Here is a 115343-nt window from a genome sequence, read left to right on the forward strand (position 1 = left end):
AGTCTTACGCGCTGTGGCCGCACCGCACCGTCGCGGACAACGTCGGCTACGGCCTGAAGCTGCGCCGCGTCGCGCCTGCCGAGCAGAAACGCCGCGTGCAGACCGCGCTCGACCAGCTCGGCCTCGGCCATCTCGCCGAACGCTTTCCGCATCAGTTGTCGGGTGGCCAGCAGCAGCGCGTCGCGATCGCGCGCGCGCTCGTCTACAACCCGCCGGTGATCCTGCTCGACGAGCCGCTGTCGAACCTCGACGCGAAGCTGCGCGAGGAAGCGCGTGCGTGGCTGCGCGAGCTGATCGTGTCGCTCGGGCTGTCGGCGCTGTGCGTGACGCACGACCAGACCGAAGCGATGGCGATGTCCGACCGCATCCTGCTGCTGCGCAACGGCCGCATCGAGCAGGAAGGCACGCCCGCCGAGCTGTATGGCGCGCCGCGCTCGCTGTACACGGCCGAATTCATGGGCAGCAACAACCGGATCGATGCGCGTGTCGCGGCCGTCGACGGCGAACGCGTGACGCTCGCCGGCGACGGCTGGGAGCTGCAGGCGCTGGCGCGCGACACGTTCGCGCCGGGCCAGGATGCGCAGGCCGTGATCCGCCTGGAACGCGTGCAGGTCGCCGACGGCCCGGGCGCGAACCGGCTGCAGGCCGATCTCGTCACGTCGATGTATCTCGGCGATCGCTGGGAATACCTGTTCCATTGCGGCGAGATGCGCCTGCGCGCGTTCGGCCACGTGCCGCGCGCGGCCGGCAAGCACTGGATCGAATTCCCGACCAACGACTGCTGGGCGTTCGCGAAGGCGGGCTGACCCCGGCGCGGCGTGCTCCGCGCGCCGCGCCCGGCTGGCAACGCAATGACACGCGGGTCCAGCGCACGCATTCCGGCGCTGCCTGCAATCACATCAAAACCGTTTCACCCAACCCACAACAAATCAGGAGACACCGTCAATGAAATTTCGCGCAGCAGTCCTCACCAGCTCGACCGCCGCGGCCTGCATCGCGGCCCCTGCCGTGCACGCGCAGTCGTCGGTCACGATGTACGGGATCATGGATGCCGGCATCGAATACACGAACCATGCGGCACCGGAGGGCGGCAGCTCCGTCAAGCTGAAGTCGGGCAACAAGAACACGTCGCGCTGGGGCCTGCGTGGCGTCGAGGATCTCGGCGGCGGGCTGAAGGCCGTGTTCCGCCTCGAAAGCGGCATCGATCTCGCGAACGGTGCGTTCGACGACGGCCCCGACTCGATCTTCGCGCGCCGCGCGACGGTCGGCCTGAAGGGCAAATGGGGCGAGCTGACGCTCGGCCGCAACTACACCGTCACGTACGACTACATGCTGCCGTTCGATCCGATGGGCTATGCGCAGAACTACTCGTGGGCGACGTCGTCGATGGCGACGGGTGGACGCAAGGACGGCATGTTTACGCGCTCGTCGAACGCGGTGCGCTACGACGGGGAATTCAGCGGCGTGAAGTTCGGTGCGATGTACGGCTTCGGCAACGTGCCGGGCAGCGTGAAGACCAGCTCGAAATACGACTTCGCGCTCGGTTACGAGACCGGGCCGTTCGCGGCGGTGCTCACGTTCGACCGGCAGAACGGCGCGGCCGACAGCGTCACGCCGGCCGATACCGTCAACTACATCCAGGGCGTCCACGCGGGCTTGAGCTACGACTTCGGCAACCTGAAGACGATGGCCGGCTATCGCAACTACAAGCGCACGTTTCGCACCACGGCGGCGAACCAGTTGAGCGACACGTACTGGGTCGGCGGATCGTACCAGTTCACGCCGGCGTTCTCGCTGATCGCCGCTGTCTATCACCAGAACGTCAAGGGCGGCAGCGATGCGGATCCGACGCTGGTGTCGATGCGCGCGAACTACGCGCTGTCGAAGCGCACGGTGCTGTACGCGGCCGGCGCGTTCGCGATCGCGAAGCATGACCAGAAGGTCGGCGTGTCGCGGGATTTCGCCGGGTACGGCACCACGCAGGTCGGCGTGACGGCGGGGATTCAGCAGCGGTTCTGATCCGGTGCCCGGGCAGGCGGGCGGCGGTCGGCCGCCCACCTGCCGCGCAATGCCATGAGCAACGATCACGGGCAGCCGGCCGTTGCCGCGGGTGGCCCCGCGCCGTTCCAGGCATCAAGCCGATCGCCGCTCAGTCGCTGCGCATCGTGAACACCGGCCGCACCGAGCTGTCCGCATCGCCCCAGTGTTCGGCGACCGCTGAAAGCGGCACGATACGCGTCTCGATCGCGAGACCCGCCGCTCGCGTCGCGCCGAACACGCCGCGCACCGACGCCAGCAAACGCGGCAGCGACACGCTGCCGAGCCCGCTACCCATCAGTTCGATCGCGGTGGCGCGCAGTACGGCACCGGGCAACGCCACGTTCGCGCCGCCGATCGAGCCGATCTGCACGAAGCGCAGCCGGCGGCCGTCGGGTGTCGCCTTCGCGGCGGCAATCAGCAGCGCCTGCGCACTGGCGCCCCACACATAATCGAGGACGACGTCCACGCGCGCGCGGAAATGCGGTTCGAGCGTCCGCGCCAGATGCGCATCGTCCTGCTGCAGCGACACGACGGCGTCCGCGCCGGCATTCAGCAACGCGTCCAGCGCGACCGCGTTGCGGCCCGTCGCGATAACCTTCGCCGCACCGAGATGCTTCGCAATCCGTACGGCCAGCCGCCCGGACGTGCCCGTCGCGCCGTTGACGAGCACCGTCTCGCCCGCCACGAGCCGCGCACGTTCGGTCAGCGCCGCCCACGAGGACATGCCCGGAATCGCGATCGCCGCGGCCGTGACGTCGTCGAGGTCGTCCGGCAGTGGCACGCACAACGCGTCGGGCACGATCGTGCACTCCGCCATTGCGCCGAACGGCGCCGGCGCGCCGAAGAAGTACACACGCTGACCGTCATGGCCATACCCGACACCATCCACGCCGGCGACGAACGGATAGCCCGTGCCGGCCGAATAATGCGTGCCCGCCGCGCGTCCCTGAGCGAGTCGGCTCAGCGCGGATGCGCTCACCCGGATCAGCCGATGGCCGGCCATTGCTCGCGGCGCGTCGAACGTCATGTAAGCGGGACGCTCGCCGACGCCCGTCACGACTGCGGCCTTCATGTCGATTTCCTCGCATGGGCGGCTGCCGCCGCAGGCCGTGCGTCGATCCATGCGCGCAGCGCCGGGTCGCGCACCTCGAGCAGTTCGAACAAACCGATCGCGCGTAACGCAGGCAACGCGTCGACGAGATCGGCTTCGGCCGTTGCGCGCTCGGCGGGCGATGCGCCCGGGTCGGTCAGCACGCGCGCATTGACGAGGAACGCGCCCACGGTGCCCTTGCGGATCGTCGTTGCGCCGGCCTCGATCCGGTCGGCATGGTCGGGAAGAATCTGTTCGGCTCGCATGGCCTGTCACTCCGGTTGACGTCGATGCACGCAGTGTAGGCGTGCGATTTCGGCCAATCTCCGGTATAACGGCCAATCGATACCGATATCCGGCCATGTCCGATCCGCTCCTGCCCGCCCGATTCGTCACGTCCGACGACGGCCCGTTCCTCGTCGCCGCCGTCCTGTCCCAACGCGATCCGCGCGTGACGCCATCGCACGCGCATGCGCGCGGCCAGCTCGTGGGCGCGTCGAGCGGCTTGGTGACGATCGGCCTCGACGACCAGGACTGGGTCGTGCCGGCGATCCATGCGATCTGGATTCCGCCGCATTACCGGCATTCGCTGCGCTCGTTCGGGCCGATTTCCGGCTGGTCGGCGTTCGTCGCCGAAGCGCGCTGCGCGGCGCTGCCGCCGACGCCCCGCGCGATTCGCGCATCGCCGCTGCTGCGCGAAGCCGTGCTACGCGCGGCAAGCTGGGGCGATACCGCGTTGACGGCCGCGCAAACGCGAATTGCCGACGTGATTCTCGATGAAATCGCGGCATCGGAAGCCGAAGCGCTAGGGCTGGTGCGGCCGCGGGATCCGCGGCTCGTGAAGATCACGGATGCGCTCGCCGCGGATCTGGCGGACAACCGGCGGCTGGAGGAATGGGCGGAATGGGCCGGTATCGGCGCACGAACGATGAGCCGCCGCTTCGTTGCGGAAACCGGGCTGACGTTCGCGCAGTGGCGTCAGCAGGCCCGGCTGCTGCGGGCGCTCGAGAAAATCGCCGACGGCGTGCCGGTGACGACGATCGCGCTCGATCTCGGATACGACAACGTCAGCGCGTTCATCGACATGTTCCGGCGTGCGCTGGGGACGACGCCGGGAAGATACATGCAGGCGGGACCACATACGGCGGAATAGACGCGGCCATCCTCGCGCACGGCCGCGCACGACGGCAAGCGAGCGCTCGCCGGGCCGACGTCCGCTGCGCGCCGCCGCCTGGCTCAATACGTCCCTCCGCCCTCCTTCCCCGCGTCGTTCTTCCCGTTGAACCGCGCCGCCAGCCACTCCGCACTTCTCGCCAGCAGCGTCGTATCGACGCCCACCGCGACAAACAGCGCACCGGCTTCGAGATACCGCCGCGCCGCGGCCTCGTCCGCGCTGAGAATGCCCGGTGCCTTCCCGGCCGCCTTGATCGCCCGGATCGCGCCGTCGATCGCCGCCTGCACGTCCGGATGCGCGGGATTGCCGAGATGTCCGAGGTCGGCCGCGAGATCGGCCGGCCCGATGAATACGCCGTCGACGCCGTCGATTCGCGCAATCGCGTCGATCGCATCGAGCCCGGCGCGCGTCTCGACCTGCACGAGCACCGCCATCTCGTCGTTCGCGCGATGCAGGTAGTCGCCAACCCGATTCCACCGCGACGCACGCGCCAACGCACTGCCGACCCCGCGAATGCCGTGCGGCGGATAACGCGTCGCGGCCACCGCCGCGCGCGCCTCGTCGGCGCTCTGCACCATCGGCACGAGCAGTGTCTGCGCGCCGAGATCGAGCACCTGCTTGATGATCACGGGATCGTTCCACGGCACGCGCACGACCGGATGCGACGGATACGGCGCGATCGCCTGCAACTGCGCGAGTATGGTCGGCACCGTGTTCGGCGCATGTTCGCCGTCGATCAGCAGCCAGTCGAAACCGGCGCCCGCGACCACTTCGGCGCTGTACGGACTCGCCAGGCCGAGCCACAGCCCGACCTGCGCGTCGCCGCGCGCGAGCGCGGCCTTGAAGACATTCGACGGAATCCGCATCGTTCGCTCACCTCATTCGAAATGACACTGGATCGTGCCGAGCGGGCCGTAGTCGACGCTGAACGTGTCGCCCGGACGCGCCGCGCACGGCCGCGTAAACGATCCGCCGAGCACGATCTGCCCCGGTTCCAGCGCGACGTCGAAGCGCGACAGCCGATTGGCGAGCCATGCGACGCCATTGGCCGGATGGTTCAGCACACCCGCCGCGACGCCCGTTTCCTCGACCACGCCGTTGCGCGACATGATCGCCGCGACCCAGCGCAGGTCGACGTCCCGCGGCCGCACCGGCCGGCCGCCAATCACGACGCCGGCGTTCGCCGCGTTGTCGGCGATCGTGTCGAACACCTTGCGCGGCCGCTTCGTATCGGGATCGATCGACTGGCTGCGCGCGTCGATGATCTCGAGCGCGGGCACAACGTAATCCACGGCGTCGTACACGTCGAAGATCGTGCAATCCGGGCCCGTGAGCCGCTTGCCGAGCACGAACGCGAGTTCGACTTCCACGCGCGGCACGATGAAGCGCGCGGTCGGAATCGTGCCGCCGTCGTCGAAGAACATGTCGTCGAGCAGCGCGCCGTAATCGGGCTCGTCGATCTGCGACGTGTTCTGCATCGCCTTCGACGTGAGGCCGATCTTGTGCCCCTTGAGCGTGCGGCCTTCCGCGAGCTTGAGGGTCACCCACGCGCGCTGGATGGCGTACGCGTCGTCGATCGTGATGTCGGGATGGTCGAGCGAGATCTGGCGGATCTGCTTGCGTTCGCGCTCCGCGTCGTGCAGACGCCGCGCGAGCTGGTCGATGATGGCAGGTTCGAGCATGATCGGGGGGGGAATGAGGTTCAGCCGGCCCGCTTGTAGCGGGCGTGAATGTTGTTGTGCTTGTACGAGCCGCTTTCACTGAACTCGGTCAGCTCCATCGACAACGCGAGGTAACGCTTCGCATACAGCTCCGCGAAATGCGTCTTGATCGCGTCGAACAGCGCGTCGCACGCGGCCTTCTTCGTCTCGTCGCTGCGGCCCGCGCCGATCTTCAGCGTCACGTGGACGAACGCGTCGTCTTCGCTGCCGTCGGCGACGCAGTAATCCTGCAGCTCGATCGCGCGCGAGCGGATGCCGCCCGTCGGAAACACGCCGCCCTGCGCGATGAGCGTCGCGTTGATCGTGTGCAGCAGCGCGGGGATGCGCGCGTCGTCGCGGATATTCGCGGTGTACTCGACGACGATGTGTGGCATGGCAATACTCCGGACAGGTGATGCGGCGCTCAGGCGAGCGGGAAGATCGCGTTGATCTGCCCGGTGCCCGAGCTCGCGAAATAGTCGGTGACGATCTCGACGGGCTTGTCGTATCGATCCCAGCCGAGCAGGCCGAGCAGCATCGCGGTGTCGTGCATGCCGCCTTCGCCGTGGCAATGCGTGTTGTACTCGGGCAGCATCGCGCAGAAGGTCCTGAAATCGCCTTGCTTCCACAGCTCGACTACACGCAGGTCGACCTGGCGAAAGAATTCGCGGCTGATCTCGTGGATCGACTCCTCGGGGCTGCCGTTGTCGTTGAAGCGGTGCGACAGCGAACCGCTCGCGAGGAACGCGACGTTCGAATCGCTCTTGCCGATGGCCTCGAGCAGCGCCTCGCCGAAGCGCCTGCTTTCGTCGAGCGTGTGCCACATGCACCAGCCCGCGATCGACACGACCTTGAAGTGCTGGTCGCCGTTCATGTAGCGCATCGGCACGAGCGTGCCGTATTCGAGTTCGAGGCTGTCGATTTCGTGCGCGCGCGTCGCGATGCCGCGCGCGCTGGCCGTCTCGGCAATCAGGCGCCCGAGCACCGGGTTGCCCGGATACGCGTACTGCATGTCGCGGATGAAATGCGGCAGCTCGTTGCTGGTGTACGTGCCCGCGAACCGCGCGTTGCAGTTCACGTGATAGCCGGCGTTCACGAGCCAGTGCACGTCCGACACGACGATCGTGTCGACGCCGAGCGCGCGGCAGCGTTCGCCGATCAATCGATGGCCGCGGATCGCCGCTTCGCGGCAGCCATGATGCCGGCCGGGCAACTCCGACAGGTACATCGACGGCACGTGCGTGATCTTCGCGGCGAGGGACAGTTTGCCCATCGTTAAGTCTCCGTATCGTTCTGGCGTTCCGGCCGCGTTCCCGCGCCGCAACGACCCGCGCCCATTACACGCCCCAGCGGGGAATATGATGCGAACCCATCGAGATGCACACGTTCTTGATTTCCGCGAACACCTCGAAGCTGTACTCGCCGCCCTCGCGCCCGGTGCCCGATTCCTTCACACCGCCGAACGGCTGGCGCAGGTCGCGCACGTTCTGGCTGTTGACGAACACCATCCCGGCCTCGATGCCGCGCGCGAGGCGATGCACCTTGCCGACGTCCTGCGTCCAGATGTACGACGCGAGCCCGTACGACGTGTCGTTCGCAAGCCGCAGCCCTTCTTCCTCGTTCTCGAACGGAATCAGGCACGCGACCGGCCCGAAGATTTCCTCTTGCGCGATGCGCATCCGGTTGTCGACGTCCGCGAACACGGTCGGGCGCACGAAGTTGCCGTTGCGCAGATGATCGGCGAGACCGGCCGGCTTGTCCGCGCCGCCTGCCACCACATGCGCGCCTTCCTGCTCGCCGATCCGGATATAGCCGGTCACTTTCTCCCAGTGCTGGCGCGTGATCATCGCGCCGAGCTGCGTCGCCGGATCGGACGGGTCGCCGACCACCAGGTTGTTCGCGCGACGCGCGAATTCCTGCACGAAGCGATCGTAGATCGTGCGCTGCACGAAGATTCGCGAGCCCGCCGTGCACCGCTCGCCGTTGATCGAGAAGATCGTGAACAGCGATGCGTCGAGCGCGCGGTCGAAATCCGCATCGTCGAAAACCAGCACCGGCGACTTGCCGCCAAGCTCCATCGAATACTTCTTCAGGCCGGCGCGCTCCATGATGCGCTTGCCCGTGACCGTGCCGCCCGTAAACGACACCGCGCGCACGTCCGGATGGCGCACCAGCGCGTCGCCGGCGGTCGCACCGTAGCCTTGCACGACGTTCAGCACGCCCGGCGGAATGCCGGCCTCGAGCGCGAGCCGGCCGAGCTGGTCGGCCGTCAGCGGCGACAGCTCCGACATCTTCAGCACGGCCGTGTTGCCGAGCGCGAGGCACGGTGCCGTCTTCCACGTCGCGGTCATGAACGGCACGTTCCACGGCGACACCAGCGCGCACACGCCCACCGGCTGGTACAGCGTGTAGTTCAGCATCTGGTCGTCGACCGGATACGTGCGCCCGTTCATCTGCACGCACACTTCCGCGAAGAAGTTGAAGTTCTCGGACGCGCGCGGAATCAGCTGCTTGCTCGTCTGCGCGATCGGCAGGCCTGTGTCCTGCGTTTCGAGCGCGGCGAGCATCGGCACGTTCTTCTCGATCAGCTCGCCGAGCTTGCGCATGAGCTTCGCGCGCTCCCTGGCGGGCGTGTTCGCCCATTTCGGGAACGCTTCCTTCGCCGCTCGCACGGCCGCGTCGACCTCGGCCTCGCCGCCCGACGCGACGTCGGTGATCACGTCGCCCGTCGCGGGATTCAGTGTCGTGAAGGTCTCGCGGCTTGCCACTTCGCGGCCGTCGATCCAGTGCTTGATGGTCATCTGCTCTCCTTGGGCGACGGGCTCAGCCGGCGCGATAGTAGTCTGCTTCGCCGACGATGGTGTTCACGAGCCGGCCGATCCCTTCGATCTCGGTCACGACCTCGTCGCCCGGCTTCGTGTCGGCCAGCCCTTCCGGCGTGCCGGTCAGGATCACGTCGCCGGGCGAGAGGGTCATGAAACCGCTGATGTGCTCGATCAGCGCGGGGACGTCGAAGATCATGTCGCGCGTGCTGCCGCGCTGCGTCTCGCGGCCGTTCACCGTCGTGCGCAGCGTGAGGTCGCCGGCATCGTCGACCTCGTCCCGGCTGACGAACCACGGGCCGAGCGGCGTGCAGGTGTCGCGGTTCTTCACGCGCAGGTTCGGCCGGTAGTAGTTTTCGAGGTAATCGCGGATCGCGTAGTCGTTCGCGACCGTGTAGCCGGCGACGTAGTCGATTGCCTGCGCGCGGCTCACGTTGCGCGCCGGGCGGCCGATCACGACGGCCAGCTCGCACTCGTAATGCATGTGTGTCGCGTCCGCCGGGCGCACGGTGTGCGACCGATGGCCGATGAACGTATTCGGTCCCTTCAGGAAGATCAGCGGCTCACTCGGTGCGTTGAACGCGAGTTCCTTCGCGTGGTCCGCGTAATTGAGGCCGAGCGCGAACGTGGTGCGCGGCGCGACGGGCGGCAGCCACGTCACAGCCTCCTCGGCAAGCATGCGCCCCGTGTCGAGGCGGATCGCACCGTTGCCGGCCGGTTCGGCCGCATGCAGTGCGCCGTTGTAGATCACGCGCGCCGTCTTCATCGTGCGTCCTCCGCGATCAGCGTATGCCGCAACGTGCCGATGCCGGCAGCGGCAATCTCGACCCTGCTTCCCGCGCGGGCGCGCGGGGCGCCACCGGCGACGCCGAGCAGCAGCACGTCGCCCGCGTCGAACGACATGAACGCCGTCACGTCGGCGATCAACTCGCGCACCGGGCGGATCAGCGTGGCTGTCGATGCGGACACCGCGGTGCTGCCGTCGATCCGCACCGTCAGGGCGATCGCGTCGATGTCGCCGAGCGCGGCGGCCGGCACGATTGCCGGGCCCAGCGGGCAGAAACCGTCGCGACATTTGAAGCGCACGGCCGGACGGTAGTAATCGGGATGCGGGACCGACACGTCGCTTGCGAGCGTGAAGCCGTGCACGTAGTCGAGCGCATGCGCGGCCGGCACGCGCGTCGCGCGCCGCGAGAACACGACGGCCACCGATGCGCCGATCTCCAGCGCGTCGATGCCCGCCGGCACCACGACGGCCGCGCCGTCGGCCGCATGCGTGTTGGCCGGTTTGATGTAAAGGACCGGGGCCTGCGGCGGGCGGCCGTAAGGCGGCGCGTGCACGGCGTCGCCGAGCGCGGCAAGTGCAGCGCGCTCGTTGAGCAGCGCACCGTAGACGGTACCGATCGCGACCGGCAGCGGCGGCGCCGCGGCGGTCCTGCAAGACAGCTCCATGCGTCATTCCCCTGCCGCGCGTCGCGGCGCATCACTGATACTTAATATCTTAAGTAAACAATCGACTGCCCGCAACCTCGATTACCCTGATACGCGAAATTCATCACCGTCGGCTGTTAAGATTGATGCGTCCCCGTCCTTTGCACCGCTACCCAACCCGATGAACCGTACGCTCGACCATCGCAACCTGGCCATGCTGCTGCTCGAGGCCCGCGAAACGCTGATGGGCCTGTTCCGCCCCATTCTCAAGGAATTCGCGCTGACCGAACAGCAATGGCGGATCATCCGCGTGCTCGACGGCGAGCCGACGTATGCGCTCGAGGCGGGACAGATCGCACGCCGCTGCTGCATCCTGAGTCCGAGCCTCACGGGCGTGCTGGAGCGGATGGAACGCGACGGGCTGATCACGCGCACGCGCGCGCAGGAAGATCAGCGCCGGCTGCTGGTAAGCCTGACGCCGCAAAGCAGGAAGCTGGTGACCGAAATCGGCCCGCGTATCGACGAGCAGTATCGTCAGCTCGAAGCACGTTTCGGCCCGGACGGCCTGGACGACATCTACCGGGCGCTCGACCGGCTGATCGAACTCGGCAGCACATCGTAGGGTGTGCCGTCCCCGAACCGCCGCGCGCAGCGGCGAACCGCGCGCCGGGCGCCGGCAGGCCCCGAATCGCGCGGGCCGTCAGTGCAGCGCGCCACGCATCAGTTCCGTCACCGCGACACCGCGCGACGTGCGCATGCATTCCTCGACGTAATCGATGAACGGCAGCGGCTCGAAATCGATTTCGTCGCGCACGCGGCGATTGTCGAACACGCGATCGACCATCGCGAACTCCGCGCAACGCTGCAACGCCCGGCCGATCACGCGTTCGAGCGCCGGATCCGAGCGCCCGAGCACGTCGCGCACCACGAGCGGCAGATCGGCCGGCGCGCAGGCCGCGTAGCGCGGCGCACCCGTCATGCCGGCCGCCTCGTCCATCGCGCGCACGATCTGCGCGACCTGCGGCGCGTCCTCGCCGGCCGACACGTGATACACGTCGTGCATCAGCGTCGGCTTCACGGCGAGCAGCATCGTCGCGCGCGCGACGTCGTCGACCGACACGATGTCGATGCGCGTCATCGGCCGCGCGGTGAAGCGCCGCGCGGCATGGGCGACGCGGAACGTCCAGAACGAATTCGGTGCGGGCCGCGTGCCGAGCACCGTGTGACCGACGACATGCGACGGACGCACGACCACGAGCGGCAGCCCGAGCGCGCGCAGACGCTGCTCCGTTTCCGCCTTCGCTTGCAGGTAGCCCGCCGCGAGCACCGCGCCGTGCAACCCGCCGTCGCCCTGCGCCGCATCGCTCCCCGACGCGCCCGCCGTCTCCTCGTACACGACCCCGCCGCGCCCCGCGTGCGCGTAGGCGGTGCCGACGTACACGAAACGCTGCAGCTGCGGCGCGTGCGCGAACCGCTCGGCAAAGCGCAGCGAATCGGCGATGTCCGCCTGCAGGTGCGCGCCGTCGGCCGGCGACGCATGACCCGCGCAATGGATCACGTGCGTCGCGCCGGCGAGACGCGACGCGTCGGTGCGTTGCCACACGTCGCCGAGCGCGCCGACGGCGACGTTCGCGTCGCCGAGACGCGATGCCCAATACGGCGTGAGCCCGGCCCGTAGTGCCGCTTCACGCAATCGCGCGACCGCGTGGCCGCGATTCTCCGCACGCACGACGCACACGATGCGCTCGAGCAGCCCTGCGTTGACGAGCGCCGTCAGTACGGTGCTGCCGATGAAGCCGGTGGCGCCGGTGAGTACCAGCCGTCCGACGTTGGCCGCCGCGACCGGTGCGCTGGCGGGCGACACGAGGCTCGTGCGCCAGTTGAGCGACAACGCGGTTTTCCAGATCAGCACGATAGTCTCCTTCGAAGAATCGGCCGGACGGCGCGGCCGCCCCGGATCGCGGGGCGGCGCGCGGCTGTCGGCCGAACCGGGGCCGACGCGCGCCCCGGCAATCCCGATCGGGCCGCGGCCCGCGATCGCGTCGATCGCATCTCTGGCACGAGAGGGCGGCGGCCTGCCACGGACGGGCGTCCACGGCGCAGGATCGGGAAAATCCAAGTGTGGGGCCCGATCGCGCACAAGTCTGTCCTGAAAGTTTCGTGAAAGTGTGACGATTTGTACGCGAATGTCGGAGTGTGTCGCGGCGACCAGGCGGCCAGATCGTTGAAACGGCGGATCCGCAGCAGCGGGGGCTTCCATTGCAGGACTGCCTGTGCGCGCCGAGCCTTCGCTTCGGCGCGACACTTCGCCGCGGGCCTCTCGGGGTCATCTCATGTCCGGGACACGCCGGAGTCTCGTCGCGGCGCGCGGCTCATGCTGCGCGGGGGCTTGCGCGGTACGTCACGATCGCGGCGGATCGTCAGACGTCGTTTCATCGGGAAACGCCTATAGGCGCAATTCAGATTTATTGCGGATTATCACTTGCGTTTCACCGCAGTCTATCTAGACTGGTCAAACCAAAACGGTCGAACGTGTGATTTTCTTCAGGAGACGATCCAATGCGCCTCACTATTCGGATTAATGGCAGCGAGTCCACAACCCGTCACTCCTTCGCGGTGCTATGGGTCGATACCGACGAGGGGCTGTGGTCACGCGAGGCACACCAGGGGATCGATCTTCCGAGCTGGGGCAAGGTGCGCGACGTGGAAGGCGCGATGGCCCTCTGCGCGGCCGACAGCGGGAATGCCGTGTGCCAGTTGAAGGGCCTGTCGTTCAGTGCGACGCAGCGCGAACAGGGCCCGGCGGTGCTGGCCGGCGAGCACCCGGACGGCGCGTGGCGCCTGCAGGCAATCGATCGCTCCACCGTCGAACCGGAATATCATGAATTTATTTCCGTCGCACGATAACGGCAGGTATTTTTGACGGGCAATCATCTGCAGTTTCCGGATTAATTCCTGTTTCCGCGATATTCATTTCGATATTCATCAATAAGGGCGCCTCTCGTCGAGGCGCTTTTTATTTTCCTGTCGCGGAATTAATCGGGGACGGGTTAATCGACGCGCGGCAGCAGGTAACGGCGCGCTTACTCCTCTCGCCCCGGTCCTCGGCAGCACCGAAGGACCCACCGTCATTTCGCCGCGCCCTCGCCTTTACCCCTGCGGAATACGAAACTTTTACGGGGCCGAAACACACTTTCCCCACATGATGTTTACTCATTTATTACAATCGCATTATTCAGACTGACTCGCCGCCGCCCGGCGGCCCGACCCGGCCCTTGCATGAGCGTGAAAAAGAAGACCCACCCCGCCGATCCGTACGCCGCCGCGACCAAGCATCCGATGCTCGCGTCGCGCCTGCCGATGTGGCGTTCGAAGCTGGTCGTGATCATGGTGTCCCTCGGATTCGCCGCGCTGATCGGACGCGCGTTCTGGGTGCAGGTCGCGAACCAGGATTTCTATGTCGGGCAAGGCCAGAAGCGCTATCAGCGCACGATCGAGCTCGACGCGATGCGTGGGCGCATCGTCGACCGCAATGGCGCGATCCTCGCGGTCAGCCTGTCGACCTATGAAATCTGGGCGAACCCGAAACAGGTCGCCGAAGTCGACTATCCGCAGATCGCGAAGCTGCTCGACATGCCGCTCGCGGAAGTGAAGCGCCGCCTGCGCAACGACCGGACGTTCGTGCTGCTCAAGCGCCAGATCGACGCCGACACCGCGAGCCGGCTCGACAAGCTCGATATCGACGGCATCACGCAGATCGCCGACTCGAAACGCTTCTATCCGGAGGGCGAATCGGCCGCGCACGTGGTCGGCTTCACCAACGTCGAGGACAAGGGCCAGGAAGGCGTCGAGCTCGCGGCGAACGGGCGGCTCTCGGGCACCTCCGGGCAGCGCGAGGTGATCCGCGACCGACTGGGCCGCATCGTGTCCGACACGCGTCCGCTCGTGCCCGCGCAGCACGGCGCGACGATCGAACTGACGATCGACCGGCGGATCCAGCAACTCGCATTCAGCCAGCTCAAGGCCGCGGTGCTCGAGAACAACGCGGTGGCCGGCAGCGTGGTCGTACTCGACGCGCAAAACGGCGAAATCCTCGCGCTCGCGAACTACCCGACCTTCGATCCGAACGATCGCGCGCGGCTGACGGGCCAGCAGTTGCGCAACCGCGCGGTGGTCGACACGTTCGAACCGGGTTCGACCATCAAGCCGCTCGTGGTCGCGCTGTCGATCGACGAACGCAAGGTCACGCCGAACACGATCATCAACACGTCTCCCGGCACCTACAAGATCGGCCCGGCCGTGATCCACGACACATCGAACCACGGATCGCTGACCGTCTCCCAGGCGCTGCAGAAGTCGAGCAACGTCGCGCTCGCGAAACTCGCGCTGAACCTGCCCGCCGAAACGATCTGGAACAAGTACCAGGAATACGGGATCGGCCGCGCGCCGGAGCTGACGTTCCCGGGCGTCGCGTCCGGCCGCCTGCGCGGCTACAAGCGCTGGCGGCCGATCGAGCAGGCGACGATGGCGTACGGCTACGGGCTGTCGATGTCGCTGCTGCAGATCGCGCAGACCTACACCGCGTATGCCGGCGACGGCACGCTGCACCCGGTGTCGCTGCTGAAAAATGGCTCCGATCCGCAAACGGTCGACGCCCATCGCGGCCATCGCGTGACCTCGCCGCAAACGGCCGCCGCGATCCGCGCGATGCTCGAGTCGGCCGTGGGCGAAGGCGGCACGGGGCGCCGCGCGCGCGTCGACGGTTACCGGATCGGCGGCAAGACGGGCACGGCGCGCAAGCAGGTCGGCGCGACCTATGCGAAGGGCAAGTACCGCGCGCTGTTCGCGGGGATGGCGCCGATGAGCAACCCGCGCCTGATCGTCGCGGTGATGATCGACGAGCCGCGCGGCAAGGGATATTACGGCGGCACGGTGGCCGGCCCGGTATTCTCGTCGGTCACGAGCGGCTCGCTGCAGTTGCTCGGCGTGCCGCCCGACGCACCGGTCGAGGCGACGCCGAATGCGCCGGTGAAAGCGGCGCCGCAGAAGACGGTGGCGACGCCGCCAGCCGCGGCGCAACCGAAGACGGCGGCCGCGCAAAAGACATCGCCCCCCGTAAAAACGGCCGCGCAACCCGGCGCGGCCGTACCGGCGAAGGCGGCGGCAGGCTGAAGCCTGCCCGCGTGCACTCGACGCCTCGCGCGGCGAACGAGTCGCTCGTTCGCCGCATCGAATTCCCCCAGGCCCGTTTCCCGCCGCCGTCGCAATCCCGGTTGTCCGCGCGAACGCGGCCGCGCGACCGTGTCAGTGCGCGTGCGCGGCCGCGACCGGCTTCACCATCCTGCCGAGCACGTGCTCGGTCATCCCGCGCGCCAGTTCGCTCTCGCCCATGAACACGGTGCCGACGCCCTCGCTCGACAGCAATGCGGCCTCGTCGCTGCTGTTCGTGCACAGCACGACCTCGAGCATCGGGTTCAGCGTGCGCGAGATCTCGACGATCTGCCGCACATCGAATACGTCCGGCAGCGTGACGACCAGCATGCCGGCGCGCGCGATATGCGCCTGCACGAGCACGATCGGCTCGATCGCGTCGCCCGACACGGCGGCGATGCCGTCCGCGCGCAGCTTCTCGACGAGTTCGCGGTTCTGTTCGACGACGACATACGCGATCCCGCGCTCGTCCAGCGCATGCGCGATCCGCGTGCCGACCTTGCCGTAGCCGACGATCACGACCTGCCCGGTCAGGTGCGTCTGCGGCGTCGACATCGGCAGCGCGGCGAGCGGATCGTCGCGTGCCTCGAGCTTGCGCGCGAACGCCGAATGCTTGCGGATCCATGCGAGCGCCGGATCGATCATCGCGAACAGCAGCGTGTTCATCGCGATCGAGATCAGCGCGACCGCGAGAATCAGGCTCTGCCCTTCGGCCGACAGCAACCCGAGCGCACGGCCGAGCCCCGCGAGAATGAACGAGAACTCGCCGATCTGCGCGAGGCCCGCGCCGACCGTCAGCGCGGTGTTCAGCGGATAACGGAACGCGATCACGAGCGCGACCGCCGCGAGTGTCTTGCCGATCAGCACGATCGCCGCGACTTCGATCACGTGCAGCGGCTCGGCGAGCAGCACTTTCGGGTCGAACAGCATCCCGACCGAAATGAAGAAGAGCACCGAGAACGCGTCGCGCAGCGGCAGCGTCTCGTCGGCCGCGCGCCGGCTGAACTCCGACTCGCGCATCATCATCCCGGCGAAGAACGCGCCGAGCGCGAACGACACGTCGAACAGCTTCGCCGCGCCGAACGCGATGCCGACCGCCGCGGCGATCATGCACAACGTGAACAGCTCGCGCGAGCCGGTGCGCGCGACGAGCCACAGGATGCGCGGGAACACGCGCTTGCCGACCACGAGCATCAGCGCGATGAACGCGGCGACCTTCAGCATCGTGACGCCGAGCGTGCCCCACACGCTGCCGCCTGCCGCATGCGCATCGCCGGGCGGCGTGCCGCCGAGCAGCCCCGCGACGGGCGGCAGCAGCACGAGCACGAGCACCATCACGAGATCCTCGACGACGAGCCAGCCGACCGCGATGCGCCCGTTCACCGTCTCGACGAGACCGCGCCCCTCGAGCGCCCGCAACAGCACGACCGTGCTCGCGACCGACAGCGCGAGGCCGAACACGAGCGCCGCACCGAGGCTCCAGCCCCAGGTGAGCGCAAGCCCGCCGCCGAGCAGCGTCGCGACGGTAATCTGGACGATGGCGCCCGGCAGCGCGATCTTGCGCACCGCGAGCAGATCGCCGAGCGAGAAATGCAGGCCGACGCCGAACATCAGCAGCATCACGCCGACTTCGGCGAGCTGCTGCGCGAGCGACAGGTCGCCGACGAAACCGGGCGTACCAGGGCCGATCACGATCCCGGCGAGCAGATAGCCGACCAGCGGCGGCATTTTCAGCAGCGACGCGAGGTAACCGAAAATCATCGCGAGACCGAAACCGGCCGCGAGCAACGCAATCAGGCTGACGTCATGAGGCATCCTCCCTCCCGAGTTCTTGTAACTATTTAGTAAGGTTCAAGAATGAAAGGATAAGGGATGAGATGGAAAAATGGCGGGCCAGCGCGAAAAATTCACGCGATGCCCGCCATCGCGGGGTAGCACCCCGGCGCAGCGGGAACGCGCCCCGGAAGCCGGGCGACGGCGCGACGCAGGCCGATCGAACGGCCCCGCGCTGCGTCGCGGGTGGCGTGCGTCAGCGCGATGCCTGCGGGAACCGCGCGCCGGGCGGCGGTTCCGGCCGCGTCGACGGCGTGCTCTTGCGCACCTTCGCGACCTGCGCGGCCGTGATCGCCGCGCCCGTATTGCCCCAGCTCGTGCGCACGAAATTCGACACGTCCGCGACTTCCTGGTCCGACAGGCGCCAGCCGAACGGCGGCATCGTGAAGGTCGACGGCGCGGTGTGCGTGCCCTGCAGTGCGCTGCCTTCCAGCACGACGTGGATCAGCGACGTCGGATCCTCTCCCTGCACGACCGGGTTGCCGGCGAGCGCCGGGAACACGCGCGTGTAACCGTGGCCGTCGCTGCGATGGCACGCCATGCAGTTGTCACGATAGACGGCGGCGCCCGGCTTGCTCGCATCGCCCGCCTGCAGCGCCTTCGCCGCGGCCGCATCGTACACGTGCGGCTGCTCGCCCTGCACGCGCGGCGGCAGCGTCTTCAGGTAGCGTGCGATCGCGCTCAGGTCGTCGTCGGTCATGTGCTGCATGCTGTGGCCGACCACGTCCGTCATCCCGCCGAACGCGGCCGTGCGCAGCGTGCGGCCGGTCTTCAGGAACTGCACGATCTCGGATTCGCTCCACGTGCCGAGCCCGGTGCGCGGCTCGCCGCGCAGGCTCGTCGGCACCCAGCCGTCGATCGCCGCGCCGCCGGCCAGGAAATCGAGCCCGCCCGCATCGGTCAGCGCACGCTCCTGCATCGTCGCCGCGCGCGGCGTGTGGCACGCGCCGCAATGGCCGAGACCCTGTACGAGATACGCGCCGCGTGCGACCACCGGATCGGTGTACGACGCCCCGTCGAACGGCTTCGGCGCCGGCGCGAACATCTTGCGCCAGAACGTCAGCGGCCAGCGCATCGACAGCGGCCACACGATGTCGACGTTGCGGTTCTCGCGTTCGACCGGCGCGACACCGTGCATGAAGTACGCGTACAGCGCCTTCACGTCGTCGTCGCTCAGGCGCGCGTACGACGGGTACGGCATTGCCGGATACATCGTGTCGCCGTTCTTGCGGACACCCTCGCGCACCGCGCGGGTGAAGTCGTCGAGCGTCCAGCCGCCGAGGCCCGTCTTCGCGTCCGGCGTGATGTTGGTCGAATAGATCGCGCCGATCGGCGTGTCGAACTTCAGCCCGCCCGCGAACGGCTTGCCGCCGCTCGCGGTGTGGCACGCGATGCAGTCGCCTGCGCGGGCAAGATATTCGCCGCGCTTCACGAGATTGGCGTCGGCCGACTGTGCGGCCGGTGCCGCCGTCGCGCCCGAAGCCGCCGCCGGCTGCGCGAAGGCCGCGCCGCCCGCGAGACCGAACGCCGCCCATGCCGCGCCGGTCGCCAGTGCGCGCCGCAGCGGGGAAATTCGGCGCGCGGCGTGGTGGTGGTTCACTGTCCTCATCATGCGGTCACCAGCGGAGCGGGGTTTTTCAGGTATTGCTCGCGGATCGCACGCGCGGACCAGTAGGCCAGCGCCGCGACGATCCCGGTCGGGTTGTAGCCGATGCCCTGCGGCAGCGCCGACGCGCCCATCACGAACACGTTGTGCACGTCCCAGCATTGCAGGTAGCGATTGAGCACGCTCGTCTTCGGATCGGTGCCCATGATCGCGCCGCCGACCAGGTGCGTCGTCTGGTACGCGCGCGAATCGAAGTGCTTGCCGAACTCGCGCGTCGACACGCCGATCGCCTTCGGGCCCATCGCCTCCGCGATCTTCTTCATCTGGCCGGTCACGTACTGCGCCATCCTGATGTCGTTGTCCTTCCAGTCGAAGGTCATCCGCAACAGCGGCTGGCCGTACGAATCGCGATAGGTCGGATCGAGATCGAGATAGACATCGCGGTACGACATGTTCGTGCCGTGCGCGTCCATCGAGATCGTATGCGCGTAGTTGTCCTTCACGGCCTTCTTCCACGCCGATCCCCACTGCGGCGTGCCCGGCGGCGTCGCGATGCCGCTGATCGGCTTCACGCCGGCCTGGTTCACCCACAGCGGCGAACCGCCGACGAAGCCGAGCGGGCCATGGTCGAAGTTGTCCGCGTTGAAGTCGTCCACCGCGACGCCGTTGCCGCCCGCGCCGATGAACGGGTTCGTGAAGGTGTCCTTGTCGAAGAACGCCTTGATCGTCGACAGGTTCTGGTACGCGAAATTGCGGCCCACGACACCTTCGCCCGAGATCGGGTCGTACGGCTTGCCGATGCCCGAGAGCAGCAGCAGGTGCACGTTGTGATACTGGAACGCCGCGACGATCACGAGATCGGCCGGCTGATGCACTTCGCGGCCGGCCGGGTCGACGTAGGTGACGCCCGTCGCGCGCTTCTTCGTGTCGTCGAGGTCCACGCGCAGCACGTGGCACTTCGAGCGCAACTCGAAGTTCGGCACCTGCTTGAGCGCGGGCAGGATGTTCAGGTTCGGCGACGCCTTCGAGTACATGTAGCACGCGTAGCCGCTGCAGTAGCCGCAGAAGTTGCACGGCCCCATCTGCACGCCGTACGGGTTGGTGTAAGGCCCCGACGTGTTCGCCGACGGCAGCCGGTACGGATGCAGCCCGAGCGACTTTGCCGCATCGAAGAAGCGTTGCGCCGAATACGTGTTGAGCTGCGCGGGCAACGGGAAGTTGTCGCTGCGATTCGCCTCGAACACGTTGCCGTCGCCGACCACCTTGCCGCCGACCTTGTATGCCTGCCCCGACGTGCCGAACACTTTCTCGGCGAAGTCGAAATACGGCTCGAGCTCGTCGTACGTGACGCCCGTATCCTGGATCGTCATCCCTTCGGGGATGAACTTCTTGCCGTAGCGCTCTTCATAGTGGCTGCGCAGGCGCAACTCTTCCGGTGTGATCCGGAAATGCACGCCCGACCAGTGCAGCCCCGCGCCGCCGACGCCCTCGCCCGGCAGGAACGCCGCGAGCTGCCGGTACGGCAGCGCGGTGTCCTGCACGCCGTGACGGATCGACACGGTCGTCTTCGACAGGTCGAGGAACAGCTTCTTGCGCACGTTGTAGGTCAGCTCGTCGATCGTGTTCGGATACGCGCCGTCCGGGTACGTGTCGCGATACTCGCCGCGCTCAAGCGCGACGACGTTCAGGCCCGCTTCGGTGAGTTCCTTCGCGAGAATCGCGCCGGTCCAGCCGAAACCGACGATCACCGCATCGACGTGCGGCTTCTTTTCCGCTGCCATCAGCTGCGCTCCCCGTTGATCGAGACCGGGCCGTACGGATACGGCTTGCCGTTCTGGTTCACGAAATCCATGAAGTCCGCGCGCGCGCCCGGAAAGCCGATCATCTTCCACGCGGCCATGTCGCGATTGCCGCCATGCACTGGATCGCAGAAGTAGCCTTCGCGCGTGTTCTGCAGCAACTGCCCGAAGAACACGGCGGACGGCACGTCGTCGATCTGCGCACCGCCTTTTTCCAGCGCGCCGAGCACGGTGTCGCGAGTGGGCGCGTCGAGATCGGCGAACGCCTTGCCGTGCGCCTTTTCGCAATAGCGGTTGACCGCCGCGATGCCGAGCCGGTAGATGTCGCGCGGCACGAGCTTGAGCTGGTAGCCGAGCTCGGGCACGCCCTGCTGGAACGGGCCCTGCATGTACCACGTCGCGCCGTGTGCGTATGGCGTTTCCATCTGGCGGTCGATGAATTCGGGCACGCCGGATTCGAGCGCGCCCGGGCCTTCGGCGTCGGCCGGGATCAGCCGGTCGACGGCGGCCTGGACGAACGCCCACTCCTTCGCGTCGAAGAAGGTCGGCTTGTACGGCGCGCGTTCGGCGCCGGTCGACGCGGGGGAAGCATTGCCGGCCGTGGTCGAGGACGACGACGAGCGCAGGTCGCAACCGGCGACCGACGCGATCGGCACGAGCGCGACCGACGTGCGCAGGAAGCGGCGACGCGAATTGGGTTTGTCGGGTGGCGTGGACATGGTCGGATGGTGATCGTTGGGGAGCGTGGTCCGGGGACGCGCATGCCGCATGCGACATGCCCGGCCCGGCAGCCATGCCGCGCGCGGCTGGCCGTCCTGTTCTTGCGGTGTTGCGCACAACTCGATGCGGGCGCGCGCCGCGCATTGCGCGGCGGCACCGTCATGCAGCCGCGCGGCGCGCCCGTTCCGGCGCACCGCGGGTCGACCTCTTCACGGGTCTGTCATCGGACAAATACCGGCTTGTCGCCCGCATGTGTCCCTGTCGCCATGGCCCTATTCAACTTAGACGCCGCGCTGGCCAACGGCAAGCGCATCGTGCACGACCCTCATTCCGGCCTTGGCGACAAACGCCGCGAATTATAAATGGAACCGGTTCCATTTCCAAAGGCTTCAATGCAATTCATTACATCGAAAATCGCAATAATGGGGAAACCGTTTTCCGGAATACGCAAGAGCCGGGGTGCGGCCTTCACCGCTCGCCATGGTGGCGGGACATGGATACGGGCGTTGCCCGGTCCGCGCCGGTCGGCGTATTCCATCGCGACACCGCGATGTATGTCAGCGCCGCGCTCGCCGCACACTCGCCGCGGCGCCAGACGCGACGCTCACCGCGACCACAGCATCGACGCGATCGACAGCGAGAGCGCCACGCACAGCGGCGAGTAACACAGGCTGTCCATCCGCGCGAAACGCGACCCGCGAACGCGCTTGAAGAAGCCGACGTAGCGAAAATCGCCCACTGCCCGCACGGCGAAGATCAATGCGAACGCAACGATCGCGAACGCGATCGCGCCGGGATACAGGTTCGGCCACAGCCAACCGGCGCGCGACGCCACCACGCATGCGCCGGCCAGCAACGCCATCGCGACGGCGAGCGTACCCGGCATGGTCGGCTTCAGCAGCGGCACCCCGTCGTGTTCCGGAATGGCCGCGCGCTTGCCGAGGCGCCCACCGAACGCCCAGTACACGTGAACGATTGCGATCGCACAAAGCGTCGGTACGCTGAAATACGCGCCGGTCATCTCGGTAAGGTTCCTTGTCTCATCGTGTCGGCGTATCGTGATCCAGCCGGAAGCGTTCCGGCACGCGGTGCCGTTGCGCGCAACACGAGACGATACCCAAACCGCGTGCCGCATGCAGTGCGACGTCCGGTCGCAATACGCCATGCGCCGTGTTGCGGCGCAGTGCGCGCGGCCGCCCTCGACGGCCGCCGCTTGACTTCCCTCCGGGCACCACTACCCTTTTATTCCAATACGGCGCGCATTGCGCGGCGGTCGCGATGCGCGCGGGCACGACGACAATGACGAATACACATGGAGGCGACTCATGCTGATCGGTGTGCCGAAGGAGATCAAGAACCACGAATACCGCGTCGGCCTCACGCCAGCCGGCGCACGCGAACTCACGCGACATGGCCACGGCGTGCTCGTGCAGCGCGGCGCGGGCACCGCGATCGGCCTGCTCGACGACGACTACACGGCCGCCGGCGCGGCGCTGTGCGATGACGCGCGCGACATCTTCGCGCGCGCCGACATGATCATCAAGGTCAAGGAGCCGCAGCCGGCAGAGTGCGCGATGCTGCGGCGCGGGCAGATTCTTTATACGTATCTGCATCTCGCGCCCGATCCCGAGCAGGCGGCCGCGCTCGTGAAGTCCGGCGCGGTCTGCATCGCATACGAGACCGTGACGGGCCCAGGCGGAGGGCTGCCGCTGCTCGCGCCGATGAGCGAGGTCGCGGGACGCATGTCGATCCAGGTCGCGGCGACACACCTCGAAAGCCCGCGCGGCGGCCGCGGCGTGCTGATGGCAGGCGTGCCCGGCGTGCCGGCCGCGCACGTCGTCGTGCTCGGCGCGGGCGTGGTGGGCACTGGTGCGCTGCAAATGGCCGTCGGCCTCGGCGCACGCGTCACCGTGCTCGACACGAACGTCAGCCGGCTGCGCCAGCTCGACCTGATCTTCGCGAACCGGATCGCGACCGTCTGCTCGAACGCGCACACGATCGATGAAGCCGTGCGCGACGCCGATGTCGTGATCGGTGCGGTGCTCGTGCCGGGCGCGTCCGCGCCGCGCCTCGTCACGCGCGGCATGATCGCGACGATGCGCAAGGGTGCCGTCGTCGTCGACGTCGCGATCGATCAGGGCGGCTGCTTCGAGACGTCGCATGCAACGACGCATGCGCAGCCGACCTTCGTCGTCGACGGCGTCGTGCACTACTGCGTCGCGAACATGCCGGGCGCGGTTGCGCGCACGTCGACGTTCGCGTTGAACAACGCGACGCTTGGGCATGCGCTCGCGCTCGCCGACAAGGGCTGGAAACGCGCGATGACAGATGACCCGCATCTGCGCGCGGGCCTCAACGTGTGCGACGGCCGCATCACGTACGAGGCCGTCGCGCAGTCGCTCGGCCTGCCGTACGTCCCGGCGGAAGACGTGCTGGCCTGATGTCGGCGTGCGCCGTCACGCGCCCTTCGGGCGGGCGCGCGTCGACGCGCGGCGCACGCTCGTCGTCGGAATGTCGCGTCCGTGTTCGGCAATCGTGCGCGCCGCGCTGCGAGAGGCGCGCACCCTGAACGGGTGGCGTGCCGGACCTCCGGCACGTCGGCAATGTCGGCGAAGACGGCCGCACACTCGGCATTGTGGATCGCCATGGCCGGCGTGGCACCCTTCCACGTGGATGGTGCCGTGCGCTGACGCGACGGCGTCAGCTCGTCCGGCGGCGCATATCGACGACGGCGGGCGCCCGTTGGTCATCGTGCGCCAGTTGCCCGTGTCATGCCGCGCAGGGCGCCCAGCCTGCGCGATTCCTGCACCGGTACGTCAGAGAGATGCGCGCGGTGTCGTCGCGTAGCGACGCTCGTACACCGACTGGCAATGCGTGCAACGCTCGGCCGTCGGGCGCGCGAGCAGACGCTGGTAGCCGACCGGCGCATCGCAATCGATGCATTCGCCGTAGCTGCCGTCGCGCATGCGCTGCTGCGCGCGCGCGACAGCACGCAACTCGGCCAGCTTCATGCCGATCAGCGCGTGATCCATGTCGACGAACAGATCGGCGTTCGCCTCGTCGCCCTCGTCCGGCGCCGCGCCGGCGAGCTCTGCATAGGACTCCGATGCGCGCTGGTCCTCGCTCGTCCGGATATCCGCGCGCAACGCCTGCTCGCTCTCGGTCAGCCGCCGCTGCAGCGTCCGCCGTTGTTCTTGATCGAGCGCCATTGCCGTCTCTCCTTTTCGGGGTTCCGCGCGAACAGCATGCGGCGCGCGGTTGTCGCGCCGGTGCGCGCCACGCCGGAAAACCCGGCCTGCCGTGCCCGGATACGCGCCCGGCCGCACGAAGCGCAGGACGCATTCGACGCAGCATAAACCCAATGCTCACGCATGTGTTGATCGGGGTCAGCACCGCACCGCACGCGAAAAGCGGGGACGGACGCGATAACCCCGCCCGCCCGTTTCGTCTGACGCAGGTGCCGTTGAGGTCGATCAATCCCCTGAAAAAAGTTGCGACGTAGATTGAAAGCATGCGCGGCGAATCCGCTGCTTTCACGGAGAAGGTCATGTTGTTCGGCGTCGTCATCTGGGTGGCCCTTGCGGCCCTGTTCCCGACAATGGTCGTGCCGACGATCCAGCACGCCATTCAGCCGTCGAGCACGCAAGCCGCGCCCGACGCCAGCCCCGCCGCCACGCCCGCTGCGCTGCCGGCGGCCGCTCAGCCGCCGACGGACAGTTGACGCGAGTTTCTCACGTGCGTCATTGCGGGGCGCATCGCACCAATGACGACGACGCCACGACGACACTTCGCAATCCTCTCCATCAGAACGCGTTTCGCCCGACGAAGCCCCGCACGATCGTCATCAGGATGATCTTCATGTCGAACCAGAAACTCCAGTTCTGCATGTAGAACAGATCGAACTTCACACGCGCGGCCATCGCCTCGACCTTGCGGGTCTCGCCGCGATAGCCGTTCACTTGCGCCCATCCCGTGATCCCCGGCCGTACGCGATAGCGATACATGTAGCAGTCGACCAGTTGCCGATAGAAGTCGTCGTGCTCGATTGCATGCGGACGCGGGCCGACCACCGACATCTGGCCGAACAACACGTTGAAGAACTGCGGCAGCTCGTCGAGCGACGTGCGCCGCAGGAACGCGCCGACCGGCGTGACGCGGGCATCGTTGCGCGACGCCTGCCGCACGACACCGGGCTGTGCGCGATGCACGCGCATCGTCCTGAACTTCAGGATATGAAACTCGCGGCCGTCGACACCCTTGCGGCGCTGCCTGAACAAGACGGGCCCCGGCGACGACAGCTTCACCGCGATCGCCAGCACCGCAAGCAGCGGCAGCAGCGGGATCAGCACGGCGACCGCGAACAGCCGGTCGAACGCAAACTTCGCCCATAGCTCCGGTGCGGAACGCGGCGTGGTCGCCAGGTTGATCGCCGGCATGCCGAGCACGTCGGTCGCGGACCGCTCGACGACCGCCATCTGCCGCACGTCCGGCAACAGCCGCAATTCAACGAACTCGTCGCGCAATTCGCGCACGATGCGCTGAATGCGCGACTCGTGCGACATCGGCAACGTGAGCCACACTTCGTCGATCTCGCCGCCGCGGATCATGCGCCGCAGCGCGACCCAGTCGTCGATCACCGGCACGCCGCCGATCGCGTCGGCGGCTGCCGCGGCCGACGCGTCGTCGTCGAACACACAGGCCGCCGCGAACGGGCCGGCCGGCTCGAGCTGCATGCGCTGGATCGCCACCCGTCCGTAAGCGGTCGCACCGACGATCGCGACTCGCCGCTGCCGCGCGCGCGCGTCGCCGCGCTTCATCGCGAGCACGCACAGTGCCAGCCTGCCGAGCAGCAGTGCCGCGTCTCCGGACAGCACCGTCCGCGCGATCCAGCGCGTCGTGACGGTGCCGCCGCGATTCATGATCCACATCGTGCCGCCCACCGTCAGCGTGGCCGCGCACACGACGGCGACCACCGTGCGCGTCAACACGGTTCCGCTGTCATGCGACGACAACGCACCGCGCGACGCGCGCATGCCGTGCGGCAAGAGCGCGACCGTCAGTGCGCACAGCAATGCGATCGCGCCGCGCTGCGCGTCGGACAGATCGCGCCATGCGAGCCCCATCGCAGCCTGCGCGGCGAGCGCGCCCGCCAGCACGAGCGCGGCATCGGCCGCGGCGATCGCGACGCGCCACGCCGTATTCGTTCCACCCGCCATCGGATGCATCGTCACGCACCGTGTGCGGGGAATCCACCGTGCACGTCGTGCATGCGCGGTCGCACCGGCATCGATCGCGTGCCTGCGCGCGTACCGAGCAGCCGGCGATAGTCCGCACGAATCAACTCGTAGCACTCGCACGCCTGGTGCTCGAGGCCGTCGCGATCGAGCACGATGATGCGGCCGCGACGCTGGCGGATCAGCCCGGCTGCCTGCAGGTTGCCGGCGGCTTCCGTCACGCCTTCGCGACGCACGCCGAGCATGTTCGCGATCGTCTGCTGCGTGACGGCCAGCTCGTCGCCGTCGATCCGGTCATGCGCGAGCAACAGCCAGCGGCTCAACTGCTCACTGACCGAGTGATGCCGGTTGCACAACGCGCTGCGCGAGATCTGCGCCATCGTCGCCTGGCAGTAGTTCAGCAGCAGCCGATACGTCGCCGGCGAACGTTCGAATTCCGAGCGCATCACGCAGGTCGGCACGCGGTACGCCATCCCGCCGATACGGACTTCGACGCGGCTCGATACCGCGGTGCCGCCGACGAGCGTCGCCAGGCCCACCACACCTTCGCGGCCGACCACGGCCACCTCGACCATCGCGCCGTCCTCCATCAGGTGCTGCACCGACATCATGGCGGTCGTCGGGAAATGCAGGTGGCGCATCGGTTCCCCGACACGGTCCAGCATGCCGGCCTTGACCCTGACCAGTTCGAGGTGTGGTGCGATGGCACGGATGCTGTCCTCCGGCAGGGCGTCGAGGATGGCGTTCGCCGAGTAGCTCGAGTGAAGATGAAGCATGTCTGTATCCCATTTTGTCGTCCGCGCCGCATGCTGCCGCGTGAGCGGAACTCGTTATCGCGAGGCGCGTGCTGACGGCGACGCGGGTTGCGGCCCACAACCCTCCACCCAATCGACCTTCGGCTGCTCGCCGCCGGATCGAATCGGCAGTCCCGTTCAGATGCGCCTCTCGCAATAAGCGATTTACGTGCCAATCCCCGCTACATCCTTAATATATAAATGACTCGCGATTTAGAACCGCCGAATAGCCCGCCGAAAACCGCAAAAAGCGTCTCATTTTCGGACACCCTGCGGTGCACTGGACACAGCCGTCGATTCGACTGATCAATGAGCTGGACGCGCGTGACGGCGCCAGCAGCGGCGCCCGGACCTTACCGTTCAACTACTTACGACCTGTTTTCAATTGTTTCCGTGATGTCTCGCGCGACACCGGGGCGGCACACGGCACCTCGAATGACCGTTTGAAACTGTCTCAAATATGAATCGGCGCATTAATTCGAGCCTCTGTAATCGAACGCACACAACGCAATCAAGCACTTGATTTTATTGATCAATTCGTAACGCCTATCTCGATTGTCAAATAATGTTCAATGCATTCTTAATGCTTTACCTGTACGATACAAATCGCTTTCCGATTGATTCCGAATCGACACCGAATTCCCGACTTCACCCCTCGATACATATCAGCGCAATTAACCCATGAAGACACGATGTTTAAATGCGCATGACGTTTTCATTTACCCGAAATCGTCAAACTTTGTGAAATGACGTAATGCGAAATTTATCGAATTCAATTGCGTGCTAGCCTTTTTCAGTCCACCGGCATTCGAATTTCGACCTTCTCAAATCCGCACGCGCGTGCTAAATCCGCTGGATGACGCCCCGCGACGTGCGATCGCCCCTAACGAGGATGCGCCGTGCCCCATCAGGCCAATGACACCGTCGCCCATGCGAGCGGCATGATCGAGCTCTCCCACAGCTTCGACGCCAACCGGTTCCTCGCGGCCCTCGACCGTGATGAACGCGCCACGCTGATTGCCAACCTTCAGCTCGTTCACCTGAAATCGGGTCAGGTGCTGTGCGAACCCGGCGAAATGCTCACTGCCGTCTACCTGCCCGTGACGACGGCGATTTCTCTGCAATACGTCTCGTCCGGCGGCATGACGCTGGAAGTCGCAGAGATCGGCAGCGAGAGCGTGGTGTGCGACGACGTGATCGGCGGCAGCGGCCGGATGCCGTGCCGCGCCGTCGCGTGTCGCGACGGCTTCGTCTACCGGCTGGACCGGCGTGTCTTCGCGGCCGCGTTCGATGCATCGCCGGTGATTCGCCATCTGGTGTTCGTCTGCGTGCGTCTTTTGATGGCGCAGGTATCGCAGATCACGTTTTGCAGCCGCCACCACGTCCTCAAACATCAGTTATGCAGATGGTTCCTGCTCGCGTATGACCGGTCGCGCAGCATCGAGATCCAGGTCACCCACAGCATGCTCGCGCAGATGCTCGGCGTACGGCGCGAGACGGTCACGGACGCAGCCGGCGAGATTCAGAAACTGGGCCTGATCCGCCAGTACCGGAGCTCCATCGAGCTTGCCGACCTCGCGGGCCTCGAGAAAATGTCGTGTAGCTGCCGCGCGATCGTGCGCGACGAGATGAAGCGCATCCTGTCTGCCGATTCCAGCGTGAGCACCGCGGCGCGCGCGTGATGCACGCGGCGTTTCGGCGCACGCGCACGATTCGAGTCAGTCGATTGTAGGGTGGCGAACAGAACGCCGTGCTTGCGAATGGTCTACTGATGCCGGACTGCCGGGGGGATGTCAGCGCGCTGCGCGCGTCCGCCCATGCGGACGACACCACACACGCCGGAGCAGCACGTGAAAAACGAAATCAGAACCATCCTCAAGCACGTCGCCCATCTCGAAGCCGCGATCGATTCGATCGGTGACGGGGACGACCTCTACGAAGCGGGCCTCTCCTCGCTCGACACGATCCAGCTGATGCTCGCGATCGAGAAGCAGTTCAACATCGAAATTCCCGACGAGATGCTGAACCGCAATCTGTTCCGCAGCATCGACGCACTGGCGGACACGATCGCGACCCTGCAACGCTCCGAGCATTCCGCATGAGCGCGCTGCTTCCCGAACTCGCGGCCGACGCCGAAGTACGTCGGCTCGACGAGGCCGCGCACGCCGTCGCGCAAATCGCTGCCCAGCATGCGGATGCAGTCGATCGCGACTCGCGCTGCCCTGTCGAAGCGATCGAGGCGATGCGCGCGCGCCGCCTGCTGAGCGCAATGGTTCCGGCCCAGCTCGGCGGTCTCGGCGCGTCGCTGGCCGACATCGCATCGGCATGCTCGATCCTCGGCCAGGCCTGCGCATCGTCGGCGATGGTGTTCGCGATGCACCAAATCCAGGTCGCCTGCATCGTCAATCACGCGGCCGACCAGGGCTGGCACAAGCTGTTCCTGCAGCAGCTCGTGCGCCACCAGTGGCTGCTCGCGTCGGCGACGTCGGAAGACGGCGTCGGCGGCAACCTGCGCGCGAGCCAGTGCGCGCTCGAGACCAACGGCGGCGGCGAATTTCGGTTGAACAAATCCGCGCCGACGATCTCGTACGGCGACTATGCGGACGGCATCCTCGCGACCGCGCGGCGCGACGCCGACGCGCCGGCATCCGAGCAGGTGCTCGTCACGCTGCTGCGCGACGGCTATACGCTCACGCGCCGCGGCGAATGGGACACCCTCGGCATGCGCGGGACGTGCAGCAACGGCTTCGTGCTCGACGCACAAGGGACGACCGAGCAATGCCTGCCCGTGCCGTTCGCGCAGATCGCCGAACAGACGATGGTGCCGGTGTCGCACATCCTGTGGGCGGCGGTGTGGATCGGCGTGGCCGGCGATGCGTTCCATCGCGCACATCAGTTCTTTCGTGCGCAGGCACGGCAGACCGACGGCGCGCCGTCGCCCGCGTCGCGGCGCATCGCCGAATCGCTTGCGCTGATGCAGGCGATGCAGGCCCGTGTCGACAACGTGCTGCGCCTGTATGCCGGCGCGTCGCCGCGCTCCTGGTCGGCCGGCATGGCGTGGGCCGCCGAGATCAACACGCTGAAGACCTATGTGTCGTCCACCGCGCTCGAAGTCGCACAGCAGGCGATGATGATCTGCGGGATGGCCGGCTACAAGCACGGCACACCGTTCAGCATCGGCCGCCACCTGCGCGACCTGCACGCGGCGCCGCTGATGATCAGCAACGACCGCATTGCCGCCAATACCTCGAGCCTGCTGCTCGCATTGCGTCCCGCGACGCTGGAGAAACATCCGTGAACGACCGCCTGTCCGTGCCTTCCTCCGCCACCGCCGCCCCGTCCGACGCGCCGCTCGACCGCGCGGGCGTCAATCCGCTGCGCGACGAGCTGATCGATGCTGGACTGCTCGTGTCGACCGGCATCCAGGGCCTGTTCGGCCGCAGCGAGCCGTTCGAGCGCGTCGTCGAAGCGCTCGACGCGTTCGTCACGCGCCTCGGCGCCGATCAGCATGCCGAAGTGTTGCGCTTCCCGCCGGCGATGAGCCGCACCGAGTTCGAGCGCAGCGAATACATGAAGAGCTTCCCGCAACTCGCGGGCAGCGTGCACGCGTTCTGCGGCGACGAACAGCGTCACCAGCGCGTGCTGCAGTGCCTCGACCGCGGCGAGGACTGGACCGAAAGCCAGAAGCCGACTTACGTCGTGATGACGCCGGCCGCCTGCTACCCGGTCTATCCGGTCGTCGCACGCGCGGGGGCGCTGCCCGAAGACGGCCGCATCGTCGACGTGTTCTCGTATTGCTTCCGCCACGAGCCGTCGCTCGATCCGACCCGCATGCAGCTGTTCCGGATGCGCGAATACGTGCGGATCGGCACGCCCGAGCAGATCGTTGCGTTCCGCGCGACGTGGATGGAGCGCGGCACGCGGATGATCGAGGCGCTGCGCCTGCCGAACGCGATCGATCTCGCGAACGACCCCTTCTTCGGCCGCGGCGGCAAGATCGTCGCGAACAGCCAGCGCGAGCAGAACCTGAAGTTCGAGCTGCTGATCCCGATCGAGCACGACGGCCGCCAGACCGCGTGCCTGAGCTTCAACTACCACATGGATCACTTCGGGTTGCTGTGGGACATTCGCACCGCGACGGGCGACGTCGCGCACACGGGATGCGTCGGCTTCGGTCTCGAGCGGCTGACGCTCGCGATGTTCCGTCATCACGGTTTCGACATCGACGCATGGCCGGCCGACGTTCGCGACGTGCTGTGGGGCACGCGATGAAATTCGTGTCCCGCGACGGCGAGGATGCGTCGTTCGAGGACGTGCGCCACCGCGCGCGCCACTACCGGCCGCACCCGCTGCATAGTCAGGAGATGGTCTGGAAGCAGACCAACTGCTACGTCGACATGTGGCTCGAGGTGCTCCGGTGGTGGGGCCTCAATCCGTACGCGGCGCTGCCGTTTACGATCGCGCTCGATTTCGAAGGCGACCAGTTCACGTTCTTCAAGTTTCCGCACGACGAACTGGAGCGGCTCTATGGAATCGTCGTGCAGGAACACTCGATCTACGAACCGCTCGATCAACACATCGAGACGCAGGTCGCGCGCGGTCACCTGATGATCGTCGAGGTCGACGCGTGGTTCCTGCCCGACACACGCGGCAGCAGCTACCGCACGCAGCACACGAAGACGACGATCGGCATCGACTCGATCGATCGCGCGCACCGCCAGATCGGCTACTTCCACAACAGCGGCTATTACGTGGCCGAGGATTTCGACTACAACGGCCTCGTTGGCGGCTGCTCGCCGATGCCGCTGCCGCCGTACGTCGAGTGCGCGAAGCGGCGCTTCGCGCCGCTCGACGAGCGCGCACTGTGCGAAACGTCGCTCGCGTTGCTGCAGCGCCATCTGCGCCGCCTGCCGGTCGTCAATCCGGTCGCCGCGTTCCGGCGCCAGTTGCAGATCGATGCGAGATCGCTCGCCGACTCGCCGCTCGAACGCTTTCATGCGTACTCGTTCAATTCGGTGCGGCAACTCGGCGCGAACTTCGAACTGTTCGGCCACTACGCGCGCTGGCTGCAGGCGAGCGGCTGCGTCGGACCGTTCGTCGAGATTCGGGCCGCCTGCGACCGCATCGCGTCCGAGGCGATGGTGCTCGAATTCCGGCTGGCGCGGGCCTGTGCGCGCGGCAAGGAAGAGCGCGGCGACGCGACGCTCGAAGCGATCGAAGCGGCTTACGCCGACCTGATCGAGTGCGCGCGTCAGATCACCGCGCCGCTTCAGCACGCGGTGCCCGTCCGCATCGACGCGGCCCCCGTGCCGTCGATGCGGTGAGACGGGCGCCCGCCGCGCTCGCGTGGTCGATGCTCGCGACGGCCGCGGGCGCCGCGCGCGAGCCGCTCGATCTTCCCGCCGACGGCTGGATCGCCGCCCCCGTGCCCGGCACGGTCGCGCAAGCGCTCGCGCTGGCCGGGCGGCCCGACGATACGGCGTCGCTCGACGAGCGTGACCACTGGTATCGCGTCGAACTGCGTGGGCACGGGCCACGCGTCCTGCGCTTTCACGGCCTCGCGACACTCGCCGAGGCATGGCTCGACGAGACGCCGATCCTGCGCTCCGGCAGCATGTTCGTCGCGCACGACGTGCCCGTGTCGCTCGACGGCACGCACCGGCTGACGGTCTGCTTCCGCGCCCTCGCGCCGCACCTGCGCGATGTGCGCGCACCGCGCCGCGCACGCTGGCGCACGCGACTGGCCGAACCGGCAACGCTGCGCACCGTTCGCACGTCGCTGCTCGGGCATATGCCCGGCTGGTTTCCGCGCTGCGTGCCGACCGGACCGTGGCGGCCCGTCGACGTGCTCGATCCGGCCAACGGTCCCGTTCTCGTTCATTGCGACCTGCATGCGCGTATCGACGGCGACACCGGCTGGCTCGACGCGGAACTCGCATTCGCCGGCGCGCTGCCCGATGCGTTCGCGGCCCGGCTGTCGTGCGGCGAGCACCACGCGACGCTCGAGCGCAGCGGCGCCGACCGGCTGCATGCGACGGTCGCGGTACCGAACGTGCGCCGCTGGTGGCCGCACACGCACGGCGAACCGGTGCTGTATGACGTCGCACTGCACATCGGCGCCGAGCGCCGGCCGCTCGCCGCAACGGGCTTTCGCACGATCGAGCTGGACGCGGGCGACGACGGAAATGGCTTCGGGATACGCGTGAACGGCGTGCGCGTATTCGCGCGCGGCGCTTGCTGGAGCAGCGCCGCACCGCTCGCGCTGCACGCGGACGACGCAACCTATGGCCGGCTGCTCGGACTCGCGCGCGACGCCGGGTTCAACATGATTCGCGTCGGCGGCACGATGGCGTACGAGGCCGACGCATTCCACGCATGGTGCGACCGGCTCGGACTGCTGGTCTGGCAGGACTTCATGTTCGCGAACTTCGACTACGCGCTAGACGACCACGCGTTCGCGGACGCCGTCGATCTCGAAGTCGAACAATTCCTCACGCGCCACCGCGCATCGCCATCGCTCGCGGTGCTGTGCGGCGGCAGCGAGATCGCGCAGCAGGCCGCGATGTCGGGGCTCGGGCCGAAACAGCGTTTTCTCGAACTGACCGCCGAACGCCTCGCCGGCCATGCAGCGGCGCGACGGCCCGACACGCTTTACGTCCCCGACTCGCCCGATGGCGGCGTGCTGCCGTTCACGCCGCGCGAACGCGTGTCGCACTACTACGGCGTCGGCGCATACCTTCGCCCGCTCGACGACGCGCGACGCGCCGACGTGCGCTTCGCGAGCGAATGCCTCGCGTTCGCGAACGTGCCGTGCGATGCGATGCTCGCGAGCCTCGGCTGGCCGGGCGTTCACGAGCCGCGCTGGAAAGCGGCCGTGCCGCGCGATCCCGGCACGTCGTGGGATTTCGACGATATTCGCGATCACTATCTACAGACGTTGTACGACGTGGCACCCGATCGCCTGCGGCGCGAGGATCCGTCGCGTTACTTCGAGCTGTCGCGTGCGGTGATCGCCGACCTGATGCGCGACACGTTCTCCGAATGGCGCCGTACCGGCTCGCGCTGCGCGGGCGCACTCGTCTGGCAGTTCCAGGACGTGATGGCGGGCGCCGGATGGGGCGTGCTCGATGCGACGCATCGGCCCAAATCGGCGTGGTATGCGCTGCGCCAGGTACTTCAACCGGTGCAGATTCTGCTCGTCGACGAAGGGTTGAACGGGCTCGACGTGCACGTGATCAACGAGCGACCGGCGCCGCTGTCGGCAACCGTCGACCTGGTCGCACTGCGCGACGGCCGCACGCCGGTCGCGCGGGCCGGCGGGCCGGTCCGGATCGCCGCGTACGACGCGGTGCGGCTCGACTCGGCCGAGTTGCTCGGCCGCTTCTTCGACTGGACCTACGCGTACCGTTTCGGCCCGTGCGAGCACGATACGGTCGTGGCGACGCTGCGCGCCGACGACGGTACGCTGTTGTCGCAGGCGTTCTACTTCCCGTCCCGCACGCACCCGGCCGTGTTCGCTCGCCGGGAACCCGGCATCGAGGCATGCGTGTCGCGCACCGGCGACACGTGGCATGTCGACATCGATACGCGCCACGTCGCACGTCACGTGCAGATCGACGCACCGGGCTTCATGCCACGCGACGAATGGTTCGATCTCGCGCCCGGCACGCCCGCGCGCGTCGCGCTCGTGCCGCTGGATAACGCCGGCGATCGTCCGGCCGCCGGCACGCCGCCGACCGTCGAGATCCGCGCGGTCAACGCGGCACGAACCGTGCGCGCCGCGCTGGCCGGCTGACGCGGCCGGGACCGCGCACATGGTCGCACGGCCGCGCCGCACACGCCGTCAGTCCGACGATCCCGTGCCGCGCGGCCGCTCGATTCCGTATGCTTCCATCCAGCGATAAAGCGTTGCGCGCGACACCCCAAGCTCGCGCGCGGAAGCGGCGACACGTCCGCGCGTGCGCAGCAGCGCGGTTTCGATCGCTTCACGTTCGATCGACTTGCGGATATCGGCAACCGACGGCGACGCAGCGTCGAGGCAATATTCGAGCTCGAGATCCTGCGCGGTGATCAGGCGCCCCTCCGTCATCACGACCGCGCGGCGCACGCGGTTGATCAGTTCACGGACATTGCCCGGCCAGTCATGCTTGTAGAGCGCCGTGATCGCATCCGTCGAGAAGCCGCGCACGCGATGACGCGCGTCGCCGCGAAAACGTTCCAGCATGTGATGGGCGAGCAGCTCGATGTCCTTGCCGCGCGCGCGCAGCGGCGGCTGATCGATACGCATCACGCAAAGACGGTGAAACAGGTCCGCGCGGAAGCGCCCTTCTTCCATCGCTTCGCGCAGGTCGACGTGCGTCGCCGAGACGATCCGCACGTCGACCGGCACCGGATCGCTGCCGCCGAGGCGATGGATCGCGCGCTCCTGCAGGAAGCGCAGCAGGCTCGCCTGGCTCTCGTGCGGCAGGTCGCCGATTTCGTCGAGCAGCAGCGTGCCGCCGTTCGCGGCCTCGACATAGCCGATCTTGCGTGCGTTCGCGCCGGTAAACGCGCCGCGCTCGTAGCCGAACAGTTCCGATTGAAGCAGGTGGGGCGGGATCGCACCGCAGTTGACCGCGACGAACGGGCCGTTGCGCCGTTCCGAGTGACGATGGATCGCGACGGCCGTCAGCTCCTTGCCCGTTCCCGTTTCGCCGAACACGAACACGGGCGCATCGGTGCGCGCGAAGCGCCGCACCGTATCGAACAGCCTCAGCATCGCGCTGCAGGTGCCGACGATGCCGTGCTCCCGCGATTCGAGGGCTTCGCGATCGCGCGCGAACAGGCATTCCATTCCGTACGCGTGGCCGACCGTATCGGCAATTCGCTGGTGCGACGCGGGCAACGTGATGTAGTCGAAGCAATAGTCGCGCAACAGCGCGCGCACGTTCGGCGACGCCGTCTGACCGCTTTCGACGAGCGCGACCCATACGACATCGCGCATCGACGCGCAGGTCGACGCGATGCTGCCGATCGCGTCGGCGTGGCCGCCGCTCAGGTCGAGAATGCCGCAGGTTATTTCACCGGAGGTGTCGCGCAATTCGCTTGCATGCGCCACGACCGTCACTTTCCAGTCGCGCCGTGCAAGCTCCTTGCGCAGCATGACGGACGGTGACTGGGTCCAGTAAATCAGTGGACGCTGCCCGGTAGTCCTTCCCCCGCCGGCGCTCTTATCGCGCGTTATTGGCATATTCATAACGAACCGTCACTTTCTCCACTCCGCGAACCGTTCGCGTGCGCTGCGGGCGGCGGCGCATGGCCGCCTGTCCGCGCTGCGTTTCCGCAGCTTTGGCGAAGATCGAAACTGCACACGGCGAGAGCCCCCGGAGGTCGAGCCGGATGTCATCCGGCCTCGTTGTCATCGAACTCGAAGGGAACGCGCGGCCGCGGGAGCCACGGCGTTCCGGCTTTCATGCGACGCGCCGTCAGGCGAAGCACGTCGGCAAACGGGAATTCCGTCCGCATTTGCGTCGCGTCGTACACGACAGTCGCGCCCGATGCTGAACCGGATGGCCGCCAACCCGCTTTCGGAATGGTGACCTCATTTCATCCGCTCCTGAATGTACACCCCGTATCGAGATGGCCTTGTTACCAAACGATAAACATCGATTCAGTCGATTACGCTGCCGCTCCGCCTGCGCGGCGCGCGTTTAGCGAATCGGATTTGATTATCTACGACCATTCGCTTCTATCAGTGGCAAATCCCACTTTTCTGCAAGATCGGCGCCTCCCATTGCCCGCAATTCTCGTCGGAATCGCACAAAAAGTCCGGATAACATGTTTTCCACGTCTGTAATCGCGCGTGTCGAGCGCCATCGGCATCGCACATGCACGCGGGTAAAACCGGCGCGTTCGTTACAACATCGTTACGAAGCAGCCAGCCGGATCGGCCATCCGATGCCGCGATGCAACATGCCGCCCATGTCCGCTGCGTCGCTCCCGGCGTGCCGGCGCCGCCGGCACCGTGCTGGTGCAGGCTCGCATGCAGCTCGAAAAAGCCCGGGCAGCACGTAATGGCAAGTATGCGCGTGTTGGCCGGCGCGGCGAAGGGATGATCTCGGCTGGCGGAAGGAGGCACACGCCGCGCCGCAATCGGCGATGCGGTGCGATGGCGTGCAAGCGACCATCGATCGCGATGCGCGACGTGCCCTTCGTAACCGTTCGGAATCTTCAAGCTCGGCTCCGGTACTTCAATCGCGTTCAATGCCGAATACCTCGCTGCACGTTTCGCCTCGGGCCGTCGTGATGGATCCACCGTCGAGACGAATCCATTATGGAAAGGCCGCCATACGGCCACAGTGTGCTACCGCACATTGCCCCGTTCGCCGGCACGCGGCCCGTTTCGTGCAGCCGGCATCGGTCGCGAGAAACGGCCGAAACGGGCGTAACGAGAGCGTGAGTATGCTTTCGAACAGACCGCCGCGCGCCGCATCCGCATCATGGGCATCGTCGGGCTACATGGCACGAACGCGTTCGTGAGACCCGGCGTGCTGAAGGCTTCACTCGAGGACCGCATCATGGAATGGCATTGTTGTGAATTCGAACATCTGAGCGCGATCGATCTCTATGCAATCCTGCGCGCACGAAACGCGGTGCTGGTGGTCGAGGACGCGCACACGCATCTCGACATCGACGGCAAGGATGCGCACGCATTGCACGTGTACGCATGCATGCACCGGGGCGACACGTCGGAAGTCGTCGCCTACGCGCGCGTGCTCCCCGGCGACGACGCCGATCCGGACGTCGTGATCGACAAGGTACTGACGAGCGAGGCGTGTCGCGACGACCGCACCCTCGAGCAACTGATGCAGCGTGCGCTCACGGCCGCGCAGGCTGCATGGCCTGACGTGGCGGTACGCACGCACGTGCCCGCCCCGCGCCAGGACTTCTACAAGCGTTTCGGATTCCGCAAGGCTTATGGCCCGTATCTCGAACAGGGCGCGCCGTTCGTGGGTCTCGTCCGGCCGGCGGACCGCGCGGCCGGTGCGCTGCGTCAGCTCCTGTCCCGGACCATTTCCGCGCCGCGATCGAGAAACGAGGACGCGCGCGTCGACGGCCGCGCACGCAACCTGCTGTCCGCCGATACCGGAGTCAATCGATGAGCGCCACCCTTCGCCCGGTTCCCGAACCGGAGTTGCCGTGCATCCTGCCCGTGATTCTCGCCGGCGGTTCGGGCACGCGCCTCTGGCCATTGTCGCGAGAGCAGTATCCGAAGCAGCTGATCGAGCTGACCTCGAACGAATCACCGCTGTCGTCGACCGCGCGCCGCCTGAACGGCATCGCGAACGCGGTACTGGGCGACACCCTGCTGCTGGTATGCGGTGAACAGCATCGCATCATGAGCGCCGCGCAGGTGCTCGGGCGCGCGGCGCCGCCCCGCATCCTGCTCGAACCGTCCGCGCGCAACACGGCACCTGCGCTGACGCTCGCGGCGCTCGACGCCAGTGCGCTCGCGGACGATCCCATCCTCGTGGTCATGCCGGCCGACCACGTGATCGGCGACGTTGCCGCATTCCAGGAAGCGATCGGGCGCGCGGCGCGCTACGCGCAGGAAGGCGCGATCGTCACGCTGGGCGTGCTGCCGCGCCGCGCGGAAACCGGCTACGGGTACATCCAGGTCGGCGAACCGCGTGCCGGTCGCCTCGGCGGACAGGGCGGCTATGCAATCGGGCGGTTCGTCGAGAAACCGAACGCTGCGCTCGCGGAACGCTACCTGCATTCGGGCGACTATTGGTGGAACAGCGGGATTTTCATCACGCGCGCATCGATCTGGCTGAAGGCGATCGGCGCACTCGCGCCCGAGATCCATGCAGCCTGCGACGCGGCATGGCGCGCTGGAACCGCCGAGCATCCGTTCTTCCGCGTCGACGCGGCGGCCTTCGACACCTGTCCGTCCGACTCGATCGACTACGCGGTCATGGAGCGCCTCGCCGATAGCCCCGAGCTCGGCATCGAAGGTATCGTGGTGCCGCTTTCTGCGGGCTGGTCGGACGTCGGCACCTGGGACGCGATTTGGGAAATCATGCCGAAGGACGATCAGGGCAACGTTGCGCGCGGCCCGATCGTGTTCGAGGATACCCAGGATAGTCTCGTACGCTCGGAAGGCCGGCTGATCGCGTGCGTCGGGATGAAGGACGTGGTCGTGATCGAGACGCCCGATGCGGTGCTGGTCGCGAACAAGCACGACGTGCAGCGCGTGAAGGACATCGTCGCGCGCCTGAAGACCGAGCGGCGCCCGCAGGCAAGCGAACACCGCAAGGTGCAGCGGCCGTGGGGACACTACGATTCGATCGATCTCGGCGAGCGGTTCCAGGTGAAGCGGATCGTCGTCGAACCCGGCAAGCGGCTGTCGTTGCAGATGCACTATCACCGTGCCGAGCACTGGATCGTCGTGCGCGGCACCGCGAAGGTCACGCGCGGCGACGAAACCTTTCTGCTCAGCGAGAACGAATCGACCTACATCGCCGTCGGCGAGGTTCATCGTCTCGAGAATCCCGGCCGGATTCCGCTCGAGATCATCGAGGTGCAGTCGGGCGATTATCTTGGCGAAGACGATATCGTGCGGTTCGATGATCAGTATGGAAGGCCGGTCGTCGAGACCGCGCTCCGGCGACCGCCGCTCGCTTCGCGCGAACCGGCCGAGGAAGCCGCGGAACGCGACGCCATCCGATAGGCGCGCGCGTCAATGGCAGGCGCCGCCGCGCGAACACGGGGCGGCGATCCGTTCACCTTAGCCGCATGTCGCCGCGAACCGTCGGCGCACGCGACGCACGATCAGTCGATCCCGCCTTGCGACCACCGCGCGCGTCTCACGGACTCGCGCACGCGCGGCAATAGCAACGGATCCGCGCCCACCGCATCACTCGCCGCGGACAACGACTGACGCGCGGCCGCACACGGCGCGGCCTTCACCCGCGTGCTCGATGCCGTCGCCGGACGGCCGGTCGCGCAATCGTGCGCAACGTCGGTCCGCACCGGCATTCCGCCGATCTCCGATAGTTGGTTGTCCGCAAGATGCACGCCCGACACGTTTCCTGCCAGACGAATCCCGTCGAATCGCGCGTGCGATACGCGGTTGCCGATCACGCTCACGCGCGACACGGAACCCGACCATGTGCTGATCTCGATTGCGGCCTGCCGGGTGATCGGACGAAGATCGGACCGTGCGGTCGCGGTCTGAATGTCGGCGATCGAGTTGCCCTCGATGCGGATGTCGGACGAACCGGCGGTGCGGTTGCTGTCTTCCTGCGCGACGAGAATGCCCGAGCTCACCTGTACATTGCGCACGATGTTGTTCGAGATCGTCACGTTCGCACCGCCGACCACCGTGATGCCCCTGCCCCACGGATTGCCCTCCAGCGAATTGCCGGTAACCAGCACGTTGCGCGTCAGCACGCCTTCTGCCTGATAACTCACCACGGCGATCATGTCGTCGCCGGTGCCGCGCACGACGTTGCCCTGTACGAGCACGTTGTGCGAGCCGTGCGTCATGTGAATGCCGTCCGCCAGCGTCGACAGCACCTCGTTTCCCACGATCGCGACGTCCGCGCCGCCGAACACGAAGATGCCGGCGCCGGCGCCGCCGTCGATCACGTTGTCGAGCACTTGCACGCCGCGCCCCGTTACCTCCACCTTGGTCGACTCGGGCGTCGTGAGCCGCGTGGTGCCGGTTCCCGCGAGCCGGAAGCCGACCAACGTCGTATCGTCGCCGCGCAGCTCGATCGTCTGATCATCGGGGGTCGTTGCGATCAGCGTCGCGCCGTAGCCGGACAGCACCACATTCGGCTTGCGCACGACCAGCGAACGGCTGACCACATACCGCCCCGGCGCGAACATCAATCGCTGACCCGGCTGCAACGCATCCAGCGCACGTTGCAGCGTGTCGGCCTGATCCGCCGCGTCAGCGGCCGGACGAACGTACGCATCCGGTACGTTCGCGTGAAGCGCACCAGGTGCGGGCGTATCGGATGCCGCCACGGCATTGCCCGGCCACGCCAGCCCGCCTGCCATGCACACGCCGGCAATTGCCGCGCATGCAAGGAACGGGCCCTGTGATTTGCGCATATCGAATCGACTCCCTCGAATGATTTCATGCGCGCCGCCTGCCTGGCGCACCGAAACACGGCATGCCGGCCGGGCTGCCCGCCCGTAATGCCAGCGAAGCGCGCGACGCGATACGTTCGATTAGATCATTCGAACCAGCCGGCTTTCGGTGCGTCAACAGACCAACGCATCCAGCCTGCGCGGCGCAATTTCACTTGCCGTCGATCGTTCATTGCGCTCTGCACGATGCAAATCGTCGAACGGTAGGCTCGCGAACCGAGTACCGACGGGCGACGCGTATCATGGCCATCATGCGATTCGACCGTGCTCGGGCATCGCCCAAAGGCATCGGCGCGCCGGAGCCGGCATCGTGGTCCCGACCTGCAGTGCGCCGGACCGGGCGCCACGCGTGCGCACCCGGATCGTCCGCTCTTCGCTCGTCCAGAATCCGTTCATGACCGACCTGACCATCGCAATCTGCAACTACAACCACGGCGCGTACCTGCGCGGCGCGATCGATTCGGCGCTCGCACAAACCGGGGACCGCGTGCGCGTGCTGGTCGTAGACGACGGTTCCACCGACGATTCACGCGACATCATTCGCTCGTACGGCGAGCGCGTGACGGCGGTGTTTCAGGAAAATCGCGGTCAGGTCGCGGCATACAACCGCGCGCTCGAACACGTCACGACGCGCTACGTCATCCTGCTCGACGCGGACGACCTGCTCTATCCAGACGCCGCGACCCGCGTACTGGCCGCGTTCGCGTCCGGCGATTTCGTGAAGGTGCATTTCCGGCTCGACGTGATCGCGCGGGACGGCGCGAGGACCGGGGCAAGCGTGCCGCAATCGGCCGTCGACACCGATTGCGGCCGCCTGCTGCGCGCCGGTTGGCTATACCCGTCGCCGCCGGCATCGGGCAACGCGTATCGCGTCGATGCGCTCAAACGCATCTTTCCGGTACCCGTCACCCCGGACAACCTGCATGGCGCCGATTTCTATGCGATCTACGGAATCGCGTTGCTCGGCGCCGTGCACATGATCGACGCCGCGCTTGGCGGCTATCGCGTCCACCAGCAGTCGGATGCGCGCGCCGCCGACGACACGCCGGCCCTCGCCCTCACCAATTCGGAAGACGCCGCAACGGGCGCGCTGAAGGCCGAACGCCGGTGGTCGACCCTGCGCATGATCGCAGGCACGCGGCTGCACGAAGCATTGCCGATCGCGCCGCTCGACTTCGCGATCGAAAAGGCCCGCTTCGCAAGCACGCTGTATCACGCGCCGCTCATGCGGCGCTGGCGCTGGTTCGTGTGCGAATCCGGGCGCTACTGGCACACCGTGCTGCGCAACCCGTTCTGGGGGCCGGCCAAGAAGATGGCCGTCGCCGGGCTGTCACTCGCATGCCTGCTGCCGTCAGCAACGCTCAGCAACCGCGCGATTCGCTACATCTCCAATCCTCTCGCACGCGTGCGCAAACCGTCCGGTCATCGCGCCGACGCCCGATAGCGGCATCGGCGCCGCGCTTGCAGCGCCGAATCGCTCCTTCGGTAAGCCATCGCACCCAGCGCGCCGCGCATGCGCTGCACAATGATCCGGACCAGTGGATTCACGCGCACTGACCGGATTTCGCCGCGCTTTCGCCTCCGGTTTTCGTAGTCGAAGCCGGCATCCGATGTTCTGACGAAACGTGCCGACACGCGAAGCGGCATGAATTCTTCATGTTGCATCGTGTGCGGCGCGCTCCGGAAACGCCTGCCCGATATCGCATCGGCTCAAGTTATCCGGCCGCCTCGCAAGCATCACACGTGCGACCACAACCGCAGGATCCAATGGCCGAGACCGACCTGCATTCATCAATCAGGAATGCATAGTTTAACGAACCCGACACCGAGATCGCACGATTTTCAGGGTGCTCATCGTCACGATGAGCGATGAATGTGCGATCGGATCGCTCGACCCAAGATGACCAAAGAAAAGATCGTTCATATTGCCGAGGCATTTGGCGGCGGCGTGCTTTCGATGCTGACCCATCTCGCGAACCATGCCGCGGCAAACGGTGTCGACGTGACGGTGCTGCATTCGATCCGAGCGGAAACCCCGACCGATTATTCAACGCTGTTCCTGCCCGACGTGAAGCTTGCATACGTCGACATGGCACGCGAGGTGAGCGTCAAACAGGATCTGCGGAGCTTGCGTGCGCTGGTCCGGCACCTGCGCGAATGCAAGCCCACCGTGATTCATCTGCACTCGTCGAAGGCCGGCGTGCTGGGGCGAATCGCCGCGCGAATCGCCGCTCCGGATGCGAGGGTCCTCTACTCGCCGCACGGACTCTCGTTCCTGCGCCGCGACGTATCGCGCATGAAGCAGTACACCTACCTGAGCTTCGAACGCATCGCGGCGCATATCGGCGGCACCATCGTCGCGTGCTCCGGCAGCGAACTCGCCGAAATCAAGGGAAGGGTCCGGGCGAAGTCGGCGGTGCTGGTGGAAAACGGCGTGAATGCGGCGGAGATTCCGCCGCGTCGACCGCGCGACGATCGCAAGGTCGTCATCGGGATGAGCGGCCGTGCGTCGTTCCAGAAGAATCACGAAGCATTCGTGCACCTCGCCGACGCGCTGCGCGGCGCTGACGTCGAATTTCTCTGGATCGGCGGCGACGCCGCCGAGATTCCGGACCCCGGCCAGCGCCGCGCCGTCGTCTGCAGCGGCTGGGTCACACGCGCTCGCGCGCTCGCGCTGACGTCGGAGCTGGACATCTACGTTCAGACTTCCCGCTGGGAAGGCATGCCGGTCGCGTTGATCGAAGCGCAGGTCGCCGGCATACCGGCCGTGGTGACAGACGTCGTGGGCAATCGCGACGTGGTGATCCACGGGGTGACCGGCTACGTCGCGTCGAACGCCGACGAGATGGCCGCCTATCTGAGACTGCTCCGCGACGATCGGCAGCTTCGCGAGGAAATGGGTGCGGCGGCCCGACAACGGGCGATTCAGCGATTCTCGATGAACGCGATCTTTCGTCAGTGGCACGCCCTTTACGGGCTCGACACCGACGCGCCGCGAACCGACGCGCGCGACTTCAAGCCAGTGGTTCCGGATCACGTCAAGGCCTGATTCCGATTTCGACCTCCCCTTATCGACATGATCGCTTTCAACAAATCGAAGCAACTCGTATACAACGGCCGGTTCACCACGCAGAAGACAACCGGCGTGCAACGCGTCGCGCGCGAACTGATCGCCGCGCTGATCAAGTTCCAGCCGCATGATCCGGTGACCGTGCTGGTGCCGCCCCAGCCCGGCGTCGAGGTAAGCGGCGCGAAGACAGTCAAGGTGGGCTTTTACAAAGGCGTGATCTGGGAACAGCTGATTCTCCCGCTATTCGCGCGCGGTGGCCGCATCGTCAATCTCAGCAACTCGGCATCCATTTTCGTCGGCAACCAGATCATCTACATGCACGACGCGGCTGTGTTCGACACGCCCGCGCATTTCTCCCGGGCGTTTCGCGTGTGGTACCGGGTCATGTTCTGGATCCTCGCGCGAACCTCCGTTTGCGTGCTGACCAACTCCCGTTTCTCGCGGGATCGCCTCGCGCATCACTGCGGCGTCTCCGCGGAAAAGATCAGCGTCGTGCCGCTCGGTGCGGATCATCTCGATGCGCTGGAGCCCGACACGAGCGTGCTCGACAAGCATGCGCTGACACCGGAGCGGTTCGTGCTCGCGGTCAGCAGCATGAATCCCACCAAGAACTTCGGCCGGCTGATCGCGGCGTTCCGGCAGATCAACGATCCGTCGGTCGATCTCGTCATCGTCGGCATGCGCAATGCCACCGTGTTCGGCAAGCAGGATGATCTCTCCGCAGCCGAACCGAACATCAAGTACGTGGGCTACATCAGCGACGAGCAACTGAAGGCGCTGTACCAGAACGCGGCGTGCTTCCTCTACCCGTCGATCTACGAAGGCTTCGGCATACCGCCGCTGGAGGCAATGCGCTACGGCTGCCCGGCGGTTGTCGGCAGATCGGCTGCGCTGCCGGAAGTCTGCGCCGATGCGGCGCTGTACTGCGATCCGTATTCGCAGGACGACATCGCGGAGAAGTTGCGCAGCCTGCTCGATTCTGCCGAGCTCAGGGCCGAGCTCAAGCGCAAGGGAAGCCTGCATGCGGAGAAATATCGGTGGAGCCGAAGCGCCGAGATGATGAAGGAGATCTTCGAGTCGCTGTAGGTCGACCGGCGCGTAACGTCATCGGGGAACGAGCGGAGCGACACGCCCTGCCGCCTCATGCGCTGCCGGACGTCGCAGTCGTGCCAGCGGCGGTCGCCATGCTCGGCAACTCGGCGCGGTTACGCGACGTTGACCGTGCTGCCGGCCGCGGCCCGTCGATTGCCGAACAGGCGCTTGCCGAGATACGACCTGACCGGCTCCTCGACGAACTTCGCGAGAGCGGCAGCGGAGACGATCGAAATACACGCAGCCAGCATCGCCGTTCTGACGACGTGGGTGTCGCCATGCGGCGCATAAGCGAACACCAGCCTTCCGATCGGGTAATGCACGCAATAGAGCGGATAAGAGATCCAGCCGAGGAATGTACTGATTCGTGCGATGACCTTGCCGCTCGGCGCCAGCATGGCGCCCCGGCAAACGAGCGCGGGCGCGACGAGCAACAGCACGGCAAGTGCGTACATTCCCTTGATCGACGTTGGGAAAACGACGACCAGCAGGAACGCGACGAATAGCAAGTAGTCTTTCTTGATGAACTCCGCGACAAACCAGCGCGGCCTGGCCGTGAAACCGGCGTCGTGCATCTTTCCGATCGCAACTCCGAGCAGGAAACCGTAGCCGACCCTGAAGAATCCGCCGATGAAGTTGTCGGCCGACCAACCCTGATTCAGGATCACGGTCAGCTTGTCGTTGTCGAGACCCACGAGCCATCCATACACGACGAAAGCCCCGAGGCACGCATACGCCAGTCGCAGCAGATTCTGCGCACTCATCCTGATTGCCGCGATCAGCACGACACTCGCGAACAGCTCGAAGAACAGCGACCATGCGGGCGGATTCAACGGAAACACCCCTGGGTCATCCACCGCCGGCAAGCCGTGACTCGCCGCGCCGACGAATCCCGACACCGAGAAACGGCCGAGATACGGAACGAGAAAATAGTTCTGGCCGGTGGCTGCCGCCAGCTTGCCCAGCGAAAATGCGGCCGACGAGTGGATACGCATGACGACGAGGCTCACGAAACCGATTGTGAGCCCGATGCATATCATCGGGTACAGACGTATCACGCGTCGCTTCAAATACTCGCCCCACCACGACTCCTGACGCAATCTTTCCCCGTAAGATTGCGTGAGGATGAACCCGCTCAGCATGAAAAAGACGTCCACCGAAAGATACGCGCTCTGCAGTATCGGAATCGGCAGATCCTGCAGGAAGTGCATCAACATCACGCTGATTGCCGCAATGCCGCGCAATCCGTCCAGAATCTCAAACTTCTGCTTGTGAATAGCCATGAAAAGTAGTGGCTCCGGGAAATATTGGTTTTGGGACCCGGCAATCTACAAAGTGGTCGAATGCCCCGTACCGCTCGACCTTTGCTGTTATCGCGAGAGCACTGAATCGACGTCCGCGGTGCGATTCCCGTGCACCGTTGCGCGCTGTCTTGCATTCCCGTCCGATCGAGATCCGTGAGCCTCCGGCGCAGCGCGCGCCGGCACCTTGGCGAACCAGTGGAATACGGCGATCAGCAGTACGACCGGCACGAAATTCCGTCCGCTGAACAGGTTCGGGGTCCGCATGATTTCCATGACCGACACGAACAGCACCGCGTGTACGCAGCACCAGAACCCGTTCCCGCTCCGCCAGCCCGCGTAACTGCGACCGACGGCCCAACCGAGCACGAGTGCGTCGAACAAGCCAAACCAGCCCCACTCGTAGAAGTGGACGAAGATCCCGGACGGATTATTGAATTCCGGATCGGCGTAGCCGTTCAGGAACAGGTTGATGCTGTCTCCCGAGTCGAGCCACGGTTGCAACGTCGCGCCGATGATCGGAAAGCGCAGCAGCCAGTCGAACGTAAACATCGGGTGGCCCTGGTCCCAGCCCAGCACGCTCAATATTCCCGCGCCGTTGTTCAACGACGTCGAGTAGTACAGGCCGAGGCGTTCGAGCGCGAAATCGAACAGGTTGTCGTAGATGTTGACGTAATAGGCTTCCCACGACCGGTTGTATTCGTTCGCGATGAACAGCCCGAACAGCAGCGGGATCGCCGCATACGGGCCGAACGTCAATAATCGCGAATACCTGCCGCCAAGCCGGAATCGCACGACCATGAGCGCTAGCGGCATCACCATTTCGATCAGCGCGAGCCGCTCGGCGAAGATGAAGCTGCGCACCAGTGTCAGCACCGCGAGCACGGCAAGGTAGACCTTGTAGCGATTCAGTCCCTTGACCGGGGTTCTGAACACATAGAAATACAGTACGACGTACGGTGCGGTCGCCTGCGTGAAGGTGCTCAGGCCCGTGATGCGCCCTTTCAGATCGAGCATGTCGTATGCGTTCGCCTCGCCTCGGACGAACGCGACCAGCAGTGCAGGATGCGTGGCGATGCCGCTCAGCAGCAATGCGTAGCCGAACAGCGCAAGCGCGAACACGAAATCGAGCACGCGAGGCGACAGTTCGATCGCGGCCGGCGGCGGACCTCTTCGCGTCCTCACTTCGGTCGTCGCGAGCCATGACGCGGCCATCACCACCATCAGGAACAGTGCACCGACGAACGCGTAGTAGCCGTCGAAGTAGATCCGCGCGATCGACTTCTGGTCGCCCAGCAGGCTGAGCGACAGCAATCCGTACAACGGGAGGATGAACATCAGCACGAGGCGCGCCGGATCTTCCCACCAATAGCCGGTATAACCGCCCGCGGCATCGCGCAGCCGCGCCATCCGGCGCATCGTCGCGGGGCGCTGTCGCGGCCCGCCTCCCATGCCGCCCGCTCGCCGGTTCATGACGCCCGTTCCACCCGTTGCCGCGGCGCGATCACCCCGGCATATCCGGACGCAGCCTGATGGGTGTTGGTATCCGTATAACCGTAGTCGTACCGTCCCGGCGCACCCTTGTAATCGTTCAGGACCACACCGCGCACATCGATATGCGCGTGCTCGAGTCGTCGCGCGCTTTCTTCGAGTTCGGCGAGCGTCGTCACTCCGCTGCGCGCAACGAGGAACACGGTTCCGGCGAGGCGTCCAAGCACCAGCGCATCGGCCACCGGCAGCAACGGCGGGCCGTCGATCACGACCATGTCGTAGCGCGAGGCGACCTGCCCGATCAGGTCGACGAGCGCGGGTTGCAGCAGCAGTTCGCCCGGATCGGGTACGACGCTGCCCATCGCGATGAAATCGAGACCCGGCACGACGCCACGCTTGATCGCCTCGTCGAGCTTATGGGTGCCTGCCACCACGTCGGACAGGCCCGGTGCACGGCTGTAGCGGAACCGCTCGTGCAGCGAGCCCTTGCGCAGGTCGGCATCGATCAGCAGCACGCGTCGCTTCGCCGCGCCGACGAGCGACGCGATATTCGCGGCGACGAACGACTTGCCGACACCCGTGGTGGGCCCGGAAATCAGGACTACGGGATTCGATGCGTCCGGCATCGACAGCTGCAGCGCCGCGCGAAAATTGCGCAGGCTCTCGAGCGCCGCGTCCTGGACGGCGACCGGCGAAACCGGTGCGCGCACGTCGCGCCGTCCGCCCTTCGGGCGCAACTCCGCTTGCGCCGCGACCGGGCTGTGCGGCACGGTTGCGAACACGGGCAGCCCCGTCGTCCATTCGATTTCCTCGGCATCGCCGATCGTGCCGACGACGCGCTGCCGCACGATCACGATCGCCGCACCGGCCAGCAGGCCCAACATCAGCATCGCGATGACGGCGACGCCGCGATGCGGGCCGATCGGCTGCTCCGCCACCTTCGCCGTATCGACGATCCGCACGGTGCCCGTCTTGCTGGCCCGCGCGAGGATCATCTGCTGGCGCGTATTGAGCAGGTTCGTGTACAGCGCGGTATCGACTGCCACATCGCGCTGCAGTTGCAGCACGCCCTGTTCGACGGCAGGCAGTTGCTGGATCTGCTTGCGGGTCGTGTCGAGCGAACGCTGCGCGTCGGAGAGCTGGGCATCGACGGCCACTACGGCCGGATGCTTCGGCATGAAGCGCGTGAGCAATTCCTCGCGCCGCTGCTGCAACGTCTGCACGCGCGTCTCGATGTCGACCGACTGCTGGCGCAATGCCAGCGCCTCGTCGCTCGTGTTGACCGTACCGTGCGAGGCCCGGAACGCGTTGAACCGGCCCTCGGCTTTTTCCAGCTGCGCCTTGAGCTGCGGAAGCTGCGCATCCATGAAGCGGATCAGCTTGTCGGCCGCCTCGGACTTGCGCTGCGTATTCTGCGCGAGGTACGCGTCGCCGATCGCATTCAGCACACGGCTGTCGTGCACGGGATCGGTGCCGTCGAGCGTCACGCCGATCATGTTCGACTGCTTGCCGCGCTCCGAGATCAGCGCGTTCTTCTGCAGCCAGGCCGTCGCCTCCTCGTCGCTGTAGCGTGTCAGGTCGAAGCGTGCGCCGGGCTTGCCGGCCACGCCGCGCACGAAGATGTCGAGCGGCCCCTGCGGTGTCTCGACATGCAGCGGCTGGCCGATGCGCCCCTGCCATGCCGGGCCGGTTCGGCCGAACCAGCCGATACGTTGCAGCGTGTACGCGCCGTCGTCGCCGATGGTCAGCGCGAAGCGCTTGCCGAGCAGGCGCTTGGGCACGTCGAAGGTCGGCACGTCGATACGCTCGGTGCCGTATACGTAGCCGCCCGGCAACGGCGACGACACCCCGTCGGCTGCATTGACGAGCCGCCAGCCGATCAGCGGCAGGTAGTGCGGCCGCGCGTCGACGGCCAGATTGATGCTGTCGATCGCGCGATCGAGCACCGCACGGGATTTCAGCACTTCGATCTCGGTCGATGCGTCCGTCTTCAGGTCGAACACCGACGACGGATCGCCCGTGGGCGACGTCGATTTCGAGTCGGTCGGGCTTTGCTCGACCTGGAACAGGATGTCGGTCCGGTAGACGGGCGCCGCACACAGCGCATACACCGCGCCGATGAGCGCGCCCGCGAGCGCCGTGCAAAGGATCAGGCGCCGGCCGCCGTACAGCATGCCCCAGTAGCGGCGCACCGGATAGGACGAACGAAGTGCGGGCCCGCCGTGCGGGTCGTGCATGGTCGAAGAAGTCATACGGCATCAGTCCCGTAGGCGCGACGCGCGGTCGCGATGACGAAATGGGTCACGAAGGTCACGGCGAAATCGCCTTGGCCGTCAGCGCTCCCTGCGCGGACGACGGAATCAGCAGGTTGACGACGCGGCTCCAGCGCACCAGCGACGACGCATCGACGAACACGACGTCGCGACGCTCGAGCGGAAACTGGTCGGCCAGCGCGAACGACGCGGGCGAACTGCCGTCGAGGTGGTACACCCGCGGGCGGTTGTCCGCGCCGCGACGCACGACGAACACCTGGCGTGCATCCGACGTGTACTGGCTCGCGCCTCCCGTGTCGCCGAGCGCTTCGCCGAGGCTCATCCGGCCGTCGGTCAGCGTCAGCGTCGCGGGGCGCGACACCTCGCCGAGCACGAACACCTTCGCGTCGCTCGCCGCGCGCACGCGCACCAGGTCGCCGTCGCGCAGCAGGATGTTCGACGGATTGACGCCCGCGGCGATCAATGCGGGCAGGCTCACGTTCACCGTCTTGTCGCCGCGCGTGACCGACACCTGCGAACGATCGGCCGTCGCGGTAAAGCCGCCCGCCCGGTCGATCGCCTCGGGCAGCGTCATCGGCATGTCGTTGACGATCTGCAGACCGGGCGTGCGCACTTCGCCATCGAGATAGACACGCTTGCTGCGATAGGTCTGCACGCGCAGTGCGATCTGCGGCTTGCGCACGTATTCGCCGAGCCGCTTGGTGAGCAGCGCGCGCGCCTGCGCCTCGGTCAACCCCGCCACGTGCACGAGGCCCGCGTACGCGAACTGCACGTTGCCGTTGGCGTCGACCGTGTAGCCGGTCGAAACCGAACTGGCGCCGACGCCGTCGCCGCTGCCCATCGTCTGCGTGGTCGGCAGGTTCAACTCGGGGTGGTCCCACACGACGATGCCGAGCACGTCGCCAGGCCCGATCGTGTATGGCTTCGGCTTGCCGAACAGCTGACGGATTTCCGCATCGACATTGGCGGGCTGCCCCGCACGCTGCTGCGCGACGAACGCCGGCGTGATTTCGATCAGTTCCTCGCGCGACACGTTCTGCACGCCGTCGAGGCCACCCGCACCCGATGCATCGGCACTCACGCGCGCATTCGCGTCACGGTCGGCAGGTGCCCGGTACGTCATGCCGGGCGACAGCGCACATGCACTCAGCGCACACGCGGCCGCCACGATCGCCATGCGCGACAGCCACGGTGCGCGACGGATGCCGGCCATGCGTGGCCGCGGCGATCCGAGCGTCGATTCTGGTTGCGTGGTCATTGACATCGTGCCCTTCCAAAACTGTGTGGTAACCCGCCGAACGCGGCGAATTCCGGCATTACGCTTGCCGGCGCGGCTCGCATCGCGCTGCCGCGCCTCCCTCTACACCGCACGTCATTCCGTACGATTCGTCATGAACTGCTCTTCGTCGCGTTCGTCATTCGTCTGCATCGTCCTGGCCGGCATTGCCTGCGCGGTCAATGCGCAGACGTCACCCGCCGTCCCGGCCGACGCGCCGGCGTTTGCATCGTCGGCGGCGCTTCCGCCGGCACCGCTGCAACGTTCCGCGCAAGCCGCGCCGGCGGTCGACGCTGCCGATCCCGCTGCAGCCGCGTCCGCGGTCGCGATGCCCGCTCTCGCGCATCCGGCTGCCGGCACCGCCGGCGAACCCGACACGCGCGCCCGTCGCACGCTGCGCCGGCCGCTCGTACCGGGGCGGCCGCATCGCCCGCAACCGGCCAGTGCGCCCGCCGACGACACATGGCGCAGCGACACGTTGTACGCGTCGCCCTACGCGAAGTCGCCGTACGAGCACCCGGGAGATCCGGACTGACGCGTGCCGTCCGGCCATGCGGGAACGTGACCGGCGATGCGTCGATACGGGATTGGACACCACGGCGAACGGTGCGTCTGTGAGCGACCCCACCCAACGCCGATCTTCATATGTAACGGGGATCGCACCCCGAAGTGCCAAGGCCGTGCGACGCACCGCGCATCACGGCCGACCGACCGACACGCTCGCGTACGATCCGGCCGCCGCTTCGGGTGCGGCCGGATCGGCGACGCGCGCGACCGGCCGGGTCGAGTCGCGGCCCAGCGCCTGCATGCACCGGTCGATCACGATGTCGGTGCCCACCGCGCCGTACACCGCGTGGTCGACCTCCGGCTCGAGGTGCAGACGCACATGACGCGAGCGCCGGAACGCGCGCTCGACTGCGCCGAAGTGACGCCGGACATCGTCGATACCCGGATCGAGCGCGCCGTACACCAGCGTCGTCCATACGTCGCGCTGCGCGAGCGCGTGCATCACGCCGCGTGGCGTGCCGAGGCCCGGCTTCCAGCCGACGCGCGCCGCGAGTGCCTTCGCCGGCACGCTGACCCGCGCGATCGCATTCGCGGCCACTGCGCGCACGATCGGCCGCAGATCGCGCCGTTCCCGCACGAGACGCTTCCACTTCTGCCAGTCGCGCACCGACAGCCAGTAGCCGCGCACCGAGTTGTTCCGCTGCTTCTGCACCGCCTCGAGCGAGAGCCCGGCCGGCCACACGAAGCGGGCCAGGTTGATCGCGATCACGCCGCCGAGCGACGGGGTCTTCACTGCCGCGTGCAACGCCGCATACGCGCCGGAACAAATGCCGGCAGCGGCGACCTCGGGGTGCCCGAGCGCGCGCAGCCAGTCGGCAGCAGCAGCCACGTCGTCGCTCGACTGCGCCGAATACACGACGCCCGACTGATCGTCCAGCGCAGCGGGCCCGCTATCGCCGACGCCATGCACGTCGATTCGCAGCGTCGTCACGCCGGCGCGTGCCAGCGTGCGCGCGAGGCGCACGCTGAAGCGTCCTTCGCCGCTGCGCGGATTGGTCGACGTGTTCGCGATCACGACCGCCGGTCCTGCCGGATTCGCCGGCCGCGTGTCGGCGGGACGGCACAGCACGCCGACCAGTCGGTGCGGACCGACCGCGACGACCTGCTCGGTCATGTCGTGCAAGTCGAGCGCGACAGCCGACTCGCCATTCCACGTCGGATCTGCTCGCGACGACGTCTCGACGCTCTTCGGCATACCCGGCGCGCGTTCGACGATCCAGTCCGAGAGCGTGTCGATTGCCGCGAGCGGCAAGCGCGAGCGCGTACCGTCCAGCATCGTCGTCGGCCATTCGCGAAACGGATCGCTCGCCACGTCGACGCCGCGCTCGAGCAGCGCCTCGCGCAATGCCGGCCCGTCGCCCTGATCGGGCTGGATCAGCAGCATCGCGCCGGGCAACGTCGGCGCATCGCGCACGACGTCGCACAGATCGACCGCCTTCAGCGCTTCGACGAAATCGGCGGGGAACCGGTGGCCGAGCACGTTCATGCACGGTTCGTCGCGATGCGCGGCGCGGATTGCGGGCGACGTGGTATCGAGCCACTGGCGATGCACGAACGACAGCTCACGCAGGTAGGCGCGGCCGCGCACGACCGGTGCCAGCCCCACCAGTGCGTCCACGCGCGGCGCCGGATGCGGGCCGATGCCCGCCGCGGCCAGCATCGCGAACATCGCGCCCGCGCGGATCCCGACGAGCGTCACCGCGGTCACGCCAACCTGATCGCGCAACAGGTCGATCGCATCGTGAATGCTGGCGATGCTCGCGGCATGCCGACCGGCGTCGCGATCGTCGCCCGCCGAGTCGCCGGTGCACGGATAGCTGAATCGCAATACCGTGACACCCTCGCGGGCCAGCCGCTCCGCGATCGCCCGCATGAGCTTGTACGTCCACGAAGCCTCGTGACCCAGCGATTCGCACAGGATCACGCCTTGTGTCGTCTGTCCTTCGTGCAGCCACCCCACGCAGCTGCCGAACGTTATCGGCTTCAATCGGTACTCCTCGGATTGGTATTTGTTATCGGATGCGGACATGCGCTCCGGCGGCTCCACCGGAATCGGCCATTCCACGATCATGTGACTGCGCTACGGCGCACGACCCTCGGACAACGGACATCCGCCGCGCCCCTGCGCGACGCGTCCGGCCTGCGACGTGCGTCGTCCTGGCCCGCTGCCGAGAACGGCCCGTTCGCGGTCCGAGTCGTCATCAGGCCGTTTCGCCGCGAACCAAAACAGTCGTTCGATTAAAGCACTCGGTCCGAGCGTTCTTCGGTGCGCCAGCTTACAAATGCATTCATCACTACCGCGATACAACGAGGCACCTGCTGTCCCGATTCGAGCCGCGGCTGTGTACCGAATCCGCGAAAGGTAGGCTCGCGAACACTGTCCCCCTGCCCGGCCCGTATCATGACCGCCATACGATGTGGCCGTGTCCGGCTCCGCCGGGCGAGACCGGTGCCTGCCGGAACGGGCCGCGAAGCCATGCAGCCGGGTCAGCGCCGACCGGCTGCGCAAGCGCACCGCGGCCCGCACGCCGCCCAGCGACACCCACGGCGCCGACCAAGCGAATGTCAAACCTCAAGAAGAATTTCCTGCTGCTGCTGACGCTGCAGATTTCGATGTATGCGGTACCGCTGCTGATCGCACCGCTGCTCACGCACGCGCTGGGCCCGGAGGGCTACGGGCAGCTCGCGTTCTCGCTTGCGGTCATCGCGTACCTCACCAACTGCACGAGCTACAGCTTCGACCTGACCGCCACGCCACGCATCGCGCTCGCCCGCGACGATCGCGCCGAACGCTCCCGCATCTTCTGGGCGACGCTGTATGCGCAGATCGGCATCGCGGTGATCTGCTTCATCGTGCTGGTCGGACTGATCATGCTGGTCGGCCGCTTCGGCGAGGACCGCGACCTGCTGCTGATCGGCTTCGGGATGGTGGCCGGCGTGGCTTTCACGCCGGGCTGGTATTTCCAGGGCATGGAGAAGCTGCGCGCGCTGAGCGTGATCCTGTTCGTCGGTCGCATCCTGAGCCTGCCGGCGATGTTCGCGCTCGTGCACAGTCCGGCCGATATCGACCGTGCGATGATCGTCAACGCCGCCGTCCCGACGCTGTCCGCACTCGTGCTCGGCGTCTATCTGTATGCGCAGCGCGAAATCGACTTCGTTCGCGTCGGTTTCGCCGACATCGCCGAATCGCTGAAAGGCGGCTGGCAGGTGTTCCTCGCGTCGACGTCGATTGCGTTCTATGCGTCGACCAACACCGTGCTGCTCGGCTTCGTGTCGGGCAACGTCGCGGCCGGCTATTTCGCCGCCGGCGACAAGCTGATCCGCGCGGCACTCAGCATGCTCCAGCCGCTGAAGGCCGCCACCTATCCACGCATCAGCTACCTGATGCGGCATGCGCGAAACGACGCATTCTCGTTCCTGCGCAAGCTGTTCGTCGTGCAGGTCGCGATGGTGCTCGGCATCTCGCTCGCGATCTTCTTCGGCGCGCCGCTCGCCGTGCGCATCCTGTACGGCCCTTCATACGAACCGACGGTCCAGGTGTTGCGCTGGATGGCGTTCATTCCATTCATGGCCGGGATGACCGATCTATTCGGTGTGCAGACGATGCTTCCGCTCGGGATGAAATCGGAATTCACGCGGGTGCTCATGTCATCGGGCATTCTGAACATCGTGCTCGTGCCCGTGCTCGCGAAGTACTTCGCCGAACTGGGTGCCGCAGCCGCCGTGCTCACGGCCGAGGCTGCGGTCGCAGCGGCGCTCGCGACCGTCGTCTATCGCGCCGGGATTCCGCTTCCCGGCAGTCCCGTCGCTCGGCGCGGCTAGGCCCGTTCACGCCCCTCCGGTTTCCCCGGAGGCAGCCGGAATCCGACGGCATCGCGTTCGATGCGCGCGCAACGAGCCGCCTCGCGCAAGCACGCACGTCTGCGCCTCCCTCCCGTCCGAGCGCTCGCGCGCAGGTACTTCTTACCCTGCTGCACACGCACAATCAGAACCGCTTACCGTCTTTTTCCCGCGCGACGCAATCGCATCGAAAAAAGATCGTATGTATCGGTAGAAACACCGATGCTGTAGTCAAACTACATTCGTACGATTGGCCACTGCAGAGAATCGCTACATCCGATTCGGCAGTGTCGGGCGGTCCGCGTCGCCGTCCGCGTTGTTCGATCGGGCCCAACCGGCCGTAACGATTCCCCGCCTGGTCTGGCATGCCGACGCGCAATCACCCTGCATCGCCAGCCGAATGCGTCCGGTGCGAATCCACCGGCCGCGCGCAGCTCCAGACATCATCCGAACAACCGGCAATACGATCATGGAGAGCAACATGCGGGACACACTCTGGCCGGCCGCCGTGCTGGCAGCGGCCCTCTGCACCACCGCCTATGCAGGCAACGCCGACTTCAATTCGCAGGGCGACGCCACCGACACGTTCGCATCGTCGGCCGCGCAACGGCGCGCCGATCTCCTCGTGCGCAAGATGACGCTCGACGAGAAATTGCAGTTCATTCATTCGCAATACGAAATGTCAAAAGTGCCGGGCGGCGGTGCCGGCTACATCCAGGGCGTGCCGCGGCTCGGCATTCCCGATCTCAACATGGTCGACTCCGCGACCGGCTCCGGCAGCACGTCGCAGGCGAGCACGACCTTCCCCGCGACGATTGCCGTTGCCGCGAGCTGGGATCGCCGCCTGTCGTACGACTATGGCAAGCAGGTCGCGATCCAGTTGCGCGCACAAGGATTCGGCATGGGTCTCGGCGGCGGGACCAACCTCGCGCGCGAGCCGCGCGGCGGCCGGCTGTTCGAGTATCTCGGCGAGGACCCGCTGCTGGCCGGCGACCTGCTCGCGGAGCGCACGCTCGCCACGCAGCGGCAGAAGGTCATCGCGACCATCAAGCACTATGCCGGCAACGAGCAGGAACATGGCCGGATGGGCGGCAACACGCAGATCGACGAGCGCACGTTGCGCGAACTCTACCTGCTGCCGTTCGAGATCGCCGCGAAACGCGGGCAGCCCGGCAGCGTGATGTGCAGCTACAACCGGCTGAACGGCACGTATGCATGCGAGAACAATCATCTGCTGAACGACGTGCTGAAGAATGAATGGGGCTTCCAGGGCCAGGTGCAATCCGACTGGGGCGCGGCGCACAGCACCGCTGCAGCGATCAATGCCGGGCTCGACGAGGAAGAGGACGTCGGGCCGACCGTGTATCTGACGCCAGCCGCCGTCAAGCAGGCAATCGCGAACGGCTCGGTGTCGACCGCGCGCCTCGACGGCATGGTGCGCCGCAAGCTGGCCGTGATGATTCGCGTCGGCGTGATGGACGATCCGGCCAAGGGTGGCGGCTCGATCGATTTCGCGGCGGCGAACCGGTTCGCACAGGGCGTCGCGGAGCAGTCGATCGTTCTGCTGAAGAACGACGGCAACCAGTTGCCGCTGGCGGCAGCGGCGTTGTCGCGCATCGCCGTGATCGGCGGCCACGCCGATGCGGCCGTGCTGTCCGGCGGCGGCTCGGGCAATACGCGCGATCCCGTCACCGGTTCGTTCGCAGGCTGCGGCGGGCTGACCTTCGGGTCGTCGACGGGTTGCAGCTGGTGGCGCAATCCGTGGCTCAAGGTCGACGTGCCGATCGTCGCGGCGATCCGCGCGCTCGCGCCGGCAGCGCAGGTGACGTTCGCCGGCAACAGCGACCAGCAGTCGCCGTTCCGCGCGTACACGCAGCAGGAAATCGATCAGGCCGCCGCGCTCGCGGGCCGCTCGGACGTCGCGATCGTCGTGGTCGCGCAGCCGGCCGGCGAGGATTTCGGTGATCTGCAAAGCCTGAGCCTCGCGAATCCGTCGAATCAGGACGCGCTCGTCGAAGCGGTCGCGCGTGCGAATCCGCACACGATCGTCGTCGTGCAGAGCGGCAATCCGGTGCTGATGCCGTGGAAGGACAACGTGTCGGCGATCGTCGAGGCTTGGTATCCGGGCGAGGCCGGCGGCAAGGCCATCGCGAACGTGCTGTTCGGCGCGGTCAATCCGTCCGGCAAACTGCCCGTCACGTTCCCGGCGCGCGACCAGGATTCACCGGCATGGGGGCAGAACGGTACGTTCGAGAACGATCCGGTCTACGCGGAGAAGCTGAACATGGGCTATCGCTGGTACGACGCGCGCAACATCAAGCCGATGTTCGAATTCGGCTACGGGCTGTCGTACACGCACTTCGCGTATTCGGGCCTGTCGGTGTCGCGGCAACGGGACGGCTCGCTGAGCGTCGCATTTACCGTGCGCAATGATGGGCGCGTCGCCGGCGCGGAAACGCCGCAGGTTTATCTCGGCGTGCCGTACAAGGACGAACCGCCGAAGCGGTTGGTCGGCTGGGAAAAAATCCGGCTGAATCCGGGCGAGGCCCGGCACGTGCGCGTGACCGTGTCGCCGCGGATGCAGAGCGTGTGGGACACCTCGCGCAATGGCTGGAAGTTCGTGCCGGGCGGGACGGTGTATGTGGGTGCATCGTCGCGCGATATCCGGCTGCAAGGCAGTTGAGCGGACAGCCCGGCGAAGCCGGGCGTCGGACGGCGCATTCCTCGGCACTTGGCTCGCGCGGCTACGGTTGCCGCGACGAACGATGCAGCGGGTGGTCGGCCGTGGCCGCATGGTCCCGTGACGGATGAAACGGGAACCCGGACGTCTCACGACGTCCGGGCCGGCCGGCACCGCCCCTGCGGCTGACGCGAATCAACCGAGGCCGCCGGAACGGCAGAACTCGGCGAGCACGTCGAGGCCGCGCGCCGGTTCCCGCACGAACGGATTCGACTCGTCCCACGCGTAGCCGGCGAGGATCGAGCACACCATCCGCTTCACGTCGGATGCCTTGTCTTCATGAAACACGATGTCCTGCAGCGACCCTGAATACCAGCGCTCGACGAAAGCGCGGAACGTGTCGATGCCCTTGCGCAACGCGACGTCGTAATCGGTCGCCCAATCGACGGCCTCGCCGCGCAACTGCCGTTCGAGCACGGCAACCGCCAGATGGGCCGACCGCAGCGCGATCGTCACGCCCGACGAGAAGATCGGATCGAGGAATTCGCCCGCGTTACCAAGCAGCGCATAGCCGCGGCCGTGCAGGGACGCGACATTCGACGCATAGCCCGAGATGCGACGCACCGGCATCACGAACGGCTTGCTGCCGACAAGCCGCGACAGTGTCGGCTCACTCTGCAGCAATTCGCGCAACCGCGATTCCTGCTGCGCTTCCGGCACGTCCAGGAATGCGGCATCGGCCACGCATCCGACCGACGAACGCCCGTTCGTCAGCGGGATCATCCAGAACCACACATCGCGTCGCTCCGGATGAACGGCGATGCAGATCTTGTCGCGATCGGTCGAGCCGGCCGGCAGGTTATCTTCGACGTGCGAAAAGATCGCCGCGCGCGTCGGCAGGCCGGTCGGCGCCTCGAGTCCCAGCAGGCGCGGCAACACGCGGCCGAACCCGCTCGCATCGAGTACGAACGACGCTTGAACGGAATATTCGTGACCGGCTTCGTCGACGACATCGAGCCGCGGCGTATCGCCAGGCTCGAAAGCACGCACGGTATGACCGAATCGAACGTCCGCGCCCTGCTCGGCTGCGCAGCGGATCAGCAGATCGTCGAACGCAGCGCGTTCGACCTGGTAGGCCGTTCCCCAGCCCTCGGAAAATTTTTCGCGGAAATCGAACGACGACATCCTGTCGCGATAGACGAAATACGCGCCGTTCTTGAACTGGAAGCCGGCCTCGACGACAGCCCGCAGCATGCCCGCTTCTTCGAGATACCGCATGCTCTGGGGCAACAGGCTTTCTCCGATCGAGAAGCGCGGAAAATGCTGGCGTTCGAGCACCAGCACCGAGCGCCCGGCCTTGCGCAGCAGCGCGGCCGCGACGGCACCGGACGGCCCTGCGCCGATGATCGCGACGTCGATCGAATTCGATTTCATTTCACTCATGCTTGCCAATTCACTTCGATTGATTGGATATCTTACGTTTCTCACACCACGATTTGACGTTGCAAACTACAATAGGCGCTCAACAAATCCAAGATTCCGCCGAGAGACCCATGACGTCCTACCGCACGCGCGCTCCCGCTTATGTTCCCGAAACCCGATTCGGCATCTGGTTTCTTCGCACGCATACCTGGGAACATCACGTGCTCAGGGTGGCCATCGACGATCTGAAGCGGCTTGTCGCGGCGCCGCTGCCGACGGCGCCCGTCATCCTCGATGCAGGCTGCGGACAGGGCAAGTCGTTCCGCCTGCTGAGCGAAGCGTTCTCGCCCGGCAAGATCATCGGTATCGATTGCCACGACGACTCGCTCGAGCATGCGTCGGAAGAGGCGCATCGCTGCGCAACGCCCGTCGAACTCCATCACGCCGACTGCACGCAGATTCCGCTCCCCGATTCGAGCGTCGACATCGTGTTCTGCCATCAGACCTTCCACCACCTCGTCGACCAGGAGCATGCGCTGGCCGATTTTCGCCGCGTGCTGAAACCCGGCGGGTTGCTGCTGTTCGCCGAATCGACCGATGCCTACATCAAGTCCTGGGTGATCCGGCTGCTGTTCCGTCACCCGATGGAAGTTCAGAAAAGCGCAGACGGCTACCTTGCGATGCTCCGCCACGCCGGATTTGCATTCGAAGCCCGCAACGTGTCGTTTCCCTACCTGTGGTGGAGCCGTGCGAAAGACTTCGGCCTGCTCGAGCGCATCGGCCTGTATGCGCCGAAGCCCGGCCGCCGCCGCGAGACGCTCGTCAACGTCGCCGCACGCAAACCTGCGTGAGCGAACAAGGCCGCCGTCCGGCGGCCTCTTCCAGCCCGGTTACTGCTTCAACGTCACCACTTCGCCAGTCAGTGCTGCCCCTGCCATGACCGCCCCGGCACCGCACGTGAACTCGGTCGCGCTGGATCGCAACACGTTGCGGTAATTGCTCTTGATGCCGATGACGGCATTGCCGCCCTCCTTGCGCGCGCGTGCCTGAAGCTCGATCACGGCCGACAGGAATACGTGCTGGCACGCTGCCTCGTCGCTCTTGCCGAACGAATTGGTCTTCTTGTTGGTTGCGAACGAGCCGTACGACTTGATGACGCGCGGATGCGCCTGATCGCCGAAATAGAGCGCGACGCCGTCATCGAGCTTGCCCGGCTCACTCTTCAATGCGCTCTCGATCGGATAATCGTTGATCGTGTCCCGTGCGTGTGCAGCCGAAGCCGCGAACATCACGCCAAACAGCGCAACTGCAATGCGATATTTCACGTGGACTCCCGTTATTGCGCGTTCAGCTGCACGACGTCACCCGAGACGGCGATCGCACCGGCACTGCCGCTCACGCCGCACGTATATTCGCTCGTCGAATTCGAGCGCTTCTCGTGAAAACGCGTCGTCACGTTGATGACCGCATTCCCGCCATGATTCTTCGCGTAGACGCGAAGACGGTTCAGCGCTTCTGCCAACGCCTGATCGCACGTTTGCTGCTCGGGTTGAGTCCCGCGCTGGACACGCACCGATTCCGAACGCGGACCAATGGTGGTCTTGATATCCGGATGCGGCTGCGCACCGAAATAGACCGCGACGCCGCTCGTATCCGATGCCGTTGCCGCTGCGGGCAGAGGCAGCGAACGGACCACGGTGCCGCACCCCGTCAGCAATGACGCCGCGACCAACATGCCGGCCAGATGTCCTTTGTGCTTCATTGTTATCGTCCTCTCAGCTCAGTAGGTTCACATCAATCGCCCTTCCAGGCGTCCAACAACAGACTTGCACAGCTGCCGCCGAATCCGAACGAAATCGACAGCGCGCGCTCGATTGCCCCTTCACGCGCGTCGCGCACGAGCGGCATGCCGTCGATTGCGGGATCAGCCTCGTTGCCGACTGCCGTGCCCGCAACGAACCCGTCGCGCATCATCAGGATCGTATAAATCGCTTCGTGCGCCCCGCTTGCGCCGAGCGGATGCCCCGTCATGCCTTTCGTCGACGAAAACGCCGGCACATCGCCACGGAATACGTCGACGAGCGCCTTCAGCTCCTCGATGTCGCCAAGCGGTGTCGACGGCGCGTGCGTATTGACGTAGTCCGGGTGTCGTCCGCCGCCGTCCAGCGCGCCACGCATTGCCCGCGCGATCCCGTGCGCGTGAGGCGTCGCCATGCCGGCGCTGTCCGTGCATTGACCGAACCCGGCGACTTCCGCGTAAACGCGCGCGCCACGCGCACGCGCGTGCTCGAGCGATTCGAGCACGAGAATGCCTGCGCCGGATGCGATCACGAAGCCGTCGCGGCCAAGCGCATACGGGCGCGACGCGCTGTCCGGCGTATCGTTGAAACTGCTGGACAACGCGCCCATCGCGTCGAACATCAACGTCATGTTGTCGTGCAGTGCCTCGCTTCCGCCCGCCAGCACGATGTCCTGGCAGCCGGACCGGATCAATTGCGTCGCCTGGCCTATCGCGAGCGCCGAGCTCGTGCATGCGGACGATGGCGAGTACGACACGCCCTCGATGCCGAACAACTGCGCAACGCACGCCGACGCCGTGCTGCTCATCGCCTTCGGGACGACATAGGGTGGTGTCTTGTCGATGCCGCGATGTTGCGCAATCGCCATCGCATCGTCGTAATCGGCCATCGAACCGATTCCCGACCCGACGATCGCGCCCGCGCGCGGCGAACGAAGTACCGCGGCATCGAGGCCCGCGTCGTCGAGCGCCGAGGCGGCGGCATGCGCGGCAAAGCGCGCCGTGTCGCCCATGAATCGTTCGTGCTTGCGCGAGAACCGCGCAGCCGAGGCGACCGATGCCACCCCTGCGACCTGGCTGCGAAAACCGCGCTCGCGCCAAGCGTTCACGCGGCTCACACCCGAGCGACCGGCGCGCAGCGCCGCCGATACTTCGTCTAGCGAATTACCGAGACACGACACGATACCGAGTCCCGTGACGACGACGCGCGCCGTCACGGGGCAGCTCGCCGGAAGATCAACGACGTGTTGATCCCGCCGAATGCGAAGTTGTTGCTCATCACGAACTCCGCATCGATCCGGCGCGCGTCGCCGATGATGTAGTCGAGCGATGCGCAAGCCGGATCGACCGTGTCGAGATTGAGCGTCGGCGCATACCAGTTGCGTTTCATCATCTCGATCGTCCACCACGCCTCGAGCGCGCCGCATGCGCCGAGCGTGTGGCCCACATAGCTCTTCAGCGAACTGATCGGCATACGCTCGCCGAACACGGACGCCGTCGCATGACTTTCCGCCACATCGCCTCGATCGGTCGAAGTGCCGTGCGCGTTGACGTAGCCGATTGCACCGGCATCGAGCCCCGCATCGTCCAGCGACAGACGCATGGCGACCGCCATCGTCTCGGCCGTCGGTTGCGTGATGTGCGCGCCGTCGGAATTGCTGCCGAAACCGACGATCTCCGCGTGGATCGTCGCGCCGCGTGCGATCGCGTGCTCGTATTCCTCGAGCACGAGCGTCGCCGCGCCTTCGCCGACCACCAGGCCGTCACGATCGACATCGAACGGGCGCGGCGTGAGGTTCGCGTCGTCGTTGCGCGTGCTGGTCGCGTACAACGTATCGAACACCGCCACCGCCGGACCCGACAATTCTTCCGCACCGCCGGCCAGCATCAGCGTCTGCTTGCCCGTCGCGATCGCCTCGTACGCATAGCCGATCGCCTGGCTGCCGGACGCGCAGGCGGACGACGTCGGCACGATCCGGCCTTTCAGATCCCAGAACAGGCTGACGTTGACCGCCGTCGTGTGCGGCATCATCTGCACGTAACTGTTCGATGTGACGTCCCGCATCGAGCCCGTCTCGATCATCGTGCCGAATGCGCGGATCGGGTCGACCGATCCCGACGACGATCCGTACGCAACGCCCATCCGGCCGTCCCGGATCGACGGATCGTCGGTCAGCCGCGCATCCGCGAGCGCGAGCTCGCTCGCGCGCACCGCGTACATCGAAACCGGCCCCATCGAGCGCGTCTTCTTGCGCGGATACGTGCCCGGCACCTCGAAGCCCGGCAACGGGCACGCAAGCCGCGTATGCAGCGCTTCGTAGCAGTCCCATTCCGGCATGCGCCGGACCGCATTGCGCCCGTCGCGCAAGCGCGCCTCGATTTCCGGCCAGCTTTGACCGAAGGCGGTCACCCCGCCCATCCCCGTCACGACCACTCGCTTCATCACACCATCCCGCCATTGACGCCGATGACTTGCCGGGTGACGTAGGTCGCCGCATCCGACATCAGGAAGCCGACGACCGCCGCGACTTCGTCGGGTTGGCCAACGCGGCCCATCGGCACCGCTTTCAACGCGTGCTCCAGCGGCACGTCGTCGAGCATGCCGGTGTCGACCAGCCCGGGAGCAACGCAATTGACCGTGATCTTTCGCGATGCCAGCTCGACCGCCAGCGCCTTGGTCGCGCCGATCAGACCGGCCTTCGCGGCGCTGTAGTTGACCTGACCGCGATTGCCCGTCACGCCCGACACGGACGCGATCGTCACGATGCGGCCGCCACTGCGCAGCCGCACCATCGGCATCGTCAGCGGATGAACGATGTTGTAGAACCCGTCCAGCCCGGTTTCGATCACGACGTCCCAGTCCTCTTCCGACAACGCCGGAAATGCACCATCCCGCGTCACGCCTGCATTGCAGACGATCCCGTAGTACGCGCCGTTCGCCTCGACGTCGGCCTCCAGCTCGCGCCGGCACGCGGCGCGGTCGCGCACGTCGAACTGCAGCACGCTGGCCGTGCCGCCCTGCGCGCGAATCGTCGCGGCGACCGCCTCCGCAGCCTCGCGTCCGGTGCGGCAATGAACCGTTACGGCGAAGCCGTCCGACGCCACGCGCAGTGCCACGGCGCGGCCGATGCCGCGGCTCGCTCCTGTCACGAGAACTCGCCGAGTCATGAATTGAAGCTCCCTTCGATAAAAGATTGGAAATCGTTCGGTTGGTACACCTTGACGACGGCTTCCGCGCAACAATGGCCTTCGGCATGAATCGCGCATTCGTATGCGCCGTGCCCTTCGTCGCCACGCAACAGTTCCCGCGCGACGATGCGCAGAACCGTGTCGGCGCCGAACGTCGCGCGATGCGCGACATAACGGTTGGCGCCGAGCAGCACGCCCGGCTTCGCGCGGCCGCCCGCATGCGCGGCAAGCAGGCCGACGTGCGCGGCGATCGCCTGCGCCATCAGCTCGATGCCGATCCACGCCGGCATCGCCCCGCTGCCGTCGGCATACCACGCATCGGGGCGCACGGTCGCACGCACCTCGATGCCGGTTTCCGAGCAGCGCTCGATCGCATCGAGCAGCAGCATCGTGCCGCGATGCGGCAATACGTCCGGCACATTTCCGACCGGAATGTCCGCGCCGCCGTGCAGCGCGTCGATCAATGGTCCGGCATGCATGTCAGGCTCCCAGAATCAGGCTGGCATTGCTGCCGCCGAAGGCGAACGAATTGCTCATTACATAGCGTCCTGACGCACCGCCCGCGAGGCGGCGTTCGCCGTGGACGAGATCGAGCCGCGGCAACGCCGGATCGTGTTCGCCGTCCCACACGTGTGTCGGCAGCGGGATCCCGCGGGCCAGCGTCAGCCAGCCGAATCCGAGCTCGGTCGCGCCAGCCGCGCCAAGCATGTGCCCCGTCAGCGGCTTGGTCCCGCTCGCCGGAACCCCGTGCGGAAACACCCTCGCCGTCACCTTCGCTTCCATTTCGTCGTTCAGGCGGGTCGCCGTCGCGTGCAGGTTCACATAGCCGATCGCGGACGAATCCACACCGGCGTCCGCGAGCGCGCCGCGCAGCGCGTCCTCCGCGCCGTATCCCGCCGGGTCCGGTGCCGAGATGTGATGCGCGTCGCTCGACTCGCCGACGCCGGCCAGCCTGACCGCGGCTTCATCGCGGCACATCACGAACAGCGCCGCGCCTTCGCCGATATTGATGCCGCTCCGGTTCCGGCTCATCGGATTGGTCCGCGCCGGGCTGACCGATTCGAGCGACGCGAAGCCTTGCAAGGTGAGCTCGCACAGCGAATCCGCTCCGCCGACAACGACTGCGTCGCACAGCCTCAACTGCAACAGACGACGCGCGGCTGCAAATGCCTTCGCGCTCGACGTGCATGCCGTCGACAACGTGTACGCCGGCCCGCCCACACCCAGCACCGCGCGCACGAACGGCGCCGCCGTGCCGATTTCCATCTGCCTGTAGTCGAAGGCGGCGGGCATCGCACCCGTTGCGGCACGCTGTGCGAACGCCTGCTCTGCCGCCTGGATTCCTGACGTACTCGTGCCGATCACCACGCCGACCCGGCGCGGGCCGTAACGCGCGATCGCCGCGTCGACGAACGATCCAATCTGCGCCAGCGCCGCAAGCAGCAGGCGATTGTTCCTGCAATCGAAATGCGCAAGGGATTCGGGCGGCGCAACGTCGAGTGTCGATCGCACGCGCCCGACCCAGCCGCCGGCCGGAACATCGGTGCGCGGCTGCATGCCAGGCGAGATGCCGGCGCGCAATGCGTCGACGATCTCGTCGGTGGTCGCGCCAAGCGCGTTGATCATTCCCGGTGCCGACAGATAAACCGGCGCCAATTGCGAATTCATGCGCGACACTCCTTCGTGGACGGCGTCGCAAGCGGCGCGAACAGCACGGAAAACACGATGCCCATCGCGAGCGTCGTACCGAAGCTGCGCAGCGCGGGCATCGCGCTCGCGCCGAGCATCCCGAACGACAGCAACGTCGTGGCCGCCGACAGCAGCACGCCGGTCCACACGGCGCCGAGGCCGGATCTGTCCCGGATGCAGCCCTCGCGGAGGAACACCGCATAATTGGCACCCACGCCGAGTACCAGCATCAGCGCGAGCCAGTTGAACAGCGTAAGCGGCACCCGTGCGTAGCCGAACGCCGCAAGCGTCAACGCGATGGCGAACACGACGGGCAACGTCGTCGCGATGCCGCCGCGCACACCGTAGCGCCACATCAGCAGTGCGGCGACCACGACGAGTGCGCCAGCCAGCCACAGGCCGCTGTCGATCCGATAGGCGCCGAACAGGCGCGACACACTCGATGCCTTGTCGACCCACGATACGCCCGGCAGCGTGCGCGCGAGGGCCGCGAAAGTCTCGGCGTTCGTCGCGTCGACCCGCTCGGGAATCGCGAGCGCCACATCGACGGGACCGGCGCCGCCCTCGATTCGCCCGAGCCACAGATGCCGGAACGGCGCCGACCAGTGTGCGGCCAGCCACGTGTCGACGGACAACGTCGCCGAGGCGTTGCGGGAATACGCGTCGATCCACGCGTCGACAACCTCGTCGCGGAAGCCCGCGCGCGTCAGCGTGCCGCGCAGTGCGGCGGCGTCGCCAAACACGTGCGCGCCGAGCACGGCACGGTTGTGCGCCTGCTGCTTCGCCGAAGGCACGAACGTCGTGATCGACTGAACACGACCGACCCGCTGCTGATCGAGCGCCCCGATCAGCGCCTCCGAACGCTCGAGCACCTCTTCAGGCGTCGTGCCCTGAACGACGAAGAACTGTGCCGTGTTCGCCAGCCCGACCGCCGCGCGGATATTGCTTTCCTGTCGCGCGAGGTCCGCATCGCGCTGGATCAGCAGATGAATGTCGTCGTCGCTCTTCAACACAGCCCACCCCGGGATCGCGACCAGCGCAACCAGCATGGCAGCGATCAGCCCGCGCCGGCCGGCCAGCAGCGATTGCCATCCGCTCAGCAAGCGGGCAGCACACGAGAAAACGCCGGACGGCACGCGCCGTGGCGCCTGCGTCAGCATGAGCGGCAAAAAGCCGGTGACGGCCGCGAATGCACTGAGGATCCCGACGATCGCAAAGCACGCGATCTGCTTGAGCGCGGGGAACGGCACCCACATCAGGATCGCGTAGCCGAGCAGACTGGTCGCCAGTGCCACCACGAGTGCGGGCCTGACCGCCGCCGCACCGCGACGCGCGTCCCATTGCCGCCCCGCGGACAGGTACACGACGAAATACTGGATCGAATAATCGACGGCTTCGCCGATCAGGCTCACACCGAACACCAGCGTCAGCAGGTGCAGCTTGCCGAATACGAGCAACGTTGCCGCCAGCGCGCATACGATGCCGAATGCAGTCGACGCAAACGCGAGCACGAGCAGGCGCGGCGAGCGAAATACGCTCATGAGCAGTAGCGCGATGCCGGCCAGCGATACCGCGCCGATCACGTGTACGTCCCGCTCGGCGCTGGCACGCGCGGCTTCCGCATGAAATACCGCGCCAGCGCGGTCGACGCGAACGCCGCGGAAGTCGGTCGCGAGCGCATGTTCCGCATCGGCCGTCGCGACACGCACGGCGTGCTGGATCTTCGACTCGTAGGCCGAGCCCGGCAACGACGTCATCACGAGCACGCCTGTTGCACCATCGCGATGCGACACCAGCATGCCGTCCTCGAGTGACAGACCGGACGCCGCGAGCGGCAGCTCGCCGAGCCAGTGCTGCAACCAGCCGAACGGGTCGTCGGCCAAGGCGGTCTGCAAGCCGTCGACGGGCGGCGCATAGAGACGCCGGATCAATCGTTCGTCGAGTGTGGCACCGCCTTGCTCGAGCGACCTGCGATCCGCGTCGGTCAGCAGACCGAAGCGGGCCGGCATGTACGTGGCCGAGATATCCGAGAGATCGAATGGCGGTACCTCGACGGTCACCGAACGAAATGCGCCGCTGGCGTCGAGCCGCGCGGCAAACGCTTTCGCGGCGGCCTTGGCACGGGCGGCGTCCGGATCGGTCACCAGGTAGACGGTGCGGTTGCCGAGTGCATCACCGAGCATGTCGACCGCTCGCTCGGCAACCGGGTTTGCCTCGGTAGCCGGCAGCAACGCGAGCAGGTTCGTCTGCAACGGCGCGGCTCCGCTCGAGAAGCGCCACACGATGTATGCGGCCGCCGCGAGCGCAACGAGCAACCATGCACCACACAGCACGCGCCGCCGCGCGCGCACGCCCGATGTGTCGACGACATCACGCGCCGCATCCATCACCGCGCCTCCAGCCACGCGCGCTCGACCGGCGCAGGCCCCTCGACCGGCGTCGGTCGGGCAAACTCCAGCGCGGTCACATTGCCGTTGGCGAAAGTCAACTCGAGCCGGCCGAGATAGGTGCCGCCGCTCATTTCGAGCACGCGGACCGCCTGGGCGAGCTGCGGCTGATTCGGCCGCAACACCATCCTCCACCGTTCCGGCGTTCCGCTCGCATCGACGTCGAATTGCGCGTACAGCGCCGACAGGTCGCCCCCGAGCATGTCGCGCATCATGCGCGACACTTGCGCGACCCCGCGACCGCCACCGCCGGGCGCAACGAGGTGCACGTCCGCGCCGACCTCGCGCACGCCGTTATCGGTGATCACGTAGGCGGCCTTGTAAGGCGTCTCGACTCGCCAGACGACGCCCGACCTGCGATCGAACAACATCGATCCAGTGCTGACAAGCGGCTGCTTCATCGCCGCCAGCGTCTGAGTCTGCCGAAAGTCCGCGCGAATCGCGCCGACCCGCGCGAGCCGCGCCGCAACCTCGGAAACGAGCGCGGCATTCGCCGGCCGAGACGCCGCAACCGGCGCCGGGGCGGCCAATGCCGCGCAGCCGGAGAGCGCGATGCCTGCGGCCAGCGTCACCGCCGCAAACCGTCGGTAGTGCGAATTCAGACCCATCGTGCGTGCACCTTTTCGATCAGGGCCGGCGGCGACACGAACTGCAGTTCGCGCGTCGTCGCATCGACCGCCAGTTGCACCGTATATCCCTTCGTCAAGCGCTCGCCGGACACCGCGTCGACGATTTCGTATCCGATCTTCAGCCGGTTCTCGAATTCGAGCAGCGTCGCGCGTACGTCGAGCTGCTGACTGTAATGGGCCGGGCGAACGTACTTCAGATGCGCCTCCACCACCGGCCACATGTAGCCCGACGCCAGCATCGCCGGATAGTCGTAGTCGATCATGCGCAGCAACGCGGCGCGACTACTTTCGAAGTACTTCAAGTAATGGCCGTGCCAGCAGACGTTCATGGCATCGACATCGTGAAACAGGACCTCGACACGGGCTGTCGCGGTCAGCGGTGAACGAGATGCGCTCATGCCACCTCCCCGTGCCCGATTCCGCCGTACGAGCCGCCGATCGGCTCGCATGCGGCCAGGCGCGCGGTCAACGCGCGCAACTCCGCTTCGAGCGGCCGGTCCTCGACCACCAGCGGCGATTGACGATCCACCTCATCGACAAACGCACGAAGCGCGGGCGAAAGCTGCGTGCGCGGATCATCGCGAAGTCGCAGCCGGGTAGCCTGCACGGTCGCGAGCACATGCGCCGCGGCGACCTGTTCGGTCAAGGTCAGAACACGCAGGCAATCGCGCGCGGCAATCGTTCCCATGCTGACCTTGTCCTGATTGTGCGACTCCGTCGAGCGGGAGAACACGCTCGCCGGCATCGTCAGCTTCAGCGCCTCCGCCGTCCACGCGGAAGACGAGATCTGCACGGCCTTGAACCCGTGGTTGATCGCGGCGCGCTCCGGGCCGGCGCCCGTCAGATTGCGCGGCAGTCCGTTGCTGAACTTGTCGTCGACCAGCAGCGCGAGCTGGCGATCCATCAGGTCCGCGAGGTTGGCTACCGCCGTCTTGAGCGCATCCATCGCGAACGCGATATGACCGCCGTAGAAATTGCCGCCGTGCAGTACGCACCCTTCGTCCGGGTCGATCAGCGGGTTGTCGTTCGCACTATTCAGCTCGTTCTCGATATCGCGGCGCATCCACGACAACGCGTCGCGCGCCACGCCGATCACGTGCGGTGCGCAGCGCACCGAATAGCGGTCCTGCAGCCGGCGTCCGGGCAATTCGTCGCGCCCGGCCAGGTCGGCGCGTATCCACGCCGCCGCCTCTGCTTGTCCCGCGTGCGGTTTCGCGTCGAACAGCCGCGCATCGAAGTGCCCGGCCCGGCCGTCGAGCGCAACGGTGGTCAATGCGGTCAGGCGGGCCGCCACCCGAGTCAGGTGGTCGGCGCGCGCAAACGCGAGACAGGCCAGCCCCGTCATGACCGCCGTGCCGTTCATCAACGCGAGCCCTTCCTTCGGCGCGAGCGTCAGCGGCGTGCGGTCGATTGCATGCCATGCCTCGCGCGCGTCCCGCTCGCTGCCGTCGAACAAGACGGTGCGCTCGCCGACCAGCGCAGCGGCGACGTAGGACAGTGGTGTCAGGTCGCCGCTCGCGCCGACCGAGCCTTCCGACGGAATGCGAGGCAGGATGCGGTGATTCATCATGTCGGCCAGCCGTTCCAGCAGCGTGAACCGCACGCCCGAGTAGCCGAAGGCGAGCGAGTTGAGCCGTGCCACGATGATGGACAACGTTTGCGTCGCATCGAACCAGTCACCCATGCCGCACCCGTGATAGCGGGTCAGCTGCAGCGGCAGCGCTTCGACGAGCGACGGCGGCACCTCCACCACGCAGGCGTCGCCATATCCGGTGGTGACGCCATACAGCGTGCCGCCATTCGCGAGATAGTCGCGCAGCCAGGTTGCGCCGCGCTCGATCCGCGCGCGCCATTCGGGCCCCGCGTTCAGTGCGACGGGCGCACCGTCGCGAGCGATCGCCACGACGTCCTCGATCGTCAGATGCCGGCCCCCGACCACGACGGCCGGCCGGTTCGGATTCGCGGCGATGCATGCCGCGACGTCGTTCATGTCATGCTCGGCCACGCGGACCTCCACCGGGCCGCGCCCAGAAATCGAAGAAGTTGAACCATTGGTAGGGAGCCTTGCGGCAATAGTGTTCGAGCCGCGCGGCATAGCGCTGCGCCCACGTCGCGACGTGTTCGGCGCGCTCGCGACGCGGCAGCTCGATCCGGTCGGCGAACGGCTCGAAATAGAGGCGGTAGCCGCGCGCCTCCTTCAGGCAGAAGAACAGGTAGACCGGGCACCCGAGCGCGTGGGCAAGGATATACGGGCCCTGCGCGAACGGCGCTGTTGCATCGAGAAAGCGGGCGTCGACCGTTTTACCGGCATCATGCGGCGGCACGCGGTCGCCGACGATCACGAGCAACTCTCCCGCGTCGATGCGCGACTGCATCATCATCGCCGTATCCGGTCCGAAGTCCGACACCTCGACGAGCTGCTTGCCGAATTCCGGATTCGCAGCGGCGAGCACGCCGGTAAAGCGCTTCGCATGCTCGGTGTACACGATCGCCGTCACCTTCGTGTGTGCATCGCGCAGCGCCAGTGCCCGTGTCATCTCCAGATTGCCCAGATGCGCGCCGATCACGAGCGCGCCGCGCCCGCTCGCCGCGAGCGCATCGAACGCGGACGAATCGTCGAAACGCACGTCGAGCTCGTCGAGACGGCCGGACCACGCGACGAACTTGTCGAATCCTGCCTGCGCAAAGGCAAGCATGTGCCGGTAAGCACTGCGCCATCCCGGCTTCGGCACGGCCGCCGCTCGCGCATCGCGCAGGCGCGCGATATACGCATGCGACGCGGTGCGCGCCGTGCGATTCGTCAGCACGAAATATCCGACGACGGGATGCAGCCAGAACGACGTGAAGCCCTTGCCGAACAAACGGCAGCTGAGCGCGAGCAATGCCATGCCGATCCGGCTGCCGCGCTCCGGCACGCGCCACCACGCGCGCGTGCGGCCGGCGGGCGACACGCCGCGCCGCCCGACCAGACGGCGTGCGAGCAGCATCGGCGCGCGCACGAGCATCCCGGCGACGAGCCGCGTGTGGCTCAGGCTGATGCGCGCGTTGTCGCGCCAGACATCGAAATGGGACACGCCGTCGGCGGGGTAGATCACACGCGTCGGAATCGTCCTGAACGCCAGGCCGCGCCAGTGAAGACGGACCAGGATTTCGCTGTCGAACGCCATCCGCGTCGGCATCGATACCGCGTCGATCAGCTCGCAGACGACGTCGACCGGATAAAGACGAAACCCGCACATCGCATCGGGAATGTCCAGCGACAGCGTTTCGATCCATACCCATGCATGCGTAAGGTAACGGCCGTACAGGCGCGCCTTCGGCACGCTATCGTCGAAACGCGGCCGGCCGAGGATCACGGCGTCCGGCTCGGCCTGCGCGGCGGCCACGAACTTCGGCACATCGGCCGCGTCGTGCTGACCATCGGCATCGATCTGGATCGCGTGCCGATAGCCCCGCGCACGCGCGGCGCGCAAACCTTCCATGACCGCCGCGCCCTTTCCGCCGTTGACGGGCAATCGCAGCAGCGTCACGACGCCCGCGTAGCGCGCCGCCAGCGTGGCCAGCACATGTTGCGTCGGCTCGTCGCTGCCGTCGTCGATCACCAGGATCGGCAGGCCGTGCACGGCAAGGCGTGCCAGCGTGCCGCCGATTGCGTCGCGATGGTTGTAGATCGGAATGACGATGCAGGTATCGCTCATCTGGCCGCCATGCCATGGACCAGAACACCCGACGTGCATTCCCGCTCGCCGCGGCGGAACGCGAAGCGCGTGCGTCCGCGTACGGGGTCATGCGCGATACGCAGCGAGAGCACCGCGCCCGGCGGCACCGGTGCCTTGAACTTCAGGTGTTCGACGCAACGGATGTCGCGCACGGTCGGCAGCTCGCGGCCGGCCAGGCGCGCGGCCCAGTCGATTTGCACGACGCCGGGCAGGATCGGCAGCCCCGGAAAATGTCCGTCGAAATGCGCAAGCGTGGGCGGCACGCGCAATTCGTAATGCAACGCTTCGTCGCTACGCCACGAAGCGAGCAGTTCGAAGCCCTCCGGCGTGGCGGTGAAGGCGGCCGCCAGCGCGGCGGCGGGCAACTTGCCGCGCGCATCGAACGGCATCGCATGCAGGAACCGCCAGTAGCGCGGCAATGCGGCCGCGTCGAAGTATTCACCGAGCGCGTGCCGCAACGTCGTGGCAACCGCAACCCGGCCATCCGCCGCCAGCGCATCACGTCCCGCCGCGCTCAATACCGCCACGACGCCGACGTGCGCACGCGTCGTGCCGTCGACCACCACGGCCGCCGCCTGCTCGACGTATGCGTGCGCGAGTATCCGCGCCTCGAGTTCCGGCAGCGACACGCGCTTGCCGTCCAGCTTGACGACGCGATCGCGTCGGCCGGCGAGTGCGAAGCGACCGTGTGCGTCGAATCGTGCGGTGTCGTCGGTGCGGTGCCATCGATCATGGCCGAGATGGGCCGAGCGAACGCACAGCACGCCATCGTCGTCGCAGCGCACGTCGACGCCGGTCAGCGGCTGCCACGCGTGCGCGATGTCCTGGCGGCGCCACGCGATGCCGCCCGTCTCCGTACTGCCGAATATCTCGATTGGCGCGGCACCGAACGCGTCCGAATAGGCCATGGCCGCATCGGCCGGCAACGGGCCGCCCGACGAGAAGAACGCGCATGGCATGGGCGCCCGCATGGGAAAACCTGGCAACGCCGGCCAGCGCATCAGTTGCGACGGCGTGGAGACCACGACACCGCCACCGTATTCGGCCAGACGCTGCTGCAGCTGCAGCGGTTCAAGCACCGGTGACCGGTCGAACGCACGGCCCGCCGCCAGCGGCCAAAGGATTCTGAAAAGGAGTCCGTAGATGTGATGGTGCGGTACGCTCGACAGCGTCACTGCCGCGCCGGTGCGGTCGCCCCATTCGCGCTGCAACGTGCCCACTTCGGCATCGAGCTGCGCAAGCGACTTTCGCACCGGCTTCGCGGCGCCGCTGCTGCCCGACGTGTAGAGCGTCACCGCTGCGGCAGCGTCGATCGGGCAGTTGGAGATTGCAGTTCCGACGTCGGAGTCGTGCCCGCACGCGGCCAATGCCGGCGCATCCAGCACAAGGTCGTATGCATGCGCCAGCTCAGCGAGATAGCCGGGCGCGCTGCTGGCGGGAATCACGACTTCGCCGTGCGCCGCCGCGACCGCGAACAATGCACACGCGAATTCATACGGATCGTCCGTGCAAATCGCGACCCGTCGCGCGCCGCTCGCCTTCACCACGCGCGCAATCGCGCCGGCACGCGCGCGCAGATCGCCCAGCGTCAGCACCTCGGCGCCATCGCGACAGACCGCCGCGCCACTATCCGCTTCGGCACACAGCATCTCGTGCAGCGCGATCATGCGACACCCGTCCGTTCATGCGCGGCCGCAATGAAGAACCGGCGCCACAGCCACTCGCCTGCAACCAACGCGCCGATCAGCACATACGCGATCAACCCGTTGTAAAGCGCCCATCCCGCAGGGCTCCAGTACAGCGCCGTATAGACCGAGAAGCCGCCGTTTGCAATGAAGAATGCGCACCACACCTGTGTGACGCGCCGCGTGTACCGGATGATTTCCGGACTCGGTTCGGGATAGGTCAGTCGTGCGAATTTTTCGATCATGGTCGGACCGTGCCGCAGCGTCGCGCCGAACGCGACCAACAAGCCGACACTCACGCATGCCGGGTAGAGGTGAAGAAGGCGTTCGCTATTGGTCACGGCAATCGCGGCCGACAACACCGTCAATGCGCCCGCCACGCCCCAGTCGAGCGTCGTGAGGCGTTTAAGCGCCTTCGCCAGCGTACCCTTGCCGACCGTGCGCTTCAGCCAGAGCAACGCAACCAGCAGGCAGCCGACGTAACGCGGCGACATGCTCTGCCACGCGAACAGGATGACGAGCGGATAGGCCAGGGTCAGCGTCGCTCTCGCCGCGACGCTTGCCCAGCGCGGCAGGACCGTGCCGGTAGTAGCCCGCATGCCCGTCAACGCCATCGTCAAGCGCGCGCGAGCAACACGTGAACGGCGGCGATAACGTCACCGACGGTCCGCACGGACTTGAACTCTTCGGGCTTGATGCGCTTGCCTGTCATTTCCTGAAGCTTGATGGCCAGGTCGACTGCGTCGATGCTGTCCAGATCGAGCTCTTCGAACAGGTGCGTATCGGGCGTCACCCGCTCCGGCTCGATCGCGAAATTCTCATGAAAAATGGCGCGGATGTGCTCCAGGATTTCTGCGTCGGTCACGAGTAGCTCCCTTTTTCCAGCACGGCTTCTTGTGGTGCCTGATGAGACTGCTGGTCGGCAATGAATGCCGCCAGCGTGTTGATCGAACGGAAATGCGCTTTCGTGCGTTCGTCGTTCGCGGCGATCGTCAGTTGAAACTTCTTGCGCAGCATGATGCCGACTTCGAGCGCATCGACTGAATCGAGTCCGATTCCGTCCGTCGAGAACAGTGGCGCATCGTCATCGATATCGTCGACCGTCATGTCGCTGAGGTCTAGCATCTCGATCAGAAGCTGCTTAATTTGCAGTTTTAAAGTATCCATGCTGAAACAGGCTTTGAGTAATGTGCACTTCCACTTCGCGGGCGATGCTGCGAGCGGCAATCGACGGAGACGCCACGTTCGACGCCAGCCGGTTCAGGTCCATCGGCTCCAGGACGTCGATGCGCATGCGAAATGCTCGAGCCGGCACGTGATACCAGCGCAGCGTCTTGGTAAATACCGGCGGGTCGCAATCGATCAGCACCGGCTGGATCCGGCTGCCGGAGTGCAGCGCCATGTGCGCGAAGCCGCGCGAGAACGCGTGCAGGCGATTGCGGCCCGGGCTGCGCGTGCCCTCCGGAAAGATGATCATCGTGTAACCCGCCGCCAGTTGCCGCGCGCCGGCCTCGACGAGATCGACCGCATCGGCATTGCTGACGTACTCGGCGGCCCGGACGATACCCCAGAAACACGGGTTGCCCCAATGGCCGCGCTTGACGACGCAGCATGCTTTCGGTGTCAGCGACAGCAGCACCATGACGTCGAGCCAGGTCGGGTGGTTCGCGACGACGATGGCGGGGTCGCCCTTGGCAAGGCGCTCCGTGCCGCTCAGCTCGAGCTTCATCACGCCGACGTGCTGCAGCATCGCGACCAGCGCGCGGAAGAAGTAATGGATGACAAGCGTTACGCCACGCTGGCGCGAGCGCCGATGCGGCCATAATCCGCCGATGACGATCGCCAACAACGAGAACGCCGATCCGCACAGCGCGAAAAAGGCGAGGCTCGCGCCGGTCGCGAATAGACGCCAGCCGTAGTCAAGCCGCGCGATCATGCCAGCTCCATCGCCACGATGCGTGTTGACAGCGCCACGACGCCGTGGTGCGTGCGGACAGGCAACGCAGCACGGCTTCGCTTTGCGTACCGGCTGCATCGCCGGCATCGCACGCGCCGTCCGCTGTCATCTCACAGGTCAGGTAGTCGGCCGATTCATCGGCGCCGATCAGAATGGCCAGCCCGACACTCTCGGGATCGTCATCGACGTCGCCATAGACGGGATCGGCTGGCTCGTGCGCATAGACGAGCAACACCGGCGAGCTCGGCGAGCTCGCGTATTGGGAAAAGGCTTCGAGTAGCGCGTAGCCCAGCGTTTCATGCCCGGCCGAGATCGCCGTGGCGGCAGTTCGGTCGCGACGGGCGATTCCGAAAACGCCCGTAACGGCATTGAGAACGGAGAGACTGAAGGCCGTCGGCGAGACGGGTTCCGACGCGCCGATGTCGGCAAGAATGCCGGTGGTACGCACCAGTTCGCCGTGACGCGATGCGAACACCATGCGCAACGGATGTTCCGCTCCGGCACAATCGTAGGCCGCCTGAAGCGCGAGACGCGACAGCCGGCTCAAGCGGCGTCGCACCATCGGATCGAGGGCTTCGACGCCCGGTACCCCCGCGGTCGAAATCGACGTCCATCTGGCGATTGGCATGGTCCAATGCAAATCGGCCATTGTTGTTCTCGTTGGGATTGCTTCTCGTGGGGTGTTCTTATAATCGCGCCACCCGCGTCGGGCGGCTGCGCTCCGCTTTCCATGAGATGCGCCCATCGCGCGCATTGACCACCGGACTCGCGCCGCCGATTCTCCCCTTCCGGCATTACCTGGAAAGTATCGAAAATCGTCATGTCCGCAAGGCCGGCACCCGGATTATCAATCGCTGCGATTGAGTAGGCGGCATCTCGATGCGGCGGAACTGTAACAGGGCTGTTACAAAAGATCAACGCTACTGCGCGGGCGTCTTCCAGATTTAACCATTTATCAACTTCCCCAAAAATTCATGCATCGTCGGTTATCAAGACGCCCCGTGCTCCGCGCCGCTTGCGTCGATCCGGCAGCGGGATGGCTCATAATGCGCTCGATGCCGCCCCCACACGACCTGTTTTCCGTTCAATGAGTTATTCACTCGCTACTGCTTACACCCGCGAACTCGAAATCCGCAAAAGCCGCTTCATCGCGTTCGCGATCCCCGTCGAGGACCGCGACGCCGCAATGCAGGCGTTGCAGCGCCTGCGTGACGAGCATCCTGCGGCCACCCACGTGTGCTGGGCGCTGCTTGCCGGCGGCCAGTCCGGGATGTCCGACGACGGCGAGCCGTCGGGCACCGCCGGCCGGCCGATCCTCGAAGTGCTGCGTCATCACGATCTCGACGGCGTGCTCGGTGCGGTGGTCCGCTACTACGGCGGCGTGAAGCTCGGCGCGGGCGGCCTGGTGCGCGCGTATACGGATGCGATCGCGTCGGCGCTGCTCGATGCCGAGCGCGTCGAACGCATTCGTCACACGCGGTTCGCGATCGAAATCGGCTACCCGGACGAGGCACGCGTGCGCCGATGGATCGAGCAGGCGGGTTACGAGCTGGTGGACAGTGCGTACGGAATGACCGTGAGGCTCGTGATCAAGCTGCCGGAAATGGCCGAGGCGGCGGCGAAATCCGAACTGTTCGACCTGACGCAGGGCCGCTCGGGCTTCCCTGACCTGTGAAGCGGCCAGCCGGCCCGGCCTTGCAGCGCGGTTTCATACACTTCCCCGCGAAAATTCAGATGCGTCCGATGGAAAACCTGCGCGCCTGAACTTAATCTCCCCTGTGTTCCTCGCGACGCGTTCTGCATACGTCTGGCCGGGCGTGCAGACACACGGCACATCGCGCGTCGCCCACAATCAAAATTCAGCTACGGGGATATCGGACGCATGCAACTGCAGAAACTGCAAGCCCAGCTCGCGCAACTCGATCGACGCATCCAGGCGGCGCGCCGCAACGAACGTCAGGCGGCACTGGTGCAGGTACGCCAGCTCGTGACGAGCTATGCGCTGACAGCGCGGGAAGTCTTCGGCCAGGGTTACAGCGATCGCGCGAAGCTGTTCACCGTCGGCGCGAAATATCGCGACCCGGCAACGGGCGCCACCTGGAGCGGGCGCGGGCGTGAGCCGGTCTGGATCGCCGGACGCGACCGCGCGGCGTTCCTGATCCGGGAATGACGCGCGCCGCGTTGCACGGCGCGCCTGCGTCATCCGTCGAGCCGCGCCGAACCGCTCAATAGATTTCAGGAACGATCATGCTGTCCGGCGTCGGGCGGCGAATGTAGTCTTCGTGATGCTCGCGCTGCGGCAGGTCGACCGTCGGCCGCGGCACCTCGTGATACGGCACCTGGGTCAGCAGGTGATGGATGCAGTTCAGGCGCGCGCGCTTCTTGTCGACCGCCTGCACGACCCACCACGGCGCCTCGGGAATATGCGTGCGCTGCATCATTTCCTCCTTCGCGACCGTATACGCTTCCCAGCGGCGGCGGCTCTCGAGGTCCATCGGGCTCAGCTTCCACTGCTTCAGGGGATCCTCGATCCGGCTCTGGAAGCGCAGCTCCTGCTCGTGGTCGGTGATCGAGAACCAGTACTTGACGATCTGGATCCCGCTTCGCACGAGCATTTTCTCGAACTCGGGCACCGAACGGAAAAATTCCTCGTATTCGTCGTCGGTGCAGAAGTTCATCACGCGCTCGACACCCGCGCGGTTGTACCAGCTGCGATCGAACAGCACGATTTCGCCGCCGGCCGGCAGATGCGCGACATAGCGCTGGAAATACCATTGCGTGCGTTCACGGTTGCTCGGTGCCGGCAGCGCGGCCACGCGGCACACGCGCGGGTTCAGCCGCTGCGTGATGCGCTTGATCGCGCCGCCCTTGCCTGCCGCGTCGCGCCCCTCGAAGATCACGACCAGCCGGTGCCCCGTGCTCACGACCCAGTCCTGCAGCTTCACGAGCTCGCCCTGCAACCTGAACAGCTCGCGGAAATACTGCTTGCGCGCTTCGCGGCGCTCCGGCGAGAACAGCAGATCGTCGGCGTTGTCGAAGCGGCGGTCGTCGAGCTCCATTTCGAGCTCTTCGTCGTACGCGTCGACGAGGTCTTCCTCGAAACGGCGCTGGCGCGACTCGAGCGATGCCGTATCGGTGACGTTGCCGGTCTCGGTGCGGGAATCGTTATCGCCCATGGGGGCCTCCTTCCTTCAATTGACGCAACCAAACTCCGCCATTATCCCAGCGTCTCGCGTCAAATTGATGAAAAAGGGGCCGATCCGCGCGTCGGAAGCGGGAATCCTGGCACGGCGAACCGTCGTCGACCGTCTGGCCCCGCTCGGAAGCAATCCGGCGAACGACCGGAGCCTGGCGTCAGGCGGCACGCAGCGGCGCGACCGCCTCCCCGGTCGCGCATCCGGCCCTCCCCGTCACGGAATGATCCGCGTGACGCCGCGTCCGCGCGGATCGGCCACCGCCTCCGGCGTCGTGCCGTCGATCTTGATCACCTGGATGTCGCCGCTGAAGTCCTGCCCCTTCAGCGTATAGCCGCGCGCCTCGATCTGCTTCGCGAGCTCGCCTTCGATCGGGTGGTAAGGCTCCCAGAAGATCGTGTTCGGCGGCAGCAGCTGATGGTGAAAGCGCATCGCACCGACGGCCTCCTTCAGCGGCATCCCGAAGTCGTAGATGTTGTTGATCACCTGGAAGATCGACGTGAAGATCCGCGAGCCGCCCGGCGTGCCGATCACGAGCGACACCTTGCCGTCCTTCGTCATGATCGTGGGCGACATCGACGACAGCGGACGCTTCTTCGGCTCGATTGCATTCGCATCGCTGCCGACCACGCCGAACATGTTCGCGACGCCCGGCTTCGCGGAGAAGTCGTCCATCTCGTCGTTCAGCACGATGCCGGTGCCGTCGGCGATCACGCCGGAACCGAAATAGCCGTTGATCGTGTAAGTGTTCGACACCGCGTTGCCCCACTTGTCGACGACCGAGAAGTGGGTCGTCTCCGCCTTCTCCGGCATCGACGTGCCGAGGCCCGGCTGCACGCTCTTCGTATCCGAAGGCTCCTTCGCGTTGACCTCGGCCGCGCGCCGCGCAATGTACGCATCGTCGGTCAGCTGCGCGACCGGCACCTTGTAGAAGTCCGGGTCGCCGAGATACTGCGCGCGATCGGCGAACACGCGCTTCTCGATCTCCGCGACCAGGTGGATGTACTGCGGCGAGTTGAGCTTCACGCCGTCGAAGTCCTGCTTGCGGTCCGCCTTCATCTTCAGCAACTGCACGAGGCCGATGCCGCCGGAGCTCGGCGGCGGCGCGGTGATCACGTCATAGCCGTTCCACTTCGCCTGCACCGGCTGGCGCCACACCGCACGGTATTGCGCGAGATCCTCGGTCGTGATCAGCCCGTTGCCGTCGCCGGTCTTCATCGATGCGGCGATCAACCGGGCCGTCCTGCCCTTGTAGAAACCGTTCGCGCCTTCGTTCGCGATCCGCGCGAGCACGTCGGCGAGATCGGGCTGCTTGAAGTTCGTGCCGGCCTTCATCGTGGAAAAGTACTTGTCGAAGTTGGTCTTGCCGCCGAACTCCTTCGACGCGTCGACGCCGCGCTGCGCGAGCTGTTCGTCGACGACGAAACCGTCGCGCGCATAGTGGATCGCCGGCGCGAGCACCTGCTTCCACTTCAGCTTGCCGAAGCGCCTCTGCGCTTCCCACATGCCCGACACCGTGCCCGGCACGCCGGCCGCGCGCGGCCCGTACAGGCTCATGTCCTTGACGACGTTGCCGTCCTTGTCGAGATACATGTCCTTCGTCGCGGCAAGCGGCGCGCGCTCGCGGTAGTCGAGGAAGTACGGCTTGCCGTCCTTGTAGATCGTCATGAAGCCGCCGCCGCCGATGTTGCCGGCCTCCGGATACGTGACGGCGAGCGTGAACGCGATCGCGACGGCCGCGTCGATCGCATTGCCGCCTTCCTTGAAAATCCGTTCCGCGGCATCCGCGCTGTACTTGTCGGCCACGGCGACCGCCGCACTCGTCAGGACTGCCGGCTGCGGCCCCTTCGCATGGGCCGGCGCACTCGGCAGGAAGCCGATGCCGGCCAGCGTCGCGAGCACGGCAGCGGATGATTTGAAACGATTCAGCACAGTCATTGCATGTCTCCCCATTGATTTCCCGCGGGCCGGAATGAGGCCCTGATCCGCTTATAGCTGCTGCGGGGCGGGCGGCCATATGTCGCTTTCGTAGTGAGCAACGACGCGTGGGCAAAAAACCGGCGGGGCGCTACGACCCACTGCGAATCGTGTGCGGTCGGTCACACGGCGGAGCAAAAAGCGAGCCGAGGAATCGGTCGAAATTGCGCGCGACGGACTCGGCATGCATCGAGCAATCGGAAAATCACGACACGCGCCGGCACGCCGCTCCCGCACATGCAAAAAATCCGCGATCGAACCGCCCGCTGCGCGGCCCGATCTGAGAAGATAGCGCCCCGCTTGCGCGCGCGATCGTTCGCGCTCGTCCGCGGCCGCTTCACGCTTTTTGTTCTCGTTTCCTATGGCATCACACAATGCGCATCATGCGTCCGGCTTCGCGGCCGGCGTCGCCGCCGCCGTCCTCGTCGCGCAAACCGGCGCAACCGGCCCCTGGCACGCGGGCCTGCTCGCCGCGTTCGCGGCCGGCGTCGCGGGCGGCACCGCGCCCGACTGGCTCGAAGTCGCGTGGTGGACCCGCAAGCGACGCTTGTGGATCACGCACCGCACCGTCACGCACTGGGGCATCGGCTGGATCGCGCTGCTCGCGCTCGGATGGCACGGGCTCACGCATCATCCGCATCCGCTGTGGGCCGCCCCGCTGTTCGGCTTCGCATGCGGCGGCGTCATGCACTTGCTCGCCGACTGGCCGAATCCGCTCGGCGTGCCGTGGATCTGGCGGCGCCATTCACTGAACCTGTGGAACAGCGGACATTGCGACCTGATCATCGTGGCCGCTGCATGGGGCGGCACGCTGTGGCTCGCGCAGTCGCTGTGGGCCCGCGCCCCGTTCATCGAACACTGGCTCGGCTGGCTCCATCGCGTGTAGTTGCATGCAGTTGCGTCGGCGGAATCGAACCGTGCGGCCACACGGCCTGCTTCGAACGCGACGTCCTCCTCTCGCCGATCCGGCGCTCGCGACCGAACAGGTGCCGTTGCGCGCACCTGCCCGTTGAAATGCCGGCAGCGCGCCTCATCTGAATCCAGGACCCGCACGCTGCGCGCGCGGTGTCCGGCACGCACACGCGACGTCTGGCACACTGACGATTCGCGCACGCCGCCCTCGCGCTCGCGCCCCAATTCAACGCTCCGATGGACGTCACAGCCACCCGCCCCGCCAACGCGCTCGACGTGTTCCACCCGGCCGTCGCCGCGTGGTTCCGCCGCTCGTTCGCCGCGCCGACCGGCGCGCAGGCGCTCGCATGGCCGCACATCAAGGCCGGGCGGTCGACGCTCGTCGCCGCGCCGACCGGCTCGGGCAAGACGCTCACCGGGTTTCTGTGCGCGCTCGACGATCTCGTGCGCGATGCGCTCGCGCACGGCGGCGCGCTGCCCGACGCGACGCTCGTCGTCTATGTGTCGCCGCTGAAGGCGCTGTCGAACGACATCCATGTGAACCTCGACGCGCCGCTTGCCGGCATCGCCGAGTCGCTCGCGCAGCTCGGCCTGCCGGTGCCGGCGATCCGCACCGCCGTGCGCACCGGCGACACGACGCAGGCCGAGCGCGCGGCGCTGCGCAAGCGCGCGCCGCACATCCTCGTGACGACGCCCGAGTCGCTGTACGTGCTGCTGTCTTCCATGTCGGGGCGGCAGATGCTGTCGAACGTGCGCTCGGTGATCGTCGACGAGATTCACGCGCTTGCATCGTCCAAGCGCGGCAGCCATCTCGCGCTGTCGCTGGAACGCCTCGACGCGTTGACGGGTCGTGCGCTGCCGCGCATCGGGTTGTCGGCCACGCAGAAACCGATCGACGCGGTCGCGCGCTTCCTGGTCGGCGGGCCGGCCGATGCGCCGCGCGACTGCACGATCGTCGATACCGGCCACACGCGCGAACGCGACCTCGCGCTCGAACTGCCGAACGTGCCGCTCGAGCCTGTGATGGCGACCGACGTATGGGAACAGGTGTACGACCGGATCGCCGCGCTCGCCGCCGCGCATCGCACGACGCTGGTGTTCGTGAACACGCGACGCACCGCCGAACGCATGGCGCGCCATCTCGCCGACCGTCTCGGCAAGGACGCGATCGCCGCGCACCACGGCAGTCTCGCGAAGGAGCATCGCTTCGAGGCCGAACAGCGGCTCAAGCGCGGCGATCTGAAGTTGCTGGTCGCGACCGCGTCGCTCGAACTCGGCATCGACATCGGCGACGTCGATCTCGTATGCCAGGTCGGCTCGCCGCGCGGCATCGCGCCGTTCCTGCAGCGCGTCGGCCGCTCGGGGCACCATGTGGGCGGCGTGCCGAAGGGCCGCCTGTTCCCGCTGTCGCGCGACGAGCTGGTCGAATGCGCCGCGCTGCTCGATTGCGTGCAACGCGGCGAACTCGACGCATTGCGGATTCCCGAAGCGCCGCTCGACGTGCTCGCGCAGCAGATCGTCGCCGAAGTCGCGTGCGCGCAATGGCACGAGGATGCGCTGTACGCGAGCTTCACGCGCGCGGCGCCGTACGCGAGGCTGTCGCGCGAACGCTTCGACGACGTGATGAAAATGCTCGCCGAAGGCTTCACGAGCCGTCGCGGCGTGCGTGGCGCGTATCTGCATCGCGACGTGGTCGGCGGCATGGTGCGCGGGCGCCGCAATGCGATGATGACCGCGACGACGTCCGGCGGCACGATTCCCGACATGGCCGACTACGCAGTGCTGCTCGAACCGCAGGGCATCCAGGTCGGCACCGTCAACGAGGATTTCGCGATCGAGAGCCTCGCGGGCGACGTGTTCCAACTCGGCAACCAGTCGTACCGGATCATTCGCGTGGAAACGGGCCGCGTGCGTGTCGAGGACGCGCAAGGCCAGTCGCCGAGCATTCCGTTCTGGCTCGGCGAGGCGCCCGGGCGCAGCGACGAATTGTCGGCGGCGGTCGGCCGGCTGCGCGCGCGGCTCGACGCGCTGCTCGCCGAAGGCGATCGGCACGCGCAAGCCGCTGGACGCGAGCACGCGAGCGGCGACGCGGCCGGCAACACGGGCACGCGCGGCAACGCCAGGCAAACGGCGCAAGCCCGCGCCGCCACCGATTCGCGCAACGATGCCGTCGGCACCGCGCTCGGCCCGGCGGAAAGCCGCCTCGCGCCGGCGCTGCGCTGGCTCGTCGACGATCTCCATCTGTCGCCCGATGCGGCCCGCCAGATCGCCGAATACCTCGCGCGCACGCGCGCGGCGCTCGGCGCGCTGCCGACGCAGGACACGCTCGTGATGGAGCGCTTCTTCGACGAATCGGGCGGCACGCAGCTGGTGATCCATTCGCCGTTCGGCAGCCGCATCAACCGCGCGTGGGGGCTCGCGTTGCGCAAGCGCTTCTGCCGCAGTTTCAACTTCGAGCTGCAGGCCGCGGCGACCGACGACGCGATCGTTCTGTCGCTGTCGCTCGCGCACAGCTTCGCACTCGACGAAGTGTGGCGCTACCTGCGCTCGGCCAGCGCCGAGCATGTGCTGATCCAGGCACTGCTCGACGCGCCGATGTTCGGCGTGCGCTGGCGCTGGAACGCGACGACCGCGCTCGCGCTGCCGCGCTTCACCGGCGGCCGGCGCACCGCGCCGCAACTGCAGCGGATGAAGAGCGAGGATCTGCTCGCGACCGTGTTCCCCGATCAGGTCGCGTGCCTCGAGAACGTCGTCGGCGAACGCGAGATCCCGCATCATCCGCTCGTCGACCAGACGCTCGACGATTGCCTGCACGATGCGATGGATACCGAAGGCTGGCTTGCGCTGCTGCGCCGGATCGAAAGCGGCGCGATCGAGCTGATCGCGCGCGACCTGCCCGCGCCGTCGCCGCTTGCGGCCGAGATCCTGAACGCGAAACCTTATGCATTCCTCGACGATGCGCCGCTCGAGGAGCGCCGCACGCAGGCCGTGCAGTCGCGCCGCTGGAGCGATCCCGAATCGGCCGACGATCTCGGTGCACTCGACGCCGACGCGATCGACGCGGTGCGCGACGAAGCGTGGCCGCTCGTGCGCGATGCCGACGAAATGCACGATGCACTGCTCACGCTCGCCTGCGTCGCCGACAGCGAAGCACGTGCACTCGAAGGCTGGCCCGAGCGGCTCACGGAACTGGCCGAACGCCGCCGCGCGACGAAACTCGTCACGCCGGGCGGCGCCGCGCTGTGGGTGCCGGTCGAACGGCTGGTGTGCATCCGGGCACTGCACCCCGATGCACGGGTCGCACCCGCGCTGAAGGTGCCCGCCGCCTGCGCGCAACCATGGGAAGCGGACGCCGCGCTCGTCGACGTGATCCGCGCGCGGCTTACCGGCTTCGGTCCGTTGACGCTCGGCGCGATCGCGCAGCCGCTCGGCCTGCCGGCCGCGACGATCGCGACGGCGCTCGCGGCACTGGAACGCGAGGGCTATGTGATGCGCGGCCGCTTCACACCGGGCGCGACGGCGGACGAATGGTGCGAACGCCATCTGCTCGCGCGCATTCATCGCTACACGGTCAAGCGGCTGCGGCGCGAGATCGAACCGGTCGAGCGCGCCGATTTCATGCGCTTCCTGTTCCACTGGCAGCACATGACACCCGACACGCGCGGCACGGGCCGCGACGCGCTTGCCGCCGTCGTCGAGCAGCTCGAAGGCTACGAAGCCGCGGCGAGCGCATGGGAGGACGCGCTGCTGCCCGCGCGCCTGACCGACTACACGGCGGGCGGCCTCGACGAGCTGTGCCGCTCGGGCAAGCTCGTTTGGACCCGCATCGGCGCCCCGGCCCGCGCGGCCGGCACGCCGGTGAAAACGACGCCGGTCGTGCTGCTGCCGCGCCGCCACCTCGGTGCATGGCAGGCGCTGCGCGACCCGGACGCGCAACCGGCGCTGTCCGCGCGCGCAACGCAGGTGCGTGACGCGCTCGCCGCGCACGGTGCGATGTTCTTCGACGCACTGCTCGACGAGTTGCACATGTTGCCCGTCGAGCTCGAACAGGCGCTCGGTGAACTCGTGTCGGCCGGCCTCGTGAACGCGGACAGCTTCGCCGGGCTGCGCGCACTGTTGAAGCCCGCGGTCAAGCGCAGCGCGACGTATGCGCCGCGCACGCGGCGCGGCGGCGCGCTGATCGGCGGGATGGACGACGCCGGCCGTTGGGCGCTCGTGCAACGTGCTTCGGCGACGGACGCGGCATCCGTGCCGAAGCGCGGCTTCGCCGCGACCGATCCCGACGCACTCGAACATATCGCCTGGACGCTGCTGCGCCGCTATGGCGTGGTGTTCTGGCGGCTGCTCGAACGCGAGGCCGACTGGCTGCCCAGCTGGCGCGAACTCGTGCGCGTGCTGCAACGTCTCGAAGCGCGCGGCGAGATCCGCGGTGGGCGCTTCGTCGCGGGGCTCGCGGGCGAGCAATTCGCGCTGCCGGAAGCGATCCCGATCCTGCGCGAACTGCGTCGCCAACCTGGCGACGGCCAGTACGTGTGCGTGACGGGCGCCGATCCGCTGAACCTCGCCGGCACGTTGTTGCCCGGCGACAAGGTGCCCGCGCTGGCCGGCAATCGCGTGCTGTTCCGCGACGGCGTGCCGGTCGCGTCGCTCGTATCGGGCACGTTCCACTACGTGCCCGACCTGTCGCCCGCCGCACGCGAAGACGCGCGGCTGCGCCTCGCACGCCGCTACTGACATCGGCTGACACACGGCGCGGCGCGGACTACTGAACGCCGCGTCGCATTGCCCCGCCCGTTCGGGTAGCATCGAGCGATTTACCGCTCGGCCCGGCGCGGCCGAGCGCGCCCAGAACAAGCCTTCCGGAGACTGCCCTTCATGTCCTCGCATGCCGATTCGCCCGCCGCTCATCACGGCGGCTCGCTGACGATTTTCCAGGGTGCCGCGTTGTATATCGGCGCGGTGCTCGGCACCGGCGTCATTGCGTTGCCGGCGCTCGCCGCAGAGGTCGCCGGGCCTGCGTCGCTGCTTGCGTGGGCCGCGCTCGTCGTGCTGTCGGGGCCGCTCGCGGCCACCTTCGCCGCGCTCGGCGCGCGCTATCCCGATGCGGGTGGCGTATCGACCTATGCGCGACGCGCATTCGGACCGAAGGCCGCGGCGATCGTCGGCTGGTGTTTCTATTTCGCCGTGCCGGCCGGCGCGCCGGCCGCCGCGATGTTCGGCGGCGCGTACGTGGCGGCCGTCACGGGCGGCGGGCACACGACGGTCATCGTCACGGCTGCCGCGCTGATCGCGACTGTATCGGCCGCGAATGCGTTCGGCGTCACGGTGTCGGGCCGCATGCAGCTCGTGCTGTCGGCGTTGCTCGTCGCGCTGTTGCTGGCCGCCGTGCTCGCATCCGCGCCACATGCGCGCACGACGAACCTGCATCCGTTCGCGCCACACGGGTGGCTCGCGGTCGGCCAGGCTGCCGCACTGCTCGTGTGGAGCTTCGCAGGCTGGGAAGCGATCACGCACCTCGCGGCGGAATTCCGCCGGCCCGCGCACGACATGCCGCGCTCGGCCGGCATCGCCGTCGTGGTCGTCGGCTTCCTGTATCTGTCGGTCGCGGCCGCGAGCGTGATGGTGCTCGGGCCATCGGCCGGCGCGTCCGGCGCGCCGCTGGCGGAACTGATCGCAGGCGGCATCGGCGGTCATGCGCAGGTCCTGGCGGCCGCAGCGGCATTGCTGCTCACGCTCGGCACGATGAATGCGTATTTCGCGGGCGCGGCCAAGCTCGGCGCGGCGCTCGGCCGCGACGGCGCACTGCCGGCATGGCTCGCGCAAGGTAGTCAGGTAGGCGGGGTGCCCCGCCGCAGTCTCGGCGTGATCGCGATGCTGGCGGCCGTCGCGCTGGCCGCGACGACGCTCTCGGACGTCGGGCCGAAGCCGCTCGTGCTCGTCACGTCCGGATGCTTCGTGATGGTGTACGGGCTCGGCGCGGCGGCCGCGCTGAAACTGCTGCCGCGTGGCGGCATCGCGTATCGCTGCGCGTGGATTTCGCTGGTCGCCGTCGCCGGCCTGTTCCTGACGACCGGATGGTATTTCCTGTGCCCGCTGCTGCTCGCGGGCGGCGCACTGCTGTATTTGCGGATGACCGGGCAGCGTACATGATCGCGCGCCGGCACCCGTGTGCGGACGCGCGTGCGCCGTTCGCCGCGATGCGCGGGCCCGCCGCGCACCGTTTCGCCGCGCGCGTCAGGCCGGCACGAGCTCGAAGCTGAGCCGCTTGCCGAGCGCGGTGGCGGCGCTCGCGAGCGTCGCGAGCGTGAGGCTCGTATCGGTTTCGTCGAGCAGCCGGTTGAGCGCGGCGCGGCTCGTCTTCATCCGCGCGGCCATCGCGGTTTTCGTGATGTGCTGCGCCTTCATTTCCTGCCCGATCTGCCACGCGATCACGCGCTTGATCGCGGTGGCGGTGGCCGCTTCGAGGTGCCCTTCCTCGTCGAGGAAAGTGTCGAAGTCGCTGCCGATATGCGGGTTGTTCGTGGTCGTCATGGGTACTCCAGTGCATCGCGTTGCCGGCCGGCACCTCGCCGATCGCATGTCACGGCGCAGCCGGGGGAATTCAGATGGCGCGCGTCAGCGCTTTCAACCGCGCGACGCTCACGTCGAGATCGTCGGACGGCGTGGCCTGCGACTGCTTGAAGAACGCATGCAGCAGCACCATCGTGTCGCCGACGATCGTGAACAGCACGCGCGCGCTCCGCCGCGGCATCATCACGCGGATTTCCCAAAGATCCGCCGACATCTTCCGGACCAGCGGCATGCCGAGCGGCCAGCCGAGTTGAACGGTCTTGATCTCCTCGCCGATCACCCTGCGCTCGATCTGCCCGAGCGCGTTGAGCCATTCGCGCACCGGCTCGTTACCACGCGCGGTGCGGAAAAACCGTACACCGAGCGTGATCTGAATCTGCTGTCTCGCCATCGTCGTGTCATCGAGCGTACCAAAAACGATACGATATGCCAAGCATGACGAGACCCGCTACTGACCGAACGGCCAACGAATGGCGGTGAAGGAACGGCGGGCCGGGCGCCTCCCGCCCACGTTCTGTGCGACGTGTCAGCGCGCGCGGCCCGGCGGCTTGCGCGCACCGCGCGGCGCGCGACGGTCGTGCGCATCGCCGAACCGCGCCTGCGCGATGTCGCGCACGGCGTCGATCAGCGTCCGCGCGACCGGTGACGGTTGCGCATCGGTGCGCAGCACGAGGCCGACCGGCTCGTCGGTGCCCGCGGACGGCAGCGGCAGCCGCGCGAGCGCGCCGGCCGACAGGTCGTATTCGGCCGCATAGAGCGGCACGAACCATACGGCGTCGTTCTCGAGCGCAAGCGCGCGCGCGACCGACACCGACAGCACCTCGATGAACGAATCCAGCGGCGGCGCGCCGCACGCGCCAAGCAGTTGCTCGGCCGACTGGCGGATCAGCGTGCCGAACGGCGGCAGCACGACCGGGTAGCGCGCGAGTTCGGCAGCGGGCGCGGCGCTCGTCAGCAGCGGATGGCCGGCCCGCACGACCGCGACGAGCGGTTCGTTGTACAACTGCTCGAACGCGAGCCCGATCATCCGCTCCGGCTCCGACAGGCGACCGATCGCGCATTCGATCGCTCCGGCCTTCAGGCGCTCCAGCAGCTCGGCATTCGCGGCCGTCGCGATCCGCACGACGATGCGCGGCCAGCGCGCGGTCAGCGCCTTCATCAACGCGGGCGCGAGCGATGCCGCAACGGTCGGCAGCATGCCGATTTCGAGCGTCGCCGCGGCCGCGCCGCCCTCGCGCGCAAGCAGGCCGACGCCCTGCCGCAATGCCAGCACGCACGCGTTCGCATGCGGGATGAACAGTTGCGCTTCGCGGGTTGGCAGCGCGCCGTGCCGTCCCCGCTCGAACAACTTCACGCCGAGGATCGACTCCAGTTCGGCGATCGTCTTCGACACGGCCGGCTGCGTGATCGACAGGCTTTCGGCCGCCTTCTGCACACCGCCCAGTTGCGCGACCGCGAGAAAACACTGGAGGTGCCGGAATTTGACGCGGCCGTCGGCGATACGGTTATTCATGACGAGCGGTTATGCGAGAGGCAATGAAATGCCATTTTGCATAACTTTTCGGAAAGTCCCAAGCGTCGCTGCGGGCTTACGCACGACGTCGCAGCGCGCCGAAGTCAGTCGGCTGCCGGATTCGTTTCGCGACCGGCAAAGCCGTGGACGAAGCCGCCAGCGACGACGCAAAGCCCGATCGCTTCTCCGCCGGACGGGCGCACCGGTCCGGTAGCTGTTCATCGGCACCTCAACATAACGAACAGTTATGCAATTCGCGAAAAAAGGTCATTTTTCATAACTTTCCGGCTTGGTTAAAGTCTCGTCATCCACTTCGCGAAATACCTATCAGGAGACGCCCGATGGATTCCCCCACGATCCTCACGCCGCGCGACTGGCCGTCGCATCCCGCGTATGTCCACCCCGAGTACCGTTCGTCGGTGAAGCGCGGCCCGACGCGCCCGATGATCCCGTTGAAGGAAAAGCTGCGCGACCAGTTCGCACCCGTCTACGGCACCGAGGATCTCGGCGCGCTCGACCACGACCTGACGAAGAACGCCGTGAAGAACGGCGAGCCGCTCGGCGAGCGCATCGTCGTCACCGGCCGCGTGCTCGACGAAGGCGGCAAGCCCGTGCGCAACACGCTCGTCGAGGTTTGGCAGGCGAATGCGGCCGGCCGCTACGTGCACAAGGTCGACCAGCACGACGCGCCGCTCGATCCGAACTTCCTCGGCGCGGGCCGCTGCCTGACCGACGCCGAAGGCCGCTACCGCTTCCTGACGATCAAGCCCGGCGCCTATCCGTGGGGCAACCATCCGAACGCGTGGCGCCCGAACCATATCCACTTCTCGCTGTTCGGCGACTACTTCGGCTCGCGCCTCGTCACGCAGATGTACTTCCCCGGCGACCCGCTGCTCGCGTACGACCCGATCTTCCAGGGCACGCCGGAAGCGGCGCGCGATCGCCTGATCTCGCGCTTCTCGATGGATATCACCGAAGAAGGCTATGCGCTCGGCTACGAATTCGACATCGTGCTGCGCGGCCGCGACGCTACCCCGATGGAGCGCTGAACCATGACGACGCTGAAGCAAACCCCTTCGCAAACGGTCGGCCCGTACTTCGCTTACGGCCTGTGCCCGCAGCAATACGACTACGATCTGAAGAGCCTGTTCACGCCGACGATCGCCACGCCGGAGGCCGAAGGCGAGCACGTGCTGCTGGTCGGGCAGGTGTTCGACGGCGATGGCAACGTCGTCAGCGACGCGGTGCTCGAATTCACGCAGGTGGACGCGGCGGGCCGCTTTCCCGCCTCGCGTGACGACATCGCGAAGTCCGGCTTCACGGGCTTTGCGCGCGTCGGCACGGGCACCGATGCACAGCACCGCTTCGTCGTACCGACGGTGAAGCCGGGCCGCATCGCCACCGACGAGGCACCGCACATCAACGTGACCGTGATGATGCGCGGGATCCTGACCCACGCGTTCACGCGCGTGTATTTCGACGACGAAGCGGCCGCGAATGCAGCCGATCCGGTGCTGAACCTGGTGCCGGCCGAACGCCGCGCGACGCTCGTCGCGAAACGCGACGCCCAACCGGGCCGGCCCGTCGTGTACCGCTTCGACATCCGCATGCAGGGGCCGGACGAGACCGTGTTCTTCGACGTGTGACGCGCGGGCCGGCGCCGGCCGGCTGCTCGCACCGAACCGCCGCGTGGCGCGATACCGACAGGCATCGCGTCGCGCGGCGGTTTTCGTTTTCGCGCGCCAACATTCGATGCCGTACCGCAACACGTCCGTTCCGAATCGCGGACGCCCGTCGCTGGCTGCTTCGGACCCCGAAATCGAACGTGCGATTGAAACGCATGCTGCGCGTGCACATGAATGGTCGGGGCGGCGTGATATCGTTCGCGCGTTATGCGGCGTATGCTTTGCTATCCTCACCCAACCGACGATATTGAATCGGAACAAGCAACAATTCCACGACTCGATGCGCAGACACTGCCCCGCTGGCTGTCGCGCATTTTTTCTGACCGAGTGCCTTTAAGCGCGTCTGACCGAAATCTGGCAGGCGCGTTTTTTTCGTCCGCGATCGGCACATCGCACCGCGTCCGCCGCCATGTCGGTTCCGACTAGCGGCGCGCTTCCAGGTACCGGCTCGGCGTTTCCCCGAGAATGCGGCGAAACGCCGACGTGAATGCGCTCGCGCTCGCATATCCGAGATCGAGCGCGACACGCGTCACCGGCTGACCGTCGCTCAGCCGTGTAATCGCCGCCAGCATGCAGACCTGCTGACGCCACGCGGCGAAACTCACGCCGGTCTGCGCACGGAACAGCCGCGTAAACGTGCGGCGGCTCACGCCCGCATCGGTCGCCACCCGGTCGAGATCGGCCGCGATCGACGGCGACGCGAACAGATGCCGGCAGATCTTCGCGAGGCGCGCATCGGTGGGCAGCGGCGCGTGCAGCGACAGCCGCGGCATCGTCGCGATTTCCGCGATCAGCAGCGCCATCAGCTTGCCTGCCCGGCCGTCGACGTCGTACATCGCCGGCAGGTCGATCGCCTCGTCGATCAGTTGTCGCAAAAGCGGCGATACGCCGTATACGCCGCACTGGTCCGGCAGTCCGGCGGCCCGCGCCGTGTCTTCGGACACGAATGCGTTGAGCATCGTGACCGGCCCGGTCGTCGTCATTTCGTGCAGCACGCCGGCCGGCACCCAGCACGCGCGCTGCGGCGGCACCAGCCAGCGGCCGTGCGGCGTCGACACGCTGATCGTGCCGCGCGACGCGATCGCGAACTGCCCGCGCCCGTGCGCATGCGCGGGAACCGTCGTGCCCGCCGCATAGTCGGTGGCCGTCGCCACGACGCTCCGCGGAATATGTTCGTAGGGATCCAGCAGCGTATTTCTCAAGGCCCGAATTCCATCATGAATGCACGATATCGAAGGCGGGTCATCTTCGATCGCTCTACGACCCGCTCCATGCTGCGCGACCGGACGGCCGCACGACCCGACGGCCGAATCTGCCGAATCGGCCGGATAGCGACTTCATCGAAGCGGAAATCTCCAATACGTTTCATCTCGCGAAGCGCATATCGACACGGATTTCAACGGCGATATCGCGGGCCGCGATCCGGGTCGGCACGCGTCACCGCAGCATGAACGACATGGCCGACAGGCTGTTCAGCGTGCGCACCACATACTCCACCGACGGTCCGTCGAAGCGCAGCGTCACCGCATCGACCCGCTCCAGCGACGGCAGCACGCAGAACAGATCGGCGAGCGCGGACGTCTGCACGCGCAGCGTGCAAGCGGCCGGCGCGGGCCGATGCGCACCGGCGCGCCAGCCGGCCGACAGCGCGTGCGCGACCGTTTCGCGTGCGGCGGTCGCGATGCGCGCGCAGGAGGCTGCCGGCGTGAGCGTGTCGCCGCTCGATGCGCCGCCGGCCGTCTTGACCGTCTCGAAACGCGCGTCCGGAAACAGCGGCCGGGTTTCCTCGGCGAACACGTCGTCGCCCGACGCCAGCGCGACGTGCGCGCCGTATTCGCGCGCCAGCGCGCCGTACAGCCCGGCTTCGCCGAGCTCGACGCCGTTCAGCCACACCTGCGTGAACGCGAAGTTGTTGATGGTGTGCGCAAGCACGCCGCGGGTCTGCGATTTCGCGTGAAAGCCGATCATGAACACGAGGTCGGGCTGCTGTTCGAGGCCCGCCATCATCCCCAGCGCGCGCGGCTTGCCGAGCACGACGCGCGCACGCGCATCGAGCCCGTCGGGCAGCAGATTGCGGAAGCCGCCATGTGAATCGTTGACCCAGACGGCCTGCGCGCCGCCGGCGAATGCGCCTTCGATCGCCGCGTTCGCCTCGGCGGTCATCCAGCGGCGCGCGCGTTCGTATTCCGGGTTACCGGCACGCGTCTGCTCGATGGCAAACACGCCGGCGACACCCTCGATATCGGTGGAAATCAGGATCTTCATGAATGGATCGGATGTCCTGCGTTGTCTTCGTTGAATAACCGATCGAGATCGGGCACCGCGTCGCGCAGCGATTGCCGTACGTGGCCGTCGCGCCCGGTCACGGTCACGGCCTGCAGTAGCGCGTCGGCGATCGCGTGCTCGACGCTTTCGGCCGCGGCCATGAACAACGGATCGAGCGCCGCATCGGCCACGAGCGCCGGCAGCGCGACGGTCGATGCGTCGTGCGCGATCGTGTACGCGGTGGAAAACGCGAGTGCGATGTCGCCGCTGCCGTGCCCGTAGACCGAACCGGTGCGGGCGAGCCCCGCGCCCGCGCGGCGCGCGAGCCGCGACAATTGCCGCGCGTCGAGCGGCGCATCGGTCGCCAGCAGCAGGATGATCGAGCCCTGCTCGGGCATCGCCTGCGCGTGCGCGTCGGCACGCCGCTGCGTGACGATGCGCCCGAGCGGCACGCCGCCGAGCGTCAGCATCGGCAGTCGGCCGAAGTTCGCGAGCACCAGCGCGCCGACCGTGTACGGCCTGCCGGCCGCGACAGCCACGCGCGAGGCCGAGCCGATCCCGCCTTTCAGGTCGAAACACGACATCCCGCGCCCGGCACCCACCGCGCCGCGTGCGAAGTCTCGCGCCGCGGTATTGCAGGCTTCGTCGTAATGCGCTGCCGTCACCGCGAACGCCTGGATATCGTTCAGATAGCCGTCGTTGCATTCGAACACGAGCGGGTTGACGGTCGGCCAGTCGCGGCCCACCTGCGGATTGGTCGCGATCGCCGCGCGGATCTGCGCGTGCGCGACCGCGCCGACGCCGAACGTGTTGGTCAGCGCGATCGGCGTGTCGAGCATGCCGAGCTCATCGACCTGCACGAGTCCGACGCTCTTGCCGAAGCCGTTGATGACGGCCGCGCCGGCCGGCACCTTGCTGCGGTAAAGGTCGCCCGGATGCGGCTTGACGACGGTGACGCCCGTCTGCACGTCGCCGGCATCGAGCGTCGCATGGCCGACGCTCACGCCCGGCACATCGGCGATCGTGCCGCGCGGGCCGGCCGGCAGCGTCGTGCCCCACATCGGAACCGCGCGCATCAGCGCCGCTCCAGCTTCGGGTCGAGCGCGTCGCGCAGCCCGTCGCCGAGCAGGTTGAACGCGAGCACCGTCAGGAAGATCGCGAGGCTCGGGAAGATCGCGACGTGCGGCGCGGTCACCATGTCCGCGCGCGCCTCGTTGAGCATCGCGCCCCACTCCGGGGTCGGCGGCTGCGCGCCGAGCCCGAGGAACGACAGGCTCGCGGCCGTGATGATCGACGTGCCGATCCGCATCGTGAAGTAGACGACGACCGACGACACGGTGCCGGGCAGGATGTGCCGCATGATGATCGTCCAGTCCGACGCGCCGATGCTGCGCGCGGCTTCCACGTAGGTCATGTGCTTGAGCATCAGCGTGTTGCCGCGCACGAGCCGCGCGAACGCCGGAATGCTGAAGATCGCGACCGCGCAGATCACGTTGACCATCCCGTTGCCGAGGATCGCGACCACGCCGATCGCGAGCAGGATCCCCGGGAATGCGAACAGCACGTCGGCCACGCGCATCGTGATGCGGTCCCACCAGCCCTCGTAGTAGCCGGCAAGCAGTCCGAAGAATGTGCCGACGAGCGCGCCGAGCGCGACGGAGAAGAAACCGGCGGCGAGCGAGATGCGCGTGCCGGTGACGATCCGGCTGAAGATGTCGCGGCCGAGCGAGTCGACGCCGAACCAGTGCACGGCCGACGGCCCTGCGTTCAGCGCGTCGTAGTCGAAATAGTTCTCCGGATCGAACGGCACGATGTGCGGGCCGACGAATGCGAGCACGACGAGTGCCAGCACGAAACCGCCCGCGACCAGCGCGACGGTTTGCTTGCGGAACTTGCGCCAGAATTCGCGCCACGGCGTGCGGATCGCGCTCGATGCGGCCGACGCCGCGGGCTGGACAGTCGCGTTCATGCTCGCCTCACTCTCACTTGAACCGGATGGTCGGGTTGATGACCGCGTACAGCACGTCGACGGTCAGGTTGATCAGGATGAACTCGAGCGAGAACAGCAGCACGATCGCCTGGATCACCGGGTAGTCGCGCATCGTCACCGCGTCGACCAGCAAGCGCCCGAGCCCCGGCCAGTTGAACACGGCCTCGACGACGATCGAGCCGCCGAGCAGGAATCCGAACTGCAGGCCCATCATCGTGACGACCGGGATCATCGCGTTGCGCAGGCAATGCTTGAGCACGACCATCGGCTCGTGCACGCCCTTCGCGCGCGCGGTGCGCACGTAGTCCTCGTTGAGCACCTCGACGAACGACGCGCGCGTGAAGCGCGCCATCACGGCCGCGACCGCCGCACCGAGCGTCAGCGACGGCAGCACGTAGCTCTTCCACGTGCCGTCGGGCACGACGGGCAGCCAGCCGAGCTTCACCGAGAAGATCTCCATCAGCAGCATGCCGAGCGCGAACGCGGGAAACGAAATGCCCGACACCGCGATCGTCATCCCGACGCGATCGGGCCAGCGGTTGCGCCATACGGCCGACGCGATGCCGATCGCCATCCCGAACAGCGTTGCCCAGACCATGCTGACGAGCGTCAGCAGCAGCGTCGGCATGAAGCGCTCGCCGATCTCGGTCGACACCGGCCGCTTGCTGCGCGTCGACGTGCCGAAATCGCCGTGCGCGATCTTCACGAAGAAGTTCGCGAACTGCGCCGGCAGCGGCTGGTCGAGGCCAAGATCGGCGCGCACGAGCGCGACCGTCGCGTCGTCGGCTTCGGGCCCGGCCGCGAGCCGCGCGGGGTCTCCCGGCAGCAGGTGCACGAACAGGAACACCAGCACCGCGACGATCGCGAGCGTGGGCAGCAGCCCGAACAGGCGTTTGACGAGAAAATTCAGCATGGGGCACCGATCGAATCAGCGCGCCGGCAGCTTGCGCCGCCGGCGCCGCACAGCGGGCGAATCGCCGTCATTTCACCGAGATTTCGTCGAAGTTGAACGAACCGTCCGGCATCACGTACATGCCGTGCAGGCGCTTGCTGCGCGCATAGACGATCTTCTCCTGCACCAGGAAGATCCACGGCGCGTCGGCCCATACCTGCTTCTGCGCATCGGCATACAAGGCGGCCTTCTTCGCCTGGTCGGTCGTCTCGAGCGCCTTCGCGAGATCGTCGTCGACGGCGCCGTTCTTGTAGTACGCGGTGTTGTAGAGCTTCGGCGGCGCCGACGTCGACGCGAGCAGCGGCGACAGCGCCCAGTTCGCCTCGCCCGTCGAGGCCGACCAGCCGCTGTAGTACATCCGCACCGGTGCCGTCGCCGGATCCTGCGCGCTCTCGACCTTCGCGACCCGCTCGCCGGCCTCGAGTGCCTGCACCTGCACCTTCACGCCGACCTGCGCGAGCTGCTGCTGGACGAACTGGATCAGCTTCTGCGCCGTCGAATGGTTGTACGCGGACCAGAGCGTCGACTCGAACCCGTTCGGATAACCGGCCTCCTTCAGCAGCGCGCGCGCCTTCGCCGGATCGTACGGCCAGGGCCCGAGCTTGGTCGCGTATTCGACGCCCACCGGCGCGACACCGGTTTGCGGCGTTGCGTAGCCGGCGAACACGACCTTCGCGAGCGCTTCCTTGTTGACCGCGTAATTCAGCGCTTCACGCACCTTCGGGTTGTCGAACGGCTTCTTCTGCGTGTTCAGCGAGATGTAGCGCTGGATGATCGACGGCCGCTCGATCAGCTCGACCTTCGGGTTGCTCTTCAGGTCGGCTGCCTGCTCGAACGGGATCGTGAACGCGAAATCGGCCTCGCCCGTCTTGAGCAGCGCGGCGCGCGTGTTGTTGTCGACCACCGGCTTCCAGTCGATCGAATCGACCTTCGGGTAGCCCTTCTTCCAGTAGCCGGCGAACTTCTTCACCTTCATGTCGTCGGTCTGCTTCCATTCGACGAACTCGAACGGGCCCGTGCCGACCGGATGCAGCGACACGTCGCGCCCCCACTTCTTCAGCGCGGCCGGCGAAATCATCACCGCCGACGGGTGCGCAAGCGTGTTGATGAACGCGGAGAACGGCTCGCGCAACGTGAAGCGCACCGTCATCGGATCGACCACCTCGGTCTTCTCGATCACGCGGAACAGCCCGTAACGCTTCAGCTTGTTCGCCGGATCGGTCACGCGGTCGAAGTTCGCCTTCACCGCGTCGGCGTTGAAGTCGGTGCCGTCGTGGAACTTCACGCCCGGGCGCAGCTTGACCGTGTAGACCTTCGCATCGGGCGACGCCTGGTAGCTCGTCGCGAGCACGTTGACGAGCTTCATGTCCTTGTCGAAACCGAACAGCCCTTCGTAGAACGACTTGACGACGGCTTGCGACACCGTGTCGTTCGCGTCGTACGGGTCCATCGTCGTGAACGTCGAGTACACGGCGACCACGACGTTCTGTTGCGCGAACGCGGGCACGGCGACCGTCAGCGCGAGCGCGCCTGCCCCCGCGGCGAACAACGCGCGCGGACGGAACATCGGGAACGAATGCGGCTTGTTCATGTTGTCTGGCTCCTGTGGATGATTCGGTAACGCGTGGTGGAAATCGCGGCGTGACTGCATCCGCTCGGGAAAATGACGCCGTTGCCTGGCACGTGCGCAGCTTCGGTCCATGTGCGCCTCGCCGTGCATCAATACGCGCCGCCGACGCGATGCGTCGCGACGTAATGATCGGGGCCGACCGCGACGAGCGGCGCGACGAGCGGCTCGTCGCCGACCGCGCGTATCGGGCTCGGAATCTCGTCCGCCGCGAGCTGGCGCGGCGCATGCCGGCGCGCGGGGTCGGCCACCGGCACCGCGCTCATCAGCTTCTTCGTGTACGGATGCCGCGGTGCCTCGAACACCGCGCGGCGCGGACCGATCTCGACGATCTGCCCCAGATACATCACCGCGACCCGATGGCTGATGCGCTCGACGACGGCCATGTCGTGCGAGATGAACAGATACGCGACGCCCAGCTCGCGCTGCAGGTCGAGCATCAGGTTCACGATCTGCGCCTGCACGGATACGTCGAGCGCGGACACCGACTCGTCGGCGATCACGACCTTCGGATTCAGCGCGAGCGCGCGTGCGATGGCGATGCGCTGACGCTGGCCGCCCGAGAATTCGTGCGGGTAGCGGCGCGCGGCCTCCGGCGGCAGGCCGACCTTGTCGAGCAGCCAGTCGACGCGCGCCTGGGCTTCGCGGCCGCTCGCGACGCCATGCACGAGCAACGGCTCCATGATCGAGAAACCGACCGTGAGGCGCGGGTTCAGCGACGCGAACGGATCCTGGAAGATGAACTGGATGTTGCGGCGCAGTGCCTGCAGGTCATGGCCCTTCATCGCGCTGATGTCGCAGCCGTCGAATTCGATCGAACCGCTCTGCGATTCGACGAGGCGCAGCAGCGAGCGGCCGGTGGTCGACTTGCCGCAGCCGGATTCGCCGACGAGCGCGAGCGTCTCGCCCGCGCGCAGCTCGAAGCTCACGCGCTCGACCGCGTGCACGTATTGCGACACGCGGCCGAACACGCCGCTCTTCACCGGAAACCGCGTGACGAGATCGCGCACGCGCAGGATCGGCGGCGCGGCCGGATCGACGTGCGGCTGCGCGGCGGCGGGCCCCGCGGCCGCGTTGCCCGCATCGCTCGCCGCGGGCGCCGGTGCGGCCGCGCTTGCGCCGTCCACCTTCAGCAGCGGAAATTTTTCGGGATGGTCGGTGCCCTGCATCGAGCCGAGGCGCGGCACGGCCGCGAGCAGCGCACGCGTGTAGCGGTGCGCGGGCGTCGCGAAAATGCGCTCGGATTCGCCCTCCTCGACCTTCTCGCCGCGATACATTACGAGCACGCGATCGGCCACTTCGGCGACCACGCCCATGTCGTGCGTGATGAAGATCACGCCCATGTTCATTTCGTCCTGCAGCCCGCGGATCAGTTGCAGGATCTGCGCCTGGATCGTCACGTCGAGCGCGGTCGTCGGCTCGTCGGCGATCAGGAGCGCGGGCCGGCACGACAGCGCCATCGCGATCATCACGCGCTGCCGCATCCCGCCGGACAACTGGTGCGGATACCGCGCGAACACGCGGCGCGCCTCGGGAATGCGAACGAGATCGAGCAGCCGCAACGCTTCCGCGCGCGCGTCGGCCGTGCTTTTCGACTGGTGCAGCGCGATCGCCTCGCTGATCTGGTCGCCGACCGTAAACACCGGGTTCAGCGACGTCATCGGCTCCTGGAAGATCATCGCGATGTCCGCGCCGCGGATCCCGCGCATCGTCGCCGCGCTCGCCTGCGCGAGATCGACGAGCGCGCCGCCGCGACGCCGCAACGCGATCCGGCCGCTCGTGATCTCGCCGCCGCCATGCTCGACGAGCCGCATCAGCGCGAGCGACGTGACCGACTTGCCGGACCCCGACTCGCCGACAATCGCGAGCGTCTCGCCGCGATCGACGTGAAACGACACGTTGCGCACCGCCTCGAACGTCGCGTTTTCGCGGCGAAACATGACCGACAGGTCGTCGACGGCGACGACGCGCTGTTCCGGCAGCACCAGCGCGGACGGGGTTCGGCTCGAAGTCATGCGAAGGTCTCCTCGTACGATCCGGAATCAGGCGGCATCGTCGCGATAGATGCCGACCACGGGCGTCTCGCCCACGCGTGCGTAACCGCGATACATCCCTTCCGTGTTGAACGGCATCGCGACGTTGCCGTGCGCGTCGACCGCGACGATCCCGCCGCGCCCGGCCAGGCGCGACAGCTTGTTCATCACCGCGTCGTGCGCGGCATCGGCAAGCGACGCGCCGCGGTAGGCCATCTGCGCGGCCACGTCATGCGCGGTCGCGAGCCGGATGAACATCTCGCCGGTGCCCGTCGCCGATACCGCGCAGGTCGCGTCGTCCGCGTAGCAGCCGGCACCGATGATCGGCGAATCGCCGACGCGGCCGGGCTGCTTGTTCGTGATGCCGCCGGTCGAGGTCGCCGCCGCGATATGGCCGTGCACGTCGCACGCGACCGCGCCGACCGTGCCGTGCTTGCGGTCGGGATCGAGCGGCTCGGCCGGCTGCCCGGCGCCGAACGCGAAGCTCGCGGCATCGTGATCGAGCATCGTCCCGGCCGCCGCGCGCGCCTTCACCCACTGCGCATGACGCGCTTCGGTGTCGAAGTAGCCGGGCTCGGCGAGTTCGAGGCCCTGGGCGGCCGCGAACGCGTCGGCACCCGCGCCCGCCAGCAGCACGTGCTCGCTCGCCTCCATCACGCGCCGCGCGGCGAGCACCGGATTGCGCACGCGGGTCGCGCAGCAGATCGCGCCGGCCGCGAGCGTCGTGCCGTCCATCACCGCCGCGTCGAGTTCGTGCCTGCCTTCGGCCGTGTAGACGGCGCCGCGCCCGGCGTTGAACAGCGGACAGTCCTCGAGCAGCCGCACCGCGACGGTAACGGCGTCGAGTGCGCTGCCGCCATCGGCGAGCACCTGTTGCGCGGCCTGCAGGATCGCGGTGAGTTCGGCGCGGTACTGGCGTTCGGTGTCGGTGTCCATCGCATCGCGCAGGATCGTGCCTGCACCGCCATGAATCGCGACGATCGCGGTTGAGGTCATGATTTTTTCGAACCGGTGGGAGAAGGGTTGGCGGCGGGCACCGCCGCTTGCGGGTGGACCAGCCACGGCAACAGGAATTCGGTCATTTCGGCGGCGGACTTCGCGGAGCGATGCGTGCGCAGCGCGACCGCGTCGATCAGCGCCTCGATCATCGTCAGCACGGCCGCCTCCGACGTGGCCGCGAAACGCCGTTCCGCCTTGACGTACAGATTCAGCGACGCGATCGGTGCAAGCGGCGAACCGGGCCCGTCGGAGATGCCGAGCACACGCGCGCCGCGCGCGGCCGCGCGGCGGGCCAGTTCGATCGTGTCCTTGACGTAGCGCGGAAACGCGAGCGCGATCACGAGATCGCGCGAGTCGGCCGTGTACAGGCGCCGCGCCGCATGCGACGGGCCGCCGAGCAGCGCGAGCGACTGTACGTTGTCGTGACACACCGACAGTCCGTGTTCCATCAGCCCGGTCAGAAACGCGCTCGAACCGGCGCCGAGGATCAGCACGCGCCGCGCGCCGACGATCGCCTCGACGGCCGCCTCGACATCGGCCGCATCCAGCTGTGCACGCGTGTTCTCGATGTTCGCGACGGCCTGGTCGAACACGGCGTCGATCCATGCGGCGCCGCGCACGCCCTGCTCGTGCTCCTGTTCCTGCTCCTGCGCGGAACGCAGCCGCTCGACCGGCCCGAGCGTCGCCTCGAAGCCGCGCACGAGCGCCGCGCGCATCGCCGGATAGCCGTCGAAGCCGAGCGCCTTCGCGAAGCGGTTCGCGGTCGCGATCGACGCATTCACGGCCTGCGCGAGCTCGTCGATCCGCATCGTCGCCGCGCGGAACGGATTCGCGAGCACGAATTCGCCCATCCGGCGATGGATCGGCGTCATCCGCGGCATCGCCGCGGCGATGCGCTCCGCAATCGCGGATTCGTCGTGACTGGCTTCGTGCGGCAGGAGAGGCGTCATGCGAAAGGTTTTGCAAGGTGGATGAAAATCAATTTACACAATCTGCCGGAAGGAAAAAAATAAATTTTCATCAGGGTTGTCACGCCCTCCACCGGCCCGCCTGATGCAGTCGATCGCGTCGGGGACCCAATCCACAGACTTATCGGGAATACCCCAAGGATGTTCATTCGAATGCAAATTGGCGTTGACCGGATTCGAATTCGAACATACGATGCTCGAAAATGATCAGTCGTCAGATAACATTGAGTTTCAATGGCAGCTGAATGTTCGACCGAAAGCCGTCATTCCGGTAAGAATCACGCGAATCGACCGTCCTTCAAGATCGGACATCGTACAAACGTGACCGCATAAGCCGACCCAACCGGGCGGCTTGCATGGCTCAGGAGACAGCAGTGAAAACAGTCAAGGCTTTGCGCTGGTGGATCATCGTGCTGGTTTGTCTCGGCACGATCCTCAACTACCTCGCGCGAAATTCCCTCGCGGTGCTCGCACCGGAACTGAAGCACGTGTTCACGATCTCGACGCAGCAGTACTCGTATATCGTCGGGGCGTTCCAGATCGGCTATACGATCATGCAGCCGGTCTGCGGGTTCATCGTCGACCTGATCGGCCTGCGGCTCGGGTTCGCGCTGTTCGCGATGCTGTGGTCGGTGGTCGGCGTCGCGCACGGCTTCGCGTCGGGCTGGCTGTCGCTCGGCATCCTGCGCGGCCTGCTCGGCCTGTTCGAGGCCGCCGCGATTCCGTCGGGGATGAAGGCCGTCGCCGAATGGTTTCCCGATCGGGAGAAATCCGTCGCGGTCGGCTACTTCAACGCGGGCACGTCGCTCGGCGCCGCGATCGCGCCGCCGCTCGTCGTGTTCCTGTCGATGCGGTTCGGCTGGCAATCCGCATTCATGGTCACGGGCGCGCTCGGCTTCGCGTGGGCCGCGCTGTGGTACACGCTGTACCGGTCGCCGGCCGATCATCCGCGCATCACGTCGCGGGAGCGCACGCTGATCCGCGACGGCCAGGCCACGATGCCGGCCGTGTCGAAGCGCCGGATTCGCGACGTCATCACCGCGCGCCGCTTCTGGGCGATCGCGCTGCCGCGCTTCTTCGCGGAACCCGCGTGGCAGACCTTCAGTTTCTGGATCCCGCTGTACCTCGCGACCGAACGCCACATGCCGCTCACGCAGATCGCGATCTTCGCGTGGATGCCGTTTCTCGCGGCCGACGCCGGCGGCATCGCGGGAGGCTACCTGTCGCCGTATCTCGCCAACCGGTTCAAACTGCCGCTCGTGTGGTCGCGTGTCGCCGGCGTCGCGCTCGGCGCGGTGCTGATGCTGGGGCCGGCGATGATCGGGCTCGTGTCGTCGCCTTACACGGCCATCGGCCTGTTCTGCGTCGGCGGCTTCGCGCACCAGATGATCTCCGCGCTCGTCAACACGCTGTCGGCCGATGTGTTCGATCCCGAGGAAGTCGGCACCGCCAGCGGCTTCGCCGGCATGGCCGCGTGGATCGGCGGGCTCGGCTTCTCGCTGCTGGTCGGCGCGCTCGCCGACAAGATCGGCTACGCACCGCTGTTCGCGTGCCTCGGCCTGTTCGACATCATCGGCGTCACGCTGCTCGCGGTGCTGATCCGCGGGCAGTCGAAGCAGGAACGCCTGCTCGCGCAGCACGCCTGACCTCCGTCTTCACCAGGGAATCGCCTTCATGACCTCGCTTCTTCATCCGCCCGTGTTCCGCGTCGCCGACCGGCGGGCGAACCGTGTGCTGCTCGCATCCGACGCGGGCGCGACCCTCGAGATCTTCGTGCTCGAGGACGACATCGTGCGCGTGCGCGTGCTCCCGGACGCGACGCCGCGCACCCCGCGCACGTGGACGATCGCACCGGGCCTCGACGACGTACCGCTCGAAGGACGCGACCGCCTCGACCTGAGCGGCTTCACGCTGCCGGCCTACGACTTCGTCGAAGACGACGGCGGCGTGCGCGTCGAAACCGCGCAGGTTCGCCTCGCGGTAAGCCGGCAAGGCGGCCATTGCACGTGGTCGATGCGCGGTGCCGACGACACATGGCGCGTCGTGCTCGCCGACCGCGCGACGCAGGCGTACAACTTCGGCTGGTGGGACGATCGCGCGTATCACTATGTCGCGCGCGAGCGCGGCGACAAGGTGTTCGGGCTCGGCGAACGCGCGGGCGAGCTCGACCGCACCGGCGCGCGCTTCGAGATGCGCAACATCGACGCGATGGGGTACAGCGCGAAGCACACGGACCCGCTCTACAAGCACATTCCGTTCTACGTCACGTGGTCGCCGGACACATGCCGGGGCTTCGGGCTGTTCTATGACACGCTGTCGGATTGCGCGTTCGACATGGGCCGCGAACTCGACAACTACCACGGGCTGTACCGCTACTTCGTCGCCGAGCACGGCGATCTCGACTACTACTTCATCGCGTCGCCCGACACGCCGCTCGCGGCCGCGCGGCGCTTCACGTGGCTCACCGGGCGCCCGGCGCGCACGCCGAAATGGGGGCTCGGCTATTCGGGCTCGACGATGAGCTACACCGACGCGCCGGACGCGCAGCGGCAGATGAACCAGTTCGTCGAGCAGTGCGACGCGCACGACATCCTGTGCGATTCGTTCCACCTGTCGTCGGGCTATACGTCGATCGGCGCGAAGCGCTACGTGTTCAACTGGAACCGCGACAAGTTTCCCGACGCGAAAGGATTCGTGAAGCACTACCGCGACCACGGTATCCGCCTCTGCGCGAACATCAAGCCGTGCCTGCTGCGCGACCACCCGGCGTTCGACGACGCGGCGCGGCGCGGGCTGCTGATCCGCTCGGCATCGGGCGAGCCGGCCTGGGTGCAGTTCTGGGACGAGGTCGGCGCGTATCTCGACTTCACGCAACCGGATGCGTATCGCTGGTGGCAAGAGCAGGTCACCTCGGCGCTGCTCGATTATGGAATCGAGTCGACGTGGAACGACAACAACGAATACGAGATCTGGTCGCCCGATGCGATCGCGCACGGCTTCGGCCAGCCGTTTCCCGCACGCGAGGCGAAGGTGCTGCAGACGATGCTGATGATGCGCGCGTCGCGCGACGCACAGCGCGCGCATGCACCTGCGCAGCGGCCGTTCCTCGTGTCGCGCTCGGGCGGCGCCGGCATGCAGCGTTACGTGCAGACCTGGTCCGGCGACAACTACACGTCGTGGGAAACGCTGCGCTACAACCTCAGGATGGGCCTGGGGCTCGCGTTGTCGGGCGTGTCGAACATCGGTCACGACATCGGCGGCTTCTCCGGCCCCGCACCGTCACCCGAGCTGCTGCTGCGCTGGGTGCAGTTCGGCATCTTCATGCCGCGCTTCAGCATTCATTCGTGGAATGACGACGGCACCGTCAACGAGCCGTGGATGTATCCGGAGATCACCGCGCAAATTGCGTCGCTGATCAAGCAGCGCTACCGGCTGCTGCCTTACCTCTATCACCTGCTGTGGCTGTCGACCACGCGCTACGAGCCCGTGCTGCGGCCGACCTTCGGCGACTTCCCCGGCGACCCGCGCTGCTACGACGAATGCGACGACATGATGCTCGGCGACGCGCTGCTGGTCGCGCCGGTCGTCGAGGCGGGCCGCACGGAGCGCACGGTGTATCTGCCGCGCGGTGCACGCTGGATGTGCTGCACGAGCGCGCAGTCGTTCGACGGCGGCGCCAGCGTAACGCTGCCCGCGCCGCTCGACACGCCGGTGATGCTGTTGCGCGAAGGCCGCGTGCTGCCGCTTAACGTCGCCGAGCAACGGTTCGGCGCACGCGCGGACACGCGCGGCTTCCTCGTCGCGCCGCGTATCGAGGACGGCGTGGCGTACGGCGAGTGCGTCGAGGACGACGGCGAAACGGAAGCGTGGCGCGACGGCGAATACGGACTGTGGCGCATCGAGACCGGGCGCGCGGCGTCGGGCGAACTCGGTGTATCGGTCCGCTGGGACGGCCGCATGAACCGCCCTGCCGAACGGATCGAGATCCTGCTGCCGGCGTCGCTGCAAGGCACCGTTGCCGTGCGCGGTGCGCGCGTCGAACACGATGTGCGCGACGGTGCGTGGCGCCGCATCGTCGTGGCACTCGACGACTGATCGCGCAAGCGCGCGAAAACGCCGAACCGTCGGATCGGGCGGGCCGCGCACACGGCCCGCCCTGCCCCAAAGAGGAGGCCGATCAGCCTCCCGCCCCTTGAAGAGACCTGGAGATCGTCAATGAAGGCATCGCATCACTACTCTGCAATCCTGATTTTATCGGCCGCGTCGTTCGGCGCTTCCACCGCCCATGCGCAAAGCAGCGTGACGCTGTACGGCGTGGTCGACGATTCGATCGCGTACGTCAACAACCAGCAAGGTCACTCGAACGTGTACATGCGCGACGGCAACCTGTATGCGTCGAAGTTCGGGCTGCGCGGCGACGAGGATCTCGGCAGCGGCACGCACGCGATCTTCGACCTGCAATCCGGCTTCAACCTGAACACCGGCGCGCAAGCCGCCGCCGGCACGATCTTCAACCGCCAGGCGTTCGTCGGGCTGCGCAACGATCATTACGGCACGGTGACGGCCGGCCGCCAGTACACGCCGTATTTCCTGCTGGTCGGCCCATACGCATCGAGCAGCTGGCTGACCGGCGCGACAGGCGCGCATCCGGGCGACATCGACGGGCTCGACACGACGATCCGCGTCAACAATTCGGTTACCTATACGTCGCCGACGTTCTCCGGGCTGACCGCCAGTGCGATGTACGCATTCGGCGGCATCGCGGGCGCGACCGGCAAGGGCAACACGTTCAGCGCCGCACTGCGCTATGCGAACGGGCCGGTCGGCATCGCGGCCGGCTACCTGCGCATCAACAGCTCGGGCTCGTCGGCGGGCTTCCTGAATCCGGCGACCGCGGCGTCGGGCAGCTTCGCGGTGTCCGTGCTGAACCAGGGATACCTGACCGCAAAGGCCGTCGAGCAGGTCGCGGCCGCCGGCAACTACACGCTCGGCAACCTGACGATGGGTCTGAACTACTCGAACGTGAAGTATCTGCCCGGCAACGGCTCCGCGTTCACGGACACGGCCGTGTTCAACACCTACGGCGCGCTCGCCGCGTACCGCTTCACGCCGACCTTCTCGGTGGCCGGCGCGTTCGCATACACGCTCGCGTCGAAGGCAAACGGCGTATCGGACGCAGCCCGCTATCAGCAGTATTCGCTGAAGGAGTCGTACAGCCTGTCGAAGCGCACGACGCTCTATGCATTGCAGGCGTACACGCATTCGAGTGGACGGACGCTCGGCGCGCTGGGTGCCGGCCATATCGTCGACGCGGCGCCGATCGTCGGCGATTCGCAACAGCTCACGCCGTCGACGACGCACGGCCAGTTCGTCGGCATGGCCGGCATCGCCGTGACGTTCTGAACCCGCACGGCGGCGCATCGCCCGCCTGAGCCCCGGACGATCGGGCATCGTCCGGGGCCGGTTTGCGTTCGACGTGCCCCTCCTCTCGCATGCCGCACGCAGCGTGCGGGTTTTCGCGATCGTCGCAATACCTTACAATTCGTCAGGTTTATCCCTGCTGCATATCCCTTCTTGCAGTCCTGACACCGCGGTACACTCGACGCACGCCGTATCAGGGTCCGACGCGCGACACGCGCGCCGGGCGGCGTCGCGCCTCGTTGCGCCCACAACTGGATGCCAGCCATGCCAGATTCCCGTTCCTCGCCTCGCACGACATTCAAGCCGCAAGTCGTGTTGCCCGCGCTTGCGGTCATCGGTGCACTGCTCGTCGTGTGCGCACTGCACCCGAACGAAGCCGGCGCGCTCTTCTCCTCCGGCCAGCAATGGGTCGTCGCGCGCTTCGACTGGTTCTACGTGCTCGCCGTCACCACGTTCCTCGTGTTTCTCGTGCTGATCGCCGCGAGCGACTTCGGCAACATCCGGCTCGGCCCCGACGACGCCGAGCCCGAGTTCAGCTTCCTGTCGTGGACGGCCATGCTGTTCGCGGCAGGCATGGGCATCGGTCTCATGTACTTCGGCGTCGGCGAACCGATGCAGCACTTCCTGAAGCCGCCGACCGTCGACCCCGGCACGCCTGCCGCCGCACGCGAGGCGATGCTGATGACCTTCTTCCACTGGGGCTTTCATGCGTGGGCGATCTACGGGCTGATGGGTCTCGTGCTCGCATACTTCGGATTCCGCTACAACCTGCCGCTGACGCTGCGCTCCGGCCTGTATCCGGTGCTGCGCGAGCGCGTGAACGGCTGGATCGGCCACGCGGTGGACGCGTTCGCGCTGGTCGGCACGGTCGCGGGCATCGCGACGACGCTCGGCTACGGCGTGATGCAGTTGAGCGCCGGCCTGCATACGGTCGCCGGCTGGGATACGAGCGGCAACGCGTTCCGCATCGGGCTCGTCGTGATCGTCGTGATCCTGGCCGGCGCATCGGCCGCGAGCGGTCTCGACAAGGGCGTGCGGCGGCTGTCCGAACTGAACCTGCTGCTGGCGTTCCTGTTGCTCGCGTTCGTGGTCGTCGCGGGCCCGACGTCGTTCCTGCTGCGCGCGCTCGGCGACAACATCGGCCAGTACCTGTCGAATCTCGTCGATCTGTCGTTCCGCACTTACGCATATGCGCCGCCGCGCGAGGAAGGCTGGTTCGGCGGGTGGACGATCCTCTACTGGGCATGGTGGGTATCGTGGTCGCCGTTCGTCGGCATGTTCATCGCGCGCATCTCGCGCGGCCGCACGATCCGCCAGTTCGTGATCGGCGTGTTGCTCGTGCCGACCGCATTCAATCTCGTGTGGATGACCGTGTTCGGCAACAGCGCGATCTGGCTCGACACCCACGGCGCGGCCGGCGCGCTCGCGCAAACGGCCGGCAGTGTCGATGCGTTGCTGTTCCGTTTCTTCGATTTCCTGCCGCTGTCCCAGTTGCTGTCGATCGTCGCGATCGTGCTGATCGCGGTGTTCTTCGTCACGTCCGCCGATTCCGGCGCCTTCGTGATCGATCAGATCGCGACGCGCGGCAGCGCGCATTCGCCTGTCTGGCAGCGGCTGTTCTGGGCCGCGCTGCTGGGCGTGACGGCGGCCGTGCTGCTGGTCGCGGGCGGGCTCGGCGCGCTGCAGGCGATGACGTTGATTGCAGCATTGCCGGTCGCGTTGATCATGCTCGCGCTCTGCTACGGACTGTGGCGCGGGCTCGCGGCCGATCGCGCGCACTATTCGCAGGACGTCGCGCCCGCGACGAGCTTCTGGACCGGTCAGCACTGGCGCCATCGCCTGACCCACATCCTGCGGCAGACGACCGAGGCCGACGCTCGCCAGTTCGTCGCGGAAACCGTCGAGCCGGCACTGCGCAAAGTCGCCGACGAGCTGCGCGCGGGCGGTGTCGACGCACACGTGCAACGCGACAGCGACGATGCGGTACGCCTGACCGTGCCGACCGCGGAACACCGCGATTTCGTCTACGGCGCGCGCGTGACGGCGAAATCCGCGGCTGCGTTCCTGGTGCGCGAAGCGGCCGAGCCGGAGTCCGGGCGGCCGCACGTGTACGGCATCGTCACGTTCTTCGAGGACGGCCGGCTCGGCTACGACATCGAATACCTGCGCGGCGACGAACTGATCGCCGATGTATTGCGTCAATACGAACGCTACGTGTCGCTCGCGGCCGACCAGCGTACGCACCTGCTGAGCCGAGCGCCCGGGCACGCCACGGAGGCCGAATGAGCCGGACTGCGGCGTTCGTCGTGTCGGGGCGGCGCATGGCACCCGACGGAGCCGTGCGATGAGCGGCCTCCTGAGTGATCGCACCGGCGACTTCATCGCGCTCGCAACGCTCGCGATGCTTTATCTCGGCGGCGTCGGCCTCGCGCTGTGGCGGATCCGCACCGCCGCTCCGCGCGGCAAGCTCTACTGGATCGTATGCATCGCGCTGCTGGCCGGCGGCGCGATCGCGATCGCCGCCAACCTGTCGCCGATGCCGAATAGCGGCGAGATGCCGCCCGGTTTCGCCCTCGGCGTCGAGGCGGTGCTGCTCGGGCTCGCGCTCGTGGCGGCCGGCTGTGCGTGGCTGATGTTGCGAGCGAGGCGCGACTGACACGCTGCCCTTTTGCATGGCATCGCAGCCTTGTCATGCATGAACGGCAACGCCCATGCGCGACGACGCGCTGCGGCCATTTTCCCAATGGATCATGCAGACGGCGCCCGCGCGGTGACGAGCCAGCACGCCGCATCGAAGCGCACGTTCGCGCCTTGCACGTAGCGCTCGAACGCAGCGCGAGCCGTTTCGATCACCCGCCGGCGCGTCGCGTCGTCCACTTGACGAAGCGCGAGCCCGACCGGGCCCAGTCGCGCGATGTAGTCGTCCAGTGCGGGCACCGGCAATGCGCATGCGACATCGATCGGCTCGATCGCGATATCGGCCCAGCCGCTGTCCGACAACACCAACGCGATCCGTTGCCGGTCGCCGAACGCGAATTGTCCGGGCGCGCCCGGTTGCCGCGCCGGCATCGCCGGCAGCAACGGCGCCGCGGCACGCTCGGCAGTCGTCATGAACGGATTGTCGGCGGCGCCGCGCCATGCGACGAATCGCAGTTGCGCGTTCCGGCGCGCCGCGTGCCGCAGGTTCGCGAAGGCCTGCACCGGATCGTCGAAGAACATCACGCCGAAGCGCGACACGATCAGGTCGAACCGGTCCGGCGCGAACGCATGCGTCTGCGCATCGGCATGCACGAAGTCGGCATCGACGCCCTCGCGTTCCGCGCGCGCCCGTGCCGCTGCAACCATCTGCGCCGAAATATCCAGGCCCGTACAGCGGGCATGCGCGCCGAGCCGCCGCGCAATCGCGAGCGTCACCGCGCCGGTGCCGCAGCCGACATCGAGCACACTGCTCGCGGATGCCGCCACCGCCGCATCCGCGAGCAATGCCTCGAACGGCTCGAACATCCGGTCGAGCACGCGCTGCGTGTCGACCCATGCCTGCCCCGACGGGCCGTTCCATAGCGCAGACTGCGCTTCGTTTGTCCGGCTTCCTTCCATCGTCGCCCTCCTTTCGTCCGTGTCGTTGACCGTGATCCGGACTATGCTGCTTCAAGCCGGCTTGAGGTCAAGGCCGCGAATGCGGCACGACCCGCGCGTCGTGTCGGCCGTCGCCGCACTGCCCTTCACATTTCTTACATTCACGTTCCGTATCGTTGACGGCTTTCCTACGGTGCCTCCCATGCGACGACTCCTCTCCCGCGCGCTGTTCGTGCGCTGCGCTGCGCTTGTTGCTCTCGCGGCGTTGTCCGCGTGTTCGAATCACATCGATACGCCCGCCGATCCGGCCAGCGCCGCGATCAACGTACAGGCCGCATGGGTCGAGATCGGCGATGCGAATCAGGCGATCGCGCGCGTGGTCACCAACTACAGTGCTGCGTCCGCGAGCGATCCGCTGTGTCCGCTACTGTCCGTCGACGGCAAGCAGTCGCGCATGACGCTGCGCGCCGGCGCCGCGACCGTCGCGCAACGGCCGACGGCGAGCGCCCCGGCCGACTCGAAACCGTCGAGCTTCCCGGTGTCGGTCTGCGAAGCGACGCTGCCGGGCGATGCCCGGACGGCGAGCGTCGCGGGCCGCGTGCTGCCGCTGCCGAAAGCGCAGCCGCAGCGCATCGCGATCATCGCCGACACCGGTTGCCGGATGAAGAAGGCCGACAACGCATGGCAGGCATGCAACGACGCGACGGTCTGGCCGTTCGACACGATCGCGGCGAGCGTCGCGAAGCTGTCGCCGGACCTCGTGCTGCACGTCGGCGACTATCACTACCGCGAAAACGCGTGCCCGCCGGACATCGCCGGCTGCAAGGACAGCCCGTGGGGCTACGGCTGGGATACGTGGCAGGCCGACCTGTTCCGGCCGGCCGCGCCGCTGTTCGCGAAGGCGCCGTGGGTCGTCGTGCGCGGCAACCACGAGGAATGCGCGCGGGCCGGCCAGGGCTGGTACCGCTTCCTCGATCCGCGCCCGTATTCGGCGGCTCGATCGTGCGACGATCCGGCCAACGACGACGACGCGAACTATTCGGAACCCTATGCGGTGTCGCTCGGCGGCGGCACGCAGGTGATCGTGTTCGACACCGCGAAGGTCGGACGCAATCCGCTGAAGACGACCGACGCGCAGTTCCGTATCTATCAGAAGCAGTTCCAGACGGTCGCGGTGCTTGCGTCGAAGGCCGGCATCTCGACGACGATCTTCACGAACCATCACCCGATTCTCGCGTTCGCGCCGATTGCCGGCAGCACGCCGGCGCCGGGCAACCTGGCGCTGCAGTCGGTGATGGCGAGCCTGAACGCGCAGGCGTACTACCCGCCCGGCGTCAACGTCGCGCTGCACGGGCACGTGCACGACTTCCAGGCGATCAACTTCTCGTCCGGCCATCCGGCGACGATCGTGTCCGGCAACGGCGGCGACAACCTCGACGTCGCACTGCCCGATCCGTTTCCCGCCGGCCTGACACCTGCGCCGGGGGCCGTGATCGAACGGCTGTCGCACAACAACAGCTTCGGTTTCCTGATCATGGAACGACGCGCGGCGCCCGCGACGGGCTGGGTATTCCATGCGTATTCGGCGGCCGGCAAGCTGCTCGCGTCGTGCGACCAGTCGGGCAACACGCTCGCATGCGACAAGACGGGGTTCATCGCGCCGTGACCGACGAAGTTCGATTGCAGGAAGATATGGCGGATTCGATCAGACGCCGGCGACGGACGGCCGGATCGCGGAGGCGGACGGTTTCGTCGGCGACCGCCGCCGGGCCGCTGACTTCCCCTTCGGTTGTGGTCGGTGTCGTTGGCGGCGTCGTTGGCGTTGGCGTTGGCGTTGGCGTTGGCGTTGGCGTTGGCGTTGGCGTTGGCGTTGGCGTTGGCGTTGGCGTTGGCGTTGGCGTTGGCGTTGGCGTTGGCGGTGGCGTTGGCGGTGGCGGTGG

98 protein-coding genes (1 of these 98 running past the window's edge) are annotated in these 115343 nt (G+C 67.0%); 36 read left to right on the forward strand and 62 right to left on the reverse strand.

The features are described 5' to 3' along the window. Window positions 1-806, forward strand: the 3' portion of a protein-coding gene (locus tag HW466_RS03255; protein WP_059450179.1) for an ABC transporter ATP-binding protein. 262 nt of this gene lie to the left of the window's left edge; only the last 806 of its 1068 coding nucleotides appear in the window; its start codon lies off the left edge, out of view; it ends in the stop codon at window positions 804-806. Between the two features lie 139 nt (window positions 807-945). Beyond that, on the forward strand, window positions 946-2019 hold the full coding sequence (locus HW466_RS03260) for a porin (protein ID WP_151004182.1): 1074 nt from the start codon (window positions 946-948) through the stop codon (window positions 2017-2019). A 130-nt stretch (window positions 2020-2149) separates the two neighbouring features. Here the strand turns inward: HW466_RS03260 and HW466_RS03265 are convergent, their stop codons facing one another. Both HW466_RS03265 and HW466_RS03270 read right to left on the reverse strand, forming a co-directional pair. Further along, window positions 2150-3112 (reverse strand): quinone oxidoreductase family protein, encoded by a 963-nt coding sequence (locus HW466_RS03265; RefSeq protein ID WP_151004184.1) that lies wholly within the window; start codon window positions 3110-3112, stop codon window positions 2150-2152. After that, entirely contained in the window at window positions 3109-3396 is a 288-nt protein-coding gene (locus HW466_RS03270) for a hypothetical protein (protein WP_060346468.1), read from the reverse strand. Before HW466_RS03270 ends, HW466_RS03265 begins: the two co-directional genes overlap by 4 nt. 95 nt (window positions 3397-3491) lie before the next feature. On the opposite strand from HW466_RS03270, the gene HW466_RS03275 reads away from it, so the two are divergent. Beyond that, complete coding sequence (locus HW466_RS03275; RefSeq protein ID WP_151004186.1) at window positions 3492-4283, forward strand: AraC family transcriptional regulator; 792 nt, start codon at window positions 3492-3494, stop codon at window positions 4281-4283. An 83-nt stretch (window positions 4284-4366) separates the two neighbouring features. On the opposite strand, the gene hpaI is transcribed toward HW466_RS03275, so the two are convergent. The 7 genes from hpaI to HW466_RS03310 all read right to left on the reverse strand — a co-directional run bounded on the left by hpaI (window position 4367) and on the right by HW466_RS03310 (window position 10278). Continuing rightward, the gene (hpaI, locus tag HW466_RS03280) at window positions 4367-5170 is read right to left on the reverse strand and encodes a 4-hydroxy-2-oxoheptanedioate aldolase (RefSeq protein ID WP_151004188.1); all 804 of its coding nucleotides are present in this window, start codon (window positions 5168-5170) and stop codon (window positions 4367-4369) included. Between the two features lie 12 nt (window positions 5171-5182). Further along, the gene (gene hpaH / locus HW466_RS03285; protein ID WP_059793663.1) at window positions 5183-5986 is read right to left on the reverse strand and encodes a 2-oxo-hept-4-ene-1,7-dioate hydratase; all 804 of its coding nucleotides are present in this window, start codon (window positions 5984-5986) and stop codon (window positions 5183-5185) included. 20 nt (window positions 5987-6006) lie between these two features. Next, window positions 6007-6399, reverse strand: coding sequence for a 5-carboxymethyl-2-hydroxymuconate Delta-isomerase (locus HW466_RS03290; RefSeq protein WP_059507318.1), 393 nt, complete (start codon window positions 6397-6399; stop codon window positions 6007-6009). Between the two features lie 29 nt (window positions 6400-6428). Continuing rightward, window positions 6429-7277 carry a 3,4-dihydroxyphenylacetate 2,3-dioxygenase gene (hpaD, locus tag HW466_RS03295; protein ID WP_151004190.1) on the reverse strand — a complete coding sequence of 283 codons (849 nt, stop codon included), beginning with the start codon at window positions 7275-7277 and terminating at the stop codon, window positions 6429-6431. Window positions 7278-7341: 64 nt separating this feature from the next. Further along, window positions 7342-8805 carry a 5-carboxymethyl-2-hydroxymuconate semialdehyde dehydrogenase gene (gene hpaE / locus HW466_RS03300; protein WP_059847477.1) on the reverse strand — a complete coding sequence of 488 codons (1464 nt, stop codon included), beginning with the start codon at window positions 8803-8805 and terminating at the stop codon, window positions 7342-7344. A 22-nt stretch (window positions 8806-8827) separates the two neighbouring features. Then, window positions 8828-9592, reverse strand: coding sequence for a fumarylacetoacetate hydrolase family protein (locus HW466_RS03305; protein WP_151004192.1), 765 nt, complete (start codon window positions 9590-9592; stop codon window positions 8828-8830). Then, a complete protein-coding gene (locus tag HW466_RS03310) occupies window positions 9589-10278 on the reverse strand; it encodes a fumarylacetoacetate hydrolase family protein (RefSeq protein ID WP_059507314.1) in 690 nt (229 codons plus the stop codon). Before HW466_RS03310 ends, HW466_RS03305 begins: the two co-directional genes overlap by 4 nt. Before the next feature lie 160 nt (window positions 10279-10438). Between HW466_RS03310 and hpaR the strand changes: the two genes are divergently transcribed. Continuing rightward, window positions 10439-10879: a homoprotocatechuate degradation operon regulator HpaR gene (gene hpaR, locus HW466_RS03315; RefSeq protein WP_059450170.1), complete on the forward strand. Its 441-nt coding sequence runs from the start codon at window positions 10439-10441 to the stop codon at window positions 10877-10879. 78 nt (window positions 10880-10957) lie between these two features. Here the strand turns inward: hpaR and HW466_RS03320 are convergent, their stop codons facing one another. Then, window positions 10958-12169, reverse strand: a complete 1212-nt coding sequence (locus HW466_RS03320; RefSeq protein WP_059507717.1) for an SDR family oxidoreductase — start codon at window positions 12167-12169, stop codon at window positions 10958-10960. Between the two features lie 647 nt (window positions 12170-12816). Here HW466_RS03320 and HW466_RS03325 point away from each other — a divergent pair. Both HW466_RS03325 and HW466_RS03330 read left to right on the forward strand, forming a co-directional pair. Beyond that, entirely contained in the window at window positions 12817-13164 is a 348-nt protein-coding gene (locus tag HW466_RS03325) for a DUF3564 family protein (RefSeq protein ID WP_059450168.1), read from the forward strand. A gap of 372 nt (window positions 13165-13536) precedes the next feature. Then, complete coding sequence (locus tag HW466_RS03330) at window positions 13537-15429, forward strand: peptidoglycan D,D-transpeptidase FtsI family protein (RefSeq protein ID WP_151006187.1); 1893 nt, start codon at window positions 13537-13539, stop codon at window positions 15427-15429. A 132-nt stretch (window positions 15430-15561) separates the two neighbouring features. Here HW466_RS03330 and HW466_RS03335 read toward each other — a convergent pair whose 3' ends face one another. From HW466_RS03335 to HW466_RS03360, 6 genes are all read right to left on the reverse strand, one after another. Further along, the gene (locus HW466_RS03335) at window positions 15562-17283 is read right to left on the reverse strand and encodes a cation:proton antiporter domain-containing protein (protein ID WP_059507312.1); all 1722 of its coding nucleotides are present in this window, start codon (window positions 17281-17283) and stop codon (window positions 15562-15564) included. A gap of 214 nt (window positions 17284-17497) precedes the next feature. After that, window positions 17498-18913 (reverse strand): c-type cytochrome, encoded by a 1416-nt coding sequence (locus HW466_RS03340; RefSeq protein WP_174905403.1) that lies wholly within the window; start codon window positions 18911-18913, stop codon window positions 17498-17500. Next, on the reverse strand, window positions 18910-20688 hold the full coding sequence (locus tag HW466_RS03345) for a GMC family oxidoreductase (protein ID WP_059507310.1): 1779 nt from the start codon (window positions 20686-20688) through the stop codon (window positions 18910-18912). Before HW466_RS03345 ends, HW466_RS03340 begins: the two co-directional genes overlap by 4 nt. Beyond that, on the reverse strand, window positions 20688-21425 hold the full coding sequence (locus tag HW466_RS03350; protein ID WP_151004654.1) for a gluconate 2-dehydrogenase subunit 3 family protein: 738 nt from the start codon (window positions 21423-21425) through the stop codon (window positions 20688-20690). The genes HW466_RS03345 and HW466_RS03350 overlap by 1 nt, the downstream gene beginning before the upstream one ends. Window positions 21426-21751: 326 nt before the next feature. Beyond that, window positions 21752-21964: a hypothetical protein gene (locus tag HW466_RS03355; protein ID WP_170296664.1), complete on the reverse strand. Its 213-nt coding sequence runs from the start codon at window positions 21962-21964 to the stop codon at window positions 21752-21754. A 66-nt stretch (window positions 21965-22030) separates the two neighbouring features. Further along, window positions 22031-22447, reverse strand: a complete 417-nt coding sequence (locus tag HW466_RS03360; protein WP_151004656.1) for a DUF3995 domain-containing protein — start codon at window positions 22445-22447, stop codon at window positions 22031-22033. Between the two features lie 304 nt (window positions 22448-22751). Between HW466_RS03360 and ald the strand changes: the two genes are divergently transcribed. Next, window positions 22752-23867, forward strand: coding sequence for an alanine dehydrogenase (gene ald, locus HW466_RS03365; RefSeq protein WP_151004658.1), 1116 nt, complete (start codon window positions 22752-22754; stop codon window positions 23865-23867). A 375-nt stretch (window positions 23868-24242) separates the two neighbouring features. Here ald and HW466_RS03370 read toward each other — a convergent pair whose 3' ends face one another. Further along, window positions 24243-24635, reverse strand: coding sequence for a TraR/DksA family transcriptional regulator (locus HW466_RS03370; protein ID WP_059450508.1), 393 nt, complete (start codon window positions 24633-24635; stop codon window positions 24243-24245). A 338-nt stretch (window positions 24636-24973) separates the two neighbouring features. Here HW466_RS03370 and HW466_RS03375 point away from each other — a divergent pair, with 338 nt between their 5' ends. Next, complete coding sequence (locus tag HW466_RS03375; RefSeq protein WP_170296665.1) at window positions 24974-25147, forward strand: hypothetical protein; 174 nt, start codon at window positions 24974-24976, stop codon at window positions 25145-25147. 82 nt (window positions 25148-25229) lie between these two features. On the opposite strand, the gene HW466_RS03380 is transcribed toward HW466_RS03375, so the two are convergent. Together HW466_RS03380 and HW466_RS03385 are read right to left on the reverse strand one after the other, a co-directional pair. After that, on the reverse strand, window positions 25230-26642 hold the full coding sequence (locus HW466_RS03380) for an undecaprenyl-phosphate glucose phosphotransferase (protein ID WP_151004660.1): 1413 nt from the start codon (window positions 26640-26642) through the stop codon (window positions 25230-25232). Window positions 26643-26653: 11 nt separating this feature from the next. Beyond that, window positions 26654-27436, reverse strand: coding sequence for a Crp/Fnr family transcriptional regulator (locus HW466_RS03385; protein ID WP_059507305.1), 783 nt, complete (start codon window positions 27434-27436; stop codon window positions 26654-26656). A 917-nt stretch (window positions 27437-28353) separates the two neighbouring features. Here HW466_RS03385 and HW466_RS03390 point away from each other — a divergent pair. From HW466_RS03390 to HW466_RS03415, 6 genes are all read left to right on the forward strand, one after another. Further along, window positions 28354-29136: a Crp/Fnr family transcriptional regulator gene (locus HW466_RS03390; protein WP_174905404.1), complete on the forward strand. Its 783-nt coding sequence runs from the start codon at window positions 28354-28356 to the stop codon at window positions 29134-29136. A gap of 168 nt (window positions 29137-29304) precedes the next feature. Beyond that, a complete protein-coding gene (locus HW466_RS03395; protein WP_047903457.1) occupies window positions 29305-29556 on the forward strand; it encodes an acyl carrier protein in 252 nt (83 codons plus the stop codon). Then, window positions 29553-30752, forward strand: coding sequence for an acyl-CoA dehydrogenase family protein (locus HW466_RS03400; RefSeq protein ID WP_151004663.1), 1200 nt, complete (start codon window positions 29553-29555; stop codon window positions 30750-30752). The genes HW466_RS03395 and HW466_RS03400 overlap by 4 nt, the downstream gene beginning before the upstream one ends. After that, on the forward strand, window positions 30749-31726 hold the full coding sequence (locus HW466_RS03405; protein ID WP_059450512.1) for an amino acid--[acyl-carrier-protein] ligase: 978 nt from the start codon (window positions 30749-30751) through the stop codon (window positions 31724-31726). Before HW466_RS03400 ends, HW466_RS03405 begins: the two co-directional genes overlap by 4 nt. After that, on the forward strand, window positions 31723-32778 hold the full coding sequence (locus tag HW466_RS03410; protein ID WP_059541413.1) for a DUF1839 family protein: 1056 nt from the start codon (window positions 31723-31725) through the stop codon (window positions 32776-32778). The genes HW466_RS03405 and HW466_RS03410 overlap by 4 nt, the downstream gene beginning before the upstream one ends. Then, on the forward strand, window positions 32775-35249 hold the full coding sequence (locus HW466_RS03415; protein ID WP_174905405.1) for a glycoside hydrolase family 2 protein: 2475 nt from the start codon (window positions 32775-32777) through the stop codon (window positions 35247-35249). The genes HW466_RS03410 and HW466_RS03415 overlap by 4 nt, the downstream gene beginning before the upstream one ends. Window positions 35250-35297: 48 nt before the next feature. Here HW466_RS03415 and HW466_RS03420 read toward each other — a convergent pair whose 3' ends face one another. Next, entirely contained in the window at window positions 35298-36689 is a 1392-nt protein-coding gene (locus HW466_RS03420; protein WP_059450514.1) for a sigma-54 dependent transcriptional regulator, read from the reverse strand. 495 nt (window positions 36690-37184) lie between these two features. Then, window positions 37185-37667 (reverse strand): hypothetical protein, encoded by a 483-nt coding sequence (locus tag HW466_RS03425; protein WP_151004306.1) that lies wholly within the window; start codon window positions 37665-37667, stop codon window positions 37185-37187. Between the two features lie 343 nt (window positions 37668-38010). Between HW466_RS03425 and HW466_RS03430 the strand changes: the two genes are divergently transcribed. Continuing rightward, complete coding sequence (locus tag HW466_RS03430; protein WP_059541410.1) at window positions 38011-38595, forward strand: GNAT family protein; 585 nt, start codon at window positions 38011-38013, stop codon at window positions 38593-38595. After that, the gene (locus HW466_RS03435) at window positions 38592-40166 is read left to right on the forward strand and encodes a mannose-1-phosphate guanylyltransferase/mannose-6-phosphate isomerase (protein WP_059450515.1); all 1575 of its coding nucleotides are present in this window, start codon (window positions 38592-38594) and stop codon (window positions 40164-40166) included. The genes HW466_RS03430 and HW466_RS03435 overlap by 4 nt, the downstream gene beginning before the upstream one ends. A gap of 101 nt (window positions 40167-40267) precedes the next feature. Here the strand turns inward: HW466_RS03435 and HW466_RS03440 are convergent, their stop codons facing one another. Next, on the reverse strand, window positions 40268-41557 hold the full coding sequence (locus tag HW466_RS03440) for a right-handed parallel beta-helix repeat-containing protein (RefSeq protein ID WP_151004304.1): 1290 nt from the start codon (window positions 41555-41557) through the stop codon (window positions 40268-40270). A gap of 433 nt (window positions 41558-41990) precedes the next feature. Here HW466_RS03440 and HW466_RS03445 point away from each other — a divergent pair, with 433 nt between their 5' ends. Continuing rightward, on the forward strand, window positions 41991-43040 hold the full coding sequence (locus HW466_RS03445) for a glycosyltransferase family 2 protein (protein WP_059799022.1): 1050 nt from the start codon (window positions 41991-41993) through the stop codon (window positions 43038-43040). Here HW466_RS03445 and HW466_RS03450 read toward each other — a convergent pair. Beyond that, window positions 43019-43261, reverse strand: a complete 243-nt coding sequence (locus tag HW466_RS03450) for a hypothetical protein (RefSeq protein ID WP_155628081.1) — start codon at window positions 43259-43261, stop codon at window positions 43019-43021. The genes HW466_RS03445 and HW466_RS03450 overlap by 22 nt on opposite strands. Before the next feature lie 235 nt (window positions 43262-43496). On the opposite strand from HW466_RS03450, the gene HW466_RS03455 reads away from it, so the two are divergent. After that, complete coding sequence (locus tag HW466_RS03455; protein ID WP_151004308.1) at window positions 43497-44645, forward strand: glycosyltransferase; 1149 nt, start codon at window positions 43497-43499, stop codon at window positions 44643-44645. Window positions 44646-44672: 27 nt separating this feature from the next. Next, window positions 44673-45752, forward strand: a complete 1080-nt coding sequence (locus HW466_RS03460; RefSeq protein WP_151004302.1) for a glycosyltransferase family 4 protein — start codon at window positions 44673-44675, stop codon at window positions 45750-45752. A 119-nt stretch (window positions 45753-45871) separates the two neighbouring features. Here the strand turns inward: HW466_RS03460 and HW466_RS03465 are convergent, their stop codons facing one another. From HW466_RS03465 to HW466_RS03480, 4 genes are all read right to left on the reverse strand, one after another. Beyond that, window positions 45872-47041 carry an acyltransferase family protein gene (locus HW466_RS03465; RefSeq protein WP_151004300.1) on the reverse strand — a complete coding sequence of 390 codons (1170 nt, stop codon included), beginning with the start codon at window positions 47039-47041 and terminating at the stop codon, window positions 45872-45874. 87 nt (window positions 47042-47128) lie between these two features. Continuing rightward, complete coding sequence (locus HW466_RS03470) at window positions 47129-48532, reverse strand: oligosaccharide repeat unit polymerase (protein ID WP_151004298.1); 1404 nt, start codon at window positions 48530-48532, stop codon at window positions 47129-47131. Continuing rightward, window positions 48529-50802, reverse strand: a complete 2274-nt coding sequence (locus HW466_RS03475; RefSeq protein WP_151004296.1) for a polysaccharide biosynthesis tyrosine autokinase — start codon at window positions 50800-50802, stop codon at window positions 48529-48531. Before HW466_RS03475 ends, HW466_RS03470 begins: the two co-directional genes overlap by 4 nt. 58 nt (window positions 50803-50860) lie before the next feature. Next, window positions 50861-52087 carry a polysaccharide biosynthesis/export family protein gene (locus HW466_RS03480; RefSeq protein WP_059507295.1) on the reverse strand — a complete coding sequence of 409 codons (1227 nt, stop codon included), beginning with the start codon at window positions 52085-52087 and terminating at the stop codon, window positions 50861-50863. On the opposite strand from HW466_RS03480, the gene HW466_RS03485 reads away from it, so the two are divergent. Next, the gene (locus HW466_RS03485; protein ID WP_239005888.1) at window positions 51999-52634 is read left to right on the forward strand and encodes a hypothetical protein; all 636 of its coding nucleotides are present in this window, start codon (window positions 51999-52001) and stop codon (window positions 52632-52634) included. The genes HW466_RS03480 and HW466_RS03485 overlap by 89 nt on opposite strands. Window positions 52635-52796: 162 nt before the next feature. Here HW466_RS03485 and HW466_RS03490 read toward each other — a convergent pair whose 3' ends face one another. Further along, window positions 52797-54653 carry a serine aminopeptidase domain-containing protein gene (locus HW466_RS03490; protein WP_151004136.1) on the reverse strand — a complete coding sequence of 619 codons (1857 nt, stop codon included), beginning with the start codon at window positions 54651-54653 and terminating at the stop codon, window positions 52797-52799. 575 nt (window positions 54654-55228) lie between these two features. Here HW466_RS03490 and HW466_RS03495 point away from each other — a divergent pair. Both HW466_RS03495 and HW466_RS03500 read left to right on the forward strand, forming a co-directional pair. Continuing rightward, on the forward strand, window positions 55229-56488 hold the full coding sequence (locus HW466_RS03495) for an oligosaccharide flippase family protein (RefSeq protein ID WP_151004134.1): 1260 nt from the start codon (window positions 55229-55231) through the stop codon (window positions 56486-56488). 499 nt (window positions 56489-56987) lie between these two features. Next, window positions 56988-59189 (forward strand): glycoside hydrolase family 3 C-terminal domain-containing protein, encoded by a 2202-nt coding sequence (locus tag HW466_RS03500; RefSeq protein WP_151004132.1) that lies wholly within the window; start codon window positions 56988-56990, stop codon window positions 59187-59189. 192 nt (window positions 59190-59381) lie between these two features. Here HW466_RS03500 and HW466_RS03505 read toward each other — a convergent pair whose 3' ends face one another. Then, on the reverse strand, window positions 59382-60629 hold the full coding sequence (locus tag HW466_RS03505; protein ID WP_151004130.1) for an NAD(P)/FAD-dependent oxidoreductase: 1248 nt from the start codon (window positions 60627-60629) through the stop codon (window positions 59382-59384). Window positions 60630-60739: 110 nt separating this feature from the next. Between HW466_RS03505 and HW466_RS03510 the strand changes: the two genes are divergently transcribed. After that, window positions 60740-61459, forward strand: coding sequence for a class I SAM-dependent methyltransferase (locus HW466_RS03510; protein WP_151004128.1), 720 nt, complete (start codon window positions 60740-60742; stop codon window positions 61457-61459). A 39-nt stretch (window positions 61460-61498) separates the two neighbouring features. On the opposite strand, the gene HW466_RS03515 is transcribed toward HW466_RS03510, so the two are convergent. Genes HW466_RS03515 through HW466_RS03600 form a run of 18 tightly spaced genes read right to left on the reverse strand, consistent with a single transcriptional unit; the run spans window position 61499 to window position 78370 of the window. Next, a complete protein-coding gene (locus HW466_RS03515; RefSeq protein WP_059541405.1) occupies window positions 61499-61897 on the reverse strand; it encodes a hypothetical protein in 399 nt (132 codons plus the stop codon). 47 nt (window positions 61898-61944) lie between these two features. Then, window positions 61945-62370 (reverse strand): signal peptidase, encoded by a 426-nt coding sequence (locus HW466_RS03520; RefSeq protein WP_151004126.1) that lies wholly within the window; start codon window positions 62368-62370, stop codon window positions 61945-61947. A gap of 32 nt (window positions 62371-62402) precedes the next feature. After that, entirely contained in the window at window positions 62403-63623 is a 1221-nt protein-coding gene (locus tag HW466_RS03525; protein ID WP_151004124.1) for a beta-ketoacyl synthase N-terminal-like domain-containing protein, read from the reverse strand. Further along, a complete protein-coding gene (locus HW466_RS03530) occupies window positions 63620-64849 on the reverse strand; it encodes a beta-ketoacyl-ACP synthase (RefSeq protein ID WP_151004122.1) in 1230 nt (409 codons plus the stop codon). The genes HW466_RS03525 and HW466_RS03530 overlap by 4 nt, the downstream gene beginning before the upstream one ends. Then, a complete protein-coding gene (locus tag HW466_RS03535; protein WP_059507288.1) occupies window positions 64849-65574 on the reverse strand; it encodes a 3-ketoacyl-ACP reductase FabG2 in 726 nt (241 codons plus the stop codon). The genes HW466_RS03530 and HW466_RS03535 overlap by 1 nt, the downstream gene beginning before the upstream one ends. After that, complete coding sequence (locus HW466_RS03540) at window positions 65571-66074, reverse strand: hotdog family protein (protein ID WP_059507287.1); 504 nt, start codon at window positions 66072-66074, stop codon at window positions 65571-65573. Before HW466_RS03540 ends, HW466_RS03535 begins: the two co-directional genes overlap by 4 nt. A gap of 1 nt (window position 66075) precedes the next feature. Beyond that, window positions 66076-67263: a beta-ketoacyl-[acyl-carrier-protein] synthase family protein gene (locus HW466_RS03545; protein ID WP_060127268.1), complete on the reverse strand. Its 1188-nt coding sequence runs from the start codon at window positions 67261-67263 to the stop codon at window positions 66076-66078. Next, the gene (locus HW466_RS03550; RefSeq protein WP_151004120.1) at window positions 67260-69671 is read right to left on the reverse strand and encodes an MMPL family transporter; all 2412 of its coding nucleotides are present in this window, start codon (window positions 69669-69671) and stop codon (window positions 67260-67262) included. Before HW466_RS03550 ends, HW466_RS03545 begins: the two co-directional genes overlap by 4 nt. Further along, window positions 69671-70339, reverse strand: a complete 669-nt coding sequence (locus HW466_RS03555) for a LolA family protein (protein WP_151004118.1) — start codon at window positions 70337-70339, stop codon at window positions 69671-69673. Before HW466_RS03555 ends, HW466_RS03550 begins: the two co-directional genes overlap by 1 nt. Beyond that, the gene (locus HW466_RS03560) at window positions 70330-70758 is read right to left on the reverse strand and encodes an acyl-CoA thioesterase (RefSeq protein WP_060346441.1); all 429 of its coding nucleotides are present in this window, start codon (window positions 70756-70758) and stop codon (window positions 70330-70332) included. Before HW466_RS03560 ends, HW466_RS03555 begins: the two co-directional genes overlap by 10 nt. After that, entirely contained in the window at window positions 70755-72365 is a 1611-nt protein-coding gene (locus tag HW466_RS03565; RefSeq protein WP_151004116.1) for an HAL/PAL/TAL family ammonia-lyase, read from the reverse strand. The genes HW466_RS03560 and HW466_RS03565 overlap by 4 nt, the downstream gene beginning before the upstream one ends. After that, on the reverse strand, window positions 72352-74058 hold the full coding sequence (locus tag HW466_RS03570; protein WP_174905407.1) for a glycosyltransferase family 2 protein: 1707 nt from the start codon (window positions 74056-74058) through the stop codon (window positions 72352-72354). Before HW466_RS03570 ends, HW466_RS03565 begins: the two co-directional genes overlap by 14 nt. Beyond that, on the reverse strand, window positions 74055-75746 hold the full coding sequence (locus HW466_RS03575; protein WP_151005026.1) for an ApeI family dehydratase: 1692 nt from the start codon (window positions 75744-75746) through the stop codon (window positions 74055-74057). Before HW466_RS03575 ends, HW466_RS03570 begins: the two co-directional genes overlap by 4 nt. Further along, window positions 75743-76378, reverse strand: coding sequence for a COG4648 family protein (locus tag HW466_RS03580; RefSeq protein ID WP_151005028.1), 636 nt, complete (start codon window positions 76376-76378; stop codon window positions 75743-75745). The genes HW466_RS03575 and HW466_RS03580 overlap by 4 nt, the downstream gene beginning before the upstream one ends. Window positions 76379-76380: 2 nt before the next feature. Next, a complete protein-coding gene (locus HW466_RS03585) occupies window positions 76381-76629 on the reverse strand; it encodes an acyl carrier protein (protein ID WP_151005030.1) in 249 nt (82 codons plus the stop codon). Further along, window positions 76626-76931, reverse strand: a complete 306-nt coding sequence (locus tag HW466_RS03590) for a phosphopantetheine-binding protein (protein ID WP_151005032.1) — start codon at window positions 76929-76931, stop codon at window positions 76626-76628. Before HW466_RS03590 ends, HW466_RS03585 begins: the two co-directional genes overlap by 4 nt. Continuing rightward, entirely contained in the window at window positions 76906-77700 is a 795-nt protein-coding gene (locus HW466_RS03595; protein WP_151005034.1) for a lysophospholipid acyltransferase family protein, read from the reverse strand. The genes HW466_RS03590 and HW466_RS03595 overlap by 26 nt, the downstream gene beginning before the upstream one ends. Beyond that, window positions 77684-78370: a beta-ketoacyl synthase chain length factor gene (locus HW466_RS03600; RefSeq protein ID WP_059450543.1), complete on the reverse strand. Its 687-nt coding sequence runs from the start codon at window positions 78368-78370 to the stop codon at window positions 77684-77686. The genes HW466_RS03595 and HW466_RS03600 overlap by 17 nt, the downstream gene beginning before the upstream one ends. 438 nt (window positions 78371-78808) lie before the next feature. Here HW466_RS03600 and HW466_RS03605 point away from each other — a divergent pair, with 438 nt between their 5' ends. Both HW466_RS03605 and HW466_RS03610 read left to right on the forward strand, forming a co-directional pair. Next, on the forward strand, window positions 78809-79396 hold the full coding sequence (locus HW466_RS03605; RefSeq protein ID WP_059450544.1) for an IMPACT family protein: 588 nt from the start codon (window positions 78809-78811) through the stop codon (window positions 79394-79396). Between the two features lie 207 nt (window positions 79397-79603). Then, entirely contained in the window at window positions 79604-79891 is a 288-nt protein-coding gene (locus HW466_RS03610) for an H-NS histone family protein (protein ID WP_059450545.1), read from the forward strand. Between the two features lie 55 nt (window positions 79892-79946). Here the strand turns inward: HW466_RS03610 and ppk2 are convergent, their stop codons facing one another. Both ppk2 and ggt read right to left on the reverse strand, forming a co-directional pair. Next, a complete protein-coding gene (ppk2, locus tag HW466_RS03615; protein WP_059450546.1) occupies window positions 79947-80897 on the reverse strand; it encodes a polyphosphate kinase 2 in 951 nt (316 codons plus the stop codon). 234 nt (window positions 80898-81131) lie between these two features. After that, the gene (ggt, locus tag HW466_RS03620) at window positions 81132-82853 is read right to left on the reverse strand and encodes a gamma-glutamyltransferase (RefSeq protein ID WP_059540953.1); all 1722 of its coding nucleotides are present in this window, start codon (window positions 82851-82853) and stop codon (window positions 81132-81134) included. Window positions 82854-83253: 400 nt separating this feature from the next. Here ggt and HW466_RS03625 point away from each other — a divergent pair, with 400 nt between their 5' ends. The 3 genes from HW466_RS03625 to HW466_RS03635 all read left to right on the forward strand — a co-directional run bounded on the left by HW466_RS03625 (window position 83254) and on the right by HW466_RS03635 (window position 89954). Continuing rightward, on the forward strand, window positions 83254-83778 hold the full coding sequence (locus HW466_RS03625) for a metal-dependent hydrolase (RefSeq protein ID WP_059450548.1): 525 nt from the start codon (window positions 83254-83256) through the stop codon (window positions 83776-83778). 263 nt (window positions 83779-84041) lie between these two features. Then, window positions 84042-88538, forward strand: coding sequence for a DEAD/DEAH box helicase (locus tag HW466_RS03630; protein ID WP_174905408.1), 4497 nt, complete (start codon window positions 84042-84044; stop codon window positions 88536-88538). 141 nt (window positions 88539-88679) lie between these two features. Next, window positions 88680-89954, forward strand: coding sequence for an APC family permease (locus HW466_RS03635; protein ID WP_059450550.1), 1275 nt, complete (start codon window positions 88680-88682; stop codon window positions 89952-89954). A gap of 84 nt (window positions 89955-90038) precedes the next feature. Here HW466_RS03635 and HW466_RS03640 read toward each other — a convergent pair whose 3' ends face one another. The 3 genes from HW466_RS03640 to pcaQ all read right to left on the reverse strand — a co-directional run bounded on the left by HW466_RS03640 (window position 90039) and on the right by pcaQ (window position 91887). Continuing rightward, entirely contained in the window at window positions 90039-90335 is a 297-nt protein-coding gene (locus HW466_RS03640) for an XRE family transcriptional regulator (protein WP_059450551.1), read from the reverse strand. Window positions 90336-90405: 70 nt separating this feature from the next. Next, the gene (locus HW466_RS03645; RefSeq protein ID WP_151007291.1) at window positions 90406-90765 is read right to left on the reverse strand and encodes a type II toxin-antitoxin system RelE/ParE family toxin; all 360 of its coding nucleotides are present in this window, start codon (window positions 90763-90765) and stop codon (window positions 90406-90408) included. Between the two features lie 135 nt (window positions 90766-90900). Further along, complete coding sequence (gene pcaQ, locus HW466_RS03650; protein WP_174905409.1) at window positions 90901-91887, reverse strand: pca operon transcription factor PcaQ; 987 nt, start codon at window positions 91885-91887, stop codon at window positions 90901-90903. Window positions 91888-92228: 341 nt separating this feature from the next. On the opposite strand from pcaQ, the gene pcaH reads away from it, so the two are divergent. After that, entirely contained in the window at window positions 92229-92936 is a 708-nt protein-coding gene (gene pcaH, locus HW466_RS03655) for a protocatechuate 3,4-dioxygenase subunit beta (RefSeq protein WP_059450554.1), read from the forward strand. Between the two features lie 3 nt (window positions 92937-92939). Continuing rightward, window positions 92940-93533 (forward strand): protocatechuate 3,4-dioxygenase subunit alpha, encoded by a 594-nt coding sequence (pcaG, locus tag HW466_RS03660; protein ID WP_151006355.1) that lies wholly within the window; start codon window positions 92940-92942, stop codon window positions 93531-93533. 461 nt (window positions 93534-93994) lie between these two features. On the opposite strand, the gene HW466_RS03665 is transcribed toward pcaG, so the two are convergent. The 9 genes from HW466_RS03665 to HW466_RS03705 form a co-directional block, all read right to left on the reverse strand. After that, window positions 93995-94774: an AraC family transcriptional regulator gene (locus HW466_RS03665; protein WP_059450556.1), complete on the reverse strand. Its 780-nt coding sequence runs from the start codon at window positions 94772-94774 to the stop codon at window positions 93995-93997. A gap of 235 nt (window positions 94775-95009) precedes the next feature. Then, window positions 95010-95837: a M55 family metallopeptidase gene (locus HW466_RS03670; RefSeq protein WP_174905410.1), complete on the reverse strand. Its 828-nt coding sequence runs from the start codon at window positions 95835-95837 to the stop codon at window positions 95010-95012. Then, window positions 95834-96913, reverse strand: coding sequence for a DmpA family aminopeptidase (locus HW466_RS03675; protein WP_059799000.1), 1080 nt, complete (start codon window positions 96911-96913; stop codon window positions 95834-95836). The genes HW466_RS03670 and HW466_RS03675 overlap by 4 nt, the downstream gene beginning before the upstream one ends. Continuing rightward, window positions 96913-97806 carry a glutathione ABC transporter permease GsiD gene (gene gsiD / locus HW466_RS03680; protein WP_059450559.1) on the reverse strand — a complete coding sequence of 298 codons (894 nt, stop codon included), beginning with the start codon at window positions 97804-97806 and terminating at the stop codon, window positions 96913-96915. The genes HW466_RS03675 and gsiD overlap by 1 nt, the downstream gene beginning before the upstream one ends. Window positions 97807-97819: 13 nt before the next feature. Then, complete coding sequence (gene gsiC / locus HW466_RS03685; RefSeq protein ID WP_151006168.1) at window positions 97820-98740, reverse strand: glutathione ABC transporter permease GsiC; 921 nt, start codon at window positions 98738-98740, stop codon at window positions 97820-97822. A 67-nt stretch (window positions 98741-98807) separates the two neighbouring features. Continuing rightward, on the reverse strand, window positions 98808-100370 hold the full coding sequence (gene gsiB, locus HW466_RS03690; protein ID WP_059450561.1) for a glutathione ABC transporter substrate-binding protein GsiB: 1563 nt from the start codon (window positions 100368-100370) through the stop codon (window positions 98808-98810). A 128-nt stretch (window positions 100371-100498) separates the two neighbouring features. Then, a complete protein-coding gene (locus tag HW466_RS03695; protein WP_174905411.1) occupies window positions 100499-102421 on the reverse strand; it encodes a dipeptide ABC transporter ATP-binding protein in 1923 nt (640 codons plus the stop codon). A gap of 27 nt (window positions 102422-102448) precedes the next feature. Then, entirely contained in the window at window positions 102449-103435 is a 987-nt protein-coding gene (locus HW466_RS03700; protein WP_174905412.1) for an isoaspartyl peptidase/L-asparaginase family protein, read from the reverse strand. After that, a complete protein-coding gene (locus HW466_RS03705) occupies window positions 103432-104388 on the reverse strand; it encodes a MurR/RpiR family transcriptional regulator (RefSeq protein WP_059540931.1) in 957 nt (318 codons plus the stop codon). Before HW466_RS03705 ends, HW466_RS03700 begins: the two co-directional genes overlap by 4 nt. A gap of 392 nt (window positions 104389-104780) precedes the next feature. Between HW466_RS03705 and HW466_RS03710 the strand changes: the two genes are divergently transcribed. The 5 genes from HW466_RS03710 (at window position 104781) to HW466_RS03730 (ending at window position 112483) form a co-directional block, all read left to right on the forward strand. Continuing rightward, window positions 104781-106052, forward strand: coding sequence for an MFS transporter (locus HW466_RS03710; RefSeq protein ID WP_059450565.1), 1272 nt, complete (start codon window positions 104781-104783; stop codon window positions 106050-106052). 28 nt (window positions 106053-106080) lie between these two features. Further along, the gene (locus tag HW466_RS03715; protein ID WP_151004289.1) at window positions 106081-108501 is read left to right on the forward strand and encodes a glycoside hydrolase family 31 protein; all 2421 of its coding nucleotides are present in this window, start codon (window positions 106081-106083) and stop codon (window positions 108499-108501) included. Between the two features lie 120 nt (window positions 108502-108621). Further along, a complete protein-coding gene (locus tag HW466_RS03720) occupies window positions 108622-109809 on the forward strand; it encodes a porin (protein ID WP_060346426.1) in 1188 nt (395 codons plus the stop codon). 282 nt (window positions 109810-110091) lie between these two features. Further along, entirely contained in the window at window positions 110092-112113 is a 2022-nt protein-coding gene (locus tag HW466_RS03725; protein WP_059450568.1) for a BCCT family transporter, read from the forward strand. Window positions 112114-112171: 58 nt separating this feature from the next. After that, on the forward strand, window positions 112172-112483 hold the full coding sequence (locus HW466_RS03730; protein WP_059450569.1) for a hypothetical protein: 312 nt from the start codon (window positions 112172-112174) through the stop codon (window positions 112481-112483). A gap of 92 nt (window positions 112484-112575) precedes the next feature. Here HW466_RS03730 and HW466_RS03735 read toward each other — a convergent pair whose 3' ends face one another. Continuing rightward, complete coding sequence (locus tag HW466_RS03735) at window positions 112576-113424, reverse strand: class I SAM-dependent methyltransferase (RefSeq protein WP_151004291.1); 849 nt, start codon at window positions 113422-113424, stop codon at window positions 112576-112578. 181 nt (window positions 113425-113605) lie between these two features. On the opposite strand from HW466_RS03735, the gene HW466_RS03740 reads away from it, so the two are divergent. Beyond that, window positions 113606-115069: a metallophosphoesterase family protein gene (locus HW466_RS03740; RefSeq protein WP_151004294.1), complete on the forward strand. Its 1464-nt coding sequence runs from the start codon at window positions 113606-113608 to the stop codon at window positions 115067-115069. Window positions 115070-115343: the final 274 nt, after the last annotated feature.

This window comes from Burkholderia territorii (assembly GCF_902833055.1).
Classification (GTDB): Bacteria; Pseudomonadota; Gammaproteobacteria; order Burkholderiales; family Burkholderiaceae; genus Burkholderia; species Burkholderia territorii.

What these genes read in the sequence shown, in the direction of transcription:
- HW466_RS03705 (WP_059540931.1), bottom strand. Translation starts at nt 104,388, where the DNA reads ATGACGCCTCTCCTGCCGCACGAAGCCAGTCACGACGAATCCGCGATT.
- HW466_RS03530 (WP_151004122.1), bottom strand. Translation starts at nt 64,849, where the DNA reads ATGAAGCGAGTGGTCGTGACGGGGATGGGCGGGGTGACCGCCTTCGGT.
- HW466_RS03270 (WP_060346468.1), bottom strand. Translation starts at nt 3,396, where the DNA reads ATGCGAGCCGAACAGATTCTTCCCGACCATGCCGACCGGATCGAGGCC.
- HW466_RS03495 (WP_151004134.1), top strand. Translation starts at nt 55,229, where the DNA reads ATGTCAAACCTCAAGAAGAATTTCCTGCTGCTGCTGACGCTGCAGATT.
- HW466_RS03470 (WP_151004298.1), bottom strand. Translation starts at nt 48,532, where the DNA reads ATGAACCGGCGAGCGGGCGGCATGGGAGGCGGGCCGCGACAGCGCCCC.
- HW466_RS03290 (WP_059507318.1), bottom strand. Translation starts at nt 6,399, where the DNA reads ATGCCACACATCGTCGTCGAGTACACCGCGAATATCCGCGACGACGCG.
- HW466_RS03275 (WP_151004186.1), top strand. Translation starts at nt 3,492, where the DNA reads ATGTCCGATCCGCTCCTGCCCGCCCGATTCGTCACGTCCGACGACGGC.
- HW466_RS03550 (WP_151004120.1), bottom strand. Translation starts at nt 69,671, where the DNA reads ATGGATGCGGCGCGTGATGTCGTCGACACATCGGGCGTGCGCGCGCGG.
- HW466_RS03370 (WP_059450508.1), bottom strand. Translation starts at nt 24,635, where the DNA reads ATGGCGCTCGATCAAGAACAACGGCGGACGCTGCAGCGGCGGCTGACC.
- HW466_RS03610 (WP_059450545.1), top strand. Translation starts at nt 79,604, where the DNA reads ATGCAACTGCAGAAACTGCAAGCCCAGCTCGCGCAACTCGATCGACGC.
- HW466_RS03645 (WP_151007291.1), bottom strand. Translation starts at nt 90,765, where the DNA reads ATGGCGAGACAGCAGATTCAGATCACGCTCGGTGTACGGTTTTTCCGC.
- pcaH (WP_059450554.1), top strand. Translation starts at nt 92,229, where the DNA reads ATGGATTCCCCCACGATCCTCACGCCGCGCGACTGGCCGTCGCATCCC.
- gsiC (WP_151006168.1), bottom strand. Translation starts at nt 98,740, where the DNA reads ATGCTGAATTTTCTCGTCAAACGCCTGTTCGGGCTGCTGCCCACGCTC.
- HW466_RS03400 (WP_151004663.1), top strand. Translation starts at nt 29,553, where the DNA reads ATGAGCGCGCTGCTTCCCGAACTCGCGGCCGACGCCGAAGTACGTCGG.
- HW466_RS03520 (WP_151004126.1), bottom strand. Translation starts at nt 62,370, where the DNA reads ATGAAGCACAAAGGACATCTGGCCGGCATGTTGGTCGCGGCGTCATTG.
- HW466_RS03430 (WP_059541410.1), top strand. Translation starts at nt 38,011, where the DNA reads ATGGAATGGCATTGTTGTGAATTCGAACATCTGAGCGCGATCGATCTC.
- HW466_RS03730 (WP_059450569.1), top strand. Translation starts at nt 112,172, where the DNA reads ATGAGCGGCCTCCTGAGTGATCGCACCGGCGACTTCATCGCGCTCGCA.
- pcaQ (WP_174905409.1), bottom strand. Translation starts at nt 91,887, where the DNA reads ATGAATAACCGTATCGCCGACGGCCGCGTCAAATTCCGGCACCTCCAG.
- HW466_RS03600 (WP_059450543.1), bottom strand. Translation starts at nt 78,370, where the DNA reads ATGGCCGATTTGCATTGGACCATGCCAATCGCCAGATGGACGTCGATT.
- gsiD (WP_059450559.1), bottom strand. Translation starts at nt 97,806, where the DNA reads ATGAACGCGACTGTCCAGCCCGCGGCGTCGGCCGCATCGAGCGCGATC.
- HW466_RS03375 (WP_170296665.1), top strand. Translation starts at nt 24,974, where the DNA reads ATGTTGTTCGGCGTCGTCATCTGGGTGGCCCTTGCGGCCCTGTTCCCG.
- HW466_RS03310 (WP_059507314.1), bottom strand. Translation starts at nt 10,278, where the DNA reads ATGGAGCTGTCTTGCAGGACCGCCGCGGCGCCGCCGCTGCCGGTCGCG.
- HW466_RS03670 (WP_174905410.1), bottom strand. Translation starts at nt 95,837, where the DNA reads ATGAAGATCCTGATTTCCACCGATATCGAGGGTGTCGCCGGCGTGTTT.
- HW466_RS03740 (WP_151004294.1), top strand. Translation starts at nt 113,606, where the DNA reads ATGCGACGACTCCTCTCCCGCGCGCTGTTCGTGCGCTGCGCTGCGCTT.
- HW466_RS03590 (WP_151005032.1), bottom strand. Translation starts at nt 76,931, where the DNA reads ATGGATACTTTAAAACTGCAAATTAAGCAGCTTCTGATCGAGATGCTA.
- HW466_RS03725 (WP_059450568.1), top strand. Translation starts at nt 110,092, where the DNA reads ATGCCAGATTCCCGTTCCTCGCCTCGCACGACATTCAAGCCGCAAGTC.
- HW466_RS03580 (WP_151005028.1), bottom strand. Translation starts at nt 76,378, where the DNA reads ATGGCGTTGACGGGCATGCGGGCTACTACCGGCACGGTCCTGCCGCGC.
- HW466_RS03555 (WP_151004118.1), bottom strand. Translation starts at nt 70,339, where the DNA reads ATGGGTCTGAATTCGCACTACCGACGGTTTGCGGCGGTGACGCTGGCC.
- HW466_RS03440 (WP_151004304.1), bottom strand. Translation starts at nt 41,557, where the DNA reads ATGCGCAAATCACAGGGCCCGTTCCTTGCATGCGCGGCAATTGCCGGC.
- gsiB (WP_059450561.1), bottom strand. Translation starts at nt 100,370, where the DNA reads ATGAACAAGCCGCATTCGTTCCCGATGTTCCGTCCGCGCGCGTTGTTC.
- HW466_RS03515 (WP_059541405.1), bottom strand. Translation starts at nt 61,897, where the DNA reads ATGTTCGCGGCTTCGGCTGCACACGCACGGGACACGATCAACGATTAT.
- HW466_RS03445 (WP_059799022.1), top strand. Translation starts at nt 41,991, where the DNA reads ATGACCGACCTGACCATCGCAATCTGCAACTACAACCACGGCGCGTAC.
- HW466_RS03335 (WP_059507312.1), bottom strand. Translation starts at nt 17,283, where the DNA reads ATGCCTCATGACGTCAGCCTGATTGCGTTGCTCGCGGCCGGTTTCGGT.
- HW466_RS03450 (WP_155628081.1), bottom strand. Translation starts at nt 43,261, where the DNA reads ATGCAACATGAAGAATTCATGCCGCTTCGCGTGTCGGCACGTTTCGTC.
- HW466_RS03380 (WP_151004660.1), bottom strand. Translation starts at nt 26,642, where the DNA reads ATGGCGGGTGGAACGAATACGGCGTGGCGCGTCGCGATCGCCGCGGCC.
- HW466_RS03695 (WP_174905411.1), bottom strand. Translation starts at nt 102,421, where the DNA reads ATGACTTCGAGCCGAACCCCGTCCGCGCTGGTGCTGCCGGAACAGCGC.
- hpaE (WP_059847477.1), bottom strand. Translation starts at nt 8,805, where the DNA reads ATGACCATCAAGCACTGGATCGACGGCCGCGAAGTGGCAAGCCGCGAG.
- HW466_RS03360 (WP_151004656.1), bottom strand. Translation starts at nt 22,447, where the DNA reads ATGACCGGCGCGTATTTCAGCGTACCGACGCTTTGTGCGATCGCAATC.
- HW466_RS03260 (WP_151004182.1), top strand. Translation starts at nt 946, where the DNA reads ATGAAATTTCGCGCAGCAGTCCTCACCAGCTCGACCGCCGCGGCCTGC.
- HW466_RS03455 (WP_151004308.1), top strand. Translation starts at nt 43,497, where the DNA reads ATGACCAAAGAAAAGATCGTTCATATTGCCGAGGCATTTGGCGGCGGC.
- HW466_RS03545 (WP_060127268.1), bottom strand. Translation starts at nt 67,263, where the DNA reads ATGAATTCGCAATTGGCGCCGGTTTATCTGTCGGCACCGGGAATGATC.
- HW466_RS03640 (WP_059450551.1), bottom strand. Translation starts at nt 90,335, where the DNA reads ATGACGACCACGAACAACCCGCATATCGGCAGCGACTTCGACACTTTC.
- pcaG (WP_151006355.1), top strand. Translation starts at nt 92,940, where the DNA reads ATGACGACGCTGAAGCAAACCCCTTCGCAAACGGTCGGCCCGTACTTC.
- ald (WP_151004658.1), top strand. Translation starts at nt 22,752, where the DNA reads ATGCTGATCGGTGTGCCGAAGGAGATCAAGAACCACGAATACCGCGTC.
- HW466_RS03715 (WP_151004289.1), top strand. Translation starts at nt 106,081, where the DNA reads ATGACCTCGCTTCTTCATCCGCCCGTGTTCCGCGTCGCCGACCGGCGG.
- HW466_RS03560 (WP_060346441.1), bottom strand. Translation starts at nt 70,758, where the DNA reads ATGAGCGCATCTCGTTCACCGCTGACCGCGACAGCCCGTGTCGAGGTC.
- HW466_RS03535 (WP_059507288.1), bottom strand. Translation starts at nt 65,574, where the DNA reads ATGACTCGGCGAGTTCTCGTGACAGGAGCGAGCCGCGGCATCGGCCGC.
- HW466_RS03735 (WP_151004291.1), bottom strand. Translation starts at nt 113,424, where the DNA reads ATGGAAGGAAGCCGGACAAACGAAGCGCAGTCTGCGCTATGGAACGGC.
- HW466_RS03435 (WP_059450515.1), top strand. Translation starts at nt 38,592, where the DNA reads ATGAGCGCCACCCTTCGCCCGGTTCCCGAACCGGAGTTGCCGTGCATC.
- HW466_RS03420 (WP_059450514.1), bottom strand. Translation starts at nt 36,689, where the DNA reads ATGAATATGCCAATAACGCGCGATAAGAGCGCCGGCGGGGGAAGGACT.
- HW466_RS03570 (WP_174905407.1), bottom strand. Translation starts at nt 74,058, where the DNA reads ATGAGCGATACCTGCATCGTCATTCCGATCTACAACCATCGCGACGCA.
- hpaD (WP_151004190.1), bottom strand. Translation starts at nt 7,277, where the DNA reads ATGGGCAAACTGTCCCTCGCCGCGAAGATCACGCACGTGCCGTCGATG.
- HW466_RS03675 (WP_059799000.1), bottom strand. Translation starts at nt 96,913, where the DNA reads ATGCGCGCGGTTCCGATGTGGGGCACGACGCTGCCGGCCGGCCCGCGC.
- HW466_RS03385 (WP_059507305.1), bottom strand. Translation starts at nt 27,436, where the DNA reads ATGCTTCATCTTCACTCGAGCTACTCGGCGAACGCCATCCTCGACGCC.
- HW466_RS03265 (WP_151004184.1), bottom strand. Translation starts at nt 3,112, where the DNA reads ATGAAGGCCGCAGTCGTGACGGGCGTCGGCGAGCGTCCCGCTTACATG.
- HW466_RS03630 (WP_174905408.1), top strand. Translation starts at nt 84,042, where the DNA reads ATGGACGTCACAGCCACCCGCCCCGCCAACGCGCTCGACGTGTTCCAC.
- HW466_RS03345 (WP_059507310.1), bottom strand. Translation starts at nt 20,688, where the DNA reads ATGGCAGCGGAAAAGAAGCCGCACGTCGATGCGGTGATCGTCGGTTTC.
- HW466_RS03325 (WP_059450168.1), top strand. Translation starts at nt 12,817, where the DNA reads ATGCGCCTCACTATTCGGATTAATGGCAGCGAGTCCACAACCCGTCAC.
- HW466_RS03355 (WP_170296664.1), bottom strand. Translation starts at nt 21,964, where the DNA reads ATGGAATACGCCGACCGGCGCGGACCGGGCAACGCCCGTATCCATGTC.
- HW466_RS03485 (WP_239005888.1), top strand. Translation starts at nt 51,999, where the DNA reads ATGCGCGACAGCCACGGTGCGCGACGGATGCCGGCCATGCGTGGCCGC.
- hpaI (WP_151004188.1), bottom strand. Translation starts at nt 5,170, where the DNA reads ATGCGGATTCCGTCGAATGTCTTCAAGGCCGCGCTCGCGCGCGGCGAC.
- HW466_RS03410 (WP_059541413.1), top strand. Translation starts at nt 31,723, where the DNA reads ATGAAATTCGTGTCCCGCGACGGCGAGGATGCGTCGTTCGAGGACGTG.
- HW466_RS03340 (WP_174905403.1), bottom strand. Translation starts at nt 18,913, where the DNA reads ATGATGAGGACAGTGAACCACCACCACGCCGCGCGCCGAATTTCCCCG.
- hpaR (WP_059450170.1), top strand. Translation starts at nt 10,439, where the DNA reads ATGAACCGTACGCTCGACCATCGCAACCTGGCCATGCTGCTGCTCGAG.
- HW466_RS03635 (WP_059450550.1), top strand. Translation starts at nt 88,680, where the DNA reads ATGTCCTCGCATGCCGATTCGCCCGCCGCTCATCACGGCGGCTCGCTG.
- ggt (WP_059540953.1), bottom strand. Translation starts at nt 82,853, where the DNA reads ATGACTGTGCTGAATCGTTTCAAATCATCCGCTGCCGTGCTCGCGACG.
- HW466_RS03465 (WP_151004300.1), bottom strand. Translation starts at nt 47,041, where the DNA reads ATGGCTATTCACAAGCAGAAGTTTGAGATTCTGGACGGATTGCGCGGC.
- HW466_RS03540 (WP_059507287.1), bottom strand. Translation starts at nt 66,074, where the DNA reads ATGCATGCCGGACCATTGATCGACGCGCTGCACGGCGGCGCGGACATT.
- HW466_RS03505 (WP_151004130.1), bottom strand. Translation starts at nt 60,629, where the DNA reads ATGAGTGAAATGAAATCGAATTCGATCGACGTCGCGATCATCGGCGCA.
- HW466_RS03305 (WP_151004192.1), bottom strand. Translation starts at nt 9,592, where the DNA reads ATGAAGACGGCGCGCGTGATCTACAACGGCGCACTGCATGCGGCCGAA.
- hpaH (WP_059793663.1), bottom strand. Translation starts at nt 5,986, where the DNA reads ATGCTCGAACCTGCCATCATCGACCAGCTCGCGCGGCGTCTGCACGAC.
- HW466_RS03595 (WP_151005034.1), bottom strand. Translation starts at nt 77,700, where the DNA reads ATGATCGCGCGGCTTGACTACGGCTGGCGTCTATTCGCGACCGGCGCG.
- HW466_RS03350 (WP_151004654.1), bottom strand. Translation starts at nt 21,425, where the DNA reads ATGTCCACGCCACCCGACAAACCCAATTCGCGTCGCCGCTTCCTGCGC.
- HW466_RS03720 (WP_060346426.1), top strand. Translation starts at nt 108,622, where the DNA reads ATGAAGGCATCGCATCACTACTCTGCAATCCTGATTTTATCGGCCGCG.
- HW466_RS03480 (WP_059507295.1), bottom strand. Translation starts at nt 52,087, where the DNA reads ATGTCAATGACCACGCAACCAGAATCGACGCTCGGATCGCCGCGGCCA.
- HW466_RS03510 (WP_151004128.1), top strand. Translation starts at nt 60,740, where the DNA reads ATGACGTCCTACCGCACGCGCGCTCCCGCTTATGTTCCCGAAACCCGA.
- HW466_RS03475 (WP_151004296.1), bottom strand. Translation starts at nt 50,802, where the DNA reads ATGACTTCTTCGACCATGCACGACCCGCACGGCGGGCCCGCACTTCGT.
- HW466_RS03500 (WP_151004132.1), top strand. Translation starts at nt 56,988, where the DNA reads ATGCGGGACACACTCTGGCCGGCCGCCGTGCTGGCAGCGGCCCTCTGC.
- ppk2 (WP_059450546.1), bottom strand. Translation starts at nt 80,897, where the DNA reads ATGGGCGATAACGATTCCCGCACCGAGACCGGCAACGTCACCGATACG.
- HW466_RS03605 (WP_059450544.1), top strand. Translation starts at nt 78,809, where the DNA reads ATGAGTTATTCACTCGCTACTGCTTACACCCGCGAACTCGAAATCCGC.
- HW466_RS03625 (WP_059450548.1), top strand. Translation starts at nt 83,254, where the DNA reads ATGGCATCACACAATGCGCATCATGCGTCCGGCTTCGCGGCCGGCGTC.
- HW466_RS03330 (WP_151006187.1), top strand. Translation starts at nt 13,537, where the DNA reads ATGAGCGTGAAAAAGAAGACCCACCCCGCCGATCCGTACGCCGCCGCG.
- HW466_RS03700 (WP_174905412.1), bottom strand. Translation starts at nt 103,435, where the DNA reads ATGACCTCAACCGCGATCGTCGCGATTCATGGCGGTGCAGGCACGATC.
- HW466_RS03460 (WP_151004302.1), top strand. Translation starts at nt 44,673, where the DNA reads ATGATCGCTTTCAACAAATCGAAGCAACTCGTATACAACGGCCGGTTC.
- HW466_RS03575 (WP_151005026.1), bottom strand. Translation starts at nt 75,746, where the DNA reads ATGATCGCGCTGCACGAGATGCTGTGTGCCGAAGCGGATAGTGGCGCG.